We start from the raw sequence: 115343 nt of genomic DNA, 5'->3' as shown, positions 1-115343 counted from the left end.
ATGCGAAATCAAGAACGCTACGAACAGGTTTTTTCGGAGAGCGCGCCAATCGAAATGTGGCCTCGTCTCGTGCTAGTTTTGAAAGCTGCCGAACGTGAGATGCTCGGGGCGCGAGAAGGCTGGGGCGAACGCGCGCTAAGAAGTTGGCGCGGGCTCATCGCATTGTTGTACGTCTCCAAGATAATTGGTCGGTTCAGTTTCTCTGCATCTGAGTTCTGCAAAAAAATCGATCTGGACAAAATCGATAACGGCCTGATGGACGTATGCTTCCGCTTTGTCGAGCAACGACGATTAAGCTCGCTTCGTCAGGAGCCGAGTGCAGCGTTCTGCAAGGATGTTTGCAAAGAGTTCGGAGCTCTGCATTCGCTGCCGGGCATCGAGGCTCTAAAACACGATGAGTCGAGCTGGAGCTTCAGAGAAGCACAGCGGAATGACACTTCCCGGCTATCGCATGAATTTGTCGATCAAGTAGACACTTTATTGCCTACCCAGCCGTGGTTCAAGAACATTCACCTTGAAGTGGCCGCTAAGCTGGAGGTGTCCGGCTATAGGGTTCAACGAGCGATTACACAACTGGTGGATTCTGGACGCCGTAAGAAGCAAGTGAACGGCATCTTGTACGATGGGGCCGGATCTCCCATCACAGATGAAACTACGGCTGCATCCCTCGCATCCGACAACCCGGACAATGAAAAAATGAAAAATGACCGCTTGTGACCCTGGCTGTGTGAAAACAGAGTGCCGCTGTTATGATTCTCCCCTCATTCTGAGGGGGAATTGATGAGGCGTTTCGTTGAGGGGCGGATCGTGGGCAACGGAAGCTGCTGCCTGAATGCTTCGATGATTTCACTGACGAGAACAACCCTATTCACGCTATCGACGAGTTTGCCGATGCGCTTGATCTGGCCGAGAGGTGCTTCGGCGGAGTTGCGCCGGCGGCAACTGGCCGGCCGTCGTATCACCCTCGGTTCTCCTGAAGCTTTACATCTACGGCTATCTGAACCGGGTGCAGTCAAGCCCGCGGCTGGAACGAGAGGCCGAACGCAACATTCACGTCATGTGGCTGCTGGGTCGGCTTGCTCCCGATCACAAGACGATCGCGGACTTCCGCAAAGACAACAGCCTGGGCCTGCGTAAGGTCTGTGCGCGCTTTGTCGAGCTTAGCCACAGGACGGGCCTTTTCACGACGGCGAGCGTCGCCAGCGATGGGAGCAAGTTCAAGGTCGTGAACAACCAGGACAGGAACTTTACGCGCGCGAAGGTGGAGCGGCGGCGTGCTCAGTTGGAGGAGAGCGTCGCGCGCTATCTGAGCCAACTTGGCACGGCCGACCGACAGGAGCCGAGCGAGGCGCTAGACCGTCACTCCCGTCGGTGTACGCCTTCATCGGGCTCTCACGATGGCGCGAGATCACCATCGCCTTAATGGATGCCGGTACAGACACAGGCAAATAAGACGTTTGCCGAGCCGTTCTGATGGTTCATGGATGGCGCACTAACTCGCTTCGTGCCAAGCTGGTCACAGCCCTGAGTAGCGTCCCGCACGAATCTTTGCTGCACCCCACCGTGCATCGGCATCAGGCCTGAAGATGTGTACTACTTCGCGCCCGAGCGTCATCGGTTGCGGCGAGATCGACTCGCGACCGAGGCCCTCATAGCAATTCGACAGCCGGCTCGATGCTCGCCCAGGAAGCCTCCGTCAGGCGTAGGAAGTTCATAAGCAGCACGTGGCCTTGTTCAGTGAGTATCGATTCCGGGTGGAACTGCAGACCAAACGTTGGTTGATATCGATGCGCGAGTGCCATGACCTCGCCTTCGTCCGAACGCGCTGTCACTGTGAGATGCGGCGCGCAAGCCTCATCGAACTCAACAACAAGAGAATGGTAGCGCCCGACGCGAAGGGGGGATGGGAGCTCCTCGAACAGCCCTCGGCCATCATGCGTGACATACGAGGGCCGACCGTGCATAGGGCGACGTGCACGCGCCACGCCTCCGCCGAAAACACTCCCAATACACTGGTGTCCGAGGCAAATGCCGAGAAGTGGTACGCGACCTGAAAGCTCGCGAACGACGGCGGTGGATATGCCGGCCTCAAGGGGAGTGCAGGGACCGGGCGAGATGACCACTGCGCGCGGCTTCAGGCCAACAAGGTCAGTGACGCTGATCGCGTCGTTCCGGACCACCTCCGCCTCCTCACCAAGGTTGCGGAAATAGCGGGCAATGTTGAAGACGAAGGAGTCGTAATTGTCGATGATGACAATCAAAATGCACCCGTTCGTTCGGCACGAAACGCATCGAAGATGCGCTCCGCCTTGGCGAGCGTCTCCTCGTATTCGGCCTCTGGATCCGACATCGCCGTTATGCCGCTGCCTGCATGAAAGACAGCCGCATCGCCATCGATCGTTACAGTGCGAATCGCAATGTTTGTATCCATGCGGCCGTTAAAGCCGATGAAGCCGATCGCTCCGCAATAGAGCTCGCGTGCCACACGCTCGATTTCCGCTATAATTTCCATCGAGCGCACCTTTGGTGCTCCGGTAATGGAGCCGCCGGGAAAGCAAGCGCGAAGTAAGGTAACGGCGTCCTGGTCGCCTGCAAGTTCACCCGTAACGACCGACACGAGGTGGTGCACCGAGGCATATGATTCGAGGTTGCACAATGCCGGAACCTCGACCGAAGGCGCAGTGCAAACGCGAGACAGATCATTGCGCAGGAGGTCGACGATCATAACGTTCTCGGCGCGGTCCTTTTCAGACGTAATGAGGATTTCAGCTCGACATCTGTCTTCCTTCCAGTCAGCGGAACGCGCGATCGTGCCCTTGATGGGGCGCGTCTCGACCCGACCTCCGCCAAGCTTTAGGAAACGCTCCGGTGAGCTCGATGCGACGGTCAGCTTGCCATAGCGCAGGAGCGCTCCAAAGGGCGCGGGGTTTGATGATCGTAGTTGGCAGTAAAAGGTGAGAGGGTCGAAGGAAGTCGATACCCTGGCGCTGAAGCGCTGCGCAATGTTGGCTTGGAAGACGTCTCCGGCCAGAATCAAGCCGATGACGCGATTGACCGCAGCAATATAGTCATCGCGGCTGAAGTTCGAATGCCACACGCCCACGCTGCCGGAGGATGCATCCCGCGGCGTCTCTGCGCGGGCAAGGAGAGATGCAAATTCGTCAGCTCGGCGGTGTGCACGCTCTGCGCGGCGTATAGGATCCTGCTCCGGCCATCCGGTCGAAACGATCCAGCATTTTTTGTGCCGGTGGTCGTAGCTCACGACTACGTCATAGAAATGCAGGAGCGATTGGGGCAATCCCTGGCCGGGAATTACGGACGTCGGCAAGTGCTCTAACGTCCTGTTTAGATCGTAAGCAAGGAAGCCGGCCGCGCCTCCCTGGAACGGGGGGAGATCGGGGCGATGCTCTTGCGAATAGTTGGCGAGAAGGGCACGAAGAGCTTCCCACGGGTCGCCCTCAAGAGCCTCTCCGTTCCAACTCGCCTGTCCGTCCGCGACCATAAAGGTACCGAACGGGTCGCAGCTCAGATATGAATAACGGCCGAGCAATTCATGCGTTGCCGCGCTATCGAGAAACGTCAGCTGCGGTCGATGCGCCAGACGTCGCATCGCCGTGACGGGCTCGATCCACTGCAGCTCGCGGACATGCACTGGGTTGTCAATCACCGATGACTTGCGTGCTGTGAGATGTGCTCAGATTGTGATCCCGACTCAACCGAGAGGCGCTCGTCTGGGACCCGAAGACCATCGAGGCCGATTGTCAGGTTAGCCGCCGCCAGTCGGCTCGAGGCGCCGAGCGACCTGACCTGTTGCTGCCGTTGAGGCGAAGCGCGCATCCGTTGATACGGTGTAATCGGCGGCAAACCGCAGCTCACGGAGCGGTCGCACCCGGCTAATCGATTCCTGGTATAGCTCATGAGCCTTGTAGGCTGCGAGTTCCCTCTCGTTGTCGAACTCACCGTAGACCACAACGTCGATATCGTTGCCGAACTGGTCGGTCTTGCGATTGCGACCAACCTCCAGCAGGCGTGCATGTGGGATTGTGGTGAGAACCGACAGGCCTTCGATCATTTCGTCGATCCGGGCCTTATCCTTGGCGGTAAACAAAACGATGTGACGAATCATGAATGGCCCTGTGTTGATATCGCAAGTCGGCGCATAATTATCTTGGCATTGAGCCCGCTGCAACATTACCGCAGCGCGTCGCAATCGCCGCCATGGTTTCACTGCGGGAGCTTCTGCCCGTGGTCAAGCGGGCTCCATTTGCGGCACGTGACCGCAGTCCAGGCCCAGCGGCCAGCGCGCGCGCTCCAGATCCCACGACGTGAGTCGCCGGCACTCACGCGGTCATGCTTGCCTCGGTGTCAGGGTGAAGCCGTCTCAAGCCAGCCCACACACGCCATCAGCCTTGCAGTTCCTCTTGTTGGGGTCTGCGTGGACGAAGCTGCAGCGTGAATTCATCCTTCGTCCATGCGCTTCGCGGTAGTCACGAGCACAACCCGATTCTCCGGGACGCAATAGCCGCTCATGAGGTGCAACCCACATGGTCTTTTGAGGCGGTTGATGGCGCGGCACGTGAGCGCTCCAGCTTTGTCGAGACCAATCGCGATCGGGGCGGCCGCGGCCTGGGCGACACGCTCGAGACGTCGTCCTCGATAAGCCGTCGCGCGCAGCCACTCTAGAGGTTCCAGAAACAGCTTACGACCGGCCTCAGCTGGTCGGATGTCAACCGATCGTCTGCAGTACGGCCCTGATGCCCAACCCAATAGTCGATTTCGACGATGAATTTCTGCGCCAAATACAGAAACATCGCATGACGTATGCGCCGGCGGGAAGGAGATTGACGAATTTATTCTAAAACAAAGAGATAAACTTTGCGCTTATCCACGGTGCCCAATCAGAAGGGGCGCAGGTCAAGGTCAAAGCAACGAGTGCAAGCGGAAATGGATACCGAAGCGCGACGCGGGATTGAGCTACGTCGCGTCCCGTCCCGTCCCGTCCCGTCCCGCCCCGCCACGCGTCGCAAGCCTGAGCCCTCCAACGCGCAATGGGAGATGCAGGAATTGGAGACTGACATGTCCAAAGACCATCAAAAACTTCAGCGCAACACCGTCAAACGGTGCGCCATTTGCGCCGGAAAGTTTGGCCTTATTCGTTACTACTCTTCGCGAACCGCCCTCTGCTCAAAGAGGTGCGTTGAGCACTTCAAGTCCCGTTGCGAAGCGGACAGCAATTGGTTACGGCGATTACCCGCCGCCTGAGCGGTCAGCGGCGGCTGAGAACGCGCCTCCTGCTGCGGCCCGGAGTGCCGCACGTTTACTGCGGCGCCGAAATCATTGACGTCGACTAGCGCGCGACAATCTCGCGAACTGCGCACCGACCGCAGGGAAGGCGTGGATCTCCATTATGAAGTTCGTATTGGTCAATCACAGGGCCCCGCTTAACAGGGCGATCTGCACCGCATGCGCGAAAGTTCTCGGCACCGGGTACCTGCGGGACGTGTCGACGCAGAGGCCGTACTGTGGTTACGATTGCTACCTACGCTACGAAGCCAGGAGCCTGTTGATGCCTTGGCTCAAAACGTCATGTGCCGAAGTGGATGCCCCGACGCTTCACGCTTTGCCGCTCGAATTCATGACGTCGTTTGCACCATCCTACTGGTATTCGATGTCACTTGCAGCCTTGCGGATGGGGGAGCTCATGGCCGTAGAGCTGTCCAACACTGTCCGCGCGGGAACATGGACGTTTGGCTCGCCCCTGTGGCGACGCTACGGAGGTGGCCCCAGCCCATCGCAATGAGATCCGCCGAGCTTCATAGGTCGATACAGACGACAGAGAAGCAGCTCCGTTATTGCAAGCTGGTGTCAGGAACAACCGAAATGGCGGAGCATAGCTTCTGGCGCTTCTCGCGAACGTTGCATTGCGCGATCAACGACCGGCATCTTGAGGACATCGAGGCCCTCCTCGACGAGGAGGTCGACTGGACGATCTACGGTCCGATCGACATGTTTCCATTTCTCGGCACTCGGTACGGCAAGCGCGCCGTGCTCGACGTCATCCGGGAGATCTCTGACAATGTCCAGATTCGCCGTTTCGAACGCGACACCACCATGCTCGGCGTCGATTCCGCAGCCTCCATGCTGCGCTGTTCCCTGACGGTGCGCCAATCCGACAAGTCCATCTCGCTGCGCGTGGCGCAGTTCGCCCAGTTCAAGGCCGGCCGGCTCATCAGCATGCGTGTGCTCGTCGACACCTTTGATCTCGTCGAGCAGGCCCTCGGCCGGCAAATTCATCTCCCGAAGATGACAAACTGAGGTGAGGCGCGTCAGCGGGTCTCTCCCTCTAGGGGTCGACGATGGCGGGTGCGCGATGCTTACGCCGGACGCGATCGCGTCTTCATCGCGTGGTGATGATGACGATCGGCGTCAACGTAGACAACTTCGTAGACGGACCGGAAGGCTGTTCCAGTCAGGAGGCGGGAAGGGCAAGGCGCTCAATGGTTTGAATGTGACGCGCGAGCAGGTTGCAGGCTTGATCGACGTTGCGGGATCGCAATGCCTGCAGAATCAGCCGGTGATCCTGGTTGGACCGCGGTCGCCAGCCGGCACTTCGCGCCATTGCGAACACCAAGCGCGAATTTGCAAGCTGCAGTCCATCGAGGTTGGCGAGGAGGCGCGGCATCGCACAGGGCGAAACCAGCGCGCGGTGAAAGGCGCGGTTGGCCATTTCAAAATCCTCGATTGTCTCGGCATTGTCTCCTTCAATGAGAGCGAGCTCGATCCGTGCCAAATGGGCCGACGTCAGCTTTGGAACGGCATTGCGCAATGCGACCACCTCGAGTGCGGCGCGCATCTCGGCGATCTCCTTCACCGACTTGGTGTCGAGAGGAGCAACCCGCACGCCGCGACGGGGCCGAGCTACGACGAGGTGTTGGGCTTCCAGCTGCCGAAAGGCCTCGCGGACAGGAACGTGACTGGAATTGAATTGCCGCGCGACATGATCCTGCCGGAGCGGAGCGTCTGGCTGCAGCGCGCCGGTGATAATGCGCTCACCGATCGAGTCGGCGATGCGGCCGGCAACCGTCGTGTTCTCGTTCATCACCATAGATTATCTACCAGAAAAACGAATGCGTTCACTTAGGACATCCTCTAGCATTGGTCGAGACTCGTTATCATAGATAATCGCTCGCATTATCTATGATTAACCGCGGATGGGAGCGCGGCTCTTATGGTTGCTGCTATGGACGTGAAGCGAAACGACGGAAACAACAGCGCGCAGGCCTGCAGAAGCTGGAACCGCGCCGAGGCTGAAGCACTCTATGGACTGCCGTTTGCCGAGTTGATGCTTCAGGCGCAGAGCGTTCATCGCGCCAACTTCGATCCAAACTACGTTGAAACCGCAAGCCTGCTCAGCATCAAGACCGGCGGCTGTCCGGAGGACTGCGGCTACTGCTCGCAGAGCGCGCACTACGACACTGGGCTGAAAGCCACCCGCCTGATGAATCGCGCCGATGTGGTCGCGACCGCGCAGCGTGCCAAGGATGCGGGAGCGACCCGCTTCTGCATGGCCGCGGCGTGGCGCAGTCCAAAAGACCGCGATCTTGATCAGGTCTGCGAGATGGTCAGTGCGGTCAAGGGTCTCGGCATGGAGACCTGCGTCACGCTCGGGATGCTGATGCCGAAGCAGGCGGCACAGCTCTCAGAGGCCGGTCTCGACTTCTATAATCACAACGTCGATACCTCCGCGCGGTTCTACGGCAAGATCATCACCACGCGCACCTTACAGGACCGGATCGACACGCTGGCACATGTGCGCGAGGCGGGCATCAAGGTCTGCTGTGGCGGCATTATCGGTATGGGTGAGCTCGTCGAGGATCGCCTCGCCATGCTCATCCTGCTCGCCAATCTCCCCAGCCATCCGGAAAGCGTGCCAATCAACCTGTGGAACCAGGTAAAGGGCGTGCCGGTCAATGACACTGCAGAGCGTCCCGATCCGATCGCGGTGGTGCGTCTGGTCGCGACGACCCGCATCATGATGCCGAAGAGCGTGGTGCGGTTGTCCGCTGGACGTCAATACATGAGCGATGAACTGCAGGCGCTGTGCTTTTTGGCTGGCGCAAATTCAATCTTCCTCGGCGACGTGCTGTTGACGACGAAGAATCCGAATGCCGATCGCGACACGAATTTGCTGCACCGGCTCGGCATCACGTCCGGGCTGTCTTCAGCGAAACAGGGTCGCGAGCGCTGCGCGCAAACTTCAATGTAGGTAAAAAATGCAGATTACGTTGATGAAAGGCAAAATCCATCGCGCGTCGGTCACTGAAGCCGATCTGCACTATGAAGGCTCGATTTCGATTGATCGGTTGCTGTTGGACGCTGCGGGACTCCTGATCAACGAGCGCGTCGAAATCTTTAACATCGACACCGGCGCACGCTTTGCCACCTATGTGATCGAGGCACCCAAGGGGTCCGGCATGATAGGCCTCAATGGTGCGGCCGCGCGACTAGCGATGCCTGGCGATAAGGTCATCATCGTTGCGTATGCCGTCTTTGATGAGATGGAAGCAAAAGCGTTCAGGCCACGCGTTGTGCGGGTTGACCGGGAGAACCGCATCCTACCGGGTTGAAAGCCGACAGGCCGATGCTGGAGCCATTGTCCTGGCGGCCAATTGAATTTGCATGATTGATGGCGACCCTGGGAGGGGTGAATGAGCTCGATCCATACGGCCAAGGTCGCCGATTATGTCGCGGCGTTGCATGCCCTGAAAGAGGATGACCGGCTGCGCCGCCTTAGGCCGCGCGAAGGCATCGATTTTGTATCGAACGACTATCTTGCGCTTGCGAGCGCACCGCGCATGAAAAAGGCAGTTTTTGCGGCGCTCGAGGCCGGCACCCCGATCGGAGCCGGTGGGTCGCGGCTTCTGCGCGGCAATTGCGAGGAGCACGAACGTCTCGAAGCAGAAGCGGCTCAGTTTTTTGGGGCGGAGACGGCGCTCTTCTTTGGCGGCGGTTATGTCGCAAATTTCGCTCTTCTGACAACATTGCCGCAGCGCGGCGATCTACTCGTTCTCGATGCTCTCGTGCACGCGAGCATCCATGAAGGTGCGCGAGCTAGCCGGGCTGACTTTCGCATAAGCGCCCACAACGATCCTCAGTCGGTCGAAAACACAATCCGCGACTGGCGTACCCAGGGCGGAATGGGCCGCGTCTGGATCGTGGTTGAAAGTCTCTATAGCATGGATGGCGACTTCGCGCCGCTCGAAGACCTCGTCGCTATCGCCGGCCGGCACGACGGGTTCCTGATGGTCGATGAGGCCCACGCCACAGGCGTCTACGGGGAGCTGGGACGAGGACTTGCCGCCTCCTATGAGGGGCAAGGAAATCTGCTGGTTGTTCATACCTGCGGCAAGGCGCTGGGCGCCGCAGGCGCGCTTGTCACTGCCTCAACGGACATGCGCGACTTCATGGTCAATCGCTGTCGCCCGTTTATCTTCGCCACAGCACCCTCACCATTGATGGCCGTTGCCGTGCGGGAGGCCCTGCTTATCCTGCAGCAGGAACCCGAGCGGCAGCAGCGTTTGGCCAAGCTGGTCGCGTTCACGCATCGGGAGATCGGCATGCGCGGCGGGCGAAGTCCTTCGGCCTCGCAGATCGTGCCCTATATCGTCGGCGACAATGGGCGTGCGATGCGGCTCGCATCGCGATTGCAGGCTCGCGGCTTCGATATCCGCGGAATCCGACCGCCAACCGTTCCCGTGGGTACGGCCCGCTTGCGAATTTCACTGACCCTCAACATCGGGGAGGAGGACGTGCGTGCAATGCTCGATGCGCTGTTCGAGGAGACGAGAGGTGAAGCCCGATGAGACAGCAGATCGTCGTGACAGGCACAGATACCGGGATCGGAAAGACGGTCTTTTCCGCAGGGCTCGCTAATCTCCTCGGCGCGAACTATTGGAAACCGATTCAGGCGGGCCTCGAAGGAGAAACCGACACCGAAGTCGTCGCGCGGCTGGGTAGTCTTTCAGGCGATCGCATCGTGCCGGAGGTTCACCGCCTTCGAACGCCGGCTTCGCCCTATCACTCCGCGGAAATTGACGGTGTTCGCATCGATGCGGACTCGCTCGCTGTGCCAGACACCGGCGGGCGACCGTTGGTTATCGAGGGCGCCGGCGGGCTGATGGTGCCGCTGAGTCTCGGCACAGTTTATGCTGACGTTTTTGAGCGATGGCGCCTTCCAGCAGTGCTCTGCGCTCGGACGGCGCTGGGCACCATTAATCACTCGCTGCTGTCGATAGAAGCTCTGCGGAGGCGCCATATCGACATCCTCGGGATTGCATTCATTGGGGAGCGGAATGCTGAGGCTGAGAGCGCGGTTTGCGAGATTGGCCGCGTGCGTTGGTTAGGGCGATTGCCCTGGCTTGCTCCCCTCACGCCAGACACGCTGCAGATCGCATTCAAGGCGTCGTTTCGTGCTGATACGTTCAAGTCATGATGCCGAACAAGAAAACCCAGATCTGGCGTCGGTTCATGCAACACGCGCTTCTGGATGACATCACCAACGTTATGGGTTCAAAAATGCTCGTTTGAGTCTCGGCTCATGGTCATAGACCCTGCAAATGGTGAAGCTCGTCGCGTCCCCTTCAATCCGCCGCTCGAAGCAAGATACATGTCCGTTGACGGCTGTTTCGCAGGTAACTGCCTCGTTCTGAACACGGGCGAGTATGGCGCTCTGCTTGAGAATATTCCGCCAACGCTGGATGAGTTCTTTTTGATCTTCACTTCGGCGGCAAGGCCGGTGTTTCGACGATGCAAGCGAGCATGGGTTCGCGGCAGCCAGATGGATGTGGACTATCAGCGCTAGCATCGCAAGGCATATCTGCGAAGCAGGTAAAAGGGGCAACAATGCGCCGCTTCTGCGTCGACCAGGCTAATGCCTTCATCCTGGGAGGAAACAATGAGCACGAGTTGCGAGGACGATCGGCTGTCCGCTGGCTAGGGCGAATGCCCTGGCCGTTTCCTCTTGCTGCAAACACGCCGCAGGCCGCGTTCAAGGCCTCATTCCGTGCTGGTGAGTTCAAGCCATGACGTCAGAGAAGAGACCCGCGATCTGGCATCCGTACACGCAACACGCGCTTCAGGGCGAGATGACAAAGGTTCTGCGTGGCGATGGTGCTTATCTCTACACCGCGGACGACCGCCGCATCATCGATGCAATCTCATCCTGGTGGGTCGTGACCCACGGTCATTGCCACCCGCACATCGTCAGGGCGATTCAGGAACAGGCGGGCAAGCTCAACCAGATCATCTTTGCCGGCTATACCCACGATCCGGCTGAGGAGGTTGCGGCGCAACTCTTGAAGCTCACACCCCGTGGGCTTGACCATGTCTTCTTCTCGGACAGCGGCTCCATGAGCGTGGAAGTCTCGTTAAAAATGGCGATCGGCTATTGGAATAATGTCGGCGAGCCGCGGACACGCATTGTCGTGATGCAACATTCCTATCACGGCGATACAATTGGGGCGATGTCGGTGGGGGCTAGGGGCGTGTTCAATGACGCATACGGGCCCTTGCTGTTTGACGTGACCGCAATTCCGTTCCCTGCGGAAGGCCGTGAGCAGGCAACCCTCGATGCGCTCGAGTCGGCATGCCGAAACGAAAGTCCCGCAGCCTTTATTGTGGAGCCTCTGATTTTGGGGGCGGGCGGGATGCTGATGTACCCCGCTTGGGTGCTAAGGGACATGAAGCGGATCTGCGAGGCCTCTGACGTCCTGTTCATCGCCGATGAGGTGATGACGGGCTGGGGCCGGACCGGAACGCTATTCGCCTGCGAGCAGGCCAATGTCAGTCCAGATATCGCCTGCTATTCGAAAGGCCTCACCGGCGGGGCGCTCCCACTGGCAGTGACGCTCTGCCGCGCGGAGATATTCGACGCGCATTACTCAAAAGATCGTACCCGCACGTTCTTTCATTCGAGTTCATATACCGCGAATCCAGTGGCCTGCGCTGCCGCAAAAGCGAATCTGGATATCTGGCAAGATCAGGAAGCACGCCAGCGCGTCGCGTCTGTCGCCACGATGCAAGAGCATGCAATCGAGCCATTCCGTGCCGACCCGCGCTTTGCAAACGTCCGGCGGACCGGCACCATTACAGCGCTCGATCTGAAAACCAGCGATCCGGGCTATCTGGCAGGCATCGGTCCGAAGCTTCTGGCCTTCTTCGAGAGCCGAAATCTCTTGCTGCGCCCACTCGGTAACACGATCTACGTGATGCCGCCTTATTGCGTCACGGCGGCAGATCTTGATCAAATCTATGCCGGTATCAGGGATGCTGCCGATGCGCTGGGTTGAGGGTGCGGCTCGAGCGCGTCTAACGGAACCCAGCTGCGGCCGTAAAGTGAATATGCTGGCCGAACCTGAACCAGTCGCAGGCTTTGGCAAGGACCCGAGCCGCTGTCGCAGATGTCCCCGACGCTGTACCCCGGCGCAAACTCACAAGATGTGCGGAGAGCGGTAGCTTGCCGGCGTGGCGGTGCCCGGCGCCTGCAAAGCTGGTCGGCGTGACGACATGGTGGCTGCAAAGTTTTCCTTTTGATGATTGCGCAATCATCAGATGTTTCTATCTGTCCGCCGCTGGTTTTGGAAACGTGCCGTTCCGTTTGGCCTCCGCCATTGACAGTCTTGTCTCAGCTTCCGTAGGTACCCCGAGTCCGGGATGCGGGCAGTGGAGCGGTCGGGATCTAAGATGAGCCACATTTCAGAGCAGCCTGTTGAACGTGTCACGATTCCAGTTCTGCAGCGGTGCAAGGAGGAGGGGCGCCGTATTGTAATGACCACGGCTTACGACGCGGTCACCGCGCGCATCGCCGATTCCACTGTCGATGTCATCCTGATCGGAGACAGTGTTGGCAATGTCTGCCTCGGATTCGACAACACGCTGCCGGTTAGTATGGCCATGATGAACCATCATCTGGATGCCGTTGCGCGCACAAGAGGTCGTGCCTTGCTCGTTGCCGATATGCCATTTCTCAGCTTTCATCTCGGCATTGAGGAGACGATACGCAACGCCGGGGGCTTTCTGCAGCGTGGCGCGGCAGCGGTTAAGCTCGAGGGGGGCGCGAAGCGCGTCGAAATGGTCCGCGCTCTGGTCGATTGCGAAATTCCCGTGATGGGTCATCTCGGTCTCACTCCGCAGAGTGTCAATGTCATGGGGGGATTCAAAGTGCAGGGCCGGAAAGCCGATGACGCTCTGCGCCTGCTCGATGACGCCCACCGTCTGCAGGAGGCTGGATGCTTCGCTCTGGTCCTGGAGGGCGTTCCGGCGGAGCTCGCCGCGCGCGCGACCGAATTCCTGACGATACCGACCATTGGAATTGGCGCGGGTCCCAATTGCTCGGGCCAGGTGCTCGTATTCCATGATGTGCTGGGATTGACTGAAGGTCATCGGCCGAAATTCGTTCGCGCCTATGCAGATGGTTTTCAGCTGCTGCAGGAGGCGCTGTCGCGCTGGGCCGCAGATGTCCGCAGCGGCGCATTCCCGGGACCGAAGGAGTCCTATCTGCTTCCAGAGGGCCTTGCAGAGACGATCGCAACCTGGGCCCCCAGCTAACCTGATGTACAGCCAACAAATGCAGACAATCACGACAGTCGCCGAACTTCGTCGCGCTCTTTCAAACGCCCGCAGGACCGGTCAACGCGTCGGATTCGTGCCGACCATGGGCTATTTGCACGAAGGTCACTTGGCGCTGGTCGAAGCCAGCCGGGCGCAATCTGACCTCACCGTCCTCAGTATCTTCGTGAACCCCACTCAGTTCGGGCCAAACGAGGATCTCAGCACCTATCCGCGCGACTTCACGCGCGATGAGAAACTGTGCCGCGATGCGGATGTTGCCATCGTCTTTGCGCCGGATGCCAGCGAAGTCTATCCGGCACAATTTGAGACCTCCGTCGAGCCGGGGGACCTGGCAAAGCCGCTGTGCGGAGCGTTCAGGCCCGGGCACTTTCGCGGTGTCGCGACGGTCGTCTGCAAACTGTTCAACGTGGTGCAGCCGGATATCGCGTTCTTCGGACAGAAGGATTTTCAGCAATGCGCGGTCGTGCGTCACATGGTACGTGATCTCGATCTTCCGATCGAGATCGTGACCGTGCCAACGGTCCGGGAGGCGGATGGGCTCGCGATGAGCAGTCGCAACCGCTATCTCAGCGAGGACGAACGTCGGCGGGCTGGTGCCATCAGCCGTGGACTGTTCGCCGCCGCGGACAAGTTCCGCTCAGGAGAACGCGACGTCGAAAGGCTGCTTGCAATCGCCAAAGGGCATTTGAACGAGGTCGATCGGCTGCAATACCTTGAGCTTGTCGACCATGATACGCTCAAGGCCGCCGAAAGTCCGCTGAGCCACCCGGCGGCCCTGTGTGCCGCAGCCTACGTCGGCTCGACCCGGCTGATCGACAATATGATACTGGCGTTACCGACTTCCTAGCACCAGCTCGAGCGGATTCAGTGCGGTGAAATCCGTCGGCAAAGTTGCGTGAACGCGGAATTTAAGCGCCCTGTCGGCATAAATTGCGTTAATCAATATCAAGATGCTCTTACGATGCAGGGCTAAAGCGTAGCCCTGTTTCACGAGCCGACCGTTGGGCGGGGTGGCAAGAATAACGTGGTCAAATCCGTCTCAGTTTGTTGGCACGGCATAGGAGCAGGACATGGCCAGCCATTTCTATCGACTCCGTATGGGCGCGTACGCTGAGACATTGTTTCGGTGCAACAAGCGCGAGAAGCTGCAAATGGTCTGGCTGCAGTGCAATTTGATGCGGCTCGGGAATGAGGTCATCCGATCCGCGCACTGGTCCATCGCGGCGGACCAGCCGGTTCGGCATGGACACGGCGCGCCCAAAATCGCCAGTAGAGGTGAGACGACGCTCGACGACCTGAAACAAATCGGGCGCGAAGCATTTTCCCAAGCGCCCACCATGTGGCGGCAGGCGTGAAGGATAGCCAGTTTGGTTCTCTGAACATCGCGGTCGGCTGTCCAATGGGCGAAACCGCAACGTCTCCATGTTCTCCGATGCAAAACGATCATGCAGAGATTTGTAACGCGAACGGCTGCGTGCTTCTTGGCTGAAGGAAAGTTGCGCCAATAAACGCGAATTCAGAATTCCGAAATCAATCTAACTTAGCAAGCCACTCATCGGCGAGCAGAGCAGGCCAGCTCCCGTTCTGCTCGATACTGATCACGCCCGTGGGACCCGCGACAACCAGCGCGCACCAGGGGCTTAAAACTCATCACGGGGTACAATGACCGGAGTAGCGAGTAGACTTATCGGGCACTTGCGGAGTTGCCGGGCCTTCCGCATTGGGTTGCGCGGCCAAATGGCACTGCTCGGGATTTCGGGAGTTGTTGTCACAGGTGTGCTCTGCGCCGCCGCCCTGAACTACGCGAGCCTGGTCCAGAGGGATGCGAATGACAGCAGCAGGTTCAAAGATCATGTCGCATCCTTGTCACAAAGCTTCCTGGAGTCACGACAAGTCACGAGCGACTTCCTGCGCAAGCCGAGCGAAATGGCAATCGCGAAGCATGCGAAGAGTCATGAGGAGCAGCTCGCAGACCTGAGCCGGGTCGAGGCATTTGTGTCGGCCCTGCCCGACGACGACCCACGCAAGGAAGCGACCGCGTTGCGGTCCGTGATCAATCTCTATGCGACCCGCTTTCGAAACGTGGTGTCGGCGCAACGCAATCTCGGCTTCAACGAAGACGATGGATTTCAGGGCAAGCTGCGTAAGGCCGTGCATGCCAACGAGCAACGTCTAGCCGACCTGAACCAGCCACGCCTGACGATCTTGATGCTGACGATGCGCCAGCACGAGAAAGACTTCATGCTTCGTGGCGAAGACAAGGATGGCGATCAACTGGCTGACCGGGAAGCGGAATTCGAAACCGCGCTTGCTCAGGCGAGCCTACCTGCGGAAACGAGATCCCAGCTCCTCGAACTGATCCGCGCATATAAGTCGAGCTTTGTGTCGTTCATGGTGACGCAGCAGGCGCTGAGCGATCAGGCCGAGGATCTCGGGCAAATCTACGACCGCATCAGGCCGGCGCTGGCAAAGATCATGGCCGCTGCTGACATGCACTCGCGGGCTGCGGAAATGCAAGCTGAACAAATTCAGCGGAAGTTGATCTGGCTGATCGGGTTGGCAACGTTGCTCGTTGGCCTGCTTGCGTTGCTGTTCGGACGGCGCGTTGCAAAGACAGTCGCTTGGATGACGGCGGCCATGCGCCAGCTCGGCGAGGGCCGGTTCGACGTCGTTCTGCCAGGCCTTGGCCGTAACGATGAACTTGGCGAGATGGCCGCAGCGGTCGAACTGTTCAAGCTGAAAGCGCGCGAGAAAGCGCAAGCCGAAATCGATGCAAAGGCCGAACAGGATCGTACCGCCGCCGAGCAGCGGCAGGCCGATATCGCTCGGCTCGCCGGCGAATTCGAAACCGCAGTGGGCAAGGTTATCGATACGGTCTCCTCTGCCTCCTCAGACCTTGAAGCCTCCGCCCGGAGCCTTACCTGCACCGCCGATCACGGCCGGCAACTCTCGGTCGAAGTCGCCAGCTCATCGGAGCAAGCGTCTGCCAATGTTCAGCTCGTCGCGACAGCGACGGGAGAAATGGCAGCAACGATCGCCAACATTGGCCGGCAGGTCGAAGAGGCCGCCGATATCGCGCGCGAAGCGGTTCGCAGGGCCGAACTCAGCGATCAGCGCATGGCCGGTTTGGCGGCTGCGGCGGACCGGATCGGCAGCGTGGTCCAGCTGATCGCCGCGATTGCGCGGCAGACCAATTTGCTCGCGCTGAACGCGACAATTGAAGCTGTGCGCGCCGGCGATCTCGGCAAAGGTTTCGCCGTTGTCGCTGACGAAGTGAAGTCTCTCGCAACGCAAACGGCGCATGCGACCGCCGAGATCAGCGAGCACATTCATGGCATTCAGACGGCAACGACTGACTCGGTCGGCGCAATTGCCGATATCAGCGTCATTGTTGGTCGCATTTCGGAAATCGCCGTGACCGTGGTCAACTCCATCGCGGAGCAGGGAGCAACGAGCAAGAATATCGCGTCCAATTTGCAGGAAGCGGCGGCCAGAACCAGCCAGGTGGCGGCGAGCGCCATTGAAGTGACAAACGGCGCAAAGGAGACAGGAGGGGCTTCGATGCAGGTGCTGAGGTCTGCCGAACTTCTGTCAGGGGAAAGCGGTCGGCTGAGGCGCGAGCTCGGCAGCTTCCTCGGGAGGGTCCAAGCGGCTTAAGCTGGTATCTCAACGTCACGAGCCGCCGGAGCCGGAACATCGATGCGTTTTCGAAGACTACTCCAGCTGCTTTAAGGCAATGGAGCGGACGAAAGCGGCTTCACGTGCATGACCCAAGCCGTCGCACCTCCTATCCTTCGAGTACCCGCCTGCACAGGGGATGACCCGTAGCTCCTCTCATCTTGGTGCATGTTTCATGTTTGATCGCTCCTGCTCCAGAGCTTCCATGCCATTTCGATGCAGCCAAAGAAGCGCCCTAGCGAGCTGACGAAGATCGTTTCGGCTCGCACCAGCGGGCAGTCGCCGTGCGCGACGAAGAGCATCCGCAGCTTGCTTCTCCAAAAGCGATAATTCCCGCTCTGTCATCGTCCCTTGACCGATCTACGCTCACTCATACCGCACGTTTGCTGAGTTGACCCAACGGCACTCGTGCGCGGACTCGGACAGCAGTCGCAGATCTCAAGCATGCCGACAGCGCAATATGCGCCCGCGCCATTTTGCTGGCTAGGGCCCGTTGACGAGTGGCATGGGCGCGGTCGGTCCCGGCACGAAACCATCCTAGTGACGGCCATGGACCGCCAGCGCAATTGCACAGGTCACAAGGAGAATGATGAGTCCACGCATGGCAAAAAGCGTACTCCGGTAGCAGTATCGGATTTATGAAACATCTCGCACGCCGGAGTGTTTGAGAAGCGGCATGCAAACCCCGTGACCTCTAAATCACACGAGCACGTCGGGCCGCAGAGTCAGACCGGCTTAAGCTCGCCCTTGTAGATCCTCAACGCCCACTTCGTTGCAAAACCGCGCGTGGTCACCTCGGCGCGCTGGAAAAAATCATGTCTTGCTGACAACAGCAGGAATAGTGCACATGATTCGAATAATCATTTATGCGTTCGCCGGTCGAACCGAAGGCATCATGGGGCTCACGTTCTTCGCCGCAACTGAAAGCGATGTATGGCAAATCACGACGTCGTCTCGGGTGGTCTCCTGGCACTGACCGCTGGCGGAATTACGCTGCTCTGCTCGAGCCTGCTTGCGTTGACCTTGATCTGAAGCCAGTGCGCTGGTTTGGTCGTGCCGAGCGCGTGCGGCTTCATGATCGAGAGTCTCTCAATCCGAAGCTGCCGGTGAACCCGGCCGGTCAGATACCAATGACTATGGTTGGAACGGGACAACAAGTTCGTTGGATGTATACGGCTGAGAGAAAATGATTAAATCGATGTTTGCAGCCTGTTTGTTGACGTGGTCCGTTGGTGCGATGCCAGCGCAATACCTCGGACGGGTCCTAACCCAAACAACCACGGTGTCTCAGGTACAGCCGCAGCAATCGCACTCCCGCGCGAATCACTGTCAAATTGCAACCGAGTCGGGGGCGCCCCGTGAAGAGCCACCCCCGATCCTGCCAAAATTCAGCTAGGGACTGACGGCAGGCGTTGGTCGGTAACAAGCAGGACAATAACTCCTGACTCGACCATGTCGTCAAGTCGGACCCATTTTTGAAAGGAGCCAGAATGGCCAACCGCGTACGCATTCGTTGCATCAACAAAACTGACAGAATGAATCCGCATGAGCGGATCAAAAATGTCGGTGGCCAGAACGCTGACGGCGGTCGGTGGAAGCAATCGGTCGATCAGACCGTTCGAGAAATCGAATCCCGTGAATGGGAGTTCTTTGTCACTGAAGGTGGCCGCACCGTTGATGTTATCGTCGCCACACACAACGGGAATAAGTACATCAAGACAACTGCTGACGGTATTCAACCCGACAATCTTCTTTCGCTCCCTGAATGCCCGTGATCTAAGCTAGGGGCGAAGCGAATCCGTTCGGCTCCTGATCCCAAAACAAAGCCTGCTGGGCCGCATAAAGCTCCGCGCGTTGGGATGGTTAAAACCGTCCCGCATGACGGCGTCGATGCGGTCCAGTTCTCGCTGGATGAAGCTCATATCGTATTCTTTTTTCGATTTGTAGCTTTGGCCTTCTTCACCTTCGGCTTTTCCTTAAGGCACCGCGACGTTTTCAGTGCGCCACACAGCGCAGCTTCGAAACCCTCTTGGGCGTCTTTCTGGTCGAATTGGTCGTCAGTTGTGTGTCTTTGCCATGAAGCCGGTCGCTCAACGGCGCATCGACAAAAACACCCTCGGCGCCGTTTTTTCGCGTTCCCTATTTCGTCTCGACGCCTGCGGCGCTCGATCTTCTGCAGTCACGTGGCATCCTCCTCTTTGGCGCCGATCTTTGGGCGGCCGACTGGGAAACATGACCCCGGAGCAGGAATCGAAGAAGGTGATCGAGCAACCCGAGATCACCCAAAGGGAATCATTCTGCTGCATGATCCGCGGGCGCGGAGGACGGCAGCTATGATGCCCGCGTTCCTGCGCTACCTGCACGATCAGGGCTATCGGATCGTACACTTGGTACCGGCTGCTGCCCCCCTCCAGAAGCACGCCGACGGAGCTCCTCATTGAGGGCGCGCGACCGGATTTGAGTTCCGCTTCGGGCCCTCAGATTCATTAGAGTGCGGCTTGCGTCCGCATGCAAAAAGGCGATCTCTTGCATCAGGCGCCATCGAGATCGCCGCCGCCCCGCGATCAACGCCAGTCGTACAGGCCAGACGCCGTCCTCAATGAGGACACTCGCAAGTCAAATTGGGACAGAGCCATTTGCCTAGCTGAGCATCTTCCGACGCTCTGACGCAACGACCAGAAAACAGGGGGCCGAGCTTTCCTCGGGGAGTGCTTCAGGCAATGAGCCCCTCAGGAAATAACAACGCCGCTCGCTTGAAATGAGTGCGAGCGGCGTCGCTCCAGCCCCGGGAGGATGATGCAAAGTCCCGGTAGACGCTAGACTAGCACGAGTTGTGCCAACATACATGTTCCGAGGCGGGACACGCGGCGGCACATGATAACGCAATCATTATCCGCGCCCAGAGTCCGCGCCCTGCGCCGAGTTTTCCTCGCGTGACAGGGAAGGTTTTGGAGCAGCATGGGGCCTGATGCGGAAGTGCTATCGTTGCCTCAGTGCACTGGTGAGGCGGGGGGCCTGATAGCGCAGGCTGCGCTGACCAGGCGCCGTCAGGACTGTCGTCAGAGCGCGCCGCCAGGCCAGGCTCTGGAAATGGACAGCTGCAATATCGCCGCGGCGAAAGTCGATCTGCAGGGCCTCGGTCGCGATCGGCGGTCCGGACAACTCGAGGAGCGGTCGCCCGAGCGCCGATAGACGAGCCGTTCTTGACGCCTGCTTGCCGCCGCGCCGTGACAGGCGCCCCGGTCGAAGCGCAGGCGAAACAAAGGTCCGGCGTCCCTGCGCGTCTCGATGAAGCCTTCCGCCAGGAGCTACTCGTATGCTGCGGTAATCGTGATTCGAGAGGCTCCAAACGCGGCCGCGACGCCGCGGGTCGAAGGAAGCTGGTGGCGCGGTCTGTCGACGCCATCATCGATCTGCGCCTTCAGTGCTTCATAGCCCCATTCGGCTTATGACAGCGCTTTCCTGTCTCTGATTGGCCCACCAATATCGCTCCAAACTGGCCCTTCAAAGTGGCCTGCGTATCGCCTAGATGATCAGGCACCAAGATCCGATCGAGGTGTTCGGATGCGGGGGAGTTCTAGCAATGTATATACCGCCAGCCTTTCGCGTCGAGGACATCGCAGAGATTCACCGGACCATGCGCGAGGCCCGCTCGGCAACCCTTGTCACTGCAACTGAAGAGGGGCTGATCGGCACGCCGGTCCCGATGCTTCTCGACGAGACGGACGGTGCGAATGGCACGCTTTACGCGCACGTGGCAAGATCCAATCCACAGTGGAAGCTGCAGCCTTCCTGCGAGGCGATGGCCATCTTTGCGGGGCCTGAAGCCTATGTCACCCCGTCCTGGTACGTGACGAAGCAGGAGACGCACAAGGTCGTGCCAACGTGGAACTACGTTGCGGTACATGCCTACGGCCCGGTCGAGTTTTTCGACGATGCGGACCGGTTACTCGACGTCGTGAGACGACTGACGGATCTGCACGAGCAATCGCAAAAGGACCGCTGGGCTGTCGCGGACGCTCCGGCTGACTTCATCCAAACGCAGCTCAAATCGATCGTCGGCCTGCGCATGCCGATCACAAGGTGCGACGCCAAACGGAAGGTGAGCCAGAACCGCAGCGCAGCGGATCGCACCGGCATCATCGATGGATTGTCGAGGAGCGATCGCCCTGAAGATCATATCGTAGCCGCTCTGATACCGAGAGGATGACGCTGGACGGTGCCGGGATGGGGTGAATGATGGTCGAGTTTCAGGTGTTCCTGCTGTTCTTGGGAGCTGCGCTCCTGGCGGCGATCACACCAGGAGCCGGGATGTTCTACGTTGCGGCACGACCGTTTGCAGACGGCCGTCCGCCTGGTCTGGCATCGGCTTGGGCACCCGTGTTGGCAGTTTGTGCATGTTATTCGCCGGGGCGGTCGGGATCTTTGCGCTCGTCATGGCGAGTGCGGAAGCCTTCACTCTGCTCAAGCGAGCCGGAGCCGTCTATCCGATCTGGCTTGGGTCAAGACATGGACGAAAGGCAAGATCGTCGATCCGGTCGGGGTGGAGATAGTCGGTGTGGGACGGGCATTTTGGCGAGGCATTATTGTCGAGGTGCTGAACCCGAAGACGGATGCAATTTTCTAGTCTTCACCCCGCATTTATTGACCCAGCCGCCGATGTCGCCCGGCACTTCGTCATCCTTGGGACAGTTTCCGTTGCGCTCAACACAGCCGCCCATGTGATCGCGACCCATTGGGCCGCCACAGCATGAGCTGGCCTGGCCAAGCGGCCGTCTGCCGTCCTCAAAATGCGACAGCTATCTGGTGCAGCGATGTGCACGTCGCGATCTTCACTTCGAGCTTCACTTCTAGTTGCGCGGCCGGCCGGTTGATCATCCTGAGGGCCACTCTGTCAATTGCGGCCTGTCTTCCGATGTTGCAGCACAATGTTTCGGCTGACTCAGGAAAGACGACGGCATTTATGAAGACCACGGCGCGCATAAGTCGTTCGCCTCGGGTCGCGCTAGTCTGACGACAGTGGATGTGCGGCATGTGGGTGATCGGTGCGCTTCCTCGCCGTAAGGGCCGGTCGCCAACCTTCACATCCCGAACAGCTCGGACATGAGTCCTGAATCAGCTGGACGGCGAGCCGGGTCAGACTTTTTGGATTTGTTTCGCCGCCCGCGGCAAGATTTAAAATCTTCTCGGCAAGGCATGCTTTTAAGGAAGACGTCCGCGCAGGTTCCGGCACCATTTGGACAGCATCGTCCAGGACGCGTCGCAACACGGCACGCAAGTGAGTTTCTGAATTCGCAGCTGTCATGAGGCTCATCCAACGGATCAAATCTGTGCGCGTTGGCTTCGGCTCTCACCCAGTGTTCCTGAGAAGATCCGGCGAAGCCCACCGTTCGATAAATCCCGTGTCGTCTAGTGATTGGTGCAATCGGCTTGCTTGCCGTCACGCCCGACACATACAGGAAACATGTTTAGCGGAGGTGACACTGAAGTTTGGAATGCGATTTCTTTGGTGGGTTCGCGTTGTCCAGAACGAAGTCGAGAGGAGTTGTGTAACGACCGACCGAGTCCCCGTAGATCGTGGGGCCTGCAGCTCCGTTCAAGAGCGCGTGGTAGAGGTGATCAATGAACCTTTCTGCGGCGACATTGTTCCGCGTAAATTACCCCGAACCGGCGGAGTAACGCCGAATGCAAGCAGCTTGTTTGGGTAGGAGCGACATCACGCGGACGCTCAATTCGGCAGCAGAGTCGTTTTCCAAGAACTGCTCAGAACCTTGTCGCACTTCAGCAGCAAAGGCCAGGGCGTACCTATCCCACGCGGCGCGATGTGGCGAGCCGGGCCCGCAAGCCGCGCATTTGATCCACAACGCCGTCTGAACCGGAGACACGAGCATGTGTGGGTAACTGCCGGAGACGAGCTCTACCACAACAGCCAAGGCGCCCTTTACAAGAGCGACCGTAGTCAGCTGTTGGTCAATGCCCCGACTGACGCAGGAAGGCATGACGTTACCAGAGAAGCCAGAGCGAGCGCGCCGCGTCCGACCGCGCCTTTCATGCTGGAGAATGTCGGGCCAGCCTAGAGCGATCCAGGCTCGCTAGCGATGTAAAGCCCGCAAAGCTCGACGTCGGCGGATGGTGCAGGAGTTTGGCATTATGTGACGGCGTGGTGTTTGGTCCGCAGCCATATTAGGTTGGAGGTGAGAAATGTCAGCCCGTCGGCAACAGCTCTGACAGCCGAGCCGGCTAATTCGCCGTTCGGTTGGTCGGCACGATGATCCCTCGTGTGGCCAGGCAGTTTAGCACCGTATCGGCCAACCGTTCCGGCTGCTGGTTCAGTGTTGTCAAATGGATTTCGGGCGCGCCCGGCGCCTCGTATGGGGCGTCGATGCCGGTGAAATTCTTGATCATGCCTGATTTCGCCTTGGCGTAGAGCCCCTTCGGATCGCGCCGCACGCATTCGCCGATCGGCGTATCGACAAAGACCTCGATGAATTCGCCGTCGCCCACGAGATCGCGCACCATGTCTCGTTCAGCCTTGTAGGGCGAGATGAATGAGCAGATCACGAGCAAGCCACTATCGACCATCAGTTTGGCAACCTCGCCGGCGCGGGGGATGTTTTCAATCCGATCGGATTCGGTGAAGCCGAGATCTCGATTGACACCGTGCCTGAGATTGTCGCCGTCCAAGAGCATGGTGTGATATGACATCGCAAATAACTTCTGGTCGACGACGTTGGCGATGGTCGACTTGCCCGCGCCGGGAAGCCCGGTAAACCAGATGATGCAGGGTCTTTGGTGCTTGAGAGCGGCGCGCTCCTTCTTCCCGAGTGAGAGCGGCTGGCAGGCCTTTGCGGCACGCCGCAAGGGAAACGCAATCATGCCGGCGCCGACGGTCCTGTTGGTGTCGCGATCGATCACGATGAAGGAGCCGGTACGCCGGTTCGCTTCATAGGCGTCGAAGGTTGCCGGCAGTACGGTTGCAATCTTGCAGAAGCCGATTTCATTGAGGCGCAAAGTTCGGGCCGCCACATGCGCGCCCGTGTTGACGTCGATCCTGTATTTCATCGCGGTGATGCTGCCGGACGCAATTGATTGCGTGCCGATCCGGAAGGCGTAGGACCGGCCTGGGACCATGTCCTCCTGGTCCATCCAGATCACGTGGGCGGCAAACTGATCAGCGACCTCCGGTCGTTCCGTCGGTTTGGCGATGACATCTCCGCGGCCGATGTCGATCTCGTCGGTCAGCGTAATGGTCACCGCATCGCCGGCTTCGGCGCGCACAAGCTCGCCATCGTACGTCACGATCTGCTTGACGCGCGAATTGCGTCCCGATGCCGGAACGACGATTTCGTCGCCAACCGCAATGCTGCCAGAGACCACGGTTCCAGCGCAGCCGCGAAAATCCAAATGCGGCCGGCTCACCCATTGTACCGGGAAACGGAACGGCAAGCCAGCCGTCTCGGACTGGATGTCGATGCTTTCGAGATAGTCCAATAGGCAAGGGCCGTGAAACCAGTCGGTATTGCGGGACCGGTTGATGATGTTGTCGCCGTATCGCGCGGAGATCGGGACAGCCGCGATCGACGTAAAGCCAAGGTTCGAAGCGAACCTGACATAGTCGGCCACGATGCGATCAAAAACCTCCTTGCGGTAATCGACCAGATCCATCTTGTTCAGGGCCACGACCACGTGCCGGATGCCCAAGAGCGCGCAAATGTAGGAGTGGCGCTTTGTCTGCACCAGGACGCCTTTGCGCGCATCGATGAGAATGACCGCGAGCTGGGCGTTGGAAGCGCCGGTCGCCATGTTACGCGTATATCGTTCGTGACCGGGTGTATCGGCCACCATGAAGGATCGGCGCAGCGTGGTGAAGAAGCGATAGGCGACATCGATGGTGATGCCCTGTTCGCGTTCAGCCTCAAGTCCATCGACCAGCAGGGCCAAGTCGATAGCATCCCCAGTTGTGCCGTGCTTGACGCTGTCGCGCGCAAGCGCCTGCAGCTGATCCTCGTAGATCCCCCTGCTGTCGTGCAGAAGCCGGCCGATTAGCGTCGACTTTCCATCGTTCACCGACCCGCAGGTGATGAAATACAGCTGATCCTTGCTGCCGGTGAAGGTGAGCTCTCGCAGCGCATCAGTATCCATTCAGAAGTAGCCTTCCCGCTTCTTTTTCTCCATCGAGGCCGCTTCATCGGTATCGATCAGCCGCCCCTGACGCTCGGAACGTGTCGCAACCCGCATTTCCGCAACGATGTCTTTGATGGTGGCGGCGTCAGACTCGATGGCGCCGCTCAGCGGATAGCAACCAAGTGTGCGGAAACGCATCATCTTAAGCTCCGGTGTCTCGTTCGGAGCCAAAGGCAGGCGCTCGTCATCCACCATGATCAGCGCGCCATTGCGATGGACCACCCAGCGCATTTTTGCGAAATAAAGCGGAACTACGGGAATGTTTTCCAGCATGATGTATTCCCAGACATCGAGCTCCGTCCAATTTGAAATGGCAAACACGCGCATTGTCTCGCCTTTGCGGCTGCGGGTGTTGAAGAGATTCCACAGCTCCGGCCTCTGGTTGCGCGGGTCCCAGACATGTCCATGCGAAGGGAAGGAGAAGATGCGCTCCTTCGCCCGGCTCCTTTCCTCGTCGCGCCGGGCGCCACCGAACGCTGCGTCGAAGCCGTAGAGGTCGAGCGCCTGCTTGAGTGCGTCTGTCTTCATCACCTGGGTATGCAGCGTCGATCCGGAATCGATCGGGTTGATGCCGCGCTTGATCCCGTCCCGGTTCACATGAACGATCAGGTCGATGCCGAGACGTTGGGCCGTCTCGTCGCGAAAGCTGATCATCTCGCGAAACTTCCAGGTTGTGTCGACATGCAACAGCGGAAACGGGACCTTCGCCGGATAGAAGGCCTTCTGCGCCAGGTGCAGCATGACGCTCGAATCCTTGCCGCTCGAATAAAGCATTACGGGCTTTCGAAATGCGGCAACGACTTCGCGCATAATCTCAATGGACTCGGCCTCGAGCCGCCGCAGGTGCCGCGGCAGCGTGCGAGTCTGTGGTTTGGTGATCTCTTGTGCGTTCATTTTAACCAACTGCGGGTCCCCGCGCGGCAAGTCGCCGTTTCGATAATCTAGCTTGCCATAGCGCATGGGCCGCTCCCAGGGTCCGTCACGGTGAACAGAAAGCACGCGCGAATATTCGCGCGGGCTTCTCGAAAGTCATCCAGGCCGCGTTCCTTGCGGACGTGCAGCTTTCGTTTCCGTATCCCGCCAGCGCAACGGTTGAGAACGCAGAGAGATGGGAACAGATCGCATCTGGAATGACCACCTCACTCCCGTGCTTGAAGGCCGTTTGTTATGAGATGAGGAGATCAAGATCAACTCCATTTCAAGACCGAGACCCTGGAGCGGTTCTCTCTATTCATTGCCTGGATGTGCGCCATCGACAGAATCGATTTTACCAATTGTGCGGAATGGCAGATAGAAAAGCTCAGTTGGAGAAATAGATCATCAGGCCGGGTTGCCTCGTTTCATGTGAGGGCCGTCTCAGATGCCGATTGTCGGTTCTTGATTGGCTTATCATGCATCTTTGCGGCGGGCGCCATTCGGCAATGGCCTTCATTTTGACGTGTTGAAGGTCTCATGAACGTCGGTGTCGACTTGTCTACGCGCGAGTGTTCGGAAGAATTGTTCGACTCGCGCCATCAATGGAAAGGTCGGAAGCGACAGCGCTTTGTATTCGTAATGGATATCGGCCTGCTCGTCGCCAAAGTTAACGGCGAATGCCCTCGCCGTACATGAACCGCCGGCAGCCCTCCATCTGCCGACGGAAGCTGGTGCGATGTTTTGTAGCATCGCTCCTCCCAGACTGAACTTCGCCCGGCCCCAAAGGGGTCGGGCGCTTTTTACTGTGGCCGGATCCATCCGCATTAGCGGGCCAGGGTTCGCAAGCGAGCTCAACGTCTTTCAGCGCACCCTTGGGACGCTTCTGTCCATTCTGCCTGGGCCTGCCCGTTGATCCGGATTGACTCCGATGGCGCAGGATGTTGTTGGGACCGCTCAAATCGGTCCAGCAGATGATGTCCTGCACAGGCAAAAGCTGATCGTCCGGAAAGATCACCAGACTCACTGGCTCCAGCGTGAGGTATTCCCGACATAAGAGACGTTTCATGTCGGCTCGTGGTGTCAAACGCTCAAAAGTGGGCCGTCGCGGACGGCGGCCATTGGCCGGTTTCGAAATTGTCCGAACCGACTGTCGCGCGGCGGATGATCGTCAGCAACAGACATTGTTGAACAAGAGAGCCAGGCGATTATGCCACGTCAGGATCGGCGCTTTGATCGGGGCTCGTCGTTGAATGTTCGCGCGCGGAAGCATCCTCGTGGGCGGCCCGTCAAAACAGACTATGTCGGAGTGAGCGGTGGTATTCGTCCGCCGTCAATCAAGAGACAAGCGGCCACACGGGTCGCCGCTGGAGTTGAAGAACGAAACTCCTGTCGTCCATCCACGGCGTGGATACATTCGATCATAACAATCGATTTTACCGATTGACCTAAACGCTGGATAGTCAGCGCGCCGGTGAATTTAGAACTGAGACACCGCAGGTCGTCAAGATCGCTTGTCGATTGATCAGGCGGTCGGGCAGCCCTGCGCGATCGGGCCGGCAGGTCTCAATCTCCAAATTCGCGTGCCAGAAGGGTGCATGAGGCAGTCATGACTATGAGTGGGGACGGGTCTACGGAATCGGCCAGTAGAGCGCCTGAAACGAGCGTATCGAGTGAAGGCGCTTTGAGCGCTGACCCTTCGACTAGCCGCGATTCACCCGCACAGGCGCGTCAAGCGTTTTTCGTGGTCCCGGTGAGGACACGTCCGCAGCACAGTCCAGCCGATCCTCACCCTATAGAGCGCATGGCGCAGTTTCATCCCTGCAATTCGAGCGTCCGGCAGCTCAAGCAGAGGATTGGGCTACAAATCGAAGAGATCAGGAGCCTGATTGACGATGGCAAGAACGTACGCCAGGCCACCGAACTGCTGAATGAGCTCACAATCGAGCTGATAGCCACAGCGCTCGCTCTCTGGGCAAAACGCGACGAGCGACCCGGCGGCGAGGTCATAGATAGAGGAGATGGGCCAGTCATACAGGACTACCGCAGCCTATGCGATCCGGAACAGCTGTCGGTCCTGGGACGAATCTATGATCATGCAGTTGCAGCATTGCCGGAAGAGATGCGAACGCATCGTAACCGAAAGCAGATCGCCAAACTCATTCTAGGACGAGCAATCATAGCTGAGTTCGAGCTGGGCTTACTCATCAGGTTTGTCGTCGCTGTCGCCTCCACCGTTTGATCAAGTTTTGCCTCGTCCCATGTGGGTTGGATCGAAGTCGGTTTGATTCTTTAGAAGATGACAAATGTACGAACGCGCAAATGCTGCCGACAGGACACTTGCGTAAGGGAAGTCTTAATCGAGGTTCGATACGACCATTTTCGTTTGATTTAACCGGCAGTTTGAAACATGTGGCACACTCGGATATCAAGTCTCGCCCTCGCATTGTCAGTCCCCGCAGCGACAGTCGCGGCTAATGCAGACGTCCTATCACTTCACTTCTGGGGCGGACTCGTACTTGGCGGATTTATGCTGGTCCTTTCCGTCCTGACGTCGAAGAGAGGGCAGAAGCGATCAGCAGTGACCTTGGACGAAGCGATGGCCATCAAGGCTTTCGAGTCGATCAAGGACGGTATCACCGTCTATGATGCTGACAAATGCGTGCTCGGCAACGACGCTGCAGCTCACATGCTCGGGCTTTCCAGTGGAGAAGAGCTGAAAGGATTGAGTATCGCCTCGCTCTCGCTCGATCCTCAACCGAACGGCAAGACTGTTGCGCAGATGTTCGAGCAGACCAACGAGGCAGTGACCCGGTCAGGCCACGTCGCGATCGAATGGTGGCTTCGGCGCAAAGACCAGTCCTCCATTCCGGTCAGGATAAGTCTTGTTGTGTCGGAATTCAGCGGCCGTCCGGTCGTCGTGTGTGTTTGGCAGGATATAACCGACCTGGTTCGCATGCGAGAAGAGCGGCTAAGTCTTGCGACAAGATTTGATAGCGACGTGTCGCGGGTCGTCGACGTTGTGGTGAGCTCAATGCAGGACATGCAAGCGGCCGCATCGGACATTACAGCTTCAACGGACGATGTCTGTCTTCGCACCGAAGCCATGACCGAAATGGTGAAAAAGACCGAAGGAAACTCGACGGCGGTCTCTTCGGCCGCTCAGGAGTTCTCGGCGTCGATTTCGGAAATCAGCCGGCAAGTTTCGACGGCAGCGAGCATTTCGCAGGTTGCGCGCGACAAGACCGGGCACGCTGAGGCCACATTAGGTGAGCTCGTGGCTTCGGTGACGAAGATCAGCAGCGTCGTCCAAATGATCGAGAGCATAGCCTCGCAAACCAATTTGCTGGCACTCAACGCAACCATCGAGGCAGCACGCGCCGGCGAGGCCGGGCGAGGCTTTGCAGTGGTGGCGGGTGAAGTGAAGAATCTTGCCGCGCAGGCAGCAAAAGCGACGAGCGAGGTTGATGCTCAAATTGTTGCCATTCAACAAAGGACGGAACTTGCGACGGCGGCGATGAGTGACATCGCCGGCATAATCGACAAGTTGCAGGAGATATCGAGCAGCATATCGGCGGCGATAGAGGAGCAGTCGATCGTGACGAACGACATCTCAAGAAGCATTACCAACATCAGTGCTGATATGCGCGACGCGTCTCGCGATATTGACAAACTCAACGATGCTTCGCGAGCCTCTGGCTCATCGGCAGGCCAGGCCGTCGGGAAGATGAAGAATTTGAGCAACAATGTCGCATCGTTGCAGGGGCAGGTCAGCGATTTCTTGATCAAGATCAGGGCGTAATACGGCGCGCTCAATTCAAGTGCAGGTCGAACAACCAACTCACCATGAGATCTGCTGACTGTGACGTCGATTAGCCAGGCGTAACTCAATCAGTCGGATCGATAATGGGTGTTGGTTCAGCATGGCGCGGGTCGTAGGCCAGGTCGGATGCTGTTTCGACAGACTTGCGGTCGAGCGATGCTGTTGCAAGCACGTAAGCTGGCGGCCAGCGAGCGGTACGGATCTTGGTGGTCTCGTTCTGAGGCACGGCCGGTTGGGGAACTTGCTTTGCAGTTTGCGATGACCGGGATGGCGTGCGACCACGCGGCCGTCCGCATCCACGCCAATACGTCGGCGTCGCGCGAATGCCATTCGTCCATACGGATGTCCCTCTCGATCCGAGTTCCGCGGTTGTGCGGCTGCAACGGTCTGGCGAATTCAGTGCCTTCGTCATCCACCAAGGCGGGTCCGAGAAACTGGATGCGGGAAAAAATGCCGCCTCGGCATGGATCGCCTCCCGCGCGGGCACGGCATTCTGGATAAACTAGGCGACCTGCTGCCCTCAGCTTTAGGTTAGGGCTTCTGTTCTCCAGGGACAAAGACGATGCGCAAAGGCAGGTTCCCCGAAAGGCAGCTCATCAAGGTCTTTGAAGGAACACGCTGCCGGTCGGCTACGCCAGTCGATCAACCCGCTTGATCCTTGCTGCGGCAGTAAGTGGACTTCCAGAAGGACCGGAAAGAGGGAAGAAGGATCGGGCAGGCGAGAACGAACGACGCTCCGGGGGTAAAAGGAACTGACCAGCGATTTTCAAGAAACGAGGGAAGTCTTGCTTTCAGGTTCTACCCGTAGCGGGGCGGATGCGCCATTCAATTCAAGAGAGTAGCCGATGCTGCGCGCGGACCTGATCCGTAGCGTCGCGGCGGACCGCCTCAAATGTCCGCGCAAACGATAGATTGCCGCCTCAAGCGCATTGGTCGAGACCTCATTGTCGAACGAATAAATGCTATCCTCCAGTGAGGCGCGCGGCACCGTGCGCCCTGCATGGCTGAGCAGATGCTCAAGAAGGCACAGTTCACGACGCGCGATGCCGAGCGGCCGCCCATCAACCCAGGCTTGCCGGGCAATCGGATCGAATTTCACGTTCCCAAATACGATGAGTGGGGCCGTCATTTGCTTTGATCGCCGTAGAATCGCTCGCATCCGCGCGATGAGTTCAACGGTAGACAGGGGCTTTGACAGGAAATCGTCCGCCCCCCCGTTGAAGCTTGCAATCCGGCGATCGAGATCGTTGAGACCGCTTATCACCATCGCGGGCATCGATTTGCCGCTCCGCCTCAACTGCTTCAACCAGTCCAAGCCGTCTCCATCCGGCAGAGCCAACTCGAGAAGAAGAATATCATAGCCTGCGCAATCAAGAGCTGCCGCCGCTTCGTCCAGAGTGCGGGTCACATCGACGGCGAAACCACAATCCACGAGAGCTCCTTGCACGGCACGCGCAAAGGCGGTTTGATGATCAACCAGTAGCGTTCGCATTCATCTTCTCTCGTCAATTTACGACGGGGTGAATTGAGCCGGTCATCGTCCACGTGAGGCCGCGCGGGTCTTGTAAAGCTCTCCTTTGACGTAAACCGCCCGGCAGCTGGCATTGGCGCAGAGCACCAGTCGTCAACGACCAATTTATCCGATCTATTCATCGGCCTACCGGGAACTGCGGCCGTCAGCTGTGGATCGCATGCGTTCTCGGCAACCCTTGCGGTGATCCTGGCCTCGGCAGGGAGGCTACGAATCAGTGAAGGGACTAAGGGCCGGGACAACACCCTCGCGCATTCGCCCGCCATACGCTCCCGACGAGACAATCTACGCCTTGGCCGAAAACACATGCCGCACCCTGGCGAGTCCCAAAACCGAGTCGCGTACGCTCCCCACGCTGCGGCCTCTGGAGAGGCAGTGAACCCTGGTCGGTCCATCCCGGCAATGCGCCAATTACGCATGCGGTGCGACCACGCGTAGCCTGCATTGACCTCGGACAACGATTACGGTGAAGCCTCGGATGTGGAACTCGAGTTCAGATCGTTCTCCCATCCGCCAGCGGCGAGGCGAAGATGGCGATCCCTGCTCTCCAAGTGACGGCCTTTCTCCTCGGGCAAATCGGGCGGCGATGGTTCTCCCGCCTGGCTGTTCGGCCATCTCGACGACGTGCTGCCGCGAGGCGCGTGAGCAGGTTGCGAACCAACCTTAAGAGCTTGAGACATTCGCAATTCTTGCTAGCTGTCGGGATGTTTTGGCGCGACCGAAGAGTCGCGCGGCCGTGTCGGAAAACCTACAATCTGACGCTACGTACGATTCAAGTCCGTCGCCGGCCCAGGTTCAGCAAGTTCCTGACATTCACAGGACCGTTTAAGCAGCGAGAACAAGACGGTGGCGGGCGCAAGGCGTCGCGCGTCGGCAGAATTGGCCTGGAGCGCTCAGAGTCGCCACTGCGTCGGTTATCACGATAACAGGCCTCGAGGTCGAGGCTGCGCTCCAGCAGGAGCAAATCAAAGAAGCGGTAGAGATGCCTCTTAGGGACGGACCTTCCGGAGGGTCGGAGCGTGCTGCCATTCGAGATCAAGCCCGTGCCGGGAGATCAAGTGGTGCCAGCAAACTCATTGATTGAACTTTGGGGTGTTTGCCCGACGAGCTTCAGGACGATCGGGTCCGCGGCCAGCGCGCGACACAGCTTCATCAAGCTGAAGCGCTACGCCAGCCATTTCCTGGCAAGCAGCGGAAAACGAAAGCGCCCGCCCGAACAGGGCGGGCGCGGTTCGGCATGGGTTGCGGGTCAGTGGAATGTGAAGTCCGATGCGCTCAGGCCCAAGCTGGCCAGGCCGTCCACGCTGTGCACATTGCTCAGGTGGGCGAACTCGTCAACGTGGTTTGCGGAGGTGACGTAGGCCAGATTCGCAGTCATGCTGTTGTACCCAAAGTAGGCGATAATGTCGCCGGGGGCCGCCGAAATAGCAGTGGCTGCGTCAGAGCCGTTGGAGAAACCCCGATCGGTGATCACCACGACATGTTCCCCGTGAGCACCTGAGGCCGGGCCACTGTAGAAGGTGTCCACCTGATTGCCAGACTGCTGGCTGACGTGATTGAGGAAGTTCGCGTTGAGCCCGTCGCTGCCAAAGCCGACCGCGTCGAACGTGAAGGTGTCCTGTGCCGGGTCGAAATCCACGATAGTGGTGTGGTCGGGGGCCGGCCCGTACTGTTGGTCAAATCCCGGGTGCGGGTCGTGGAACTGGAACGCAAAGGTGTCGTTGCCGGTGCCTCCCGTCAGGGAATCCCTGCCGTCACCAGCGAAGAGGACGTCGTCGCCGGCGCCGCCGAAGAGCTTATCATTGCCCTCATTGACGATTCGCGGTTTGTCGGGGCCGTTGTCGCCATAGAGGAAGTCGTTACCCTCGTCGCCGAAGACGTTGTCATTGCCCTGGCCGCCGAAGACTCGGTCATTGCCCTCGCCGGCCGAGATGACGTCGTTTCCGGCACGACCGTCGATCCAGTCATCGCCCTTGGGGTCGATGATGATATCGTTACCGTCGCCGCCAAAGAGACTATTGCTGCCCGGACCGCCAACAATTGGTTTGTCCATCGCGAATACTCCTTGTTAGACAGCCCCCACCATGCCACCTGGCTCGTTCATATTGCTCATCGGCGGATTAGAACAATTCATTGTTCTGATAGAACGCATCGACCTGGCGGATACATCCAGACGCGCTTCTCTGGCCAACATCTCGGCGCATCGGCTGGTGCCGGTCTGAGCTGGTGCCCGCCGGGCTATGATGCGATCGTCAGCGGGCGCGCCAAGCCCACCCAAGGCTAACGCTTTGCAGTCGAATATCAGCGGTGCATGACACGCGCTCGTCCTTGTTTTCTATCGAACAGGCGCAAACGAAGCCGTCGATGGGGAAGCTCCCGATGTCGCGTTTGCAACACAGTGCGGCCGGGTTTGCCGACAAAGCTATGTGCTTCCAATCCCGCTATTTTTTGCGCTTGCGCGCGGCTGGCACGGTCATTGCTAAACTCTTGGCCGAGCACCGTCGCGCTAACTCTCAAAGGATATCAGCATGAGCTTCGCTAGGACCGAAAGCACCGAGGAGATTAAGGCCCGCAATAAGGACCTCATCCAGGAGGTGCTGACGGTCTATCCCGAGAAGACTGCAAAACGGCGGGCCAAGCACCTGAACGTTCACGAGGCAGGGAAAGCGGATTGCGGCGTTAAGTCCAATCTCAAATCCATCCCCGGCGTGATGACGATCCGCGGCTGCGCCTATGCAGGCTCCAAGGGCGTGGTCTGGGGGCCGATCAAGGACATGATTCATATCAGCCATGGTCCGGTGGGGTGTGGCCAGTACTCCTGGGGATCGCGGCGCAACTATTACGCGGGCACGACCGGTATCGATACGTTCGTGACCTTGCAGTTCACGTCCGACTTCCAGGAAAAGGACATCGTGTTCGGCGGTGACAAGAAGCTCGTCAAACTCATCGACGAGCTGCAGGAGCTGTTCCCGCTTAACAACGGCATCACCATCCAATCGGAATGCCCGATTGGCCTGATCGGCGACGATATCGAGGCGGTATCCAAGGCCAAGTCGAAGGAATATGGCGGCAAGACGATCGTGCCGGTCCGCTGCGAGGGCTTCCGCGGCGTCTCGCAGTCGCTCGGGCACCACATCGCCAACGATGCCGTGCGCGATTGGGTCTTCGACAGGCTCACGCCCGAGAAGTCCCGCTTCGAGTCGACGCCATACGACGTTGCGATCATCGGAGACTATAATATCGGCGGTGATGCCTGGTCGTCTCGAATCCTGCTTGAGGAAATGGGCCTACGCGTCATCGCCCAGTGGTCCGGAGACGGGTCGCTGGCCGAGCTCGAGGCCACGCCCAAGGCGAAGCTCAACATCCTGCATTGCTACCGCTCGATGAACTACATCTCCCGTCACATGGAGGAGAAGTTCGGCATTCCGTGGTGCGAATACAACTTCTTCGGTCCGTCAAAAATCGCGGAATCACTGCGCAAGATAGCGGGCTATTTCGACGACAGCATCAAGGAAGGAGCCGAGCGGGTGATTGCGAAATACCAGCCGCTTGTCGATGCGGTCGTCGCAAAATACCGCCCCCGCCTGGAAGGCAAGACCGTGATGCTGTTCGTCGGCGGATTGCGTCCACGCCATGTGATCGGCGCCTACGAGGATCTCGGCATGGAAGTCGTCGGCACCGGCTATGAGTTCGGCCACAACGATGACTATCAGCGCACCGCCCAGCATTACGTCAAGGACGGCACGCTCATCTACGATGATGTCAATGGCTATGAGTTCGAGCGCTTCGTCGAGAAGATGCAGCCCGACCTGGTCGGCTCGGGCATCAAGGAAAAATATGTGTTCCAGAAGATGGGGGTGCCGTTCCGGCAGATGCACTCCTGGGACTATTCGGGTCCGTACCACGGTTACGACGGCTTTCCGATCTTCGCGCGCGACATGGACATGGCTATCAACTCGCCCGTGTGGAGGAAGACCAAGGCGCCCTGGAAGGCTGCCCTCGAACCGAGGCTCATGGCTGCGGAATAGCTGGCCTCTCCGCCGTCTCTTCAGAGACGTCGAGCCGACATTGACCACGATCTTCAAGAGGATTCCCACGAAATGGCGCAGAATGCAGAACACGTGCTCGATCATGTCGAGCTGTTCCGCGGTCCGGAATACCAGCAAATGCTGACCAACAAGAAGAAGATGTTCGAGAACGCTCGAGATCCCGCGGAGGTCGAACGCATCAGGGAATGGTCGAAAACGCCCGAATATCGCGAAAAGAACTTTGCGCGGGAAGCTCTGACGATAAATCCGGCCAAGGCTTGCCAGCCGCTCGGTGCGGTGTTCGCCTCCGTTGGATTCGAGGGCACGCTGCCCTTCGTGCACGGCTCCCAGGGCTGCGTCGCCTATTATCGCAGCCATCTGTCGCGGCACTTCAAGGAGCCGAGTTCCTGCGTCTCTTCGTCGATGACGGAAGATGCTGCAGTGTTCGGCGGCCTGAACAACATGACCGATGGGCTCGCCAACAGCTATAACATGTACAAGCCCAAGATGATCGCGGTCTCCACGACCTGCATGGCGGAGGTGATCGGGGATGACCTCAATGCCTTTATCAAAACCTCCAAGGAGAAAGGATCGGTCCCGCAGGATTTCGATGTGCCGTTCGCGCACACGCCGGCCTTCGTCGGCAGCCACATTACGGGCTATGACAATGCGCTGAAGGGTATCCTTGAGCATTTCTGGGACGGCAAAGCCGGGACAGTACCGAAGCTCGAGCGCGCTCCCAACGAGAAGATCAACTTTATCGGCGGCTTTGACGGCTACACCGTTGGCAACACCCGTGAAATCAAGCGCATCTTCGATTTGATGGATGTCCAGTACACCATCCTCGCGGACAATTCCGATGTGTTCGATACGCCGACCGACGGCGAGTTCAGGATGTATGACGGCGGCACCACGTTGGAAGACGCCGCAAACGCGGTTCACGCCAAGGCGACGATCTCTGCGCAGCAATGGTGCACGGAAAAGACGCTAGCGTTCATCGCCGGCCATGGCCAGGAGGTCCTTGCTTTCAACCATCCGGTCGGCGTCTCCGCGACCGACGAGCTCCTCATGGCGTTATCGCGCATCACCGGCAAGGAAATCCCCGAGGCGCTGGCGCGAGAGCGCGGCCGCCTAGTCGACGCGATCGCCGACTCCAGCGCGCATATCCACGGCAAGAAATTCGCGATCTACGGCGATCCAGATCTATGTTATGGGCTAGCTGCCTTCCTGCTCGAACTGGGCGCCGAACCGGTCCATGTGCTGTCTTCGAACGGCAACAAGGCCTGGCACGATAAAATGCAGGCGTTGTTTGCGAGCTCGCCGTTTGGGCAGAATTGCCATGCCTATCCAGGGCGAGACCTCTGGCACATGCGCTCGCTGCTGTTCACGGAGCCCGTCGACTTCCTGATCGGCAACACGCATGGCAAATATCTGGAGCGCGATACCGGCACCCCGCTGATCCGCATCGGTTTCCCCATTTTTGATCGGCATCACCATCACCGCTCTCCGCTGTGGGGCTATCAAGGCGGCATGAACGTTTTGGTGAAGATCCTCGACAAGATCTTTGACGAGATCGACAGGAAGACCAGCGTTGCAGGTACCGACTATAGCTTTGACATCATTCGTTGATGACGAAAGACACTTGAGTCATCGCCGGCAAACATCGGCGATAGCTTAAGCGTGCGATGGCTGATCTCACGTAATCGCGATTGAGAGGAGAGACCGATGAGTTCGCTTTCGGCCAGAATCCTGGACGTCTTCAACGAGCCGGGCTGCGCCAAGAACGCCGACAAGTCGGACGCTGAGCGCAAGAAGGGCTGCACCAAGCCACCTAAGCCGGGCAGTGCGGCCGGCGGGTGCGCCTTCGACGGCGCCAAGATTGCGCTGCAGCCCTTCACCGACGTGGCCCATCTGGTGCACGGACCCATCGCCTGTGAGGGCAATTCCTGGGACAACCGCGGTGCAGCTTCGTCCGGGGCCAGCATCTGGCGCACCGGCTTCACCACTGACATGAATGAAACCGATATCGTGTTCGGCGGCGAGAAGCGACTTTACAAGGCGATCAAGGAGATCCTGGCGAAATACGATCCGGCAGCGATTTTTGTCTATCAGACCTGCATTCCGGCCATGATCGGCGACGACATCAATGCCGTCTGCAAGGCGGCTTCTCGGAAGTTCGGCAAGCCGGTGATTCCGGTCAATTCGCCAGGCTTCGTAGGGTCGAAAAACCTCGGCAACAAGCTTGCGGGCCAAGCATTGCTTGATCATGTCATCGGCACCGAAGAGCCGGACCACACCACGCCTTGCGACATCAACCTGATCGGCGAATACAATCTGTCGGGCGAATTGTGGCAGGTCAAGCCGCTGTTGGACGAGCTCGGCATCCGCATTCTCTCCTGCATTTCCGGGGACGGGAAATATCGTGAAGTTGCCTCATCTCATCGGGCGCGCGCCGCCATGCTGGTGTGTTCGAAGTCCATGATCAATGTGGCGCGCAAGATGCAAGAGCGCTACGGCATCCCGTTCTTCGAAGGCTCGTTCTACGGTATCCAGGACTCCAGCGATGCACTGCGCAACATTGCACGCGTTTTGGTCGCGCGCGGGGCCCCGGAAGATCTGATCGGCCGTACCGAGGTGGTCATAGCGCGGGAGGAGGCGAGCGCCTGGGCGAAAATCGGATCCTACAGGCCCCGCCTGGTCGGCAAGAGGGCACTCCTCATCACAGGTGGCGTGAAATCCTGGTCCGTGCTCGCCGCGTTGCAGGAGGCCGGCCTCGAGCTGGTCGGCACCAGCGTCAAAAAATCCACAAAAGAAGACAAGGAGCGCATCAAGCAGCGGATGGGACAGGACGCCCATATGATCGACGACATGGCGCCACGCGACATGTACAGGATGCTGAAGGCCGCAAAAGCGGACATCATGCTCTCCGGCGGCAAGTCGCAATTCGTCGCGCTGAAAGCGGCGATGCCCTGGCTCGACATCAACCAGGAGCGCTCTCATGCCTATATGGGCTATTTGGGGATCGTGAAGCTCGTCGAGGAGATCGACAAGGCGCTGTTCAATCCGATGTGGGAGCAGCTGCGCCGGCCGCCCCCATGGGACGATATCACCAAGGATGGCCAGCCCACGCGCTTGGCCCTTGCGCAGGGCAACGGACAGGCCGCCGACACCGCAACAACCCCGGCTCTTGTGGAGGCGAGCCGCCGCGCGAAAAAGGTTTGCCTCTGCAACAAGGTCGATCGAGGAACGATCGAAGATGCGATCCACGTGCATGGTGTGACGAGCGTTGAGGGTGTCAGAGAGCACACGGACGCATACGGCGGTTGCTGCAGGAGCCGGATCCAGGGCATCCTTGAGGCGATGTCGGTCTCGCAGCCGCCTGCCATGCGGCAGGCCGCGGAATAGGGCGGCGTCATGGCTCTCGTCAGCACGCCGAGCAAGGCCTGCATGGTCAGCCCGCTGAAGATGAGCCAGCCCATCGGCGGCGCATTCGCGTTCATGGGCCTGCGCGGGGCGATGCCGGTTCTGCACGGTTCGCAAGGCTGCACGTCTTTTGGGCTGACGCTGTTCGTGCGGCATTTCAAGGAGCCGGTCCCGCTGCAGACCACCGCGATGAGCGAGGTGACAACCGTGCTCGGCGGGTTTGAAAATATCGAACAAGCCATCCTCAACATCCACCATCGAACCAAGCCGGCGATCATCGGGATCTGCTCGACCGGGGTAACGGAAACGAACGGCGACGATATCGACGGCACCATCAAGCTGATCCGCAAGAAGCATCCGCAACTCGCCACATTTCCCCTGGTCCATGTCTCGACGCCCGATTTCAAGGATGCGTTCCAGGACGGCTGGGAAAAGGCAGTGGCGCGCATGGTCGAGGTGCTTGTCAGGGCGCCGACGATCGGGGCAGAGCGCGATCCCGCGCGGGTGAATGTCCTGCCCGGATGTCACCTGACGCCCGCGGACCTCGATGAGGTCAGGACGATTCTGGAGGATTTCGGGCTCAAGCCACGCTTCCTGCCTGACCTGGCGGGATCGCTGGACGGGCATATCCCCGAGGAGTTTACGTCAACGACCATCGGCGGCATCGGCATTGAGGAAATTGCCAGCATGGGCCAGTCCGGCTGGACCATTGCCATCGGTGCGCAGATGCGGCGGGCGGCAGAAGCCATGCAGACCAGGACCGAGGTGCCGTTTCGCCTGTTCGAGCGATTGTGTGGTCTTATCCCCAACGACGAATTCATCGCCTTCTTGAGTGAGATCTCCGGCCGCCCTGTACCAACCAAATACCGGCGTCAGCGCGGACAGCTCGCCGATGCGATGCTGGACGCCCATTTCCATCTGGGCGGCCGTAAGCTCGCGATCGGTGCCGAGCCTGATCTCCTGTTCGACCTGTCCAGCATGCTGCACGACATGGGCGCGCAGGTCACGGCGGCCGTGACAACCACGCCCTCGCCGGTGCTGGAGCGGATAAGGACCGACGAGGTGCTGATCGGCGATCTCGAGGATCTGGAAGAGCGCGCCCGGAGAGCGAATTGCGATCTGCTGGTCACGCATTCGCACGGCCGCCAAGCGGCGGAGCGGCTCAAGATCCCGTTTCATCGCGCGGGATTTCCGATGTTCGACCGCCTTGGCGCAGGACACCAGCTGTCCGTTGGGTATCGCGGCACGCGCGATTTGATCTTCCAGATCGCCAACCTTCTCATCGCCGACCGCGAGGAAAATCATAAGCCCTGCCCCGATAGCTGGCGGGCCTCAACCCCGCCTCTCAAGTCCGGACGCAGCTTCACTGACGCAACAGAGAGGTCGATTGCATGAAGGTCGCATTCGCTACCCAGGACTTGAGGCGCGTCGATGCGCATTTCGGCTGGGCCAAGAATATTGTCGTCTATGACGTCGAGCCGGACGGGCACGTCTTTCTGAAGGCGCTGCAGTTCGACGGCGATCTTTCGGAAGACGGCAACGAGGATAAGCTCGCGCCCAAGATCGAGGCGATCAAGGATTGCGCCATCCTCTATGTCGTTGCGATCGGCGGCTCCGGTGCTGCGCGGGTGGTGGCGAATAAAATACATCCCATCAAGGTGAACAAGCCGGAGAACATCCTGGAGCTGCTCGAAAAGCTCCAACGAATGCTGAAGGGGACGCCACCCCCCTGGATCCGCAAGGCCCTGGCGAAGGCCGGGGAGCGCAGGTTCGATTTCGAGGAATGAGGATCACATGACTGAGGCCGCAGAAGCGGGGCAACCCGATACTGCTCTTGATGCGCCGTTCGTCAAGCAGCTGGTCAAGATCTGGCGCGCTGAGGACAGCCATGGGGCTTGGGAGGGCAAGAGCGATCTCGACTTGCTGGACCCCTATATCCTGGACAAGGAGAAGCGGCACACGTTGCCGATCGTGGGCGATCCAGATCCAGACACGGTATGGCGCGTGGAGCTGTTCTTCAATGCGGTCGCGCTCTCGATCGAGAAGGCAACCGGCGTGATGATCCAGCCGATGCTGAAGATGCATCATGAAGGCTTTGGCCGCATGGTGCTGATCGGAGGCCGCCTGATCGTCGTCAACAAGCAGTTGCGCGATGTGCATCGCTTCGGGTTCGAAAATCTTGCGAAGCTCGCCGCCGAGGGTGACAAATATGTCGCAGACGGGACCCGAATGATCCGGAAATTTCCGGACGCGGCGAATTATTGAGGGCGGGACATGAGCGAACTTGAAATGCTGAAGGCAGACATCAAGAAGTTGTCAGCCAAAGCGACGCAGGCCAAGATGGATCTGCACGACCTGTCAGAGGAGCTACCGCTCAACTGGCACTCGATCATGGCGGTGGCGCAAAGAGCGCATGAGGCGTTTGCCGAGCTTGAGAAAAAGCGCGAGGATCTCAAGGCGCAGGAAAGGGCGTAAAGGTATACAAGCATGTCATTTGCAACGCGCGACGGCCGCGGCTGGATGCCCGATTATCTCGTCTCGATCGATTCCGGAAAATGCATCGGATGCGGACGCTGCTTCAAGGTCTGTGGTCGCCATGTCATGATATTAAAAGGGATCAACGAGGAGGGCGATCTTGTCGAACTTGACAGCGACGAGGACGATGAGATCGAAAAGAAGATCATGGTGATGAATGATGAGGGCGCCTGTATCGGCTGCGGCGCCTGCGCCCGGGTCTGTCCGACCAACTGCCAGACTCACGCGCCCGCCGCGGAAGGGGCTTGACGGCCGCCTCCGTTCGTCTGTGCAGGACAAGGACGGACACTCCGTGCGAAGGCGCGCGTGAGAGAATTCCGGCTGCCGCAACTTCACGCTGCGCGTTAGGCGGCGCAACTCGGCGAAAGCCGCGGACAATAACTCAGCCGCTTCGATGAGCATCCGAACACACGAACATGCCCATCTCCCCGACGAAGACCTGATGACGATGTCCGGTCGGGAAAGATCGCTCACTTCAGGTGGGAATGATCAATGGGCGAGCGAAAGAGACGGCGAGGACTTACCTCAACGAAGGGCTTGCGAAGCGAATGGGACAATGGAGGTTGTCTTCATGCGTGGCGTGGATGGCACTACCGCCGTGGTCGTCGTCTCGCCGCATTTAGTAGCGGGACCACTTGATGCTCGGGCTGAAGCTCGCGGTGGCCGGGCGACGGCGGAGTCTTTGCGCAGATCGCGCTCAGAACTCGGCAACTGCCTCTGACGTGGTACTCGCGGCAGAATCCACCAACGGACTAGAAGAATACTGATGTCGACACCAAGACGTTCAGGGCATGTCCGGTTTGGCGCGTGTAGGTAATGGTTGTCGGGTTATTGATGTATAGCAGGCCCAGGGTTGCATAGACGCCCGGCGCCAGCCGCGCGGTGTATCTGCCCCAGATCGCCGTGCTATCGCGATGGACGAGATCGCCCTTAGCCAAGGCCGCATCGACTGCAAAGTGGCTCCAAGCGATATTGGTGGCAGCAATGGCAATCTGATCACCTGGCCGGCTGCTAAATAGTCCTTTCGCATAAAGACGAAGCTCGAGATAGCGGCTGACCTTGTTGACGTCAGACGGAGCGTACATGGCGGAGAACCCACCATAGATACCCCGAGCGGGCGAACCCTGGGCATCAGATTGCCAAAACTGCCGGTCCACTGCTAAGTAATAGGCGCTGTTTGCGTTGGCTCTCGGTTGGCTCGGATCCGCCAAGTTCGGATAGTGGCTGTCGTTGAAACCGATTCCAGCCCGCAACCAGGTCTCGGGCGATCCCTCAGTCGCCTTGGCCTTGTATCCAAATTCATCAAGCAACAAAATGCCGGCATTGGCCGTGCGCCAGTTCAAGCCGGTGGGGTTTTCGCTCATGTGCGCCAATTGGCCATCCGGACTGACCGAGCGCTGGACCGAAATCTTGTTGTAGATGCGATCATCAAGATTGTACCTCACGTTGAGAGCCGGGGCCGGCGCGGAATTGTTGCTCATTCCAGCTTGGGACAAGATGACCGGCGTCGGCCCGAACGGATTCATTCCCAAGAATTCGTCATGATTTCGGAGGTAACCCATCTTGAGTTCGAGCTTCCCGTCGAAGAACGTCTGGTAATAGGCGATTGTATTGATTCCCACCCGATCTGGCCCGGCAGGCTTCCAGGTCCAATATTGTTGCTCGGCCCCTACGGTTATCTGACCATCAGCAATTCCAAATCGGCCGAGATCGTAGGTCACGATCATGGAATTTACGGTACCGAATGTCGGACTCTCGCCAATATACCGCTGATTGAAGATGGTGCTCTTGGCTGCATTCGGCATTCGGTTGTCGATTAAGGTGTTTTGCGTCCAGCCCACGTAGCCGATCCCGAGATCCGCCAGCGCGGACCTCACCCCGTCCTTGTCCTGATCGATCGTATCCGCAGGCCCGGGAATATTGAGCCAAATGCCTTTCTCACGCAGGTTATCGAATTTCGCGAATGGGTCGATCTTCTCTGGGAGCTTAGTCCCAGCAACTTTGTCCGGACGATCATGCCTCGATGCAGGGTCATTGATCGGTTGTGCCGGCGCCGAGCGGGCGGCGAGAGGCGCTGTTCGTTTGAGCCGACCGCTTCGGATGCTGATGATCGCGCCGCTCTGCTTTTGAATTGCTGGTCCAGGAGCCTCACTCGGCGCCTCGCTCCTGGTGTCCGATGCTTTCTCAGCACCTGCCAAAGCCGAGCCGCAGACGAGACTCGCCGCAAAGGATGCGGCGACGGCAAGCCCGGTCTGCCACATCGTTGATCGAGGGCTGAAGACCGGAGCCGCAGCCGAGCGAGTGCGGACCCTCATCGCCACGCCCACATCCGGCGCGAGATTCCCCTCCTTGTTGCCGGCCTTGATCGAGTGTGCGCCGACCAGATTGGTCCGGAGCTCACTCGCAAAGCCCGGAAGCTGCTGCGTCAGAAAGCGCGACACGGACGTCCATGAGAAGAGGGAGATCGCGGTCGGAGAAGAGTTCATCGCAGCAGGCGCCGGGAGTGGACATTGTTCAATGCCGACAGCGGACCACGCTCGTGAATGCTGTAAGAGCAAACGAGCGGAAGAGTCTGCGTCGGCGGGATCTTTGACGTCTCTGGGGAGCCTTAAGCGACCTAAGCGGGTGGCTCCTTGGCGGGCTTGATGCGCATCGAGCTCAATCGACCATCGGTGCTGACGGGCACCTCGCCAGCGACGGTGGCACGGCGAACGACACGACGCTGGTCGCCGTAATCCCTGACCGCATAATGTTGCGTGGCGCGGTTGTCCCAGATCGCCACATCGCCCACCTTCCAACTCCACCGCACGGTGTTTTCGGGCGCGGTGATGTGGGACTGGAAAAGGGTGAATAGCCTCTGGCCATCATATTTCGGGATGCCAACCAAGCGTTGCACCACGTCGCCGAGCACCAGCGCGCGTTCTCCGGTTTCGGGATGGACACGCACGACGGGATGCTCGGTCTCATAGACCGTCCTGGCGAACACCTCGTCGAGATGCTTTTTGTCGGCCTCGCTGTTGGCCATGACGGAGTAGTCGAACGCATTGCTGTGAACCGCCCAGAGTTCGTCGGCAAGCCGTTGCAGCGGCGCGGACAGGTCCAGATAGGCGGTCCCGGTGTTTGACCAGATCGTATCGCCGCCAAACTGTGGGATCACAACGCCTCGCAGGACCGCGATTTTGGGATAAGCCTCGAAGAAGGTCCCGTCGCTGTGCCAGAGGTCGGCTCGGCGAGGGGGGCGCGCGGAATCAAGCTCGATCATCGATACCGTTCCCTCGATGGCACCGAGTATCGGATACGCCATAAGCGTTCCGAAACGGAGGGCAAAGCGCTCCTGCTCTGTATTGTCGAGATGGCTCTGATCGCGAAAGAAGAGAACCTTGTGCTCGAGCAGCAGGCTGTTGATGGCGGTCATCGTCTCCGCCGGCAAATCGCCCGACAGCTTGATGTTCCTGATTTCAGCGCCGATCCGCGCCGCGCGCTTTGCGATATCGGCTTGCGGAATGATACTGTCGATCGAGGATATCTTGGTCATGCTGGCATTCTCCCGAAAATCATCTCGTTCGCAAAACCAACCTTTTGGGCCGGGAAGCGAATGAGTAAGTCGCAGAATCGGACGGCACATGCAGGCGGCATCAAATTCCGCTGCTATGGACCCGTTGCTGCGCGCTTCGCGCGATATCAACGAGATCACGTGTGACCTACACGACGCTGATTTTCCGGCCGTTTGACATGCCCGGTCACCTCGGACAATTGCAAAGATTGGTAGTTGACCGAGACGCAAGCCTATCCACGTTCACGCGAGATCGACGACGGAATGCTGCTGTCAGGCTCGTTGTATCCGCATGGGCCACGACTCCGCAGGCGGGGCATTAGAAGAGCTGAGGATTCTCATTGTATTACCTGGCCGCTGGCGTTTGAAGATGTCGCATTGGCGCAAGTAGCGATACAGTGCGCCATTCCCAGCGAATATGGTCTTCATGAGATGCGTGTGGAGCGAGTACCACGAGCAAGCATTGCCGACACGACGGTGTTTCTCGATCGCGTGCTATTCCTTGGCGAGAAGGGTAAATGCATGCGGCGGTGAGCCGGATCATGCAGACGCCGCACAAGAACCGCGGATCCAGCTTTTGATGGTTCGGATCTCCTTCTGGCCCCGGCCGTTGGATGATGTTCAACACCAGCCAAAGCGACGTCGGGAACGTAACGGGCGCGACTTGCGACAACGCCGGTTGTTGGACCGCCGCAACCGGCTCTAGTTGTGCGCGCGAAATCGAATTGCGATGGGGTTTTAGTGGGCGGCAGCGTCGCCCACAGCGCGCTCGCGAACGATGCCGGCCACAACCGAGAATAAAAAGGCCCGCACGGCGGAGCCCCGTGCGGGCCTTCCTGGAATCGGTCAATCTGGTTACCTCCGCCAGTCTGGACCGACCCAAGCTCGCTGGGAGGCCTGCAAAAGCTGGACGTCGTCAGGCGGTGCAGGAGTTCTGCACCTTTCTATGCGCGAAACCGAGAGGATAGCTAAGGTCGGCGGCGATTTAGCTGGCCGCCTGACAGTCCGCTTTAGAGTATGAGATGGAGAGGATGAATGGGCTCCCAGGACACGCATAGATCAGTGAGGCGGCCGAGAAGGGACGACGCCTGCTTCGCAAACCGGTTACGCTGGCGGCCGTCGCTGTTCGCTTCTTGGCTGAATAGCTCAATGACCGTGTCCCGTTCGTGATGGGTCGTCGAATTCAACCCGCCGTGAGCTTCGAAATCGCGCGGCTTTGTGGCCACACCTTCGCATCGACCGATGAGGAGGAGCGCCTCGATCTCCAGCGGCTTGGTGGTGTCGTGCTTGGCTGCAATCATGAGAATGATCCCTCTAGCTAAGACAATGCCTCCCGTTCCGGTGGCGCGATACGCGATGCAAATTGCTTGCCGAATGGAATGTGGTGCTTGACCGGATAATCCAAAAAGGGCGTGCAGGGTATCGCAACGCCTCGCAAGCCCTCCGTCAGGGAACCCTACAGCCTACCCTGCAGTAACCGAGGCGAGAATGAGAAGCGTACGCATTGTGACATGTGAGGCGAATTTGCACGGCCCACCTTTGTCTAAGAGGGTGGAGGACTTTCAGACTCTAACCCTCAGACTAGAGGCGTTCGGATCGCTCAGGTCAGCCCTGTCCTTCCGCCGTATGATCGAGGATATGAGCGTCCGCAATTTTTTGCCGCCAAATCAGAATGCCCGGGGGTCGTCTAGACGCTAAGACGTGCTCACTCAGTTTGTAACAACCGCGTTACGTGCACCCGCATGAACGCCTTGCGCACCAGTCAACTACCAACCTTAGCAATTGATTGTTTCAGCGAACCCATGGCAATCGTGGGGCATGACGCTGCGCATGTCATGCGTCTGGGGAAATAGCAATGAAATTTAAGTCTCTGCGCGCGAACGAACCTGATGGACATGTTGACTGGCCGTCTGCAACAACCAGGGTCACTTCAAGCGCGAGCTCTTCTTTATTACGGAAAGCCATGATGGACGTTCCGTCGCGATCGCCGAGCGGGCGCGCGACGGCCTGCTTTCCGATGACTGGGATCCCTCGAAGGAGAAATCTTCCCGAGAGCAGAACGCCATGTATGAGAAAAGGCGGAAGCCGTATGGTGGAAGAGGCGAGGCGTTCCCGGTCGTCTAAGAATGCCAGGCTGATTGGTCCGACCAACTGCCGCTGTCGGCATCGAGCGTCTCGCTTGGCGAAGGGAGATCGATCGAGGATCGGTGATCCGTCGTGGCTTTGCAATGCTGCGGCTAATTCAGATAGAGCCGGCTTACGCGGTGAGCATGGTCACATTGGGTTATGACCGGCCCAGCTGACAAACGTCCTAGCGCGATGCGCGCAGTACTTCCGTTCGTGTTCCGTCGTTGGCTGCTCGAGCCCTACCGCGCCGCCATCGTGGTCATCGGCTTTGTTGGGTCATCGGTTGTCGACCTGTTCATGCCGGTCTACTCCGGCCACATGGTCGACGCATTGACGCCAGGCCCTTACGACCAGGCGGCACGACATGCAGCGCTCGTTGCCTTCGGCAGCATCCTTGCGATCGGGCTGGTATCGATTATCCTGCGCCTGGTAGGCTTGCAGGCGATCGTGCCGTTCACGCTTAACACGACATCGGACGTGGCGCGCGCGGCATTCATGCGCGTCCAGCGCTTCTCGACCGACTGGCACGCCAACTCTTTCGCCGGTTCGACCGTGCGGGATATCACGCGCGGCATGTGGGCGATCGAACAGATCAATAACACCATCCTGATGGCACTGCTGCCCTCGTTCAGCGTGCTACTCGGCTCGATGCTCCTGCTCGGCGTGCGCTGGACCTCGCTCGGCGTGGTGATCGCGCTCGGTGCGGCGTTCTATGTCACAATAATCGTGCTGTTCTCGATGCGCTATATCTCGCCCGCTGCCCGTGTCTCGAATGCCGGGGACACCAAGGTCGGCGGCATGCTGGCGGATGCGTTGACTTGCAACGCGGTGGTGAAGTCGTTCGGCGCCGAAGCACGCGAGGATGAGCGGCTTGCCCGCATCATCAAACGTTGGCGCGTGCGCGTGCGGCGGAGCTGGCTGCGCTATAATTACAGCGCTGTGTCGCAGCTTTTGCTGCTGCTGTGCCTGCGCGCGTCGGTGATCGGCGGCTCGGTGCTGCTGTGGATGTCGGGGCACGCCTCGCCGGGCGACGTCACCTATGTGCTGACGAGCTACTATATCGTCCACGCCTATTTGCGTGACGTCGGCATGCACGTCAACAACCTGCAGCGGTCGGTCAACGATATGGCGGAGCTGGTCGCGATCCATGACGTGCCGATCGAGGTTGAGGATGCACCGGATGCGGGTCCGATCCTGATCGAGGGCGGCGAGATCGTGTTCGACGACGTCACCTTCCACTATGGCGACCATCGCGCGCCACTCTATGAGGGGTTGTCGGTCTGCATCCGTGCCGGCGAGCGCGTCGGCCTGGTCGGTCGCTCCGGTTCCGGCAAGACGACATTTGTCAAGCTGGTGCAGCGGCTCTATGACGTCTCCGGCGGCCGCGTGTTGATCGACGGGCAGGATGTCGCGTTAGTCACGCAGCAATCGCTGCGCAGCCAGATCGCAATCGTGCAGCAGGAGCCGATCCTGTTCCACCGCTCGCTTGCCGAGAACATCGCCTATGGCAAACCAGGCGCCAGTCTGAAGGCGATCGAGCAGGCCGCGCGGCTTGCCAACGCGCACGAGTTCATCGTGCGCCTTCCGAAGGGCTACGGCACGCCGGTCGGCGAACGCGGGGTCAAGCTCTCTGGCGGCGAGCGGCAGCGCGTGGCGCTGGCGCGCGCGTTCCTGGCCGATGCGCCTGTCCTGATTCTGGATGAGGCGACCGCGAGCCTCGATTCGGAGTCGGAAGCGCTGATTCAGCAGGCAATGGAGCGGCTGATGAAGGGACGGACTTCGATCGTGATCGCGCACCGGCTCTCGACGGTGCGCGGCCTCGACCGCATTTTGGTGTTCGATCGCGGCGACGTCGTCGAGCAGGGCACGCATGTTGCACTTTCCAAGCGACCCGGCGGAATCTATCGCGGGCTGTTCGAGAGACAGGTCACCGAGTTCAGCCATATCTCGCGGGCAGGCTAACCCGCAGGGATCATAGAATTGATATCTCAATCGTTTGCGGCGAGGTGGCTGGGGGGCGAACCTCAAACCGCCGCAATGCTGGTCCCGGGATCGTCTGTCGACTGAGCTTCACGCAGCTCGCGCATTTAAGACAGCTGTTTCGCCCGATGCAAGTATTAACCTACCTGGCTGGATCGTCGGGTGTCCTCCAGATCAGCGGTTTGAGATTAAAGCTGCTGGCCGTTGGGATGGCGCGGGCATGGCGAAACCGCTGAATCTTCGCGAACGGTGCTTGCCTGTATTTGGAGCGATGTTTCAGGTCGACAGGCGGGCCGAGCGATTCGCGTCAGAGCGGCGCGCGTAAGTCACTGGCGAACGCGCGGGCGGGAGCAGATGCCCAGGCGAGAGCCAGGGCGGTACTTGCAAGTCTCCCCACCATGCCGGCCCTTGCTAGTGGTTGTATTCCACAGATGTCGCCCGCATGGGCTAATAGGGTGAGCGGCCGAGATAAGCGTCGATTGCCGCAGCAACAGCGCGAAGCAAGAAGCGGTGCTCCTGCCTCACGCGGATGAAGCCGCCTTCGATGTCCACGACCCCGTCCTCGGCGAGCATCGGCAAGCGTTCAGCTGAATCGAGCAGGGGAACCGGATCAAATCCAAAGGCCGCACAGATTGCCGGAACATCAGCCTCCAGGTCGCACATCAGCCGCTCGATGATAGCCGCCCGGACGCGGTCCTCGTTACAGAGAGGATAGCCCTTTGAGGCCGCCAGACGGCCAGCTCGGATGTGGCGCGTGTAGGAACCCGTTGCAACCTCGTTCAGGACATAGCCGTGGCCGACACGGCCGATGGCCGAGGCGCCGAGGCCGATAACGGTTTGACACGTATCAGCCGAGTAACCCAGCGAGTTACGTCGCAAGCGACCGATTTTCTGCGCCAGCGCGAGTTCGTCGTCCGGCAAGGCGAAATGGTCGAGCCCGATTTGGCGGTAGCCGGCAGTAACCAGCGTGCCGGCCACGGCGGCGGCTTGTTCAGCACGGGAAATCGTGTCCGGCAGCGCGGCTTCCTCGATCAGGCGCTGATTTTTCTTGAAGGAAGGAACATGGGCGTAACCGAAGACTGCAAGGCGGTCGGGCCGCATCGCCGCCGCCGTTTCCACCGTCCGGACGCAGGACTGCACGGTCTGATGTGGCAGACCGTAGATGAGGTCGAAGTTGATGCGGTCTATTCCATTCCGGCGGAGATTTTCGACGGCCGCCGCCGTGTCCGCTTCACTCTGGGTCCGGTTGATGGCTTTTTGAACGACCGGATCGAAGCTCTGCACACCTAGACTCGCGCGGTTGACGCCGGCTGCTCCGAGGGTTTCGGCCATTTCGACTGTGAACGTGCGAGGGTCGATCTCGACGGCGACCGCAGCTGGTTGCCTGAAGCTAAACCCGGCGGCGCAGGAAGTCCATCAGGGCCAGGAACTCGGCTGGCGCAATGAGGGTCGGCGTTCCGCCGCCGAAATGCACATCGCTCACGGGCAGCGCATCCTGCGCTTGCGCCGCCACCAAGCGGATCTCCTCATGCAGTACTGCCAGATAGTTGAGGATCGGCGCATCCCCGCCAGTGCTGCTCCTCGGAAAGCCGCAATACCAGCAGGTCGACCGGCAGAACGGAACGTGGATATAGAGTGACACGGCGTCATCCGTCGGCAAGCGCCTCAGCCATTCCTCACAATCCCTGGCGCCGACCGCCGCGGAGAAATCAGGTACTGTTGGATAGATGGTGTACCAAGGCAGGCGGGCATCGTAATACTTTTTCAGGATTGAGGTCTGCAACGTTCCTGCCCCAAGCTAGCTCACTCCGACCATGCGGAGCGGATTTTTGGCCCTCTCCAAAGGGCAAGGTGACGCGTTTGAGGCGGTCGGTAGGGCGGCCAGTTACGCTTGTCCGGACATCTCCGCTTCAAGGACCAGGCCAAACCTTTGGGCCGCACCTCGAAGGACCGCGCTTAACGTCGCGTTGGCGATTGCCCGGCCGCGGTCGTCGATACCGGTCCATTGCGCCAGCACACCGCGCGGGTCGATCTCGAGCAGCTTGACGCCAGGAGGAACCTCGGTCCCGTCACGGACGATGCCGCGCAGCACGCCATCGCGCGGCGCCATGGCGGGCACGCCGGAGACATGACCGAGCACGAGATCCTTCTCGACATGCGTTCCAATTGCGACCGATGTTCGCCAGGTGCCAACGAACTTGGAATAAACAAAACGTTCCGCGCCGAGATCACCGAGCCGGCTCGCAATTCCGTCAGCCGCATCCGTCCACCCGTCTCGCTGGACCAGGCCGATCCTGCCGGGCCGGGTTTCGATCGCGACATCGCAATTGGAGCTTCTGGAGAAGCCTGGGCCCAGACCTATGGTCAGTCCCGCGAGCCGCCGCAGGTCGGGCCTGATCCGGCGCTTCTGCAGACGCGCGTCGATCAGCACATCAATGCGGCGGATCGGCAACAGGTCGACAAGGCCGAGACGGGAGACGATGACCCGCCTTCGTCGGCTAGCGTCCCCGCGCAGCGCCCTAAGCACCTGCATGGCCTCGTCGAGGCGCTCACCCACAATATCTTCGACCTGTGCGATCCCGGCGAACAGCGCGTCATGGAAGGCCATCCTGCGCCGGATCACAGGCGGATCTGGATCATGTGACAGCACCACGCAAGTCCCGCCGCGCGCTAGCTGGACCGCGATTGCCGACGCAATCTCATTGGTGCCGAGGATAATCGCTAACAGTCGACCCTGGTGATCAGTTCCTGGAGACATTTGGACCTCGAAGAGAAGTGTCCTCGCTGCAGCAAGCGCTGCCGACAAGCCGCTTACGCTGCACGATTACGGTGAGAACGTGAGCAAGAGCCGCGCCAATCAACTGACGCCCGAGTACTGGTCCGCGAATGACAGCAGGGCCGTTCACTGTGAGTTATGTGCCAAAGCAAGCGAATGGCTTGTTGCAGAGACGCAAACATGTTTGGAAAAGCACATCACGTAGAACGCCCGAATGCATCCACGTTGCTCTTCAGTTCGACCTCCTGCAGTGCGCCTGGTCGCGTGCATTTCCATCGCGGATCGTTGACTCGAAGGACAGCCGCAGGTCGTCGGCTGCCCGTGTGGTGTGCTGGGGCCAAGCCGTTCTTTGGCACCACGAGGTTGGGATCGCCATCAATTCGGGGACGAACGCCAGCAGTTATTCATGGCCGACGGCATTTGGCTGATGCGTGGCCAGGAAGCTCGCATCGAGCGCCGCACGCTCGCTGCGTTGACACGCCGCAGCGCGCGCGGATGACGCTCATCACTGCGATGGAAATGGAGAGCGAGATCTGCTGACGGGTTGACCTGTCAAGGAGGGCGCGTTGGCCAGATCCGAAGCCGTCGCTCAGACCGGTCGGTTCTGGTTGCGGTTCTTCACGGGCCCCATTCGCTTCAGCCCGTCTTCGTAAGGGATCTGCTCATACGAGACATCGAGAGCCGTAGCTGCGTCGAGCAGGTAATCCAGCTTGCCGCCTGCATCGAATTTCTTGAAGTCGTTCTTGTCGAGCCCGGCGAGGTCCATCATCTCTTTCCAGACGGTCGATTCATCGCACGGCAGGATGTGAAAGGTAATGTCGCCGACCTTGGTCCGGTACTTCGCCAGCAGATCTATATTGTTGCAGAACATGAAATAGCGCCCGTCGGGCCTCAGCGCGCCGTCAAGAACGCTGCCGACGTCGGAGAGATAGGCCAATGAATGCAGATAGCCGGCCAGCACCGGGATCGTGCTTTCGCCCTCCTGCACGACCGTCAAGACCTGCTCGATTGAATATTCCGGCGGCCGCTTCTCGTCCGCGGGCTGGGCCTGGAACTTCAACGCGATATCGCCACGAAAACCGAATCGGCCCAGCTTGGCGGTCTCGCCCTTGAGTACGGCGTTGAGAAGTCGTCCCTCCTTGTCCAGTCGGCCAAGCGCGGTGTTCTCGATTGCAGTCATGAAAATCGTCCTCGATCTTAAGCTCATCACCGGCCCTCGACCGGCACAACACGGAATGCAAATTGCTTGCCGGCCCTGGACTGCGCTTCACTTGCGAAGCACCTGAAGAAACGAGACGTGCGCGCTTCACTCCCGAAAACGGCATCGTCAGGAAGACGACACGGGTCGCAAAGCCAACAGGCAGGAATTGAAAAAACTCAAGCCTATCAGGCGCGTGTGCGCTGGCATGCGAATTGCCAACTTGCGGTCAGCCGAGCCACGCAGGTGAAAGGGTGAGCCATGATCAACTTGACAGACAACGCACTGAATGCGGTCAGGGGCGTGATTTCAACATCGGGAGCGAGCGGCTTGCGCATTACGGTTGAGTCCGGCGGCTGTGCCGGGTTCAAGTACATCATGGGCTTGGCCAATGAGACGAAGTCGGACGATACGGTCATCGAGCGCGACGGGGTCAAGTTATTCGTCGACAACGACAGCCACCAATATCTCGCCGGCACCACCATCGATTTCGTGCTGGCGCAGGAGGGCTCGGGATTTACCTTCGACAACCCGAACGCCAAGGCGAGTTGCACGTGTGGCAAATCCTTCAGCTGATGAACGAGGTCGCACGCATGCTGGCCGTAACCAAGCATCCAAAACAACTGCCAGCCGCCGAGACGGACCGGGAGCAAGTGATTCGCGCCGTCCTCGAGGAGATCCGCCCCAATCTACAACGCGACGGTGGTGACTGTCAGCTGGTTGCGATCGACGGCACCAAAATCATGGTCAAGCTGACCGGGGCCTGTGTGCTCTGCAAGCTGTCAGCTGCGACGCTTGAGGGCATTCAGGCGCGGCTGATCGAAAAGCTCGGCGAATTCGTTCGCCTGGTCCCGGTTGCCGGCGCACCCACGGCGCCACATTGAGCAAGGCTTCAGTGATGGTTTATCTCGACAACAATGCGACGACCCGAACGGACCCGTCGGTCGTGCAAGCCATGTTGCCGTTCTTCACCGAACAGTTCGGCAATGCCTCCTCAGCCCATGGCTTTGGCAGGCAGGTCGCGGGCGCTATGCGGCAGGCACGCAGCAGCGTGCAGGCGTTGTTGGGGGCTGCCTACGATGATGAGATCGTCTTCACCTCTGGCGGGACGGAGTCCAACAATGCCGCTATTCTCTCTGCGCTTTCGACGCAGGAGGGCCGGGACGAGATCGTCACTACCTCGGTCGAGCATCAGGCGATCCTGGCGCTGGTCGAACATTTGTCGAAAAGTGGCGTCAAGGTTCATCTGATCGCGGTGGATACGCGCGGGCGGCTCGACCTTGAGGCGTTTCGGTCGGCGCTTGGACCACGCACGGCGATTGCATCGGTGATGTGGGCCAACAACGAGACCGGCACCATCTTCCCGGTGGAACGTCTGGCCGCCTGGACGCGTGCGACCGGCGCGCTGTTTCATACCGATGCCGTGCAGGCGGTCGGCAGGGTGCCTATGGACCTGAAGGCCAGCGAGATCGACATGCTGTCGCTGTCCGGGCACAAGCTGCACGGACCCAAGGGGATCGGCGCGCTTTATTTGCGCAAAGGCACGAAGTTCAGGCCGCTGATCTGGGGCGGAGGACAAGAACGCCGGCGCCGCGGTGGAACCGAGAACGTCCCCGGCATCGTCGGCCTCGGAAAGGCGGCAGAGCTTGCCGCAGAGCGGCTCGACGAAGCGTGCGTTCGTGTTGCGGCGCTACGCGATCGCCTGGAGCGATCGATCTTGCAGAACGGTCGCTGCACTGTTCTTGGCGGTCCCAGTAACCGACTGCCGAACACAACCAATATTACCTTCGACGGCCTCGATGGCGAAGCGATCCTCCATCACCTCAACCGCGCCGGCATTGCTGCATCGGTCGGATCGGCCTGTAGCTCCGGCGCGATGGAGCCCTCGCATGTCCTGCGCGCTATGCAGGTGCCGGCAAACAGCCTGCACGGCGCGATCCGCTTTTCGCTGTCCCACGAAACCACCGCTGAAGAGATTGAGCAGGTCGTGCGTGCGCTGCCCGACATCCTGGCTCGTCTGCGTGGCATGTCCCGAGAGCTCGCCAATCCCGCCAGCAATCCGTAATTCCTGGAGTTGATCTCATGAAAATCATGATCCGCCGCTCTCCCGAGGCGGGCCTGTCGATTTACGTGCCGAAGAAGGATATTGAAGAGCAAATCGTCGAATCCGAGCACGAAACGCTGTGGGGCGGTTGGATCAGATTAACGAATGGATGGGTGCTCTGTTTGCCCGAACTGGCAAGCGATACGCCGCTGCCGATCACGATCAATGCCAAGAGACTTGGCGGGGACGGCGATGAACGATGAACGCAATGCCCCAAATCAGCGTTCTCAAGGGGACGGATGCAGAGGCGTTGCTCGCCGATGTTGCGGCGAGACTCCGTGCCGGCAGCATTGTTCCCTATCTCGGCCCCGGTCTCGCCGCGTTATCCAAGCCTGATGTGCCACTGACACCTGATGCGCTGGCGATCTTCTTCGGCACCAAGGTCGCGCTGCCGCGCCGGGCTCGCGGCAATGCCTGGGCTGCAGCACAGCATATCGAAAGCAACAAGCATCGGTCGACGGTGACGGGATTGATGGCTCAGGCGTTTTCCGCACCGGTCGAGCCGACGGCCTTGCATCGTCATCTCGCAGCGTTACGCCTACCGATGATCGTCGATACCTGGTATGATGGCGCGATGCGCGCCGCACTTGGCAAGTGTGACGGATGGGGCGAAGTCCAAGGCATCACCCGTGCTGGCATCGGCGAGTTTCACTGGTATCGTTTCTATGGCGCCGATGACAACGAGGTCGATTCCCTGGCCGCCGGCAACTGGACCACGGTCCTCTACAAGCCGCATGGCGGCGTGCTGCCCGCAAAAAACTTCCTGATCTCCGACGCCGACTATGTCGAGGTCCTGACCGAGATCGATATCCAGACGCCGATTCCGGGGATCGTCAAGCAGCGGCGGATTGGGCGGAGCTTTCTTTTCATCGGCTGTCGGTTCGACGATCAGCTCTTGCGCATTTATGCGCGGCAGATCACGAAGCGCTCGGCAGACGTTCACTACGCACTTGTCGAACCGGATGCGCTCTCGCGAAACGAGCGGAGTTTCCTGCTCGACCAAGGCTTGATCCCGCTTGCGGTGGCGCTGTCGCGCGCCGTCGAGATCTTGGTTGCCAATTAGAGGCGCTGTCAAACCGAGGCCGTGCCACCTTGGCCCGGCCCGTCGCAGCCGTCCGACCAAGGTAAAAGTGCCGGTGCGGCTGAACGGGAGCGCATTGGTGGACACGCGGCAATCGCTCCCAGCATCCCAAACTCTGTCGCATTTCCGACACGCCGTATTCTCGCTGTCGGCTGCGCAACAGCGCAGGCCGCTCTCTCTAACCGATTGGTATTGAGGAGAAAATACGCTGCCGGCCGCGATGGCATGCGAGTTGCTCACTCTCATTCAGGGGCTCGCTCAGGAGTGGCCCTGGGAAGCCTGTTTGGCCTGGAGGAAGAACTGGATATGGACGCAGTGGAGCGCGGCAGCAGCGCTACGAATGCACGAGATGGCCGCGAGACCACGCTGGCCGCAGAGCCCAAGGGCTGCGGCACCTTGACCAGACAAGGCAAAGCAAGCTGCGGGGCACGCGGAGATCAAGGCGACCTGCCGCCGGCGATCTGGGACAAGGTGAAGACGCATCCCTGCTACAGCGTAGAGGCGCATCACCACTATGCGCGCATGCATGTTGCGGTCGCACCAGCTTGCAACATGCAGTGCAACTACTGCAATCGCAAATATGACTGCGCCAACGAATCGCGCCCGGGTGTGACCAGCGAGAAGCTCACCCCCGAGCAGGCGGCCAAAAAGGTGCTCGCGGTCGCCTCCCGCATTCCGCAGATGACCGTGCTTGGCATTGCCGGTCCCGGCGATCCCCTGGCCAATCCGGAAAAGACCTTCAGGACGTTCGAGCTCGTGGCCAAAGCCGCGCCCGATATCGGACTGTGTCTATCCACCAACGGGCTCGCCTTGCCCGATCACGCCGACACCATCGCCCGCCTGAACATCGAGCACGTCACCATCACGATCAATATGATCGATCCCAAGATCGGCGCCCAGATCTATCCGTGGATCTTCTATGACCACAAGCGATACAGCGGGGCCGAGGCGGCGAAAATCCTGACCGCGCGTCAGCTCCAGGGCCTGGAAATGCTCTCCGCGCGAGGCATTCTCTGCAAGATCAATTCAGTCATGATCCCAGGCATTAACGAGCGGCACCTGATTGAGGTCAACAAAGCCGTGAAGTCGCGCGGCGCGTTCCTGCACAACATCATGCCGCTGATCGCAGCACCCGAGCACGGCACCATGTTCGGTCTCAAGGGCCAGCGCGTGCCGAGAACAAGCGAATTGAAGGCGCTGCAGGACGCATGCGAAGGCGAAATGAACATGATGCGCCATTGCCGCCAATGCCGCGCCGATGCTGTCGGCCTGCTTGGCGAGGATCGAAGCGCGGAGTTTACGAAGGAGAAGATCGTGACCATGACCGTCAACTACGACCCTGAGGTGCGCAGGGCCTACCAGGCTGGAATCGAGGAGGAACGCCACGCCAGAATAGTGCCGGAGCAGGAAAAAGTGCGGGAGCAAGCAGGCGGGACAAGCGACATCAAAGTATTGATCGCGGTCGCAACCAAGGGCGCTGGCCTGATCAACGAGCATTTTGGCCATGCCAGGGAGTTCCAGGTATATGAAGTATCAAAATCCCGCGCCAAATTCGTCGGGCACCGCCGCGTCGACCACTACTGCCAGAGTGGTCATGGCGCGCAGGATGATCTCGCGGCCATCATCCGCTCCATCAATGACTGCCATGCTGTCTTCGTCGCCAGGATCGGTGGTCGCCCGACGAGCGAACTCAACAAGGCTGGCATCGAGCCGGTCGATCAATACGCGCACGAGTTCATCGAGAACTCAGCGATCGCATGGTTCAGCTCTTATCTCGAGAAGGTGAAAAGCGGCGAGATCCAGCATGTCGACCGGGGTGACGGAGCGATCCGGCAGGACCCGATGATTTCGGTGGCGTGAAGAGGACATCGGATGCCATTCAAGATCATTTCTTCGCAATGCACGGGCTGCTCCGCGTGCGAGACCGAATGTCCCAACGTCGCCATCTTCGAGAAGGGCGGAACGTTCGTGATTAATCCGAAAAAATGTACCGAATGCATCGGTCACTTCGAGGAGCCGCAATGTGTTGCGGTCTGTCCGGTGGACAAGACCTGCGTCGTCGACACCTCATTGCCGCGTTATCAGCCGCCGGCCTGAACGAGAGTAAGCTTGATGGCGTTCACGTTGAGGATAGCTGCCGGGAAAATCGTCCGCTTTCATCCCGGCAATCGCGGCCACGACGGCCAGCGAGCACGCAGAAGGCGGCCCGATCGAGTTCATGACGGAGTGACGCATGAGCAACATCGTCCGCGACAGTGAAGTCATAGAGCTGGATGGACCGCCGGTCTTTAACCTTGGTGAAAAGGTGAAGGCCAACCGCACTGTCCGCAATGACGGGACCTATGCCGGCAAGGAGATCGGGGACGTCCTGGCCAAGAAAGGCGAGGTCGGCTACGTCGTTTCCATCGGCACGTTCCTGCAGCAATTCTACGTCTACGGTGTCGAGTTTCTTCAAACCGGCAACCGGGTCGGAATGAAATGTAAGGAACTAGACTCGGTTGACGCAGGCACCGAGCTCGAGGGCCCACTATCGCGAGAAGGGCCCCTGTCATGATCGCGCCTCGTCATTCGACATCCGAATGGCGCCCGCGGCTCAAATCCGCCGGCGACCCCACAAACGGCGGTTGTTGCACGGACCGTCGCCGGCTTGATGGACCTTTTGGCCGGCTTCGGCCGCATCGGTGAGATCGTACCCTTGAGAGCGCACACACAAGCGAACGTACGGACCTGGCTTCTAGAGTTTTGCCGGTCGGCCGGTCGGCTGTCCTGAAGCGCAAAGAACGCGACTTTCAAGGGGGCTTTCGCAATGAATGCTGCGGTCATGAAGAAGACAGTCGTCGGCTTGAACGCTCACCCGAACGAGGTCGATCGCAAGCGAATCGAATGCGCATTGGGCTCCCGCAGACGCTATCGCTATGTCTCACCCCGTGTGAAGCCGGTTAAGGGCGGCTATCTCATCGAGAGTCCCTGCTGCTCACGCGACATTGACAAGGAGGGCCGCGTGATTGATGTCGCGTTGATCCATCATGACGCCATATGCGGACTGTGGAAGCTGTTCTGGAAACACCATGCGCGAGGAATCTGGCAATTCCACAGCGTCCATCAGCGGCTGAGCGCAGTCACCGATGAGCTTAATGCCGATCTCGATCGGGTGTTCTGGCAATAAACTGAATGGCTTCGCTCATAAACAAAATAAGGGTGGACATGGCGGTGGACGAAAACGAGCTGATCGAAATTGAACAGGTGATCACGGCGGCAGAGGGCCGTGCGAGCCCCTTTACCGAGCTGCGTCGCCGCTTTCCGCATCTCGCCCTGGTGCGATGCGATGCGTCTGATGTCACCGAGCCGCCCTTTCGCAGCTTTCCGCATTATGACCTGCACCTGCTCGACCGGTCCGAACACTGTGTCCAGATCACAGCCGATCCGCTGCTGGCGATCGGCATGGTTCTGGCGGCAAGGGGCCCTTCGGGGTAACTGGGGTTGCTTTCGCAGACGTTTACGGCGCTGTCGCTGGGTGCGGGCAAAACGCATCACCGTTACCGCCCTGACGAGTTCCCGGACGCGGAAAAGACCGCCGACGGCGCGGTGGCGCTGCCGCTTTCGTACGGGTTCGAGTTCATCATGGAGACGATGGCTGGCGCGTCCATCAACATTGGCATGCGCGCAGCTATCTACGAGAAGCCGCTGGAACCGGATCGTGGGCACGCGGTCCGCGAGCGGCCGTGTGGGGCCCCCTCAACGTCTCGATCGCGGTCTCGCCGTCGATTGTCGTGAATAAAACGCATGCGACCCGCCCGACAATCGGGCTCTCGGTGAGCGATCTGCGTCCGCGCATCGGTGGGTCCTCCAACAAGGCCCAGTCAGCACGAGATAGAATTCCGGCCAATCGCTCTCTGCGCGCGGGCGCCGGAAATGTCTCGGCCCCTAATTCCTGATGCAGCGCGAGGCTAAGACCAACCGGTCACGACATCTTCATCAAAGCGCGAACCCCGGTTTGTGGTCTATGTGCTCGAGTTTCGATGCTGATCGGAACATCGCTTTTGAAACTCGTGCCGAGAGGCTCGGCCGCACTTGATTTGACCTTCCATTGAGGCGGTTGCGTTTCGCGGATGAGTGGGTCGGAAGGAGACTTATGTCTCCGAAAATGTGAGCGCTGTCAGATTGCTCACAGCCGCGCAGCTGCTGTCAGGTTCGAAACATCCAGCGCGGTGAGCGATCGCGAAGTTTGCAGTGCATCATCAGACGCTTAAACAGGAAGCCCAGCGCTGGCACGGCAGTTGCTACTGCGATGCAGCAACACTGAGTAAGGGCTGAGTGCACGCCGACGCGCAAGACGAGCGATGCTCTCCTACCCTTGGACCCGTGTGCCCCGTTTCTGAAAGAGAAACAAGCTCGCGTGCAAGACAGCACGCAATCTTTGGCAAATCGGTTGATGGAGAGAGCAACATGGCTTCACTGAGACAAATCGCGTTCTACGGCAAGGGCGGTATCGGAAAGTCGACCACGTCGCAGAACACGCTGGCGGCACTGGCCGAGATGGGGCACAAGATCCTGATCGTGGGCTGCGATCCAAAGGCGGACTCCACTCGCCTTATTCTGCACGCCAAGGCCCAGGATACGATCCTGAGCCTGGCCGCCAACGCCGGCAGCGTCGAGGACCTCGAACTCGAGGACGTGATGAAGATCGGCTACAAGGACATTCGCTGCGTCGAGTCCGGCGGCCCGGAGCCCGGGGTCGGCTGCGCCGGGCGCGGCGTCATCACCTCGATCAACTTCCTCGAAGAGAACGGCGCCTATGAGGAGCGCGACTACGTCTCGTACGACGTACTCGGCGACGTCGTCTGCGGCGGCTTTGCGATGCCGATCCGCGAGAACAAGGCGCAGGAAATCTACATCGTGATGTCCGGCGAGATGATGGCCATGTATGCCGCCAACAACATCTCCAAGGGCATTCTGAAATATGCGAGCTCCGGCGGCGTGCGGCTCGGTGGCCTCATCTGCAACGAGCGGCAGACCGACAAGGAGCTGGAGCTCGCCGAAGCGCTCGCCAAAAAGCTCGGCACTGAGCTGATCTATTTCGTGCCGCGCGACAACATTGTGCAGCATGCCGAACTGCGGCGCATGACTGTGCTGGAATATGCGCCGGACTCCCAGCAGGCCGATCACTACCGCAAGCTTGCGGGCAGGATCCACAACAATGGCGGCAAAGGCATCATCCCGACCCCGATCACCATGGACGAGCTCGAGGACATGCTGATGGAGCACGGCATCATGAAGGCCGTTGATGAGTCCATCGTCGGGAAAAGCGCCGCGGAACTTGCGGCATCGTAGAGGGTCACAACGCGGCAGGCCGGCCCTCCCAACACCAAGAAGGAGGGCCGGCAGTCGACGGAAGGGGTGTCTCCCGAGTGTCGACGCGGTGATACATCCTTGACCAATGTGGAAAGAGTAGCGAACGCCCATGTTCGAAGAGCAGTTCTATCCTGTCATGGTTGTCGAGAGGAATGATGGGAGCGGCCAAGGAGGTGGAGCAATTGCCAGCTACCATTTCCTGACCGGGATGCACCCTGCAGATGCCGACACAAGCAATGACTTTAGTTTCGACCGCCACGTGCTGGCGTGCATTCTCGCGGCCGGTGTGATGGAAGGTGGTCGTCTCTTCGAGAAGGTCGGCCTGTCCAGCGGTGAGCTGGCGGCGTTGCTCAAGAAAAATTTTCCGTCGGTTCGGATCAAAGGCGATGACTTGCTGCTGGGTTCCAAGCGCGATGACAACGACGAGGTCACAATGGTGCGTGATCTCTTGCTCGCGCAACGATCGACGGAAGGGGACACCGGCCGTTGGCTGGCCGCGATGATCGCGCGCCGCGTCATGGAGCCGAATCATCTGTGGGCAGACCTCGGATTGCGCGATCGTGGTGAACTGTCCCGTGTCCTCAACCGCCATTTCGGGCCGCTCGCCAGGCGCAACGTCAACAACATGCGCTGGAAGCGGTTCTTTTATCGCACGCTCTGCGAGGACGAGGGCCTCATCTTGTGCACGACCCCAGTGTGCACAGAGTGCAAGGATTTCAACTTCTGCTTTGGCGATGAAAGCGGTGAGAGCCGCATGGCCGAGCGCCGGCGTGATGGTCGGTTGGTGCCGGCTGCTCCGGTCGCGGGCGGCAGCTGACCCGTATTCCCGCCGCCCGATAGATGGTTCTTTGGCGCAACTGTCGGCCGACGACGCGCAGCCGGTCGAGGACGCGCAGGTGATGCGGCCAAATCTGCTGCAGCGGATGACGGCGCGAACTAGCGGAACGCTCTTCTGCGCTAAGGCCAGCTTGCGCCCAAGCCCCAAGCCATGTGGTCTGAAGCGAACTGTGGTTTACCCGCCGCGGACAAGCGAGGTCGCTCCGGCTTGTGTTCGGGCGAGATTGCTCAATTCAGCCGGTGCCAGGAGGGCCAACGTCCATCAGATTGCGGATCAATCGCGCAGGCGGTCCTGTTGCGGCTGGATGATGCCTGATGCCCCACGATGGTGTTCGACGCCGATACCCCACCGCATCTGTAATGTTGTGTACGGCAGCGGCGTCCTGCTCATCGACAAAAGCAAATCTCCTGATGCGATGTGCCAGGTTGCGAACCGATGAACTCTGACGCGTCGGTATGACAGTCGATCCGCGCCGCAACCCGAGCTGATCCAGGACGCAGAATACTGAGAGCTCAACTGGCGCGTCGGTTTTGCGACACTGTCGTCCTGGCGTATCCCGTCGCGGGCGAGAGCTCGCGAATCTTCAATAGGCTGGGATCCTGCGGGCGTGGCATGCGGTTTGCCAAAGCAGTCCTTACCAAGCCCAATTGGGAGGCTTCGTTGATTGACGCCAAAGCCATCGCTGCCAAACCGTCATGCTCCGATTCGCTATGGAACCAGCGGCCCGTGCTCAATGACACGACGCTGCGCGACGGAGAGCAGGCGCCTGGCGTTGCGTTCACCACAGCGGAAAAGGTCGCCATCGCACGCGCGCTAGCCCGCGCAGGCCTCACGGAGATCGAAGCCGGAACCCCCGCGATGGGCAATGACGAGATCGCGGCCATCCGCGCCATTGTCGAGGATGGGCTGCCGCTCATCCCTATTGCTTGGTGCCGCATGTGTGGGGCCGATGTCGACGCCGCGATCGAGGCCAAGGTATCGATGGTCAATGTTTCGATTCCGGCTTCGGACGTTCAGATCGCGGCCAAGCTTGGCGGAAGCCGCGAACAGGCCTTGCAGCGGGTGAAGCGGGTGGTTGGTTACGCCCGCGAGCGAGGGCTTGATGTCGCCGTCGGAGGCGAGGACTCCTCCCGCGCCGATGTCGATTTTCTCATAAGTCTCGTCGCGGCTGCGAAAGCCGCGGGCGCGCGGCGGTTTCGGATCGCCGATACGCTCAGTGTCCTCGATCCCGATTCCGCCTATGCGCTGATCGCGCGCCTGCGCGCGACCACTGATCTCGAGCTCGAATTTCATGGCCATGACGATCTCGGGCTCGCGACTGCCAACACGCTCGCGGCCATCAGGGGCGGCGCGAGCCACGCTTCGGTCACTGTCATCGGGCTCGGCGAACGGGCCGGCAATGCGCCGCTCGAGGAAGTTGCCGTCGCACTCAGGCAGCTCTACGGCCGCGATACCGGCATCGTGCTGCCGGAGCTCTTTGACGTCGCCGCGTTGGTCGCTGCCGCGGCAGCACGTGCGATTCCGCTGAACAAGCCGATTGTCGGGGAGCATGTGTTCACGCACGAATCCGGCATTCATGTCGACGGGCTGTTGAAAGACGAACGCACCTATCAGTCGCTCGATCCGCATTTGCTCGGTCGCTCCAATCGGATCGTGATCGGCAAGCATTCCGGGCTCTCGGCCATCACCACGCTGCTTTGCGAATTGCAGCTCGCCGCCACCACCGAACAGACCAGACATATTTTGTCCCGAGTCCGAAAATACGCCATCGAGCACAAGCGGCTGGTCGCATGCGAGACGGTGGCGGCGATCTGGCGCGATGTTTGCGAATGCTCTTCCGATCGCGCGTGAGTGAGCTCTCGAGTTTCACTTGGCCAGCCATCGATCAATCGGAACGCGGGCGAAGCTCGCGCAGATCGCGTCGAAGCCCGAGGACATGGGCTGCTTGGCCGTCTCCTCCAGGGCCCACGTGAAATGGTCGTTTCCGTGAACTAACTAGGCGCTGCCGGACCTCGAGCGAGGCGGGCGGCCCAATCCAGGGAAGTCTCGATGAGCAATATACCCCAGAGGGCCGGCATCCTCGACCGGCTCAACCATGCCTCCTCGGCTGAGGAGATCTTTGCGCTGCTTGGCGTCGACTACGATCCCAAGATCGTCAATGTCGCGCGTCTGCACATCCTAAAGCGCATGGGGCAACATCTCGCCAAGGAGCAATTCGCCGGTTCCGCGGAAGCGGAGATCGCTGCGCGCTGCAAGGCCATGCTGGAGCAGGCCTATGCCGATTTCGTGGCGTCTTCGCCGATCGACCAACGGGTCTTCAAGTTCCTGAAGGATGCGATCGCAGAGCCCAAGAGGCCGCCCGCCTTCGTGCCGCTCAATACGTTGAAATAGCCTTGCGTTAAATGCCGTCTGCCTCAGAGTAAATAGCTGCGGAGCGCATCCGCGTGCGCCCCTTCGTTCGGTCGAGCCTGTGGAGCGACGCGGGGAGATGGCCCTGTCGCATTTCCGACGTATGTCGAGGCCTTTGTCCCCGATGCCAGGAACCCACTTCGGCAAATGCGCGCGATTCATTTCCTTTGGTGCATGAACTCGCGGTGTTCTCAGTTGGTATGACACTTGCTGCTCTGCACATAAGTCCGCCCCGACAACAAATCGACCTTGTCCCGGAGAAGCGCATGCATAGCGTCATCTGCATCAAACAGGTCCCCGCGCCAGCGCAAATCCGCGCGCGGTTCCTGTCAAACACGATTGTGCAGCGGGGTGTGCCGACCAACCGTGGCGAAGCTGTAGTCTCAGAGGCCACCCCCAGTTCAGTGACTAGCCGGCCCGAGAGATCACCGCGCACGTTATGGGACCGTATTCATTCGAGCCCTGACTGCGGAAGGTGCGCACCTTGGGTGGCGAAGCTGAGGTGCTGTTTACCAAGTGCCCCTCTGTTGATGACTCGACGCTACCCACGACGTACGCACGCACGACCGCGATCTCGAAGATCAGGGAGCTATCTGGTGGGACCGCTGTCGTCTTCATTGGCAAGTCGGCCATCAATGGCGACATGGTCGAGGTCGGCCCGGGGGGCGCAACATAGCCCTGTTTGTGGCAGCTCTACCAGTTCGCCGCAATCGTTGGCCTCGATCTCACCTCCTGCCGCCTCTGCCGCCGAGCCTCAATGGTCCCGTCCTCCGCGAAAAAGACTTCGGGGGTGAGCCGCGAGCAGCCGGCGAACGCGCTCATCAGGGCCAGGTTCAACCGACAGTCCAAGCCAGAACCCGGTCGTATCGCGCAGGCGTGTGGATCGGAAGGAGAATGCAAAGCAATGAGCAACGTCATCAAGGGTCCCACATCAGCCGCAGCGGGCCGCGCAGCAACCAAGAAGCAGTTGCCGGACCGGTTCAAAGCCTACAAACATGTATGGGTGTTCGTCGAGCAGGAGCGCGGGCAGGTCCATCCCGTCTCCTGGGAGCTTATGGGGGCGGGCCGCAAGCTTGCTGACAGGCTCAAGGTTAAGCTCGCGGCTGTTGTTGTTGGCCCTGAGGGCGAGACCACACGCAACGCCGCGCTGGAAGCCTTCTGTTATGGCGCCGATTTGACTTATCTCGTCGCCGACAATGTGCTCTCAGATTATCGCAACGAGTCCTACACCAAAGCGCTGTCCGATCTCGTTGAGATCTACAAGCCCGAGATCCTGCTGTTAGGGGCAACAACGCTCGGTCGCGATCTTGCGGGCTCGGTCGCCACCACATTGTTGACCGGTCTTACCGCTGACTGCACCGAACTCGACGTCGATACGGATGGCTCGCTTGCGGCGACCCGTCCGACCTTTGGCGGCTCGCTGCTCTGCACAATTTACACGCTGAATTACCGGCCACAGATGGCAACCGTCCGCCCCCGTGTGATGGCGATGCCGGAGCGTGTCGCGCGCGATCCCGGCCGCATCATCATCCATCCCCTCGGCCTGGTCGAAGACGACATCGTGACCAAAGTGCTGTCGTTCATCCCCGACCGCGACTCGGCCAAATCCAATCTCGCCTATGCCGACGTCGTAGTCGCCGGAGGGCTTGGGCTCGGTTCGCAAGAAAACTTTCAGCTTGTGCGCCAGCTCGCCGGCGTGCTTGGCGCCGAATATGGCTGTTCCCGTCCGCTCGTGCAAAAGGGATGGGTCACCTCCGACCGGCAGATCGGGCAGACGGGAAAGACGATCCGGCCAAAGCTCTATATTGCCGCTGGCGTTTCGGGCGCAATCCAGCATCGGGTCGGTGTCGAGGGCGCGGATCTGATCGTCGCCATCAATACCGACAAGAACGCACCGATCTTTGAGTTCGCCCACATCGCCATCGTCAGCGACGCTATGCATTTGTTGCCGGCGCTCACGGACGCGTTTCGAGCGCGGCTCTCGCCACATTCGCGCGACCGGATTGCGAGCTAAAGGAGGTTAGTCATGATCGAGGAAAGGTTCGATGCAATCGTTGTCGGCGCCGGCATGGCGGGCAACGCGGCGGCACTGACTATGGCCAAGAAGGGCATGAAGGTGCTGCAGCTCGAGCGCGGCGAATATGCCGGATCGAAGAACGTCCAAGGCGCAATACTCTATGCCGACATGCTGGAAAAGCTCATCCCGGAGTTCCGGGAGGACGCACCGCTTGAGCGACATCTGGTCGAACAACGGTTCTGGATCATGGATAATCGCTCCCATGTCGGGCTGCATTACCGCTCGGAGGATTTCAATGAGGAGCGGGCCAACCGGTACACGATTATCCGAGCCCAGTTCGACCGATGGTTCTCCTCAAAAGTACGCGAGGCAGGCGCGACCGTGCTGTGCGAGACCACCGTCACCGATCTTGCGCAGGATGCCTATGGCAGGGTCATCGGTGTTCGTACAGATCGCCAGGATGGCGAGATCCACGCAGATGTCGTGGTCCTGGCCGAAGGCGTCAGCGGCCTACTCGGCACGCGCGCGCGCCTGCGGGAGCGCCCCAAGCCTAACAAGGTGGCCCTTGCGGTGAAGGAAATGCACTTTTTGCCGCGCGAGACCATCGAAGCGCGTTTCAATCTGAACGGCGACGAAGGCGTTGTCATTGAAGCTGCGGGCACCATTTCCGGCGGCATGACGGGAATGGGCTTCATCTACGCCAATAAGGAATGCATTTCGCTCGGGATCGGGTGTCTTGTCGCAGACTTCCAGCGCACCGGACGGACACCCTACGAGCTGCTAGACCGTTTCAAGCGCCACCCGTCGGTCGCCCCCCTGATTGAGGGGTCTGAGGTCAAGGAATATGCCGCGCACCTCATTCCCGAGGGCGGCTACAAGGCCATCCCGCAGCTCTATGGAGACGGCTGGGTCGTTGTTGGTGACGCGGCGCAGCTCAACAACGCCATCCATCGCGAGGGATCCAATCTTGCGATGACCTCCGGCCGGATCGCAGCCGAAGCGATCTTCCAGGCCAAATCGCGCCGGCTTGCCATGACCAAGGAAAATCTCGCGCTCTACAAGAGGATGCTGGACCGCTCCTTCGTCTTGAAGGACATGAAGAAGTATAAGGATATGCCGAGGCTGATGCATACCAACTCGCAAAACTTCTTTCTAACCTACCCCCAGCTCATCTCCAAGGCGATGCAGACCTACCTTCGGGTTGACGGTACGCCAAAGACTGAGAAACAGAAGTCAACGCTGAAATCCTTTGTCAATGCGCGGTCCTGGATAGGACTGTTCGGCGATGCATTCCGCTTCGCCCGCGCATGGCGCTAGCTTGTGAACGAATCCGAACCAACGAGGCTGACCATGAAGGTCGAGCGATCAGTACGCGTCGAAGACAAGTTGTTTTGCAACCGCTATCTTGTGGACGCCGGACGTCCTCACATCAAGGTGCGTGCGCATACGAAGCCCTCGCCGCAGCTCCTTGCGCTTTTGAAAGCCTGCCCCGCGCGCTGCTATGACCTTAATGACAAGGAGCAGGTTGAGGTCACCGTCGACGGCTGCATGGAGTGCGGCACCTGCCGCGTCATCGGCGAGCCCACCGGCGACATCGAATGGGGCTATCCGCGTGGCGGATACGGGGTGTTATTCAAGTTCGGGTGAGGGCAGTTACGATTGCCGCCGCGCTATCGCCCGGCAGAGAAGATATCGCCGCGGAGTTAGATCGCCGTAGCTTGCGTCCGCCAGACGAAAGTCAACGAACGCTCGAATCATTTTGGCCGGGAGAGCACTTTCGGTTAACTCAGCTCGTGGATATGGGCTTCCACGTCGGCCATGCGCGGAGAAGAGGGCGCGAAGGGTCAAAAGAGGGGACTACTCGGCCCGTTGCGAGGTGCCATGCCGTGCCGCCTCGCTCGCAACCGCAACTGACTGCACGATCGCGGCAAAGCGCACGCCGTTTGAATTGTATCCGAGCGATGCCCCGACTTGCCGCAGCGTCTTCTCATGGGCATTGCAGGCCCCGCACCCGTTGATTGCGCTTACTGCCAGGCCCACAGCTCGAAATCGGTTCTGTCCACACAGGGATTGCCGAGCCAATTCATCCGCAGCCGAGCCGGCATTTGTCTTGTATTCCGGGTTTGAGGGGAGGTGAACGAAGCGGTAGTAGACGTTGTTCATCGCCATGACGGATGCTGCGGATTTCGCTGCCTCGACCGCCGGCGTCATTACCGCGCGTGGGCGATTCCATTGCGGCCGTCACGATCGGATCGTAGGCGCGCGATCGCGCTCGACAGCAACAGCCCGTATTTGCTCTGCGGTGACAATGTTTCGTCTGCCATCATCGACGCCAGTCGGCCTGACGTCCTTGGCGAAATCCGGAATCTGGCTTTGCAGCTGGTCGATCGAGATGTCCCCTCAAGCGACTTTCAACGTCTCCCCGCCGACCTCGCGGTTGCAGGGGCAGAGCTCGTCAGTCTGCAGCGCATCCAGCACGCGCAATGTGTCCCTCGGATTGCGGCCGACATTGGGATTGGTGGCATAGACATGCTGGATGGTATTCTCAGGATCGACGATGAAGGTCGTGCGATGGGCAACGCCCTCGGCCGAGCGGCCGCCCAAGCCATCGACCAGCGCGCCGTCGGTGTCGGCAAACTGCCAAATCGGCAGATGGTGCAGGTCCTTGTTCTCGCGCCGCCAGGCAAGCTTGCAGAACTCGTTGTCAGTCGAGCCGCCCAGCACGACCGCATCGCGATCGGCAAATTCCTTGGACAGGCGGGCGAACTCGGCGATCTCGGTCGGACAGACAAAGGTGAAATCCTTGGGGTAAAAGAAGATGATTTTCCATTTGCCAGGAAAGCTCTTTTCGGTCAGCGTCTCGAAGGCGCTTTCTCCGTTCTCTTCGTGCAGGTGAAAGCCGGGCTTCACACCGGTAAGTTCGAACGCCGGCAACTTGCTTCCAATTCCAAGCATTTTGTCCCCACTGTGTACTTCGGGCGAAACTCTGTGATCTCGCGCCATCAGCGAAGCAAGCGATGTGCCATGAGGCCGCGTGATTTAGCTTGTCGCCAATACAACATTGTCGTTATGGCCAGTTCAGGCCGATGTTGCGAAGTCAGAGACAATGGCTCTTGGGTCGATGCCGCTTTGAATCATGGGGGCAGAGGGACGCGGAGCTCATCACAGGCTCCGCCCCTCTCCGGCGACCGACAGGACAGGCGTGAGTTTTGATCCGTGAGCAAGCCGGCAATGATTTTTACGGTGAGGAACAGGATGAGGCTGGAAGCAAGATCCTGAGCTTGTCCACAGTACGCACTACGGCGCGGCATTGCAGCCAGGCAGGGAGTTGTGACCGCGAATAGCCCCTGAGGATCGGTTCTTCTCACGGCTGGGGCACATAGGTTCGGACTCCAATCCACTCTCAAGTTGACCAGAACAAGTTTTCGATGAGCCGTTCCTCAGGAAAGTCTGGGTGGAAGCCGGAGAATTCCAGACGGGATGATTCCGTTCCTGAGGGAATGAGTGATGTCGACCGAACTCAGCCGAACAGGCATATTTTTTGCTATTGAAGGTGAGCTAGACAATCGAGGCGATTGCGAATGACGGGCATTTTATCTCATTTCATCCTTGCCGAGCAATGCACTCGGCCTGGATCCCAATGAGCCTGCCCACGCCAGCTCAATCCCAAGGTCGTGCAGTGAGCGCTATCAGCATAGGAGTGAGGAGACCCAGATGATCGAGGCCAGGAAGGAAAGAGTCAGGGAACTTAAACGGTCGCTCGAATCGGTCAAGGTGCGAAGTGGGCACTCTGGGACGAACGCTGTTCATTCGAAGGCTGGTCGTCCTCCGCAACGAAGACCGGGGCTGGCAAAATTCGCAAGATACCGCCCATTCCCCCTGCGAGAACGGGCACGACCTCTAAAGCGCCATCGGTCACATGAACCTCGCTGTCGGTGATGACAGTCATGCCGGAGCCCAAGCCAGCACCGCTCGCCGCCGCGCGTCGCAGGCCGACGCCAATGCGCGTCTCAAGGGCGCTGTGCGCAGTCACGGCTGAATAATGCTCCCTGTCCCGCGCGGCTGGAGGTTCACGCTACCGGCAGGAGCGCTCGATTTCCGCCAGGTCATCCGCGCATACTGCGCGCACTGCCATCGGACGGCCGCGACGACAGATCACGTGACCCCACCCGCTTGACGGCGCTTCCACGTGAGACACTGCAAGGTGTTTCAAGTACTTGACCGATCAAGGGCGTCTCGGTCGATGGAGGAAGTCACCCTAGCGCGACCGGACCGTGGCTACTCAAGGCAATCAGAGCTGTTGAACGCGGCCGATGTTACAGCAATGGCGGAGGTAGTCTAAACAGCTCTGACCGCAGCCCTAAGTCTCGAACCGAGATGTTCTGGAGGCCAAGCACCCGCGCGCTATGGCACAGCCCGCGCCACGCGATGGCCCGTGCGTTCGATGGCGAACGAACAGCGAGTCCGGCACTGAGAGGCCGATCGAAGCCGACATCACATTGACTATTGTTCCGGCGATCATCGCAGCGGTCGACGCGCAGCAGCCGAGCTCGACGTGGTCAACAAAGAGTTGGCCGCGAGGGCGTAGAGGGGCCGGCGCGAGGCGGCAAACAACGTTGGATGGTACTGCGCGATCGCGCCGGCAATAGTGGATCCCGTTCGGCAAGGCGAGGTTAGCACCGGAAGCGCGAGGGCACCAACAACCCCATGGCTTTACTGTTCTAGTCGCGGCGCTCACTTGCGCATCTTGAGCGAAATGACCTGGGTGATTGGCCGCAGCCAGGACCCCGCGGGTCCACCGGTAGGCTTTCTTTACTATCAGACCCGTCCAGATATACGAACGCAGGGGAATTTCCGCGCTCGTGATTGTGAGTTCCAAAGGCTCAAACGTCGACGACGTGAAACAATCTCGGCGAATCGCAAGTATACGTGAGATGTCAGGCCACCGCGGTTTCCGCCTCGACGATGAAGTCGCAGGCTTGAAGTGTGTGTGCGCAACCAGTCTAACAGCTTCGTGGACCTTGATCGGCGAGCACAGCAGCGAGCCGATGAGAGCGGCCGCCGCACCACCGATGTGTATTACGCCGGTGACGGCGCCGCCTAGAGGTCTGGTGTGTCGATAGTCACAGCGACGGTGTTCAGGTCTCGGAGGCAACAGCAATGTTGGCCCCGTCCGGGTGGGCGTTCATTGCAGAACGGCCCGCCCACTCAGAACACCGGCAGGGTTGCCTGTCTATGAGGTGGGACCAGAGATCGCAACTCTGGCTCAAAGCTTGCAGTGGTCGAGACGACCTGGAAAAATCGCAAAGGCGGCGCCGCGACTTCCGCCGGTCACAGCGGCAGCCCTCTGCGCTCATGAGCACTGTTGGAGATTGTGAAAGTGGCGATTGGCATCGTGAAGTGGTTCAATCCTGAAAAGGGGTATGGATTCATCAGACCTGAGGACGGCAGCGCTGACGTATTCGTTCATATATCGGCGGTTCAAAAGGCCGGTCACACAACTTTAGCTGAGGGCGCGCGCGTGAGCTACGAGCTCCTCCCCGGTCGCTCCGGCAAGACGTCGGCTGAAAACCTTCGGGTTGGCTGATGCCCGAACTGCGCCGCTGCTACGCCAGCGGATTGGGAGGGAATTCCACCAATGTTGTGCCACCCGCCCAACTCACCTAACGAGTAGCTCAACCTCGCTGGATCTTCCAAAACTGCTTGATCACCCATCCTCCTGCGTGAGGTTCCGGAACTCAGCCCGTCCAGCTATTTGTTGCCTGGTCGATGGCCAACGCCACAAAAGCATTCGATTGTGGGTGGCCTACAATGGAGTCGAGCGCACCGGGAGAGCGATTTTGATCGCGGCAGGCTCGGGTGCGCCTTTGAATCGAATCAGCATCAGCTTGCATGACGTTAGTCGCAGCGCAGTTTGGACCCACGGCCTTGAATGCTGAGCTTGCAAGGAAGTTAGGCTAGCTTAACGGATTCCGATTAGGCACCGGAGATATGTATCGGATGACTGCGATCGACGGACGCTGGCGAGCCTTTCGGGGTTATTGATGAGCCTCGGTCCGCTTTGCTCTTGTGGAAAGGGCATGTTCAGCGCATTGCTTCGATCGCGCGAGAGCTAAGTCGGCGAGCAGGTAATCGAGGTCGTGTTCCGGCCGGTCGACGATGGCGTGACGGGATTGGGATCGGCCCCTGCGAGATTGGCGATCAGGGTCCTGATCCTCTTATTAGCTGGTTTCAGGCGGCGGCGCTTGCCTGTTCGGATTGTTCTGCCGGCGTCGAGGCGCCCATAGCTTGCAGTGGCGGTTCAGATGCCGAGGCCAATGAGACGTGCTTGAGAAGGGCAAACACGTCCATTCCGCCCTTGAGTCCCAGCGAATCGAACGAGTAACGCGTGATGCGGGCCAAAATGTCGGTACCCGAGCCGCCGGTGCCGAGCGCAAGCACCAGAGTCATCTCGGACGCGCCGAGCGGCAAACACGCTTTAATCCGCGCCGGAAAGACATTGATGATGGTGCTTGAGCGCGGCTCTTCGCGCGTGACGCTGACATCGCTGGCTGCGATGCGCAGCCGCTGGTGCGCGCCGGGTGCAAGCGGCGCCGCTGGCACCAAAAGGCGTGCACCTTTGAGACGGAGGATGAGTAGCCCGTAGCGCCCGTCATAGCCGCCGACCACGGCATCAAGGCTAACGGCGGCTTCGTGACCCGCCGCAAGGGGCAGCGCCGGATCACTCTGCAAAGTATGCAGCGGCCCGGTCGCGGTAATCGTGCCACGCTCCATCATCACAAGGTGATCGGCAAGGTATTCGATCTCAGCCATATCATGGCTGATGTAGATTATCGGCACGGCGAGCTTTTCATTCAGGCGCTTTAGACGTGGCAAAATCTCACGCTTGGCGCGGCGATCCAGGGCGCCAAGCGGCTCGACCATCAGAAGCACTCTGGGCTGCGACAATAGCGCGCGGCCGATGGCGACGCGCTGCCGCTCGCCGGTGGATAGATGCGCTGGCGAGCGGTCGAGCAACGACGTTATGGCGAGCAATTCGGTCACCTCATCAAGCGCAATCGGCCTTGGACTGCGTTTGGGGGCGGCGTAAAGCAAGTTGCGCCTGATCGACAAATGCGGAAAGAGGCTCGGCTCCTTAAGGACATAGCCGATCGGACGAAGATGGGGCGCGCGGAACGTCGTCTCGTCCTGCCACACCTCACCATCGATGACGCAAAAACCGGCCGAGAACCGCTCGAGCCCTGCGATGCAGCGCGCCACCGTGGTCTTGCCGCAACCTGGAGGCCCAAAGATCCCGGCCACGCCTTTGGCTGGTATGCTGAACTGCGCGTTCAGGGGAAAACTAGCGCGCTTCTCGCTGAACGCGACTTCGATCCGGCCCGGTGTGGCTGTCCTCACGTGCTCCTCCGTCGGAGGTATTTATCGATCAAGGTCAAGATCAGGATGACAACAAAGGCGAACATCAACATGCCGCCCGCAACCCAGCTTGCCTCGTGCCAGCGCGATGCTTTGACATAGTCGAAGAGAAAGGCGGAGAGTACTTTGGTGTGGCCAGGAATGTTACCGCCAACCATCAGCACGACCCCGAATGCGGCGATCGTATGCGCAAAGCCGAGCACGGCGGCGGTGAGAAAAGCCGGTCCTGCCAAAGGTAGTGCGACCGTAAGGAAGGCATATGACGGCGACGCGCGCAGAGTGGCTGCAATTTCCAGCGGTTGGTCGCCCATGGTAGCGAAGGCGTTGCGGATTGGCTGCACGACAACAGGCAGCGCGCTCAAAACCGATCCGATAACGACCCCTGCGAAGGTGAAGGCAAGCGTGCGCTCGCCCCAGAGAGAGGCGAGCATGCCGCCCGGACCGGTGGGGCCGAGCAAGGCCAGCAGATAGAAGCCGAGCACCGGTTGCGGCAACATTGGTGGCAGTACGATGATCGTCGCCACTGCGTCGCTCCACATGCTCTTCGAACGCGCTAGCCACCACGCGAGCGGCGTACCAAGTATCACGAGGATCACGGTCGTGATGCTTGCGAGCTCGATTGTCAGTCTGACCGACACCCATATGTCTGAAAGCCTTCCATCCATGTCAACTCTGCGCTTGTGTCGCGGAGCCGTGCTGCGCGAAGCCTGTGTGGGTTTCCGGGCCTTTGAGAAAATCGATGAGGGAAAGTCGACCCTTTAACCAAGCCTCAAAAAGGATGGCGTGCTGCCGCAGGGGATCAGAAGACTGCTGCGGCCCCAACCACTGAGCGCCGGTTCCGCCATCCGTGAGCTCCGAAAGCGCAACGCATCCAGGTTCGATATTGGCAATCGCGGCAAATTGACCGGATTGCGTCTTCGTCTTCTCGACCCGCGCTTGTTGCACCATTTCGCGGACGCCGATCGCTTTCATCTCCCCCGGCGGAGTTGGGCCAAAAGACGGTGCGGCCGGAATCCAGGTACACGGCTTTGCAAAACGGAGAGTCTTGACGGTCTCCGCACCATTCACAAGGGCTACACTCGAACTCCGAAGTACGAACCTACGGGGCGCTTCGGTGAAATGTCCGCCAAAACCATTCTCGACCAGTTTGCATAGGCAAAAGCGATTGCCTGAGAGAAATGCCTGATGTGAGACGGGTTGTGTGGTCTGTCTGAACGACCTTTCGCTTGCGCCACAAAACAAGTTCGCCTCGTGCCGGTTCCTCCGGTTTAGTGATGTGCCAGCATCTTTGGGCAGCCTGGGCCCGTTCGTAGCCAGGGCCAGGGTGATGTTCGCCGCTTTCGGATTTCCAAGCATCAGCAGCATCAGGATTGAATTGATCAGGAACAATCGGACAAGCATCATCGGAAACTCCGGACATAGGCTCGCGGCGACCACTTTGGCCGCGGCGGCACCTACGCCCCTCGCGCCAGCAATCGGCGTGCCACTCGCGGAATATGGTTGCGTGCGCTGCGGGAGGATAGTGAAACAAGTGCTGGTGCACGCTGGAGTTCTTGAACGGATGAGCAGCCTCGTCAGGTTCCCGACATCGGCGGCTTCAACTGAACATCGATGGGCAGACAAGACGAAGGCTGAAGATGATAGCGGCCTCGTCCTTGTTTGAACGTCTGCTTGAAGCGCCCTATGACTGTTTCATGACAACGCGCTTGGCACCGTCGCATGGCGACGAGCGCTCAGTGGGCCGAGCGCGCACCAAGAGAGCGGCCGCGTGCCGGAAGCGCCTTGAGTTCACAAATGGTGGCTGGATGCATCTTGCCAAAAGGTGCGCCTGCCTCAAATTCTTGGAAGCGCGCCACTGCGAAGGTGCCGCCAGCAACGGAACAGACAGCTCCCGAGCAGCCGAATCTATGACGCCTCGGTTTCTTCTTATCAAGGCAGTCCGGCGCTAGCCTGAATGCTAGAAGCAACTCCGCGTGCCGGCAAGCAAACATGCGCCACCCGGTCCTAGCAATCGGTTCGCAGCTCCCACGGCGAGTGGATGACGGCCTGCGAGTGGAGTCTGCCAACGAGAGCTTGATGGCGATCAAACGCGTGCCAGATCATTCCAATTAAGATGCCTTCGCATCCGACATGAGAAGTCTCGATAGGAATGCGACGGATTACGCAACGGTCGGGCGCGAGTGATAAAGTATGAGTTGAGCGGGAGTAGATCTCGGACGGTGAGCAGACAGCCATTCAGACCGTTCGGGCTTGGTCACCTAGATTGTCTTGTTGCGGAGCGCGTGAAATGGTGACCGAATTGGCGTCATCACAAAATTTCAAAGCCTGTCTTTGCCGATGAAACTAAGCGTGGGCAGATCATCTACCGCGAGCTGATCCCGCATGGCGTGCGCCCCGACGAACGAGCGGCCGCCAACAGCAGGCGTTGGTGGCGCAACTCGACGATCGCGCTCAACAAAGCGCTACCGAATGACCTCCTCAACTACCCTGGCCGCATGACCTCAACCCATCGAACCGCCCGGTGCGGACCCGCACGCCGGTTGGTGTGGCAGGGGAGGTGGAGACAACTTCCATGCCCCTATGCCGATCAACTTTCCGATGATCACGAGTCGCGCCGATGCCGACAATCGCCCAGACCCGGGATGCGGCAGGCCGATCGATCTTGCCCAGCCGCACAACACCGGCTGCGGTGAGCTCAATCCAACCGCCAGCGCACCGCAAATGCTTCGAAGCGCTCTGTCGACATGCTAGCCGAGGCCATAACCCCTGTACGGCGCTTGGGGCACCCAAGAGACCCTCTAGCGGCCTCCCAGCCTCTCCCACGAGCAGGTACCTTGAATCAGATGCGTATTCCACCATTGAGCTTTTGCCGACACGCCCAACCGTGAAACCGCCCATCAAAACGATAAAGGCCGTTCAGTTTCTGGAATGAACGATGCGCGCGGCAGTGTGCAGACGTAACTCAGGATGCGAAAACTGCCAGCATTAGTAGGTTTGTTGTTCGCGTTTCTCAGGTATCGAGGAAGCCATCTGAAAGACAAGCGCGACGCGGCTTCGGGAGACAATCATGCTTAGCAAGGCGCGTAAAATCGAATGCAGGCATAATATCGCCGGCTTACACAGACGGCGTGTTCGCCCGAATAAGAGGTCTCTGGACGTTGACCACGCGCGGATGGCGCTGTCGCGGAATACAGTCGCGTGCGGCTGGGCGTACGCCACACCAAAATACGCGACCCGGATAGATTCTACGTCTTGAACACAAAGCGACAACTTTGGCAGCGGCAGTCTCGTCGGCATTCCCCAAGCACATAGAAATGGTCTCGATCAAGTCGATGAAGAAAAAATGGGCTCAGACAGGCGGGGCTCAGCTGCACGAAATCAACGGTCTGGAATGCATCGTCATCAACCTGGCGCCCGGAGTCAGGCAGAAAGAACATCTATCGCAAAAACCAAATGCGCTAGCGCGATGTCTACCTACAAATGGACCCTAAAATGAATACCGATCTCTTCGCGGCTCATGAGTCCAACGTTCGTCGTTATGGGCGCTCGTTTCCCACAGTCTTCACAAAGGCCCTTGGCGCAACGATCTGGGATGAGGGGGGTAAGAACTATATCGATTTTCTTGTGGGATCCGGCGCACTGAATTACGGACACAACAATCCCAGCATTCTTACACCAGGAATTGAATATCTCGCTAGCGGGAACATTCTGTTGTCGCTTGATATGTACACGGCGGCAAAGCGTGACTTCATTGAAGTGTTTGTCGAGTCAATCCTGAAACCCAGGGGCCTTTCGTACAAGATACAGTTTCCTGGACCGACCGGCACAAACGCTAACGAAGCTGCGCTCGCGCTAGCGCGAAAATATACAGGCCGGTCGAGCGTCATGGCCTTCTCAAATGCATTCCACGGCATGTCGCTCGGTTCCTTGGCGGTATCTGGTTCTGCGTCGACCAAGGATTTGGGTGGCGTTCCTCGCCACGATGTAATCCGCATGCCATATGACAGCTATCCGAACGAAGCTTTTAATTCCGCGAGCTACATTGACTGCGTGCTGGGAGATCCCGGCAGTGGCATAGAGATGCCCGCTGCAATCATTCTGGAAACGATCCAGGCAGAAGGCGGCATGAACTCGGCTTCCGCAGCGTGGCTCGCAGAAATTCAGCGCATTTGCCGTAAGTACGGCATTGTCTTCATCGTCGACGACATTCAGGCAGGGGCAGGACGTACGGGCGATTTCTTTTCTTTTGAGTTCGCGAAGATCGAACCCGACATCGTGTGCCTTTCGAAATCCTTGAGCGGTTCCGGTAATCCGCTCGCCATTGTTCTGATCCGACCCGACATGGATATATGGAATCCGGGAGAACATAGCGGGACCTTTAGAGGCAACAATCTAGCCTTCGTGACCGCGGGGGCCATGTGCAAGATGTGGTCGAACAAGCAGTTCGTTGCGAGCGTCGAGCGGACGGCCATCAACTTGCAAGAACACCTTGATCGCCTTGTCACGAAGTTTTCCAGTCTCATTGAACAAAAGCGCGGGCGGGGTCTGATGGCCGGCCTCAAGTGCCGCTCACACGCCGTTGTCGGCCGCGTGCACGATGTCGCCTTTGAAAATGGCCTGCTCATCGAATCGTCAGGGCCAAATCGCGACGTCATCAAAGTCCTGCCGCCGATAACGATCACCGACGACGAACTCAATCGCGGCATCGCCATCCTTAATCAAGCACTACAGGAGCAAGCCAATGGTAACTGCCCAAGTATCCCAAGCCCCAGCGACCTCGCCTCTTGCAATCAGTGAGCGGACTGGCTCAATCAGCACTGCGGAGATTATCTCAATCCTGAAAGGTGAGATCACCGGCTTGCACATCAAACAAGGCTTCAGTCTCGAAGTAGCCGAGGAGATCACCGCGAACTTTACTCGAAGTCCCGGTCTCAAGGAGCGGAAAGATGGCGTTCCCGGACAGTATATCGGCGCATCTCACTACAGGAAGGATGCAGCCAGCTATTTCGCAGAGGCAGAGAATGAGCAGCCGTTCGTCGACGCCCTCTTTGGCAATTTGGTTGATCCGGTCCGCGGATTGTTCGACGCGTTGAGGCGCGAGCTTCACAAGCACGGCATTGAATTGCGGCTGGCCAGCTCAAAGTACGGCCAGGCTAACATTTGTCGCGCTATCTGTTGGTCTGGCACCGGAACGTATGTTTTGGAGCCTCACGATGACCTTGCTCAGGTCCTATGCGCCGGCGACCTGGCTGCTGTGGCCAAAAACACCGTTGTAGCGCTCAACTTCTATCCTAGCATGCCCGAGGCAGGTGGCGATCTGAGGATCTGGAGCCATAAGCCGACAGCTGCCGACCGAAAGTCGCAGGGTGTCGAAGCCACGGGCTATCCCTATTCGACAGCTTATCTGGAGGCCGTTCCTTCTCACGAGTTCAAGCTTCAGGCCGGGGATATCGCTCTGATCGATGGCGGCTTCATTCACGGCGTCACCCGACAATTAGGGGATGGTAAGCGTCGCCTGCTGCTGAACTGCTTCTTCGGGTTTGCAAGGCCCGATCTTGTTCTTTGGTGGACCTAAAACTAGACGAAGCAAAGAGTGAGCTTCGCGGCCCCAAAACCGTCAACATGCTTGTAAAGCCGGCGTCGGCTCTCGAACACCTGTCTGATGCGCCTCGATGGCGGCGCATAGTTAGGCTTTGATTGCATAACGGCCGCAATCGCCGGGGCGACGACACGTACGAACTGGCGGTTGACGTGATCCAGCGGGCATGGCGCAGCCTTGTCGCTGATGGTGGTCTTGACGGATTTGCCGGGATTACCCCTTGCAAACCCATGTCCCGCATCAATCGCGAGACTGTGCAACGGGCAACATCGAAGCCTTCGCGCTTGAGCTGTCGCCAGACCTTGCGCACGCCGTAGACGGAGAAGTTCTGATCGAAGACGCGCCGGACCTCTATCTAAGGGCCACATCCTGCTTGGCCCGGGCCGACAGCTTGGCTGGATCGCGCCGCTTCGCGACATGAGCGTGGTCGGTCGAGGGGGCGATCGGCAGGACCTTGCAGATCGGCTCGACCCCCATGCGCCCCACGATGATCGTCGATCAAGGCGATCATGGCTTGGACCGGCGGTCGAGCTCCGTCGTCGCAAAATAGGCGCTTGCCTTGCGCAGGATCTCGTTGGCCTGCCGGAGCTCCCGGTTCTCCCGCTCGAGGGCCTTCAGCTTCTCGGCCATATCGGTCGGAACGCCGGCCCGCTGCCCGCTATCGACCTCGGCCTTCTTGACCCAGTCATGCAGCGTCTGCGGCGTACAGCCGCTCTTGGCGGCAATCGACGTCACTGTCGCCCAGCGCGAGGAATGCTCGCTCGCGTGATCCAGAACCATCCGAACCGCACGGGCCCGGACCTCGGGTGAAAACTTGTTTGTCTTGCCTGTCATAGCTCCATCCTCTCAGGAGTTGGAGCCTCCGGCAAACCCGGGGCGGTTCACGGCTATCGATTGCAGAACTGAATCCAGGATGTAAGTCGGCTTGGACGGTACTGGTGGAGCGCGTATGTGACGGGCCACGACGCGACGATCCGCGATCGGAGGCCCTTCGATACGATAACGCTCGAACGCGACCGGGCAGGGCGGGTGAAACGCGCAACCGCTCGGCGCATTGTTGTGGCTGGGCAGCTCACCCATCACCGGAACCTCTTTCCGAACTCGCGGCGGTCAGACACTGGGCGGCCGCGATCTTGTCAGCGGGTCAACAGCGGATTCTCAGTTCGCCGTAGCTTTCGTACACATCGGCGTCGTGATGCCGATTACGGCAGCCTGCCGCAGACACGCGCCAAGATCGATCGACTGACGCCGGTGCCCAGGGGGCGTTTCACTGGCCGAAGCTATACTTGGTCGAACGTTCAGCATCTGATCTCTCTCCAATTGGAGCCAGCCACCCTCGCGTCCGCGAGGCGTGCTTAACTACAGTTGTCATTGTTGTCATTGTTGCACGTCGTCCTATCGTGATGAGCTGCGCTCTAACGGCGAATCGTCACGGATCGTACAGCATTAATAATGCACGAGAACGCTACCTACTACCTACTCTGGTGAGGGAATATCGGGGCAATGGGGCGCTCAGAGCTGGCTCCAGGCGAACGAACGCCAGCGCGCTGGCGGAGCAGTTCAACGTGCGCACCAATTAAATCTCGGCGTAAGGCCTACCCTTACTGCCGGCCCCGATGTTTTCAGTGCTGGCGGCGGCAACCCTGTGGCGCTTCCCACCGCCGTTGTGAAGAAGCTACATGCCTCAGAGTTCCTCGTTTTGCAAACGACTACAACTTCCGCGCCGCGGGTAATCAACGGGCATGGCATTGCATTGTTCACAGCTCGGCCGGGGCACGTTTCCTTCCAGCACGCCGATCCGAACGGGCGCTCGAGCATGCGCCGGACGCGCACAGCTTCCGGACCGGTGTGGAAAGCCACGGCTTGCCGATCCAGCGCGCGCTCCCACTGGGTCGAGCGGTTGCGCTGACGCAAATAATCGAGCCAGGTCGGGCAGTGTTAGCGCTCGGTCCAGAGTTCGGGATCGGCAATATCACGAGCAATCGACCAGCCATAGGCACCGTTGCGCTGGCGAAATAGTTGGACGTCCTGCATCACATTATGGGACGCGCGCGCATTCTCCTGCGCCACCCTGTATTCGATCTCCACCACAAGCGGCCCACTGCGTCCGGTCAACGGCAGGCGTATCTTGGGATCCTCAAGCATCTCAGCCTCTTCGCGCCGCTCGCTGATCCGCGGCATGGGCAACCACAGCCCCAAGAGCGGTGAGACCACCAGCAGGGCGGCCGAGATCAGAAGTGCCGTCTCGACATCAGCGAGATCGGCGAGGCGGCCCCAGCCCCAACTACCAATGGCAATCCCGCCTGAACTCGTTGCCTGATAAGCCGCGAGCGATCGCCCTGCCACCCAGCGTGGCGCCGACAGCTGCACGCCAATGCTGAAGAGCACCCACGCCATCATCCACACGGCTCCTGCCAACACCAACGCGACCGCTGTCAGGGCCGGCTCGCGGCTCAGCGCCACAGCGGCGATCGCCCCGCCCATCGACAGCGCGCAGGTGCGGATCGCGGCCTCCCCGCTCATGCGCTTGCGGACCTGCGTTATGTTGAGCGCGCCGATCACGGCGCCGAGACCAAAGGCGCTCAGCATGATCCCATAGGTTTGTGCGCCGCCGTGCAGAAGATCGCGCGCCACCAGCGGCATCAGCGCGATGATCGCGCCGCCTATCACGCCAGTGACATGGAGCGGGCCAGCACGATCTTGATTGATGGCGAATTAATGATGTAGCGCACGCCCGAAACGATGGCGCGGTTGAACTTTTCAGGAGGCAGACGCGAGGGTACGGCTGTGCGTTTCCAAAGGAAAAGCGCAAGCATTAACGGCAGATAGAGGAGCGCGTTGAGCGCGAAGGCAGCCACTGCGCCCGCCGCCGCAACGACAATGCTGCCGACCGCCGGCCCCACGCTGCGCGCGATATTGTAGCTGACGCCGTTCAGCGCGACGGCCGCAGGCAGTGCTTCAGTGCCATACCGCCGCCGACGGCGAAACAGAACGCCAGCAGGAGATTCGGCGTAGTGAGGCCCTGCCAGTCCAACACGCAGCGCGGTTGCGCCGCAAAGCTCAATCGAAAGCGCAACGAGCCCTAAAATGCGGCGGTCGTACATGTCGGCAATAGCACCGGCCGGCATCGAAATCAGCATAACCGGCAGCATGAGCGCCGTCTGCACCAGCGCGATCTGGTCCGCGAACGACGTCATCTGCGTCATCGCCCAGGCCGCGCCGACGCCCTGGATGAGAATGCCGAGGTTGGTGAGCAAGCTCGCAAGCCAGATGCGGCGGAAGGCCGGATAGCGCAGCAGCGCGGTGATGCCGTCGGCGTGCGACGGTCGGGGCTCGAACTGACGGGTCATCTCGGTTCCTGCATCGCTTCCGATGGCTTGATGCTGAACCAGATCAGTGATGGTCCGGGAAATTTGGTCGGTCGCAAGTGGGCTACCGCTTCATCTAGCTAGTGTGTCTTGCGCAGATTTGTACCCAAGAGCCTTACAAGACCCGGCAACGTCATGAGATATCCGAGGGAATTCGCGACTGCCACTTCTCGCATGAGAGTTCGCCTCTCGCTCTGTGAGCCTGAGCGCCGAGCCCCCTCAAACTTCTCTGTCCGTCTGGGCGACATGGCTGCGCTGTTGCCGGGGTCGGATGTGATGATGATGTCTAATGCACGGGCGGAGCTCCCCGCGGTCAGGTAGCACATATCCTGCTCGGTTCCGGTTCGACTTCGAAATTGATGCGCTAGCGTAACGGCTGAACATCCCATGACGTGACGCTTCCCGGAAGCGAGGTAACTATTTCGTCAGCGGATGGCTGGTCAGGGCGCTTGGGGCACCCAGGTAATTGGACGCGAGCCTTCCTCGGTCTCTATCTCCTAAATTAATCTGAAAAGAACTCTCCTCAGCTCAGCTTTGGCAACGTCATAGAGTAGAGGATCGACAGTGCGGATTTTTTGCGTTTTACGCGCGTGAGCGACGAAAAACCGCGCACCACACAATCAGAGTCGAGCAGGGGCCCATAGGCCTTTCGTCAATCGTCGGATGGAGCCTCGATTGGAATGGCAAAGCCCGCCTTTACGCGATCTACTATGACCATTGTCTTGAAGCCCTTGATGTTCGAGTTCTCATAGAAGAACCGCCTGGTGAATTGCTCATAATCTTCCATGCTGCGCGCGGTAATGTATAGGGCAAAGTCAGCGTCGCCGGTGACGTAAAATCCATTGACGACTTCAGCTGATGACTTGATGGCCTTCTTGAACCTATCGATTATATCTGAACGTTCCCGCTCTAGGCTTACCAACACAAGCATCTGAATAGATCTTCCCACCGCCTTCGGCGAAACGATCGAGACGTCGGCCTCGATGATGCCTTCCGAGCGCATCCGCTTCAGGCGTCGTTGACACGCCGTAGCAGAAAGCCCCGCCATTTCGCCGATCACCTCGGACGTTAGACGGTTGTTCTTTTGCACGATCTCGAGGATGCGGGCGTCTGTTCGATCATATGGCATAATCGGCTCCAACACCGGGGTGAATTGCAGCGCCAAACGGCGGTGTCATGCAGGAAATCCTCCAAAGGACGCGAGATACGATGCAAATATATTCGCGATATCAGTATCCTGAATGTATGCGCATTTCAAGAAACGGCGCCCGGGATATTCAGGTGGTCTTTCAAACTATTCGGCATCGGATATCCACATCGTGGCAAGCGACAAGCCCGCCGCGACGAGGCTTCATGACCGTTGTGCTTGCTCACGTGACGGATGACGCGTCGATCGCGAAGGTAAGGTACGTTCGGCCGGGCTGCAGCAACGTGCTCGCACGCTCCAATGATTCGGATCTTGGGCTCACCGGTTTTGTCTATACCGGCGACCCGCACGGGCCCCTGCGCCTCACGAAGCTGCCTGATTACGGCATCGTGGCGCTTGGCGCCCCAAAGTTCGCGGCGCCTATCCGTTTGGGCGCACGGAAGCCGTCGGTGTCGTCCGTGAGAGCTCGAAGCGCGATCTCGCCGAGAATCTTGAACCCAAATACATCTGCTTCGCGAACCCTGCAGCTTGAGAGAGTGGTGCACAATGACAATCAATATCAAAGAAATTAGCGAAAAGGATAAAAACAGCGTTCTGCATCCCTTCACGCAGCTCAAGGATTTTGCGACCGGCAAGCTTGGTGAGCCGACGATCGTCGAAACTGGTAAGGGCATCCGAATTCAGGACGCGCGCGGCAATCAGCTGATCGACGGCTTCGCCGGCATGTACTGCGTCAACGTTGGTTATGGGCGAACCGAAGTCGCTGAAGCAATCTCGCGCCAGGCCTACCGTCTCGCGTACTACCACTGCTATGCGGCGCACACGACGGACGAGCTCGCGATCCTCTCCGATCGTCTCGTCAGGATGGCGCCAGGAAAGATGAGCAAAGTGTTCTACGGCATGTCGGGTTCCGATGCCAATGAGACACAGGCAAAGCTCGTCTGGTACTATAACAACCTTCGAGGTAAGCCGAACAAAAAGAAGATCATCTCGCGCGAGCGTGGTTATCACGGCTGCAGCGTCCTTTCCGGCTCGATGACCGGGATGAGCTTCTACCACGACCAGATGGATCTTCCGCTGCCGCAAATTGTGCATACCGGTGTTCCGCATCATTACTGGGGCGCCAACCCCGAGGAGACCGAACGCGAATTCTCCGCCCGGCGCGGGGTTGAGCTCGATCAGCTCATCGAACGTCTCGGATCGGACAACGTGGGCGCGTTTATCGCTGAACCAGTGCTCGGCACAGGTGGGATCACGCCGCCTCCGGAGGGTTACTGGGAAGCTATCCAGGCCGTTCTCAAGAAGCACGATATTCTGCTGATCGCTGACGAAGTAATCACCGGCTTCGGCCGCACCGGTTCAATGTTCGGTTCGCAACATTATGGAATCGAGCCCGACCTTATCACGGTCGCCAAGGGTCTGACGTCCGGTTACTTTCCGCTTTCCGCTGCGATCATCGGGTACAAGGTCTACAAGGTTTTGGAGGACGGTGCTGACCGGGTTGGCGCATTTTCGCACGGCTACACTTATTCGGGTCATCCGGTCGGCGCGGCTACGGCAAATGCCGTGCTCGACATTGTGGAGCAAGAGAATCTTCCCGGAAACGCCCGCGAGGTTGGCGCCTATTTCCAAGCCCAGCTCAAGGAGAAGTTCGCGCAGTTGCCGATCGTCGGTGAAGTGCGGGGGGTGGGCCTGATGGGCGCGATCGAGTTCGTCGGCGGCCGCGACAAAAAGAGGCGGTTCGATCCATCCCTCAAAGTCGGTGCTCGCGTCTCGAAGGCGGCTCGCGACCGCGGCTTGATCGCCCGCCCCATGCCGCATGGCGACATTCTCGGCTTCGCTCCGCCCCTCGTGACCACCAAGGCTGACATCGATGATATCGTTTCGATCGCTGAAAGTGCGGTCCGCTCTGTCATGGACGAGCTCCTTCGCAGCGGCGAGAAGATCTGACGAGTAGTGGCCGCTTGCGCTGCGGCCACCACTCCTGCAACCCTGATGTACGATCTATCATCGATTCCTCTCACGTTCGCAGAGACGTTTGAGGGAAGGGCGTTGATCGCTTTGGGCTGAAATTGCAGGAGTACGCCAATGCCTCGATCACGATAGTCCGGCTGGACCTGACGGCGGACCAAGTACCTGGACATTGCCCTGAGTCATCTACGATCGGTAGTTTTGCCAGGCACGCTACTAACCAGTACACGGCATTCAACGACAGGGCGACGATACACGCATGTTTGACAGCATGAACTACAAACTCTTTATCGATGGAACGTGGCGCCCAGGCGGTAGCGGCACCGATCTGGCCCTTGTCAATCCAGCTACCGAGCAGGAATTCGGCCGCGTAGCCGTTGCGTCGGCGCCGGATCTCGATGATGCTTTGAGGTCTGCGCAAATGGCGTTGCTGCGCTGGTGCAATACACCGGCCAAGGAGCGCGGTGCGCTACTCGTTCGCGCCGCCCGAATTCTAAGAGGAAATATTGACGCCGCAGCAGCCGCGCTTTCCAGAGAGCAGGGCAAGACTTTGGCCGAAGCGAGGGGCGAGTACGCGCGTGCGGTCGAAACGCTGGAGTGGAATGGTACTCACGCAGAGGAGTTATCCGCACCATTTCCTATCGATGCGAATAGGATGATCGTACCGGAAGCGATTGGCGTAGTCGGCGCATTCACGCCCTGGAACTACCCAGCCGTCCTCAACGCACGGAAACTTGCCGCCCCAATCGCAGCCGGTTGCCCTGTAATCCTGAAAGGGGCAGAAGAAACTCCAAGCCCAGGGGTCTATATTGTCGCGGCGTTAGAGGAGGCAGGGATTCCGCCTGGCGTTGTGAATCTAGTTTTTGGCGATCCGCCGATGATTTCCGAACACCTACTCGGTTCTCCGGTTGTCCGGGTTCTGTCCTTCACCGGCTCAACCCCGGTTGGCAAGCAGCTTGCGAAGATCGCAGCGACCAATCTCCAGCGCTGCGTTCTAGAGCTCGGCGGCCACTCCCCTGTCGTTGTCTTTGAAGACACAGACATCTCGAAGGCGGTTTCTGCGATCGCCGAATACAAGTTTGAGTGCGCAGGTCAGAGCTGCAACGCTCCCAGCCGCATTTTAGTCGCGCGGCCGATTTATGAGGAGTTTCTGGCAAGACTGGTCCAGTGGGCAAGAAAGATCAAAGTTGGCATGCCCGACGATCCGGAGACGGACATGGGACCAATGGCGAACGCAAGACGCATTGAGGCGATGGCGCGCCTGACGAAGGATGCGGTGGATCGCGGAGCAAGAATCGAAACCGGTGGTAAACGGATTGATCGCCTGGGCTTTTACTGGGCGCCAACAATTCTGAGCAACGTCAACACCGAATCAGACGTGCTTCGCGAGGAGCCGTTCGGGCCGATCCTTACGGTCGCCCCCTTCAATACGATTGAAGAAGCAATTGAGGAGGCGAACGCGACTGAATACGGGCTGGCATCTTATGTCTTCAGCGACTCGCCTGACATTCAGAAGCGAATGATTCGCGGCCTTTCGGCAGGTGCGATCAGCGTCAATCATCTCAAAGGCGTCTCTGCGGATGCACCAAACGCCGGCATTAAGCAGAGCGGTTACGGTTATGAAGGTGGAGCCGAAGGAATGAGGATCTTCCAAAACCTGAAGCTCGTTAACGGAGCCAATGCTGTGGCTGTCGAAATGCGCAGCCCAATCGCCTGACTTCACAATGCACTGGCAAAAGGGTTGCCCGCTGGAGCAGCGCGAAGCGTGCATTCAATTATTCTTCAAGCAGAAAAAGCTGAGTCTTCGAATTGGTTGACGAGTAGAAGGGAGGGCTCCGCCCAAATGCAGATAGATGCTGCATTCCGACTGGCGGCGGCTTCGTCGAGCCCAACGGTACTCAACACAACAACAAAGTTAGATTGACCGCCACATGAAACTCTCCCCCACGATCAGAGATGTCATTCTGGCTCCCGGGAACGGAAGCTTCTTCTATGACGATCAAGCTGCAATACGGGCCGGTGCTGCTCATGATGGTTTTCGCTATCTGGGGGCTCCCCTGACGTCTGGTTTCACGACCATTCGTATGCCGTCGCGTTCGCTCAGCATCGGTCTCGTGTTGGCGGACGATGTCATCGTCTGGGGCGACATGATGAACGTGCAATATTCAGGCGCAGGCGGTCGTGATCCATTATTTCAAGTCGAGACAATCGATGCAATCACCAGATCTGTTGTAATCCCGCGGCTTCTGGGTGTCGATGTGTCTGACTTCCTCGGTGCTTGTGATGGTGTCTTCGCATACCATGAGGAAAAGCGGCTACCGCTCGCGATCGAATATGGCGCGAGCCAAGCCTTGCTTCGCGCTGCGGCGCATCTTGCCAAGACCACACTTGCCGAGGTGATCTGCTCGGAATTTTCCTTACCCTTGCCGGATAGACCGGTTCCGATCTACGCTCAGTGTGGCGATTCAAGAGAAATCAACGTGGACAAGATGATCCTCAAGTCTGTGGATATTCTTCCACATGGTTTGATCAATTCGCGCGAAAAGTTCGGCGCTTCCGGCGAAACCTTCCGTGAGTTTGTCAAGTGGGTTGCCAAACGCACGCAGGAAATCGGAGAACCGGGATATCATCCCATCCTCCACTTCGATGTTTACGGTTGGATTGGTCTTGAGATCGGCATGGATGCTGAAAAAATAGCGGATTTCATCGCGCGGCTTGCGGATGAGGTCCCCGGTTACCGGCTTCATATCGAATGCCCGGTAAACTTTGGGTCAACTGAAGCTCAGCTAGACGGGTACGCCAGGATCGTCGCGCTCCTAGACGGGCGTGGTACAGAAGCCCGGATCGTGGTCGACGAGGAATGCAATACCCTCGAGGATATAGGGCTCTTCGCCAAAGCAAAGGCGGCTCATCTAATTCAGATCAAAATGCCTGATGTTGGTTCGATCGCCGACACTGCCAAGGCTGTGCTAGTATGCAAGGAGAATGGGGTCGGTGCATATATTGGCGGAAGCTGCACCGAAACAGACTTGTCGGCGAGGGCCGCGGTCAATATCGCCGTCGCTACGCAGGCCGAAATGATGCTTGCAAAACCTGGGATGGGAGTCGATGAGGGCATTTCCATCGTAGGGAATGAGCAGAGCAGGTTGCTTTCCATTCTCAGGTACCGACGATCTCAAAGCAACATTCGGAATGTTATGCAGCATTGGCATGAGAAAGGCCCTTGAAGGTATTACGGTCGTTGCTGTCGAGTTGCCGTATCAGCGGCCTATGCGTCCTCCCGCCCTACTGATGCCGGTGCGCGTGTCATCAGCGTCGAACGGCCCGAGGGCGACTTCGCGAGAAACTACGATAATTCGTTCAGGGCCAGAGTGCCTATTTCGTTTGGTGACGGTCGAGCACGACTATGCAGTTCTTGACGGGATGATTGCTCTCAGGCGGATGTCTTCATTCAAAATGTGAAACGCGGCAGCGTCGGCTAGGTTGGTTTCGGTTCCGTAGATCTCCGCAAGCGCTTCCTCCCCCTGATAACTTGTGGCATCTCCGGGTTCGGTGATGGGGGTGCCCCGTCGCATGTCTCTTCTCACGGAGGCGAGGTATGATGGCGATAGATCCGATCAGCTGTAAGCGTCGAGCCGAGGCCGTTCAGGCTTTGAAGTGCCAGGGCATGAGCATCGATTTGAGAGATCGACCAGCCCGGCGCGATCCGCTCGAGAGTCTCCGTGAGCCAGGCGTGCGGATCGATATCTTTCATCTTCGCGCAGAAGCGTGGCGATGGTCGCCCAGGTCCGGCCGCCGCCATGGCTACCCGCAAAGAGCGCATTTTTTCTTGTGATGGTTTGCGGCCGGATTGCCCGCTCGAGGGTATTGGAGTCGATCTCGATACGGCCGTCGCGTAGAAAGCGCTGGAGGGCGGTGCGTCTGGATGTGGCAAAGCGGATCGCCTCGGCGAGTTTGGATTTGCCCGACAGGCGCGGTAGCTCCTTGTTCCACAGATCGAAGAGCGCCGCGATGATCAGGCGCACTTTTCCTGGCGCGCTTTCACCCGCGTCTCAGGATCCTGGCCGCGGAGGCCTCGATCTCCTACAGCCCGGCCACTCGCCGATCAGCACCTTCTCCAAACCTTCGCAACGCGCAGTCCCACGTCGAAGCCCATCTCCTTTAATCTTTCGACGCACCATTGCGCAGTCGTATGGCACGCATCCCTTGCAGGCGGAATCGTTCGAGACACCGGGATCCGGATCACATCGAGAGGCGCTTGAGCGCCTCGCCGCGGTTGCTACCGAGCCTGTCGAGGACGGCCGGGAGGTAGTTGGACATGATATGATGTCTTCAAGAGTATCGACTTGGCTGCGATCGCCGACCGCGAGCAGTTGTGTGGCAGGCTTTCAGTGCCTCAGGGCTTCGATGGCCTGGCGATGGACTTGGTGGGACCGCCAGACGATCATCTCCATCCAGTCCAGCCGCTGTGGATAAAAATAGTCCTTCGTCGCCTTGCGGATGCGTCGGCCCAGTTCCGCGTCGGCCTCGTCCCGGCGGTAGGCGAACAACCAATGGTCGTCGCGCAGCACGCCGACCGCGCTTGGGTAGGTGCCGTACTCGAGGCAGACGTAGGTGTGACGGTCGCCCATTAGGCGCAACCAGAATTCATCCTGCGTGCCGTTGATGGGCATCGAAGCCGAGGTTCCGACGACGGGCGACGTCGCCGAAGGGCCGAAGATCCTCTGCGCCCGTTTGAGGCCAGCCAGACCCGAGCTTTCCTCGCATTGCAGCTCGCCGTATCCGTAAGGACCAAGGCCGGTGTGATAGTCGATGATGACGACTTTGTCTCGACCCGCCACGTTGAAATCCCGCACAATGGCCTCTTGGGTGAGGCGAGCCTCGGTGGGGCCGGTCCCCCCGTAAAACATGCCAGTGGGATTGGTGTACTGCCCATTCGCAAGCGCAAGCCTCCGGGCGTGAGCACCGTGCTTCGCCTCAAATGCGGCAATGGCCTCTTCGGCGCGCTTCACGGCTTTCTCCGATAGGTCACGGGGCACGAAATGATCGGCCAGCTCGCGGTAGCCGACATCCTTTGGCAGCGGCTTGGTGAAGTCGACGAAGTTGCGATTGAGGTCGACACCTTCCGCGGTAACCCGGCGGTCCCAGGCGAAGCCGTAGCAGTTCACCGCATGGATGACGAGGACAGCTGTGGAGGGGGGAAGCGTTTGCGGCAGGTTGGACTTCAAGAACAGGACCTGCGATGCGGACCCACAATAACCTTCAGGGCCATGCGTCGACGAAATGAGAACCAGCAGTTTCCTGGCGTCGGGATCACCGATGTAGGCAACATCGGTGAACAGTGCCTCACCGGTCGGACCCTTGGCGCTGCAGGGATACGATTTCGCCTTCGGCGCTGCTTCGAGGAATTTTCGTCTGGCGTCCTCATAGTTCGCGGCGAAAACAGAGGGGGCGATCTTCACGGTGTCGTCGAGATCGACACGCGTGGCGTCTGAAGTGGGATGAGACTGGGTCATGGCGTCATGCTATCAGCAATCGGCATCGGTTTTACGCGATCTGCCAGTTGTGCTCGCCGGTTTTATGCGTGGGTGACCGGGGGTGCGCGCCTTTCGGCAGCGTGACCCGTTCAAGGCGCGAGGGCGGCATGCTCCCGCAGTTCGCGCAGGAGGCTGACGGCCGCGGCGGCCGCGACCTCGCAACCGAGCACGAGCCAGATTCAAGCCCTCGGCTAAACCCAGACCGGCCTGCCGATGAAGAAGGGCCGCGCCGGTCGATGCACCACGACTATAGGCGCAACGGCACCACAACGTTCGCAGTGCTCAACATGCTGCACGGCAAGTTCATCGCGAGGTGCATGCCAGCCATCGTCGTTCGTGAGTTCCTGGCTGATCGATCAACAGACCGCCGAAGGGCTCGACCTTCACCTCAGCGTCGACAACTACGCCACCCCATAAGATTCCGGCCGTAGAGCGCCGGCTCAACGCCCATTCGCGCTTTCACCTGCACTTCACACCGACATCGGCGTCCTGGCTCAACATGATCGAGCGCTTTTTTGCCGAGATCACCCGAAAGCGTATCCGACACGGACCCTTCAGTTGAAAGGCATTATCATGCAGTACTTGGAGAATGATGGTGCCGCCCCCAAACCCTTCGTCCGGACAAATTCCGCAAGCCAAATCTCGAAAAAGTAGCCAGAGCGAAACAATCGTTAGTGTCACAATATTAGCTAGCGCGCAATTCCGGCGTTCTTCCCGCCTCATACGCAGAAATAGCTCCGGCCGCGCCAATCCCTTGCAGCAATGCGACGCTGAAGCCCTGATAGAACTAAATACGTCCGATGCGTGGTCTGTGCTGCTGCAGCGGCGGCGCGATGCGCAAAATCGCCGTGCCCCATGTTGGATCAGCGAAAACGCCAGACACCCGAGACAAGAGCCTTCGTCATGAAGTCAGTGACCCTCAGCTCGACGCGAAGCGGCCTCAATGCGCTGCTGCCACCGCGCGCGCCGCTCACCCGGCTGCCACAGTGCAAGCGCTTCCACTCGATCGTCGTTGGCGCCGGGTATACCGGGCTGGGTGCGGCCAGGCGGCTGGCCGAACTCCTGCCCGACGAGGAGATCTTCGTCCTCGAGGCGTCGGAAGTCGGTGAGGGGGCGTCGGGACGCAACTCGGGGTTCCTAGGCCTCAACCCCAGCCAGCCTGAAGCGAACGCGAACGGAACTGCGCGCGATGATGCACTGCGGAAGATCCGGATCCAGACCGCGGGTCTCGACTTGCTGCGGTCGCTCGTTACCCGGCACGGGATCGACTGCGACTGGGACGAAATGGCACCGCGCATCTGCGGGGCCGCCACCGCCGGAGGGGAGCGGTCCGCGCGCGGGGCGCGCGAGTCGCTGCAGAGCTGGGGCCTGCGGTGCATGGAGCTCTCCGGCGAGGATCTGAAGGAAATCATCGGCACCGACTACTACCGGTACGGCTACCAGCCTCTGAAGCATGCGCTCGTGCAGCCCGCGGCACTAGTGCGCGGCTTGGCCGAGTCGCTGCCCGCAAACGTCACCCTGCTGGAGCGCAATGCAGTCGAAGCGATCGAGGGGGCGAGTCCGTTCGTTGTGAAGACTTCGCGTGGCGACTTCGAGGCGGACAAGGTGTTCGTGGCGAACAACGCCAACGCGCGGGAGCTGGGGCTCCTGAACGATCGCCTTTTCGCGGTCTATACCTATGGTGCGCTCACCCCGGAGCTGGACGATGACGAACTGCAGCGCCTGGGCACAACGCGTGCTTGGGGCGTCCATCCGCCAACCGCAATAGGCACGACCATGCGGAAAATGCTGCGGCGCTTCCTTATTCGCAGCGGCTACTCCTATGAAAACGAGAGCAGCGATCTCGCCAAGGTGCGGGCCAGTCTCGAGCAACTCTATCGCAATCGATTTCCCGGCATGCGCTCCTATGACCTAGAGCATGTTTGGGGTGGTGCGATATGCATGACCTACAACCGACAGTTTTATTTTGGCGAGCCCAGGAGGGGCCTTTTCGCCGCCGTGGGCTGCGGCGGCGGCGGTGTGGTGCGCGGCAGCATTCACGGGAAGTTGCTGGCCGAGATGGCCTGCGGCTCGCAATCGGAACTGCTGAGCGACCGACTTGCGCTCAGTGGCCCCAGCTGGATTCCCCCCGAGCCGTTCCGCAGGATCGGCGCGGCTACTAGTATGGCTTGGGGACGCTGGCGCGCGGGTCGGGAATGCTAGCCGTGGAAGGTGCAATTCGTGCTGTCGTGCGCAATTGGTAAACCCCGTGAATCCGGGACAGTTGGAGATCAAAGTCATTTTGCTTAACGAGCACAGGAAGATCGAATGCTGAGAATCGGAGTGGACATCGGTGGCACCTTCACCGATTTCGCGATCTGGAAAGACGAAGGCGACGGCTATCGACAAATCGATGGCGAGAAGATCCCAACGTCCCGCCCGCGCTTTGCGGAGTCGGTGATCGAGGGGATTACACGCATCACGAAGCGCCACGAACTAGGCCCCAAAGATCCGCTGCTAGTGGTGCACGGCACGACGGTCGGCACCAATGCCGTTATCGAGCTTTCGGAGCAGCCCGTTGCGTTGATCACGACCCAGGGCTACCGGGACATCCTGAGCATTGCACGCTTGCGCTTGGACAAGCCGGTGGATCTCTTCAATAGGCGGACCACGCCGCTCGTTTCCCGCGCGCTGGTGTTCGAGGTCAACGAGCGTCTGCGGGCGGACGGCAGTGTCTATACTCCGATCGATGAGCAATCCGTGGTCAGCGCGCTGACGAAGGCGCGCGACGGTGGCGTGAAAGCGGTCGGGGTGTGCTTGCTGCATGGCTATCGCAACCCAGTGCATGAGGCTCAGATCCTGAAGATCGCACGCGAACGGTTCACGGAGCTCGACGTAATGGCCTCGCACGAAATCTGGCCACAGCAATCGGAATACGAGCGCTCCATGCTGACGCTACTGAACATGTACGTGAAGCGCTTGATGGCCAGCTACATTGGCGAGGTCGACGGCTTCCTGCGCGACAGGCTGCCCAATGCCAGACTGCTCGTGACGAAATCGAACGGCGGCGTCATGTCGGCCGAGGAGGCTTGTCGCCTTCCGGTTCATACCCTGCTGTCTGGTCCGGCGGCGGGCGTCACGGCCGCGCGTACTCTCGCCGAATGGACTCAGAATCCGCGCGTCATGACGATGGACATGGGCGGTACGTCGACCGACGTCGCCCTAGTGCAGGTCGGCCGTCCGACGCTCACCGCTCAGGCCGAGGTCGGCGACTTTCCGTTGTTGCTGCCTGTGACGGCGATCGAGGCCATGGGGGCGGGCGGCGGCTCGATCGCCTGGTTGGACGGCAAGGTACCGAAAGTGGGCCCCCGCAGCGCCGGGTCAAAACCAGGGCCCGCGTGCTACGGTATCGGTGGTACCGAGCCTACCATCACCGACGCATACCTCCTTTGCAACTATCTCTCGCCGCGCGGACTGCTGGGCGGGAAGCTTCAGCTGTCGCGGGAAAAGGCGGAAAAGGCGATGTCCACCATCGCGAACGCGAGCGGCAGCGATGCGATCACGGCAGCAGAAAGCTGCATTGCGATCGCCACGAGCAACATGCTGGCCAAGGTCCTGCCGTTCCTGGCGCGCGCAGGGGTCGGCCCCTCGGACCTGACGCTGATGATCTTCGGCGGTGCCGGCGGTATTCACGGCCCGCTGCTGGCCGAAGAACTGGGCATCAAGCGCATCCTCGTTCCGCGCCTGTCCTCGGTATTCTGCGCCTTCGGCGGCCTGGCGGCGGATCTCGTGCACGACGGGGTGCGTACGGTGACCGGCGCCGGCTCCAACGAAGCAGCACTGCTGCGCGTCTACGACGAACTGGCCCAATCCGGACGCGAGTGGGTCAAGAAACAGACCGCTGGTGGGAAGGTCGAGAAAGTCGATGAGCTATATCTCGCCGAGATGCGCTATGCGGCGCAGTCCTTCACCATCCCCGTCAACGTGACAGATGCCGTTCGTAACGGCGCCGGCCTGGAGGGGTTCACCGAAGCCTTCCATGCCGAGCACAAGGCCCTGTTCGGATTCTCAAGCCCCGGCACGCCGATCGCATTCAACGAACTCATGGTTCGCACGTTCGGGCGGCAGGCCAAGCCCCATGCTCAGGGCGGGGCGGACAAGCAGGAGAAGGAGGTAGCACCGAGCTCGAGGCGCGAGTTGCGCCTGCAGGGACGGTGGTGGCCGGACTGTCCGATCTTCAACCGCAGCGAACTCGTCGCGGGATGGTCGGACGTCGGGCCAGCGGTCATCGAACATGAATTGTCGACCGTGCTCGTGCCGGCGGGCTTCCGCGCTGCGATCAGCCCCCTGGGTGATATCACGATGACGAAGGAGGACTGAGCGATGGATCTCGCACGCGTTGAAATCATGAAGAACCGCTTCGCCGCGATGGTGGAAGAGGCGGTGACGCTGGCCTATCGCACGGCGCATACGACTCTCGTCAAGCAGACGCAGGATTTCGGCATCGCACTGTCGCGTCCCGATGGCGAACGATTCGCATCCCCGATGTCGGCCGGCGCCGCCGGCGGCGGCGGCGGCACCATCGCAGGGATGACACGACATTTCTCGGACTATCAGCCCGGCGACGTCATTGTGACCAACGACCCGTTCAACACTGACGGGCTGGTGACGCACCAGATGGACATCAACCTCGCGCAGCCGATCTTCTACCATGGCGAACTGGTGGCGTTTAGCTGGGCGTTCGTCCACGCCACCGATATCGGCGGCGCGGTGCCCGGCAGTGTGGCGCCGGAACTGCATGAATGCTTCCAAGAGGGGTTCCGCATTCGTCCGACGTGGCTGATCCGCAAGGGGGTGATGAACCAGGACGTCGTCAACTTCATGAAGGACAACTCCCGCATGGGCGACGCAGTGTGGGGAGACCTGGAAGCCATGATGGCGGCAATGCGCCTGCTGGAGCAGCGGGTCGTCGAGCTGTGCGACCGGGTTGGCGCGGCCGCGTTCCGTCAGGGCATCGAGGACGTCATGGACTATGCCGAAGCGAAGGCGCGTTCCGTGATCACGGGCCTGCGCGACGGCGTCTACGAATTCTCCGACTACCTCGACGGTTGCGGAGCCGACGACGCGGTGCACATTCATTGCAAGCTCCAGATCAAGGGCGACGAGGCGAGTGTCGACTTCGCGGGCAGCAGCCCTCAGGTGAATGCAGCGCTGAATTTCCCGCTGGTCACAGGCCTGGGGATGGTGTGCTCGGCGCTCACGAACTACATTATGACGAGAGAGCCGTCGATCCCGCGCAACAACGGGATGCAGCGGCCGATACGTGCGTCCGCCCCTTCGGGCACGGTGATGAACGCCGAGTTTCCCGCCGCCATGGGCAATCGCTGGATGACCGTGATGCGCTGCTACGATGCGCTCATGGGTTGCCTGAACCAGGCCGTCCCAGAAGGCATCGCCGCATGTGGTGCGGGTCAGGCGGGGATCATCGCAGCGTCCTGGCCGGATGCCGTGACCGGCCGGACCAAAGTGGCCGTGGTCGAGCCGTTCTGCGGCGGCTCTGGCGGCCGAATGTGCACCGACGGTGTGGACGGCATCGACACGATGCTCGGGTTCCTCAAGAGCACGCCCGTCGAGCACGTGGAATCGGAAATGCCTTTCCTCGTCCGGCACCACGCGCTTGTGCCAGGCAGCTTCGGCCACGGCCACTACCGCGGGGGCGCATCCATCAGCATCGAACTGGAGTGCCTGAGCGCGCAAGCCGCTGTCACGGTGCGGGGTCTCGAGCGTTTCAATTTCCAACCATGGGCGGTTCGCGGCGGCCAGCCGGGCCGCAATGGCGAGACGTGGTTACTAAAGGCCGACAGAAACGGCGAAAAGGTGTCGCTGGGCCGTTTCGGCCTGCTGCCGATGCAGAAAGGTGACGTGTTGCGGATGATTTCTCCCTCCGGCGGTGGCTTTGGCGATCCGCAGACGCGCCCGCCCGAAATGGTTGTCCAGGACGTGCGCGAGGGCCTTCTCGACGAAGGCGAAGCACGGCACTTCTACGGTGTCGTCATCCGCAATGGCAAGCTGGACGACGCTGCCACTACGCGCAGCCGTGCGAAGATGGCGACGGGCCAACTCGCCCCGCACGTGACGCAAGGAAAGCTGCGGCTTGCCTACGAGGCCCGCTGGCCGACAGAAACCAGTGCTGCATTCGCAAACGCCATTCTGCAGGTACCTCCCGGTCTGCGCACGGCCGTGCAGCGGGAGGCGCGTGCCGCGCTGGCGAGCGGGACGGGCGCGATCGATCCCTCGACGGCGAAGGATGCGGTCGCCACTTCGCTGCGCCGGATGCAGTGCCCAATGCGGCCTGACGCCAACAACCGGCAGGAGCAAAGCTCCGAGATGCGCACATGAGCAGTTACGTCGCCCGCCGCCTCTATGCGATCGTCGCATTGGCCATCGGCATCAGCTTCCTGGTATTTTTGATTCTGCGGCTGATCCCGGGCGATCCGGTGATCGCGATGCTGGGGATGAACGCCGGCGACCAAGCGCTCGTCGACCGCCTGCGGCACCAGCTCGGCCTGGATCGGCCGCTATACGTGCAGTACTTGACCTGGGTCTGGGACGTCCTCCGAGGCGACTTCGGCTATTCGTTCGGCGAGGATCGTCCCGTCACGTCGCTGCTTGCGGCCAATTTCCCTGCGACGATCCAGTTGACCCTCCTCAGCCTCGCTCTTTCGCTTTTCTTCGGGTTCATGCTCGGGATCATCGCCGCGGTCAAACGCAACCAAGCGCTCGATACCGCCACGATGGCCTTCGCGCTGGCCTTCATGTCGATTCCCAGTTTCTGGCTAGGACTACTGCTGATTCTCCTCTTCGCGGTGACGCTGCCCTGGTTCGACGTGGTCGGCGGGACTTCTCTGGGAGGTGCATTTCTACCTGCATTGACGCTGGCCCTCGGCTCGATCGGGTTCAAAGCCCGTTTCGTGAGATCCACCGTCATTGCGGCGATGGCTCAACAGCACGTCATCACGGCGCGCGCCAAGGGGCTGTCCCGCGCACGCGTATTCGTGCGCCACGTCCTCAGGAACGCGCTGCTGCCTATCCTCACCATCGTGGGCATGCAGATCGGGCAATTACTGGCGGGGACGGTGATTGTCGAAACGGTCTTCTCCAGGCCTGGTATCGGCCGTCTCATGGTCCAGTCCATCCTAGCCAAAGACTACCCGACTGTTCAGGCGGTGATTCTTATCATGGCCATGGTGTACGCCACGACGAACTTCATCGTCGACATGCTCTATCCAGTCTTGGACCCGCGAATCGGTCAGCGCTAGCGGGATGGGACACGAGATGCAACTTCAAATGAGCTCAGAGATCTCAGAAATGCCGGCCGAAGCACCGGCAGCCACTGCTGAGACGGCGACGCCGCGCGAGACAACCCTTCAGCGAGTCATGCGTGCCCTCGGGCACCGCAGTCTGTCGATCGGGCTGGCGATCTGCATTGTGCTCATCGCCATGGCGGCGGCGGCACCGCTGCTTGTGTCCGCCGACCCAAGTGCCCAGAACCCTATGCAAACCTTCGCTCCGCCTTCGTGGGCCTTTCCCATGGGAACGGATGCGTTTGGCCGCGACTTGTTCGCGCGCGTCCTGTACGGCGCTCGCACCACGATGCTCGCTAGCCTCTGCGTTGTGATCTTGGGTAGCCTGGTGGGCACGACCATCGGACTGGTGGCGGGCTACTTCGGGGGCACATTCGGCTTCTGCGTCATGCGGGTGATCGACCTCTTGCTGGCGTTTCCCGGGATTCTTCTGGCACTAAGCGTCACGGCCATCTTGGGGCCCGGCCTCGGTAATGGCGTAATCGCCATCGCGGTGGTCCTCATCCCGGTCTATGCCCGGCTAGTGGAAGGCGCGACCGCGGAAGTGCGCAACCTGCCGTACGTCCAGGCCGCGGTCACACTAGGGGCGGGGCCGATGTGGATCATCGTGCGCCACATCCTGCCCAACGTCATTTCGGGCGTCATCGTCTTAACGACCACTTGGCTCGGCGTCGCTTCACTCTGGATCACCGCACTGGGTTTCCTAGGCCTGGGCGTCCAGCCGCCGATGCCTGAGCTCGGCACGATTCTGAACGACGGACAGAACTACATCTCGATGGCTTGGTGGATTACCGTCTCCCCAGGCGTCTTCCTGTCGCTCTTCGTCATCGGCGCGAACCTCGTCGGCGACGGCCTGCGCGATGAAATCGATCCCATGGTCGCACGTCAATGAAATCGCTGGACTCAGCAGAAAGATGAAATCATGAACGGAAAATCGAAAATGTTGAATCGTTTCGCATCGACTGCGGCCGTCATGGCCACCAGCGCGATGGTGTTGTCTTCGCCCATGTCGTTCGCACAGGCCGCCAAGGGTTCTGTCGTCGTCGGGTGGGAATCGACGATCGATACGCTCAACCCCGCGGCCACAGCCTTGCGGGACGTCGCGCCCATCACCAACAACATCTTCGACACGCTCGTCTGGGTCACGCCGGAATTCAAGGTCACACCGCACCTCGCGACAAACTGGAACATTTCTGACGACGGCAAAACCTACACCTTCAAGCTGCGCAACGGCGTGACGTTCCATGACGGGACCCCCTTCAACGCTTCCGCCGTCATCGCCAATTTCGAGTACATCGCGAACAAGGACACGAAGGCACGGTCGGCAATCCCCGCGCTTGGTCCGTGCCTGACCGCCAAGGAGGTCGACGAGTTCACGGTGCAGGTCTCATGCAGCGAGCCTTACGCGCCGTTGCTCACGCAACTGGGCCTGCCCTACCTGGGCATCCAGTCGCCCGCGGCCATCAAGAAATATGGCGCTGAGCTCGGTCTGCATCCGACCGGCACCGGCCCGTTCGTCTTTTATAGCTACAAGCCCAACGAGAGCGTCGTCCTCACGCGGAACGAGAAGTACGACTGGAGCCCGCCTGCCCTAAAGGTCAAGGGGCCGCCGCAGATCGCTTCGTTGACCTTCCAGATCGTGCCGAACGCCCAGTCTCGCGTTAGTCAGTTCATGGCTGGCCAATCGCAGGTGATGAACCGCACGCCCGGCGTTTTCTGGAATTCGCTCAAGAACAATTCCAAGTTCACGCAGATTCCGGTTCCGGTCACGGGCCTGGGCATCTTCGTGGAGCTGAATGCTGGCCGTTTCCCGACCGACGACCTCGCTGTGCGCAAGGCCATCCAGCACTCGGTTGACAAAAAAGGCGTGGTGCAACTGGCAGAAGTTGGGGCATTCCCGATCACGAGTTCGCCGATCTCGAAAGGCATGGTGGGTTATGACGCTTCCCTGGAGAGCTCATACCCGTACGATCCGAAGAAGGCGGCCGCGCTCCTGACGGAGGCGGGCTGGAAAAAGTCCGGGGAATTCTGGGAAAAGGACGGCAAGCGCCTGACGCTGAAGCTGACCGTCATTTCCACGCGGCCGGGCTATGTGCGGATTGCAGAGGCCATCCAGGAATACCTGCGTAAGGCGGGGATGGATGTGCAGGTTGAGCAACAGGCCCTGCCGGCCTGGTTCGCCGGCGGCATCAACGGCGATTTCTCGCTGACGCCGATGCAGTTGGTCGGTACCGATCCGTCGGTCCTGAATGGACTTTTCATGCCCGGCGCCTACATGTACTGGAACAAGTACACGAATGCCGAGCTGCAGGATCTCCTAAGCCAAGGCCAGACAGAGATGGACGAGAACGCACGCGCCCAGACCTACAAGAAGGCGCAGAAGCTCGTCGTGGACAGCGGCGTGCTGATGCCGATCCACCAGAACATCGACCTCGTCACGGTGACGAGCAAGCTCAGGGGCGTGACCTATTCCGCCGGTGGCTTCGAGTACTTCGGTGCCGCCACGCTGGCCGACTGAGCCCCCGTGAAGTCGCAGAGCCCTGAAAGCCGAAAGATGAGGGGAAGCATCGTGAGCCTTGAGGAACATGCCGGTGTGCGGAACTTGTCTTCGCGGCAGCCTTCGTCGTCGGATAGTGCGCCGGCGCTGCTGGAGGTCCGCGACCTGAAGACCTACTTCTCGACCAAGGGGGGCACGGTCAAGGCGGTCGACGGCGTGAGTTTCCGTATCGCCAAGGGAGGACGGCTCGGCATCGTCGGCGAATCTGGATCCGGCAAGAGCGTCACGTCGCTGTCGATCATGCGCCTCATCGAATCGCCGGGGCGCATCGTCGGCGGCGAGATTCTCCTGAAGGGGCGCGATCTGACATCGCTCAGCGAGCGTCAGATGCGCCAACTGAGGGGACGCGATCTCTCTCTGGTGTTTCAGGATCCGATGTCTGCGCTCAACCCCGTCTATACGGTCGGGGCGCAAGTCATCGAGGCTCTGCAGGCCCATCGCCCTCTGAGCAGTGCCGAGGCGCGGGAACGAGCCATCGAGCTGTTCAAGCTCGTTGGGATTCCCGCACCGGAGCGACGTGTGGACGACTACCCGCACAAGCTCAGCGGGGGCATGCGTCAGCGGGTCACCATTGCTATGGCCTTGGCGAATGAGCCGGAGCTGCTGATCCTCGACGAACCGACGACGGCCCTGGACGTGACCATCCAGGCGCAGATCCTGGACATTGTGCGAGGGCTGAAGCGTGCGGCGGTGCTGCTGATTTCCCACGACATCGGCGTGGTGCGGGAAATCTGCGATGAAGTCGTCGTCATGTATTGCGGCCACGTGATGGAGTGGGGCCAGGTGGACCAGGTGACCCGGACACCCAAACATCCCTACACCCAGGGCCTGCTGTCCTCCGTCCCGAACCCGGAGATGCGAGGCAAGCCCCTCAACACGATTGGCGGCGCAGTGCCGAATCTGCTGAACTTGCCCCCCGGCTGTCCGTTCCAGCCGCGGTGCAATCAAGCGATCAGCAAGTGCGCGAAGATGCCGCCGCTCGCATCCCAGCCCGACGGCAGCAAAGTCGCCTGCTGGGTCGCATGAACTCCCTGGAAACCCCGATGCCGAATGAAACCGCTACGAAGCAACAACCGCGGGCCGATGCGTCAGACCGCGGCGTGCTTGTGGACATCCGCAACCTGAAGACCTTCTACCCGACCCGCAGCGGCTTCCTCAATCGCACGACGGAATGGGTAAAGGCGGTGAACGACGTGTCGCTGCAAATCCTGCGCGGCGAGAAGTTCGGCCTGGTAGGGGAGTCCGGCTGCGGCAAGTCGTCGCTGGGACGCTCGATCCTGCGCCTGGAAGCACCTCAATCCGGGGAAATCCTTTTTGAAGGCGAGAATATCCTCGCAGCCTCACCGAAGAGGCTGAAGTCGATTCGGCGCGATGTGCAGACGATCTTCCAGGACCCGCACAGCAGTCTCGATCCCCGGATGAACGTGCGCCACATCATCTCCGAAGGGCTTGTCGTCCAGGGGAAGATGGCGCCGGGCGAGCGTCGTGAATTCGTCGAGCACCTGATCGACCTTGTGGGGTTACGCCGGGAGCATCTGGATCGCTACCCGCACGAATTCAGTGGGGGGCAGCGGCAACGGATCGGCATCGCGCGGGCGCTTGCGCTCAAGCCGAAGTTCATCGTGGCCGACGAGCCGGTCTCGGCGCTGGACCTGTCGGTTCAGTCGCAGGTGCTGAACCTCTTGACGCGGCTGCAGAAGGAATTCGGCCTGACCATCCTGTTTGTTGCTCACGACCTCTCCGTCGTCGAGTATTTCAGCGACCGGGTCGGCGTCATGTACCTAGGCAAGCTCGTGGAGCTGGCAGACGCCGAGGAGCTCTACGCAGATGCACGAATGCCATACACGAAGGCGCTCCTTTCGGCTGCGCCGGATGTGACCGGCAATTGCAAGCGGGAGCGAATCGTCCTCAAGGGCGAGGTGCCGAGCCCGCTCAACCCACCTTCGGGCTGTCCCTTCCGTACGCGGTGCTGGATGGCCAAGGACATCTGCGCGCAGACGGAGCCGGAGCTGCGCGAAATCAAACCTCGCCACTGGGCGGCCTGTCATTTCGCGGAAGAACTCGGTACTGACAGCGGTCCCCGCGCCGCCTGCCAGTGAGCACGGTCCCGACGAACGAGATTCCCGAAACCCTCTGAAGAAACCCCACGACCTTCCTCATGACCACCTGGACTTTCGGGGCGGTCGGCGATGTCTTCATCGACCGCCCCAATCCCAAGGATTGCCTTCGGTTCGGCCGAGTTGCTGAAGCGACTCGATCTCGTCTTTGGCAACTCCGAGCACCCCCACTATCCGGCGAGTGTCGGCTGGCGCGTCGTGGGCCCGTATGCGAACGGCGCGGAGCTGGCCGAGGCGGGATTCCACATCGTGTCCGCGGCAACAACCACAGCGTCGATGGCGACCTGCAAGAGGCTTTGGCTCCCGCCACAAGCGAAGAATTGATATCCTGTTCCTCTCGGAGCCAACCAATCACAATTATCTAATTGGCTACAACGCATATTCATTCACACCCCACAAAAACGCTGCTTGTGGCGCTCAATCACGACGAACCCATTTGGATCGGGCGGCTCATGGACCCCGTCTCCGCAGTTATGACCATATATCTTGCCGACGACAACGTCAGAGCTTACCCCGACGGTATGTGGTCTCGACCATATTATCTGCCTACGACTCAAAAGAGGTGTTCGGTGAGAAGGCGGGAGTCTGCGTGGAGATGAGCAGCTTTTACTATTCGGCGCGTGCACATGGCCTTGTCCGGGCGTTACCGCTCGCCCATTTGGTAGACGCCGACTTGCTAGTCAACGGGATCCCAAGTGAAGACCCCGGCCGAAATTTCCATCATGCGGGAGTCGGCCGTGTTGCCGATGCGATGATGCTGCAGGCCATCAATACAATCGGGCCCGGTGTGCGCGAATGCGATGTCGCAGCTGCCGTATACCACCAGCAGACGTCGGGCACAGCCGATTTTGGGGGAGATCGCGCTTGCACGCCTTCCTTTCTTTGCGTTGGCGAACGCGCAATTGCGCCGCACGCTAAGTGGACCGACGAACCGCTCCTAGCTTCAACGATAGTCAATCTCGAACTCTTCGCGCACTGGCATCGCTATCAGGTCAACCTCGCTCGGTCGGTCGGCAAGCCCGCTCCAGCTTTCAGAAACTCTCGGAGCCCTTTGTGGAGGGTCTAAATGCAGGGCTTGAAAGTGTGCGTCCTGGTCGGACGTGTGCGGAGATCGCGAGTGTCTTTGTCCAGACGCTCGCTCGTAGTCGAAGGAGTGCGAATCCGCCAGTTGCGCGAGGTCGCGATATCTGCCTTGTCTTTCAGGATCCGATATGGTCCCTGAAGCCCCGTCTTTACCGTCGGTGACCAGGTGATCGAGATGATCGAGGCCCACAGCAGAGTCTGCCGCGCCGATGCTCGCAAGCGAATGGTCGAACTATTCAAACTCGTCGGCATTCCGACTCCAGAGCGGCGCATACACGAGTTTCCGCACAAGCTCAGCGGCGGCATGCATCAGAGAGCCACAATTGCCGAAGCCCTTGCCAACGAGCCGGAGCTGTTAATTCTCGACGAACCTACGATCGCGCTCAATGTAACAATTCAGGCGCAAATCCTCGACCTAGTGCGCGGCTTGCGACGTGCGGCTGTCCTGCTCATCACCCGCGACATCGGCATCGTGCGCGCGATCTGCGACGAAGTCCTAGTGATGTATGGTTGCCGGGTGATGGAATGGGGCAAAGTTGATCAGGTCACAGACGCACCCAAGCATCTGTACACGATAGGCCTTCTGGCCTCCATTCCCCACCCGGAAATGCGCGGCCAACAGCGGAACGCAATCGGAGGCGAGGTGCCGAACCCGCTGAACGTGCCCTCCGGTTGCCATTCCAGCCTCATTGCCCGGATGGCGCCATGGTCGCCTGTTGGCTCTACTGACTCGCTAGGGAAGCTACTGACGTTGAACGGCACAACAACTAAGACGAGTAAGGGGACTGGCGCATTGACCGACCTCGTCGAAATACGCAATCTTGGGATTTTCTATTCCAGCCGGTCGGGATTTCTGAAGAGGAATACCTACTGGGTGAAAGCGGTCAATGACGTTTCGTTCCAGATAGATCAAGCCAAAACCTTCGGGCTGGACGGCGTGTCCGGCTGCGGGAAATCCTCTGTCGGCCGCTCGATCCTTCGCCTGGAGACGCCGCAGGCCGGCGAGATGCTGTTCCAAGGCGAGGACATTCTCGCGGCCTCGCCAAGCCGGCCAAAATCGATGGGGCGCGACGTGCAGGCGATCTTTCAGTATACGCATGGCAGCCTCGATCCGCGTATGAGCGTGCGAAGCATCGTTTCCGAAGGCCTTATCGTCCAGGGGAAGCTGAGGCACCGCGACCAGCGCGAATTCGTCAAGCATCTGATCGACCTTGTCGGATTGCGCAAGGAGCATCTCGAGCGCTTCCCGCACGAATTCAGCGGCGGGCAGCGGCGGCGCATTGCCATTGCGCGTGCGCTTGCATTGAGGCCGAAGCTCATCGTCGCCGCTGAGCCAGGATCAGCGCTAGACGTCTCAGTCCAGTCACAGGTCCGTCTCTCCGACCTGCAGTCGGAGTTTGGCCTGAGGTATCTCTTCATCAGCCATGACCTGTCAGTCGTCGAATACTTCAGCGATCGGGTCGGTGTCATGTATCTTGGCGAGCCCGTCGAACTGGCGGACGCTGAGGATCTCTATGCCGATTCTTGGATGCCTCACACCATGGTGCATCTATCGGCTGCTCCGGACGCCAGGCGCGGGCGCAAGAGCGAACGTATCGTCCTGAGGGGCGACCGTCGAGCCGCTCGAGCCGCCATCCGGCTGCCCGTTTCACACGCGCTGGTGGCTGGCCGAAGAGATCTGCGCGCAGAAGGTCCCCGACTTGCGTGAGGTCAAGCCGCGGCATTCGGCCGCTTGCCATTTCGCCCCGACGAACAACTCGAACGCGATCGTGGTTTCGTACGCGCTTGTCAATAATGGATTTGCAGCTGTGGTCGAAAATCCGCGTCTGCGCGGAGGCTTGAAAGTCTATTGCGGTCGGCCGACTTATAAGGCCGTGGCGGAGAGCCTCGGTTTGTCATGCTCACCGATCGAACAGGCTCCAGCCTGGTCCAAGAGGTCCCTTGGGGCCATCTCCTTCCTGACTTCGGCCACCCCTTCGGAGTGGTCGTCTTTAGGCCACTCCATCAAAGCAGGACAATAATCATGGCCAGTTGGACGTTGGGCGCTGTCGGCGACATCCTCATCAATCGCGACAATCCGAAGGACGCATTTTTCGGATCCAGTCGTCTATTGCACCAAATCGATCTCGTTTTTGGCAACTGCGAAGGCGCCTACACAGATGCCCCGCATTTTCCGCCGAGCGCAGGCTTACGGGTTGTCGCGCCGAAATCGAATGGAAGCGGTCTCGCCAACGCCGGATTCGACGTGATGTCGGTTGCGAACAATCACATTGTCGATGGGGGCCATGAGGGCCTGATCGAGACGTTGAACTTGCTGCACTCACAGGGCATCAAAACGGTCGGCGCTGGTGCCAACCTGTCCGAAGCTACGGCAGCCGTGATCATCGAGCAGCACGGGATAAAAATCGGCTTCCTCGGTTTCGCCTCCGTCTTTCCGGTGGGCTACGAGGCTCGCGGATCGATACCGGGGCTCGCCGCGATGCGGGTTCATTCGTTCATTTGGTCTCATAACCATCACGACCCAGGCGTGCCCCCGGAAGTTCGCACCATCGCGTACCCGGAAGACGTCGAGCTTCTCAAATCACTGATCGGGGATCTGCGCAGCAGGGCAGATGTCGTCGTGGTTAGTCACCACTGGGGACAGTACAGGCCAGTCCACTTAACCGAGTATGAGCAGACTCTGGGTCGTGTCTCGATCGAGGCCGGCGCTGACATCGTCCTGGGCCATCATCATCACTTCCTGCGCGGTATCGAAATTTATCGCGGCAAGCCAATCTTCTATGGCCTCGGTCATTTCGTGTTCGATTTACCAGGGCCCGAATTCGCGCAAACCGGCTATTTACTGAAGGAACTGGGAGAATACGCGATGTACCCGCGCGACGGCTATCCACTGTTGCCATTTCACCCCGACGCACGCATGACCATGGTTGCCTGCTGCAATTTCGAAGGAACGGCGATCACATCAGCCGGATTTTTCCCATGTCTCATCAACAACGAAAATCACGCCATGCCGCTGAAAGAGGATGATTCCCGGGCTCAGGAAATTATCGATTATATATCGAGGATCAGCGCCGAAGTCGGCTTGCAAACATCCTACGCTCGGATTTCGGAAAAATTTGGCTTTGCCTATTCGCGCGTGGCGCCTCGCCAAAACAGGTAACGCTGGAAGGATCACACTTCTCACCATCACCTCTGGACCTTTCGGCGCCTGCTGCCGGACTTGCCGCTCGCGTCGCAGCGCTCGGAAAGGAAATCGATCTCATCAACCTCGTAGCCCGGAGCTTTGTCGACATTTGTCCTTGTAGGTGCCGAGGCGAACACGGAAGTAGACGTCCTTTAGCGGGATGCACCCGCGCTGTGGAAACGTGCGGTCACGCCGCTCGAGCGCGGGCAACAGTGCCGGGATCATCGTCAAGACGAGCTTAGCGCACAAGGATCGGAGGCCTCCCACACCGCGATCAGCGCGCCGCGAGCGCCTGAATACGCTGCCGACCACGGATAGGCTCATTCGCGCAGGCTGTCTCCTTACCCGAATGCAGTCCGGTCCTGCTCCTCCCAACGGCCGACAATGCTGGCACCGCGTGCTTGCGATGCCAACCGTCGTCGCCGTCAGCTCATCAAGGATGCGCCCTTCTCGCGTTGCGATCCGGCGCGCTGCGCCACCATCGCCAACACCTCCAGCTGATCCCGCTTACCATAATGCGGTGACATTGCAGGCCATTCGCGACGTTCAGTGATCGGCAGCAGTTTCCGCCAGCAGCCAATCGCGAAACACGATGAGGGGCGGATGAGCCGATCGCTCTGGGGGCCATACTAGATAGTACCGCTCGGCGCTTTCCATCGGCAGGTCGAGTGCACGAACGAGTTTGCCACTTGCCAACTCGTCGTGAATGAGAAAGGTCGGCAGCAACGCAACGCCAACACCGACCATCGCAGCCTGAGCAACAGTCGCAAATTGGTCAAAATACATGGTCTGCCCGGACAAACCGGCTACGTTCTGGGCCGCGAACCAGCGGTTCCAGGCATGAGGGCGCGTCGACAGGCTGAGCAGTGGCGCTTGCTTGAGATCACCTGCTGTGTGAAAACCGTACTGGTTTTTTAGCTCGGTGCTGCAGGCGGGGACGACCTTCTCGGCGCGCAACATTGCCATCTCAACGCCGGACCAGTCCCGCAGTCCGAAATGAATGGCCGCGTCCAGTGCTTCAGCTCGGAAATCGAAGTAGGTCAGGCGCGTTGCAAGGTTGATAGTGACACCCGGATTCTGCGCCAGAAACTTGGGAAGCCGTGGCGCCAGCCAGCGCGTGCCGAAAGTAGGCAAGATCGCCAGGTTGAGTGTGCCGCCCTTGGGGTTGGCGCGCAGGTTGAAGGACGCCGTGCTGATTTTGCGTAGCGCCTCACGAATTTCGCGGGCATAGGCTTGGCCGGCGGCCGTCAGGCGAATGGTCTGGCGTTCGCGCGCAAAGAGCTCGACCTGGAGCTGCTCCTCAAGAAGCTTGATCTGCCGGCTGACCGCGCTCTGGGTGAGACTGAGCTCCCTGGCTGCCAGTGTGACACTGCCAGTTCTGGCGGCGGCCTCAAAGGCTGCCAGCAGCGCAGTCGACGGAAGGAACCGCCGGGATGTGTGCATGTTCATTCCGAGCACGAATGATCTATTGAGGAAAGATCGTTTGATTGAGTTGAAAATACAAGACTAATCTCTGCGCACATACCAAATCGGCATAGCCGGTGAACCTTCCCTGGGCCCCAGGTGGCGACAACGGAGCTATTGATGGCCGGGCGGCACGCTCATCCGGATGAAATCCGCGACCTTTTCTCACGGGCAATGTCCGACATGTATCGCGCGGAGGTCCCGCAATACGGGACGCTCCTGGAGCTGGTCGCTGACGTCAATGCCGAGACCTTGCGGGCCGATCCTCATCTGCATGAGAGGCTTGAGCAGGGGGGCGAAATCGACCGGTTGGGTGTCGAACGTCACGGAGCCATCCGGCTCGGCACGGCGCAGGAGCTGTTTGACATTTGCCGCGTCTTTGCGGTCATGGGCATGCATCCGGTCGGCTATTATGATCTATCGGTGGCGGGTGTGCCGGTTCATTCGACCGCCTTTCGCCCGACCACTGAGGAAGCTCTCCGCCGCAATCCATTCCGAGTTTTTACATCCCTGCTGCGGCTCGACTTGATCGAAGATTCCGCGCTGCGCGCCGAGGCGGCAATCATTCTGGCCGCTCGCCGGATTTTCACGCCGCGGGTCCTCGAGCTCGTCGGTGTGTTTGAAGCCCAAGGCGGCCTAACCCAACTGGAAGCGGCAGAGTTCGTGCGCGAGGCGCTGGAAACGTTCCGCTGGCACAGTGACGCGACCGTCGACTTTGCCGCCTACCAAAAGCTCCATCGCGCCCACCGCTTGGTCGCGGACATCGTCAGCTTCAAGGGCCCGCATATCAATCATCTGACGCCGAGGACTCTGGACATCGATGCCGTCCATGCCGGCATGCCGCGGCGCGGCATTGCGCCCAAGGCGGTCATCGAAGGACCGCCGCGTCGCAATTGCCCGATACTCCTGCGGCAGACCAGCTTCAAGGCGTTCGATGAGCCCATCGTCTTCAGGCGCAGCGCGGGCGAGGTTGCGGCGGGGACGCACGCCGCGCGCTTCGGCGAGATCGAGCAACGCGGCGTCGCGCTGACCGCGAAGGGGCGCGGGCTCTATGATGAGTTGCTCGCGTCCGTCCGTCGCGACGTCCTGATCGGCGCCGCGGGTGTGAACGTCTCGACTTACGAAGCCGAACTCGCGGAGCGTTTCAGGTCATTTCCGGATGACTGGGCTCAACTGCGATCCCGAAGACTTGCCTTCTTCCGCTATTCGGCGACAGCGGCCGGGCTCACAGCAAGTCGCCCCCGCTCGATGCCCGCAACCCCCGATGAATTGATCGCGGATGGCTTCCTGCGATTTGATCCGTCGTGTACGAAGATTTCTTGCCGGTCAGCGCAGCCGGTATTTTCCAGTCGAACCTCGGCACCGATGAGCAGAAAAACTACACGGCGCAATCCAACCGGGCTCAATTCGAGGCGGCGCCTGGTGCGATGCTCCACGATGAATTGGAACTCTATGCCGAAGCGGAGAAGGCCTCGCTCGAGCGAGCGCTGAGGCAGCTGGGGTCTCACCAGATTGCCGTTGCCTGAGGCGGAACATGATTGACGCGCACGCCGCTTCAGGCTGATTAGTGATCCAAGCAGTGAACCTTGGCATGTGGTCACTAAGCCACCTGCAAAGATCTGAAATCAACACCCGACCTTGGGAAAGCCGCCATGTCGCCTTCAACGAAACTGCAGCCGCATGCCCACAAACTCGATCTTCCCGGCGAAGTCGACAGGCTGCTCGCCGAACTTGGCGTGAGCCGGCCGAGCTATAAGGATGGTGCGCTCAAGGTGCATACGCCAGTCACCGGCGAAGCCATCGGACGGGTCCAGGAAACGAGCGCGAAGGATGCGGTGCGGGCCATCGAAGCGGCACACACGGCATTTCGCGCGTGGAGACTGGTGCCCGCGCCGAAGCGCGGTGAGCTTGTCCGGCTGTTTGGCGAGGAATTGCGGGCCAACAAGGACGCTCTGGGTCGGCTGGTCTCGATCGAGGTTGGCAAGATCGTTTCGGAGGGGCTTGGCGAAGTCCAGGAAATGATTGACATCTGCGATTTCGCTGTGGGGCTGTCCCGCCAGCTCTATGGGCTCACCATCGCGACCGAACGCGGCGAGCATCGGATGATGGAGAGCTGGCATCCGCTCGGCGTCACCGGAATCATCTCGGCCTTCAATTTCCCTGTCGCCGTGTGGGCCTGGAACGCAGCACTCGCGCTCGTGTGCGGCAACAGCATCGTCTGGAAGCCATCGGAGAAGACGCCGTTGACGGCACTGGCGACGCAGGCGCTGCTCGGAAGCGCCGTGAGGCGCTTCAACCAGGAGGGCGGCGCGGTGCCGGAGGGTCTCTCGGCGGTGCTGTTCGGCGGTCGCGAGATCGGCGAACTCCTGGTCGACCACGCCAGCGTCGCATTGGTCTCGGCTACCGGCTCGACAGCCATGGGCCGCGCGGTCGGACCGCGGCTTGCCAAGCGTTTCGCACGCGCAATTCTCGAGCTCGGTGGCAACAATGCGGCGATCGTCGCGCCCACCGCCGATCTCGATTTGACGCTCCGTGGAGTCGCGTTTGCAGCGATGGGCACAGCCGGCCAGCGCTGCACGACACTGCGCCGCCTGTTCGTGCATGAGAGCGTTTACGACACTTTCGTGCCACGCCTGAAACGCGCTTATGCATCCGTCACGATCGGCAACCCGCTCCACACTGGCACTCTGGTTGGCCCACTGATCGATGCGGCTGCCTATCGCGGCATGCAGAGCGCACTTGAAACTGCGAAAGCCGCCTGTGGTGACGTTCATGGCGGGGAACGCGTGACGATCGAGGGGGCGGCTGACGCACACTACGTGCGTCCGGCCCTGGTCGAGATGGCCGCGCAGACCGGGCCGGTCGAGCACGAGACCTTCGCGCCGATCCTGTACGTCATGAAGTACTGTGATTTCGATAGCGTGCTCGAACTGCACAACGCGGTCGCGCAGGGCCTTTCGTCCTCGATCTTCACCAATGACCTACGCGAAGCCGAAGCCTTCCTCTCGGCGCGAGGCTCCGATTGCGGCATTGCTAACGTCAATATCGGCCCGTCCGGTGCCGAGATCGGCGGCGCATTTGGCGGCGAGAAGGAGACCGGCGGTGGCCGCGAGTCTGGATCTGACGCATGGAAGGCCTATATGCGCCGTGCGACAAACACCATCAATTATGGTCGGACGCTGCCGCTCGCTCAGGGTGTTAAGTTCGACGTCGTGTGAGCGAGGATCAGGCGTGAACGCTTCCGTTCAACCACATTCGTCCCTGTTCCGCCCCGCGAGCCGGCTGTCCGCGATCGGCGTGTCGGAGATCCTGAAGATCACGGGCCTTGCCGCGGAGCTGAAGCGTCAGGGCAGAGACGTCATCTTGCTCGGGACGGGCGAGCCCGATTTCGACACGCCGGAGCACGTCAAGGACGCGGCGGAGCGCGCGATGGCCGCCGGCGTCACCAAATACACGGCGCTCGACGGCACGCCTGAACTGAAGGCTGCGATCCGTGCGAAGTTCAAGCGCGACAACGGGCTCGAATTCGCACAGGACGAAATCACTGTTTCGGCCGGGGCTAAGCAAGTTCTTTTCAACGCGATGATGGCAACTCTCGAAGTCGGCGACGAAGTCATCATTCCTACGCCCTACTGGGTGACCTACGCCGACATTGTCTTGATCATGGGCGGAAAGCCGGTCTTCGTTCCGTGTCGAGAAGCCAATGGCTTTCGCTTGACCGCGGAGGATCTGGCGCGCGCAATCACACCCCGTACGAGATGGGTGATGTTAAACTCGCCGTCCAACCCATCCGGCGCGGCCTATTCAGAGGCAAATTACCGGCCCATCCTCGATGTGCTGATCAAGCATCCGCACGTTTGGCTCATGGTAGATGATATTTATGAGCATATCGTCTACGACGATATCCGCTTCGTGACGCCGGCAGCGATTGAGCCTTCGCTCCGCGACCGGACGCTCACGGTCAACGGCGTCTCTAAGGCCTATGCGATGACTGGCTGGCGAATTGGCTTCGCGGGAGGACCGAGCGCGCTCATTCGCGCCATGGCCATCGTCCAAAGTCAATCAACGTCGTGTCCGTCGTCAATTAGCCAAGCAGCCGCCATCGCAGCGCTCAATAGCCCCGCGGAAATCGTCGGCGAGCGATGCCGCTCGTTCCAAGCGCGCCGTGACTTAGTGGTGGCAGCCTTGAACAGGATCGACGGCATTACCTGTCGGGTGCCCGAGGGAGCTTTCTACACGTTCGCTGGGTGCGCCGGGTTAATCGGTCGAACAATGCCGGATGGCACGCGCATCAACAGCGATGCTGACTACGCGGACTATCTTATGCACAGCATAGGCGTCGCCGTCATTCCTGGGGCGGCATTCGGACTCGCCCCATATTTCCGGATCTCCTACGCCACGTCGATTCTGGAGCTTGAGGAAGCTTGCAGGCGCATTGCGCATGCGACGAGTCGGTTATCTTAATTTGGAATGCCACCTCAGATGCGGATTTTTGCTCAGCTAAATTGCGCTGGTGTTTGGAGACTTCGTTGATGTGAAACCGTGGAGCCCTCAGGTCGGAAAGAAAAATGGCCGCCCCACGAGGAGGGCGGCCAATGAACGTGCGCCGCAGGAGGAAACTTTCGACGAACACCTTCAGGAGATCGAGCAAGCAACAACCTGATCCAGGCGTATGAGATCATTGGCTGGTGCCCTCGGCTACAGCGCCCAGGACGCCGCGACCATCGACAGCGACACTGCATCTTGCACTATGACCTGGAACAGCACGACGTCGCTGTCGTGCCTGGAAGGTGCTTCGGTCCGCGCCGCATTTCTGGCTATCCTACGCCACCTCCGAACAAACTTGCGCGAGGCCGTGATGCGCATCGCCAAAGCCTGCAGGGAGCCGTCATGACCATTCGCAACACCCGCACCGGAGGCGAGATCCTGATCGATCAGCTCGTCGCCCAGGGCGTCGAGCGCATCACCTGCGTGCCGGGCGAGAGCTACCTCGCCGCGCTCGATGCGCTGCATGACAGCTCGATCGACGTCATGATCTGCCGCGCCGAAGGCGGCGCTGCGATGATGGCGGAAGCCTATGGCAAGCTCACGGGGCGGCCTGGAATCTGCTTCGTCACCCGCGGCCCGGGCGCAACCAATGCCAGCCACGGCGTCCACATCGCGATGCAGGATTCGACGCCGATGATCCTGTTCGTCGGCCAGGTCGATACAGGTATGCGCGAGCGCGAGGCGTTTCAGGAGCTCGATTACAAGGCGGTGTTCGGCACGATGGCGAAATGGGCGGTCGAGATCGATCGCCCCGATCGCATTCCGGAGCTGGTCGCGCGCGCCTTCCGTGTCGCGATGCAGGGCCGCCCTGGTCCTGTGGTGATCGCGCTG

87 protein-coding genes, 9 pseudogenes and 1 other annotated feature (2 of these 97 only partly in view) are annotated in these 115343 nt (G+C 59.8%); of the genes and pseudogenes, 68 read left to right on the top strand and 28 right to left on the bottom strand.

Features of this window, described 5'->3' with window-relative positions:
- Both JJB99_RS32220 and JJB99_RS32215 read left to right on the top strand, forming a co-directional pair.
- A protein-coding gene (locus tag JJB99_RS32220; protein ID WP_200496164.1) for an AIPR family protein crosses the window boundary here: on the top strand, positions 1 to 717 show its 3' portion. 1311 nt of this gene lie to the left of the window's left edge; the window shows 717 of its 2028 coding nt (coding positions 1312–2028); the start codon falls outside the window, past its left edge; the stop codon is at positions 715 to 717.
- 63 nt (positions 718 to 780) lie between these two features.
- A pseudogene (locus JJB99_RS32215) lies at positions 781 to 1345 on the top strand (transposase); the annotation flags it as partial.
- A 304-nt stretch (positions 1346 to 1649) separates the two neighbouring features.
- Here JJB99_RS32215 and JJB99_RS32210 read toward each other — a convergent pair.
- From JJB99_RS32210 to JJB99_RS32200, 3 genes are all read right to left on the bottom strand, one after another.
- Entirely contained in the window at positions 1650 to 2261 is a 612-nt protein-coding gene (locus JJB99_RS32210; RefSeq protein ID WP_200496162.1) for an anthranilate synthase component II, read from the bottom strand.
- On the bottom strand, positions 2258 to 3667 hold the full coding sequence (gene pabB / locus JJB99_RS32205; RefSeq protein WP_200496161.1) for an aminodeoxychorismate synthase component I: 1410 nt from the start codon (positions 3665 to 3667) through the stop codon (positions 2258 to 2260). Before pabB ends, JJB99_RS32210 begins: the two co-directional genes overlap by 4 nt.
- Positions 3668 to 3766: 99 nt before the next feature.
- Complete coding sequence (locus JJB99_RS32200; protein WP_200496160.1) at positions 3767 to 4126, bottom strand: Dabb family protein; 360 nt, start codon at positions 4124 to 4126, stop codon at positions 3767 to 3769.
- 1754 nt (positions 4127 to 5880) lie between these two features.
- Here JJB99_RS32200 and JJB99_RS32195 point away from each other — a divergent pair.
- Positions 5881 to 6315, top strand: coding sequence for a nuclear transport factor 2 family protein (locus JJB99_RS32195; protein WP_200500398.1), 435 nt, complete (start codon positions 5881 to 5883; stop codon positions 6313 to 6315).
- A gap of 154 nt (positions 6316 to 6469) precedes the next feature.
- On the opposite strand, the gene JJB99_RS32190 is transcribed toward JJB99_RS32195, so the two are convergent.
- A complete protein-coding gene (locus JJB99_RS32190) occupies positions 6470 to 7105 on the bottom strand; it encodes a GntR family transcriptional regulator (RefSeq protein ID WP_200496159.1) in 636 nt (211 codons plus the stop codon).
- Positions 7106 to 7228: 123 nt separating this feature from the next.
- On the opposite strand from JJB99_RS32190, the gene bioB reads away from it, so the two are divergent.
- The 12 genes and pseudogenes from bioB to JJB99_RS36545 all read left to right on the top strand — a co-directional run.
- Positions 7229 to 8266, top strand: a complete 1038-nt coding sequence (gene bioB / locus JJB99_RS32185) for a biotin synthase BioB (RefSeq protein ID WP_200496158.1) — start codon at positions 7229 to 7231, stop codon at positions 8264 to 8266.
- A gap of 7 nt (positions 8267 to 8273) precedes the next feature.
- Entirely contained in the window at positions 8274 to 8627 is a 354-nt protein-coding gene (gene panD / locus JJB99_RS32180; protein WP_200496157.1) for an aspartate 1-decarboxylase, read from the top strand.
- An 81-nt stretch (positions 8628 to 8708) separates the two neighbouring features.
- On the top strand, positions 8709 to 9863 hold the full coding sequence (locus JJB99_RS32175; RefSeq protein ID WP_200496156.1) for an 8-amino-7-oxononanoate synthase: 1155 nt from the start codon (positions 8709 to 8711) through the stop codon (positions 9861 to 9863).
- Complete coding sequence (bioD, locus tag JJB99_RS32170) at positions 9860 to 10492, top strand: dethiobiotin synthase (protein WP_200496155.1); 633 nt, start codon at positions 9860 to 9862, stop codon at positions 10490 to 10492. Before JJB99_RS32175 ends, bioD begins: the two co-directional genes overlap by 4 nt.
- 105 nt (positions 10493 to 10597) lie before the next feature.
- Positions 10598 to 10861, top strand: coding sequence for a hypothetical protein (locus JJB99_RS32165; RefSeq protein ID WP_200298306.1), 264 nt, complete (start codon positions 10598 to 10600; stop codon positions 10859 to 10861).
- A gap of 220 nt (positions 10862 to 11081) precedes the next feature.
- Entirely contained in the window at positions 11082 to 12347 is a 1266-nt protein-coding gene (locus tag JJB99_RS32160; protein WP_200496154.1) for an adenosylmethionine--8-amino-7-oxononanoate transaminase, read from the top strand.
- Between the two features lie 394 nt (positions 12348 to 12741).
- Positions 12742 to 13605 carry a 3-methyl-2-oxobutanoate hydroxymethyltransferase gene (gene panB / locus JJB99_RS32155; RefSeq protein ID WP_200496153.1) on the top strand — a complete coding sequence of 288 codons (864 nt, stop codon included), beginning with the start codon at positions 12742 to 12744 and terminating at the stop codon, positions 13603 to 13605.
- Positions 13606 to 13624: 19 nt separating this feature from the next.
- A complete protein-coding gene (gene panC / locus JJB99_RS32150; protein WP_200496152.1) occupies positions 13625 to 14476 on the top strand; it encodes a pantoate--beta-alanine ligase in 852 nt (283 codons plus the stop codon).
- Between the two features lie 223 nt (positions 14477 to 14699).
- Positions 14700 to 14984, top strand: coding sequence for a hypothetical protein (locus tag JJB99_RS32145; protein ID WP_200500464.1), 285 nt, complete (start codon positions 14700 to 14702; stop codon positions 14982 to 14984).
- Between the two features lie 382 nt (positions 14985 to 15366).
- Positions 15367 to 17286 carry a methyl-accepting chemotaxis protein gene (locus tag JJB99_RS32140; protein WP_200496151.1) on the top strand — a complete coding sequence of 640 codons (1920 nt, stop codon included), beginning with the start codon at positions 15367 to 15369 and terminating at the stop codon, positions 17284 to 17286.
- 1511 nt (positions 17287 to 18797) lie between these two features.
- The gene (locus JJB99_RS32135; RefSeq protein WP_200496150.1) at positions 18798 to 19082 is read left to right on the top strand and encodes a DUF3892 domain-containing protein; all 285 of its coding nucleotides are present in this window, start codon (positions 18798 to 18800) and stop codon (positions 19080 to 19082) included.
- 311 nt (positions 19083 to 19393) lie between these two features.
- A pseudogene (locus tag JJB99_RS36545) lies at positions 19394 to 19748 on the top strand (polysaccharide deacetylase family protein); the annotation flags it as partial.
- Between the two features lie 867 nt (positions 19749 to 20615).
- On the opposite strand, the gene JJB99_RS37055 reads toward JJB99_RS36545, so the two are convergent.
- Entirely contained in the window at positions 20616 to 20720 is a 105-nt protein-coding gene (locus tag JJB99_RS37055; protein ID WP_433995801.1) for a hypothetical protein, read from the bottom strand.
- Between the two features lie 170 nt (positions 20721 to 20890).
- Here JJB99_RS37055 and JJB99_RS32125 point away from each other — a divergent pair, with 170 nt between their 5' ends.
- The gene (locus JJB99_RS32125) at positions 20891 to 21517 is read left to right on the top strand and encodes an FMN-binding negative transcriptional regulator (protein ID WP_200500396.1); all 627 of its coding nucleotides are present in this window, start codon (positions 20891 to 20893) and stop codon (positions 21515 to 21517) included.
- A gap of 2030 nt (positions 21518 to 23547) precedes the next feature.
- Here the strand turns inward: JJB99_RS32125 and cysN are convergent.
- From cysN to JJB99_RS32110, 3 genes are all read right to left on the bottom strand, one after another.
- Positions 23548 to 25449 (bottom strand): sulfate adenylyltransferase subunit CysN, encoded by a 1902-nt coding sequence (gene cysN, locus JJB99_RS32120; protein WP_200496149.1) that lies wholly within the window; start codon positions 25447 to 25449, stop codon positions 23548 to 23550.
- On the bottom strand, positions 25450 to 26385 hold the full coding sequence (gene cysD / locus JJB99_RS32115; RefSeq protein WP_200500395.1) for a sulfate adenylyltransferase subunit CysD: 936 nt from the start codon (positions 26383 to 26385) through the stop codon (positions 25450 to 25452). It lies immediately after the preceding gene.
- A 688-nt stretch (positions 26386 to 27073) separates the two neighbouring features.
- Positions 27074 to 27472, bottom strand: a complete 399-nt coding sequence (locus JJB99_RS32110) for a hypothetical protein (protein ID WP_200496148.1) — start codon at positions 27470 to 27472, stop codon at positions 27074 to 27076.
- Positions 27473 to 28207: 735 nt separating this feature from the next.
- Between JJB99_RS32110 and JJB99_RS32105 the strand changes: the two genes are divergently transcribed.
- Both JJB99_RS32105 and JJB99_RS32100 read left to right on the top strand, forming a co-directional pair.
- Positions 28208 to 28645 (top strand): NolY, encoded by a 438-nt coding sequence (locus JJB99_RS32105; protein WP_200496147.1) that lies wholly within the window; start codon positions 28208 to 28210, stop codon positions 28643 to 28645.
- Positions 28646 to 29002: 357 nt separating this feature from the next.
- Positions 29003 to 30205, top strand: a complete 1203-nt coding sequence (locus JJB99_RS32100; RefSeq protein WP_200496146.1) for a methyl-accepting chemotaxis protein — start codon at positions 29003 to 29005, stop codon at positions 30203 to 30205.
- Between the two features lie 787 nt (positions 30206 to 30992).
- Here the strand turns inward: JJB99_RS32100 and JJB99_RS32095 are convergent.
- Complete coding sequence (locus JJB99_RS32095) at positions 30993 to 31718, bottom strand: response regulator (protein WP_200496145.1); 726 nt, start codon at positions 31716 to 31718, stop codon at positions 30993 to 30995.
- Between the two features lie 1288 nt (positions 31719 to 33006).
- Complete coding sequence (locus JJB99_RS32090) at positions 33007 to 33810, bottom strand: calcium-binding protein (protein WP_200496144.1); 804 nt, start codon at positions 33808 to 33810, stop codon at positions 33007 to 33009.
- Between the two features lie 475 nt (positions 33811 to 34285).
- Here JJB99_RS32090 and nifD point away from each other — a divergent pair, with 475 nt between their 5' ends.
- From nifD to fdxB, 8 genes are all read left to right on the top strand, one after another.
- Positions 34286 to 35785, top strand: a complete 1500-nt coding sequence (gene nifD, locus JJB99_RS32085) for a nitrogenase molybdenum-iron protein alpha chain (RefSeq protein ID WP_200496143.1) — start codon at positions 34286 to 34288, stop codon at positions 35783 to 35785.
- Positions 35786 to 35857: 72 nt separating this feature from the next.
- Positions 35858 to 37414 carry a nitrogenase molybdenum-iron protein subunit beta gene (nifK, locus tag JJB99_RS32080; RefSeq protein ID WP_200496142.1) on the top strand — a complete coding sequence of 519 codons (1557 nt, stop codon included), beginning with the start codon at positions 35858 to 35860 and terminating at the stop codon, positions 37412 to 37414.
- A gap of 96 nt (positions 37415 to 37510) precedes the next feature.
- On the top strand, positions 37511 to 39190 hold the full coding sequence (gene nifE / locus JJB99_RS32075) for a nitrogenase iron-molybdenum cofactor biosynthesis protein NifE (RefSeq protein WP_200496141.1): 1680 nt from the start codon (positions 37511 to 37513) through the stop codon (positions 39188 to 39190).
- Positions 39191 to 39199: 9 nt separating this feature from the next.
- Positions 39200 to 40603 (top strand): nitrogenase iron-molybdenum cofactor biosynthesis protein NifN, encoded by a 1404-nt coding sequence (gene nifN, locus JJB99_RS32070; RefSeq protein ID WP_200496140.1) that lies wholly within the window; start codon positions 39200 to 39202, stop codon positions 40601 to 40603.
- Positions 40600 to 40995, top strand: coding sequence for a nitrogen fixation protein NifX (gene nifX, locus JJB99_RS32065; RefSeq protein WP_200496139.1), 396 nt, complete (start codon positions 40600 to 40602; stop codon positions 40993 to 40995). Before nifN ends, nifX begins: the two co-directional genes overlap by 4 nt.
- A 7-nt stretch (positions 40996 to 41002) precedes the next feature.
- On the top strand, positions 41003 to 41473 hold the full coding sequence (locus JJB99_RS32060) for a NifX-associated nitrogen fixation protein (protein WP_200496138.1): 471 nt from the start codon (positions 41003 to 41005) through the stop codon (positions 41471 to 41473).
- A gap of 9 nt (positions 41474 to 41482) precedes the next feature.
- Entirely contained in the window at positions 41483 to 41683 is a 201-nt protein-coding gene (locus tag JJB99_RS32055; protein ID WP_200496137.1) for a CCE_0567 family metalloprotein, read from the top strand.
- Between the two features lie 12 nt (positions 41684 to 41695).
- Positions 41696 to 41992, top strand: a complete 297-nt coding sequence (gene fdxB / locus JJB99_RS32050) for a ferredoxin III, nif-specific (RefSeq protein ID WP_200496136.1) — start codon at positions 41696 to 41698, stop codon at positions 41990 to 41992.
- 503 nt (positions 41993 to 42495) lie between these two features.
- Here fdxB and JJB99_RS32045 read toward each other — a convergent pair.
- The 3 genes from JJB99_RS32045 to JJB99_RS32035 form a co-directional block, all read right to left on the bottom strand.
- Positions 42496 to 44184, bottom strand: a complete 1689-nt coding sequence (locus JJB99_RS32045; RefSeq protein ID WP_246775067.1) for a carbohydrate porin — start codon at positions 44182 to 44184, stop codon at positions 42496 to 42498.
- 176 nt (positions 44185 to 44360) lie between these two features.
- Positions 44361 to 45278, bottom strand: coding sequence for a TauD/TfdA dioxygenase family protein (locus tag JJB99_RS32040; protein WP_200496135.1), 918 nt, complete (start codon positions 45276 to 45278; stop codon positions 44361 to 44363).
- Between the two features lie 1028 nt (positions 45279 to 46306).
- Complete coding sequence (locus tag JJB99_RS32035; protein WP_200496134.1) at positions 46307 to 46597, bottom strand: hypothetical protein; 291 nt, start codon at positions 46595 to 46597, stop codon at positions 46307 to 46309.
- 985 nt (positions 46598 to 47582) lie between these two features.
- On the opposite strand from JJB99_RS32035, the gene JJB99_RS32030 reads away from it, so the two are divergent.
- Complete coding sequence (locus JJB99_RS32030) at positions 47583 to 49385, top strand: ABC transporter ATP-binding protein (protein WP_200496133.1); 1803 nt, start codon at positions 47583 to 47585, stop codon at positions 49383 to 49385.
- 465 nt (positions 49386 to 49850) lie between these two features.
- Here the strand turns inward: JJB99_RS32030 and hemN are convergent.
- The 3 genes and pseudogenes from hemN to JJB99_RS32015 all read right to left on the bottom strand — a co-directional run bounded on the left by hemN (position 49851) and on the right by JJB99_RS32015 (position 53359).
- Positions 49851 to 51186: pseudogene (hemN, locus tag JJB99_RS32025) on the bottom strand (oxygen-independent coproporphyrinogen III oxidase).
- A gap of 102 nt (positions 51187 to 51288) precedes the next feature.
- Positions 51289 to 52161 carry a xanthine dehydrogenase gene (locus JJB99_RS32020; protein WP_200500393.1) on the bottom strand — a complete coding sequence of 291 codons (873 nt, stop codon included), beginning with the start codon at positions 52159 to 52161 and terminating at the stop codon, positions 51289 to 51291.
- A gap of 607 nt (positions 52162 to 52768) precedes the next feature.
- Positions 52769 to 53359 carry a hypothetical protein gene (locus JJB99_RS32015; RefSeq protein WP_200496132.1) on the bottom strand — a complete coding sequence of 197 codons (591 nt, stop codon included), beginning with the start codon at positions 53357 to 53359 and terminating at the stop codon, positions 52769 to 52771.
- A gap of 279 nt (positions 53360 to 53638) precedes the next feature.
- Between JJB99_RS32015 and JJB99_RS32010 the strand changes: the two genes are divergently transcribed.
- The 18 genes from JJB99_RS32010 to JJB99_RS31925 all read left to right on the top strand — a co-directional run bounded on the left by JJB99_RS32010 (position 53639) and on the right by JJB99_RS31925 (position 68825).
- Positions 53639 to 53953 carry a HesB/IscA family protein gene (locus JJB99_RS32010; RefSeq protein ID WP_200496131.1) on the top strand — a complete coding sequence of 105 codons (315 nt, stop codon included), beginning with the start codon at positions 53639 to 53641 and terminating at the stop codon, positions 53951 to 53953.
- 17 nt (positions 53954 to 53970) lie between these two features.
- Positions 53971 to 54261, top strand: a complete 291-nt coding sequence (locus JJB99_RS32005) for a NifU family protein (RefSeq protein ID WP_200500392.1) — start codon at positions 53971 to 53973, stop codon at positions 54259 to 54261.
- On the top strand, positions 54258 to 55442 hold the full coding sequence (gene nifS / locus JJB99_RS32000; RefSeq protein ID WP_433995740.1) for a cysteine desulfurase NifS: 1185 nt from the start codon (positions 54258 to 54260) through the stop codon (positions 55440 to 55442). The genes JJB99_RS32005 and nifS overlap by 4 nt, the downstream gene beginning before the upstream one ends.
- A 17-nt stretch (positions 55443 to 55459) precedes the next feature.
- On the top strand, positions 55460 to 55684 hold the full coding sequence (gene nifT, locus JJB99_RS31995; RefSeq protein WP_200496129.1) for a putative nitrogen fixation protein NifT: 225 nt from the start codon (positions 55460 to 55462) through the stop codon (positions 55682 to 55684).
- The gene (locus tag JJB99_RS31990) at positions 55681 to 56544 is read left to right on the top strand and encodes an SIR2 family NAD-dependent protein deacylase (RefSeq protein ID WP_200496128.1); all 864 of its coding nucleotides are present in this window, start codon (positions 55681 to 55683) and stop codon (positions 56542 to 56544) included. Before nifT ends, JJB99_RS31990 begins: the two co-directional genes overlap by 4 nt.
- 324 nt (positions 56545 to 56868) lie before the next feature.
- Positions 56869 to 58422: a nitrogenase cofactor biosynthesis protein NifB gene (gene nifB, locus JJB99_RS31985; protein WP_200500391.1), complete on the top strand. Its 1554-nt coding sequence runs from the start codon at positions 56869 to 56871 to the stop codon at positions 58420 to 58422.
- Between the two features lie 12 nt (positions 58423 to 58434).
- Positions 58435 to 58659 (top strand): 4Fe-4S binding protein, encoded by a 225-nt coding sequence (locus tag JJB99_RS31980; protein WP_200496127.1) that lies wholly within the window; start codon positions 58435 to 58437, stop codon positions 58657 to 58659.
- 136 nt (positions 58660 to 58795) lie between these two features.
- Positions 58796 to 59116, top strand: coding sequence for a nitrogen fixation protein NifZ (locus tag JJB99_RS31975; RefSeq protein WP_200496126.1), 321 nt, complete (start codon positions 58796 to 58798; stop codon positions 59114 to 59116).
- A 252-nt stretch (positions 59117 to 59368) separates the two neighbouring features.
- On the top strand, positions 59369 to 59728 hold the full coding sequence (locus JJB99_RS31970) for a DUF3024 domain-containing protein (RefSeq protein WP_200496125.1): 360 nt from the start codon (positions 59369 to 59371) through the stop codon (positions 59726 to 59728).
- Between the two features lie 38 nt (positions 59729 to 59766).
- On the top strand, positions 59767 to 60036 hold the full coding sequence (locus JJB99_RS31965; protein WP_200496124.1) for a hypothetical protein: 270 nt from the start codon (positions 59767 to 59769) through the stop codon (positions 60034 to 60036).
- Positions 60037 to 60042: 6 nt separating this feature from the next.
- Entirely contained in the window at positions 60043 to 60336 is a 294-nt protein-coding gene (locus JJB99_RS31960) for a hypothetical protein (protein WP_200496123.1), read from the top strand.
- A 672-nt stretch (positions 60337 to 61008) separates the two neighbouring features.
- Positions 61009 to 61893 carry a nitrogenase iron protein gene (gene nifH, locus JJB99_RS31955; RefSeq protein ID WP_200496122.1) on the top strand — a complete coding sequence of 295 codons (885 nt, stop codon included), beginning with the start codon at positions 61009 to 61011 and terminating at the stop codon, positions 61891 to 61893.
- 130 nt (positions 61894 to 62023) lie between these two features.
- Positions 62024 to 62731, top strand: coding sequence for a nitrogen fixation protein NifQ (locus JJB99_RS31950; protein WP_246775066.1), 708 nt, complete (start codon positions 62024 to 62026; stop codon positions 62729 to 62731).
- A 684-nt stretch (positions 62732 to 63415) separates the two neighbouring features.
- The gene (gene nifV, locus JJB99_RS31945) at positions 63416 to 64603 is read left to right on the top strand and encodes a homocitrate synthase (RefSeq protein WP_433995800.1); all 1188 of its coding nucleotides are present in this window, start codon (positions 63416 to 63418) and stop codon (positions 64601 to 64603) included.
- 198 nt (positions 64604 to 64801) lie between these two features.
- Positions 64802 to 65143 carry a nitrogenase stabilizing/protective protein NifW gene (nifW, locus tag JJB99_RS31940; protein ID WP_200496120.1) on the top strand — a complete coding sequence of 114 codons (342 nt, stop codon included), beginning with the start codon at positions 64802 to 64804 and terminating at the stop codon, positions 65141 to 65143.
- A gap of 922 nt (positions 65144 to 66065) precedes the next feature.
- Positions 66066 to 67175, top strand: a complete 1110-nt coding sequence (locus tag JJB99_RS31935) for an electron transfer flavoprotein subunit alpha/FixB family protein (protein WP_200500389.1) — start codon at positions 66066 to 66068, stop codon at positions 67173 to 67175.
- Positions 67176 to 67187: 12 nt separating this feature from the next.
- On the top strand, positions 67188 to 68495 hold the full coding sequence (locus tag JJB99_RS31930; RefSeq protein WP_200496119.1) for an FAD-dependent oxidoreductase: 1308 nt from the start codon (positions 67188 to 67190) through the stop codon (positions 68493 to 68495).
- 33 nt (positions 68496 to 68528) lie between these two features.
- Entirely contained in the window at positions 68529 to 68825 is a 297-nt protein-coding gene (locus tag JJB99_RS31925; RefSeq protein ID WP_200496118.1) for a ferredoxin family protein, read from the top strand.
- A gap of 210 nt (positions 68826 to 69035) precedes the next feature.
- On the opposite strand, the pseudogene JJB99_RS31920 reads toward JJB99_RS31925, so the two are convergent.
- Both JJB99_RS31920 and JJB99_RS31915 read right to left on the bottom strand, forming a co-directional pair.
- Positions 69036 to 69572: pseudogene (locus JJB99_RS31920) on the bottom strand (carboxymuconolactone decarboxylase family protein).
- A 6-nt stretch (positions 69573 to 69578) separates the two neighbouring features.
- Positions 69579 to 70133, bottom strand: coding sequence for a peroxiredoxin (locus tag JJB99_RS31915; RefSeq protein WP_200496117.1), 555 nt, complete (start codon positions 70131 to 70133; stop codon positions 69579 to 69581).
- A 2425-nt stretch (positions 70134 to 72558) separates the two neighbouring features.
- On the opposite strand from JJB99_RS31915, the gene JJB99_RS31910 reads away from it, so the two are divergent.
- Positions 72559 to 72765, top strand: coding sequence for a cold-shock protein (locus tag JJB99_RS31910; protein ID WP_200500388.1), 207 nt, complete (start codon positions 72559 to 72561; stop codon positions 72763 to 72765).
- Between the two features lie 644 nt (positions 72766 to 73409).
- Here JJB99_RS31910 and modC read toward each other — a convergent pair.
- The 3 genes from modC to JJB99_RS31895 are packed head-to-tail and all read right to left on the bottom strand — an operon-like array spanning position 73410 to position 75998.
- Entirely contained in the window at positions 73410 to 74576 is a 1167-nt protein-coding gene (gene modC / locus JJB99_RS31905; RefSeq protein ID WP_200496116.1) for a molybdenum ABC transporter ATP-binding protein, read from the bottom strand.
- On the bottom strand, positions 74573 to 75259 hold the full coding sequence (gene modB / locus JJB99_RS31900; RefSeq protein ID WP_200496115.1) for a molybdate ABC transporter permease subunit: 687 nt from the start codon (positions 75257 to 75259) through the stop codon (positions 74573 to 74575). The genes modC and modB overlap by 4 nt, the downstream gene beginning before the upstream one ends.
- Position 75260: 1 nt before the next feature.
- A complete protein-coding gene (locus JJB99_RS31895; protein WP_200496114.1) occupies positions 75261 to 75998 on the bottom strand; it encodes a hypothetical protein in 738 nt (245 codons plus the stop codon).
- Between the two features lie 2088 nt (positions 75999 to 78086).
- Between JJB99_RS31895 and ectB the strand changes: the two genes are divergently transcribed.
- Entirely contained in the window at positions 78087 to 79391 is a 1305-nt protein-coding gene (gene ectB / locus JJB99_RS31890; RefSeq protein ID WP_200496113.1) for a diaminobutyrate--2-oxoglutarate transaminase, read from the top strand.
- On the top strand, positions 79336 to 80169 hold the full coding sequence (locus JJB99_RS31885) for a 2OG-Fe(II)-dependent halogenase WelO5 family protein (RefSeq protein ID WP_200496112.1): 834 nt from the start codon (positions 79336 to 79338) through the stop codon (positions 80167 to 80169). The genes ectB and JJB99_RS31885 overlap by 56 nt, the downstream gene beginning before the upstream one ends.
- A gap of 161 nt (positions 80170 to 80330) precedes the next feature.
- Here JJB99_RS31885 and JJB99_RS31880 read toward each other — a convergent pair.
- The 4 genes and pseudogenes from JJB99_RS31880 to JJB99_RS31870 form a co-directional block, all read right to left on the bottom strand.
- Positions 80331 to 81027, bottom strand: a pseudogene (locus tag JJB99_RS31880) (IS3 family transposase); the annotation flags it as partial.
- Positions 80629 to 80746, bottom strand: a sequence feature (AL1L pseudoknot). It overlaps the preceding pseudogene by 118 nt.
- 726 nt (positions 81028 to 81753) lie before the next feature.
- Positions 81754 to 82836: pseudogene (locus JJB99_RS36735) on the bottom strand (MFS transporter).
- A gap of 23 nt (positions 82837 to 82859) precedes the next feature.
- A complete protein-coding gene (locus JJB99_RS36730; RefSeq protein WP_283816003.1) occupies positions 82860 to 83543 on the bottom strand; it encodes an MFS transporter in 684 nt (227 codons plus the stop codon).
- A 670-nt stretch (positions 83544 to 84213) separates the two neighbouring features.
- Positions 84214 to 84690, bottom strand: a complete 477-nt coding sequence (locus tag JJB99_RS31870) for an Lrp/AsnC family transcriptional regulator (RefSeq protein WP_200500387.1) — start codon at positions 84688 to 84690, stop codon at positions 84214 to 84216.
- A gap of 564 nt (positions 84691 to 85254) precedes the next feature.
- On the opposite strand from JJB99_RS31870, the gene JJB99_RS31865 reads away from it, so the two are divergent.
- The 4 genes and pseudogenes from JJB99_RS31865 to JJB99_RS37050 form a co-directional block, all read left to right on the top strand.
- Positions 85255 to 86658 carry an aspartate aminotransferase family protein gene (locus JJB99_RS31865; protein ID WP_200496111.1) on the top strand — a complete coding sequence of 468 codons (1404 nt, stop codon included), beginning with the start codon at positions 85255 to 85257 and terminating at the stop codon, positions 86656 to 86658.
- Positions 86659 to 86938: 280 nt separating this feature from the next.
- Positions 86939 to 88396, top strand: coding sequence for an NAD-dependent succinate-semialdehyde dehydrogenase (locus tag JJB99_RS31860; protein ID WP_200496110.1), 1458 nt, complete (start codon positions 86939 to 86941; stop codon positions 88394 to 88396).
- A 214-nt stretch (positions 88397 to 88610) separates the two neighbouring features.
- Positions 88611 to 89906 carry a methylaspartate ammonia-lyase gene (locus JJB99_RS31855; RefSeq protein ID WP_200496109.1) on the top strand — a complete coding sequence of 432 codons (1296 nt, stop codon included), beginning with the start codon at positions 88611 to 88613 and terminating at the stop codon, positions 89904 to 89906.
- Positions 89890 to 90266: pseudogene (locus tag JJB99_RS37050) on the top strand (CoA transferase); the annotation flags it as partial. The gene JJB99_RS31855 and the pseudogene JJB99_RS37050, both read left to right, overlap by 17 nt.
- A gap of 58 nt (positions 90267 to 90324) precedes the next feature.
- Here JJB99_RS37050 and JJB99_RS31850 read toward each other — a convergent pair.
- Positions 90325 to 90751: pseudogene (locus JJB99_RS31850) on the bottom strand (IS66 family transposase); the annotation flags it as partial.
- Positions 90752 to 91067: 316 nt separating this feature from the next.
- On the bottom strand, positions 91068 to 92195 hold the full coding sequence (locus tag JJB99_RS31845) for a M14 family metallopeptidase (protein WP_200496108.1): 1128 nt from the start codon (positions 92193 to 92195) through the stop codon (positions 91068 to 91070).
- A gap of 376 nt (positions 92196 to 92571) precedes the next feature.
- On the opposite strand from JJB99_RS31845, the gene JJB99_RS37045 reads away from it, so the two are divergent.
- From JJB99_RS37045 to JJB99_RS31785, 12 genes are all read left to right on the top strand, one after another.
- The gene (locus JJB99_RS37045) at positions 92572 to 92778 is read left to right on the top strand and encodes a transposase (RefSeq protein WP_200500386.1); all 207 of its coding nucleotides are present in this window, start codon (positions 92572 to 92574) and stop codon (positions 92776 to 92778) included.
- Between the two features lie 341 nt (positions 92779 to 93119).
- Positions 93120 to 94418, top strand: a complete 1299-nt coding sequence (locus JJB99_RS31835; RefSeq protein ID WP_200496107.1) for an NAD(P)/FAD-dependent oxidoreductase — start codon at positions 93120 to 93122, stop codon at positions 94416 to 94418.
- A 105-nt stretch (positions 94419 to 94523) separates the two neighbouring features.
- Positions 94524 to 96575 (top strand): hydantoinase/oxoprolinase family protein, encoded by a 2052-nt coding sequence (locus JJB99_RS31830; protein WP_200496106.1) that lies wholly within the window; start codon positions 94524 to 94526, stop codon positions 96573 to 96575.
- A gap of 3 nt (positions 96576 to 96578) precedes the next feature.
- Complete coding sequence (locus tag JJB99_RS31825) at positions 96579 to 98594, top strand: hydantoinase B/oxoprolinase family protein (protein WP_200496105.1); 2016 nt, start codon at positions 96579 to 96581, stop codon at positions 98592 to 98594.
- Positions 98591 to 99514 carry an ABC transporter permease gene (locus JJB99_RS31820; RefSeq protein WP_200496104.1) on the top strand — a complete coding sequence of 308 codons (924 nt, stop codon included), beginning with the start codon at positions 98591 to 98593 and terminating at the stop codon, positions 99512 to 99514. Before JJB99_RS31825 ends, JJB99_RS31820 begins: the two co-directional genes overlap by 4 nt.
- Before the next feature lie 28 nt (positions 99515 to 99542).
- Positions 99543 to 100451, top strand: coding sequence for an ABC transporter permease (locus JJB99_RS31815; protein WP_200496103.1), 909 nt, complete (start codon positions 99543 to 99545; stop codon positions 100449 to 100451).
- Between the two features lie 48 nt (positions 100452 to 100499).
- Positions 100500 to 102077 carry an ABC transporter substrate-binding protein gene (locus JJB99_RS31810; protein WP_210347633.1) on the top strand — a complete coding sequence of 526 codons (1578 nt, stop codon included), beginning with the start codon at positions 100500 to 100502 and terminating at the stop codon, positions 102075 to 102077.
- A gap of 84 nt (positions 102078 to 102161) precedes the next feature.
- Positions 102162 to 103142: an ABC transporter ATP-binding protein gene (locus JJB99_RS31805; protein ID WP_433995799.1), complete on the top strand. Its 981-nt coding sequence runs from the start codon at positions 102162 to 102164 to the stop codon at positions 103140 to 103142.
- A gap of 17 nt (positions 103143 to 103159) precedes the next feature.
- Positions 103160 to 104215 carry an ABC transporter ATP-binding protein gene (locus tag JJB99_RS31800; RefSeq protein WP_246775064.1) on the top strand — a complete coding sequence of 352 codons (1056 nt, stop codon included), beginning with the start codon at positions 103160 to 103162 and terminating at the stop codon, positions 104213 to 104215.
- A gap of 226 nt (positions 104216 to 104441) precedes the next feature.
- Complete coding sequence (locus tag JJB99_RS36835; protein WP_349628995.1) at positions 104442 to 105299, top strand: M24 family metallopeptidase; 858 nt, start codon at positions 104442 to 104444, stop codon at positions 105297 to 105299.
- A gap of 192 nt (positions 105300 to 105491) precedes the next feature.
- Entirely contained in the window at positions 105492 to 107024 is a 1533-nt protein-coding gene (locus JJB99_RS31790; RefSeq protein WP_246775347.1) for a dipeptide ABC transporter ATP-binding protein, read from the top strand.
- Positions 107025 to 107339: 315 nt separating this feature from the next.
- On the top strand, positions 107340 to 108476 hold the full coding sequence (locus tag JJB99_RS31785; protein ID WP_200496099.1) for a CapA family protein: 1137 nt from the start codon (positions 107340 to 107342) through the stop codon (positions 108474 to 108476).
- 570 nt (positions 108477 to 109046) lie between these two features.
- Here JJB99_RS31785 and JJB99_RS31780 read toward each other — a convergent pair.
- On the bottom strand, positions 109047 to 109949 hold the full coding sequence (locus JJB99_RS31780) for a LysR substrate-binding domain-containing protein (protein ID WP_200496098.1): 903 nt from the start codon (positions 109947 to 109949) through the stop codon (positions 109047 to 109049).
- 135 nt (positions 109950 to 110084) lie between these two features.
- Between JJB99_RS31780 and hglS the strand changes: the two are divergent.
- The 4 genes and pseudogenes from hglS to JJB99_RS31760 all read left to right on the top strand — a co-directional run.
- Positions 110085 to 111490, top strand: a pseudogene (hglS, locus tag JJB99_RS31775) (2-oxoadipate dioxygenase/decarboxylase HglS).
- 126 nt (positions 111491 to 111616) lie between these two features.
- Positions 111617 to 113182 carry an L-piperidine-6-carboxylate dehydrogenase gene (gene amaB / locus JJB99_RS31770; protein ID WP_200496097.1) on the top strand — a complete coding sequence of 522 codons (1566 nt, stop codon included), beginning with the start codon at positions 111617 to 111619 and terminating at the stop codon, positions 113180 to 113182.
- Between the two features lie 13 nt (positions 113183 to 113195).
- Positions 113196 to 114428, top strand: a complete 1233-nt coding sequence (locus tag JJB99_RS31765) for a pyridoxal phosphate-dependent aminotransferase (protein WP_246775063.1) — start codon at positions 113196 to 113198, stop codon at positions 114426 to 114428.
- 426 nt (positions 114429 to 114854) lie between these two features.
- On the top strand, positions 114855 to 115343 hold the beginning of the coding sequence (locus JJB99_RS31760) for a thiamine pyrophosphate-binding protein (RefSeq protein WP_200496095.1). The gene runs 1176 nt beyond the window's last position; the window shows 489 of its 1665 coding nt (coding positions 1–489); the start codon lies at positions 114855 to 114857; the stop codon falls past the right edge of the window.

The sequence above is a fragment of the Bradyrhizobium diazoefficiens genome (genome assembly GCF_016616235.1).
In the GTDB taxonomy this organism is placed as follows: Bacteria; Pseudomonadota; Alphaproteobacteria; order Rhizobiales; family Xanthobacteraceae; genus Bradyrhizobium; species Bradyrhizobium diazoefficiens_H.
Note: the sequence above shows the minus strand (reverse complement) of the source record. Positions and strands in the feature narration are given on the sequence as shown.

Coding starts and splice junctions, on each gene's coding strand:
- nifK (WP_200496142.1), top strand. CDS start 35,858: ATGGCGCAGAATGCAGAACACGTGCTCGATCATGTCGAGCTGTTCCGC.
- nifD (WP_200496143.1), top strand. CDS start 34,286: ATGAGCTTCGCTAGGACCGAAAGCACCGAGGAGATTAAGGCCCGCAAT.
- JJB99_RS31835 (WP_200496107.1), top strand. CDS start 93,120: ATGAAGTCAGTGACCCTCAGCTCGACGCGAAGCGGCCTCAATGCGCTG.
- JJB99_RS31975 (WP_200496126.1), top strand. CDS start 58,796: ATGAGCAACATCGTCCGCGACAGTGAAGTCATAGAGCTGGATGGACCG.
- JJB99_RS31810 (WP_210347633.1), top strand. CDS start 100,500: ATGTTGAATCGTTTCGCATCGACTGCGGCCGTCATGGCCACCAGCGCG.
- JJB99_RS32030 (WP_200496133.1), top strand. CDS start 47,583: ATGACCGGCCCAGCTGACAAACGTCCTAGCGCGATGCGCGCAGTACTT.
- JJB99_RS31790 (WP_246775347.1), top strand. CDS start 105,492: ATGATCGAGGCCCACAGCAGAGTCTGCCGCGCCGATGCTCGCAAGCGA.
- JJB99_RS31915 (WP_200496117.1), bottom strand. CDS start 70,133: ATGCTTGGAATTGGAAGCAAGTTGCCGGCGTTCGAACTTACCGGTGTG.
- JJB99_RS31990 (WP_200496128.1), top strand. CDS start 55,681: ATGAACGCAATGCCCCAAATCAGCGTTCTCAAGGGGACGGATGCAGAG.
- JJB99_RS32140 (WP_200496151.1), top strand. CDS start 15,367: ATGGCACTGCTCGGGATTTCGGGAGTTGTTGTCACAGGTGTGCTCTGC.
- JJB99_RS31845 (WP_200496108.1), bottom strand. CDS start 92,195: ATGACCCAGTCTCATCCCACTTCAGACGCCACGCGTGTCGATCTCGAC.
- JJB99_RS31860 (WP_200496110.1), top strand. CDS start 86,939: ATGTTTGACAGCATGAACTACAAACTCTTTATCGATGGAACGTGGCGC.
- JJB99_RS32165 (WP_200298306.1), top strand. CDS start 10,598: ATGGTCATAGACCCTGCAAATGGTGAAGCTCGTCGCGTCCCCTTCAAT.
- JJB99_RS31825 (WP_200496105.1), top strand. CDS start 96,579: ATGGATCTCGCACGCGTTGAAATCATGAAGAACCGCTTCGCCGCGATG.
- JJB99_RS32095 (WP_200496145.1), bottom strand. CDS start 31,718: ATGCGAACGCTACTGGTTGATCATCAAACCGCCTTTGCGCGTGCCGTG.
- nifX (WP_200496139.1), top strand. CDS start 40,600: ATGAAGGTCGCATTCGCTACCCAGGACTTGAGGCGCGTCGATGCGCAT.
- JJB99_RS32105 (WP_200496147.1), top strand. CDS start 28,208: ATGGCGCAGTTTCATCCCTGCAATTCGAGCGTCCGGCAGCTCAAGCAG.
- nifT (WP_200496129.1), top strand. CDS start 55,460: ATGAAAATCATGATCCGCCGCTCTCCCGAGGCGGGCCTGTCGATTTAC.
- bioD (WP_200496155.1), top strand. CDS start 9,860: ATGAGACAGCAGATCGTCGTGACAGGCACAGATACCGGGATCGGAAAG.
- JJB99_RS32125 (WP_200500396.1), top strand. CDS start 20,891: ATGTATATACCGCCAGCCTTTCGCGTCGAGGACATCGCAGAGATTCAC.
- JJB99_RS31980 (WP_200496127.1), top strand. CDS start 58,435: ATGCCATTCAAGATCATTTCTTCGCAATGCACGGGCTGCTCCGCGTGC.
- JJB99_RS31925 (WP_200496118.1), top strand. CDS start 68,529: ATGAAGGTCGAGCGATCAGTACGCGTCGAAGACAAGTTGTTTTGCAAC.
- JJB99_RS32160 (WP_200496154.1), top strand. CDS start 11,082: ATGACGTCAGAGAAGAGACCCGCGATCTGGCATCCGTACACGCAACAC.
- JJB99_RS32190 (WP_200496159.1), bottom strand. CDS start 7,105: ATGGTGATGAACGAGAACACGACGGTTGCCGGCCGCATCGCCGACTCG.
- JJB99_RS31935 (WP_200500389.1), top strand. CDS start 66,066: ATGAGCAACGTCATCAAGGGTCCCACATCAGCCGCAGCGGGCCGCGCA.
- JJB99_RS31970 (WP_200496125.1), top strand. CDS start 59,369: ATGAATGCTGCGGTCATGAAGAAGACAGTCGTCGGCTTGAACGCTCAC.
- JJB99_RS36730 (WP_283816003.1), bottom strand. CDS start 83,543: ATGACCCGTCAGTTCGAGCCCCGACCGTCGCACGCCGACGGCATCACC.
- JJB99_RS31815 (WP_200496103.1), top strand. CDS start 99,543: ATGAGCTCAGAGATCTCAGAAATGCCGGCCGAAGCACCGGCAGCCACT.
- JJB99_RS31895 (WP_200496114.1), bottom strand. CDS start 75,998: ATGATGCTTGTCCGATTGTTCCTGATCAATTCAATCCTGATGCTGCTG.
- ectB (WP_200496113.1), top strand. CDS start 78,087: ATGAATACCGATCTCTTCGCGGCTCATGAGTCCAACGTTCGTCGTTAT.
- cysN (WP_200496149.1), bottom strand. CDS start 25,449: ATGGATACTGATGCGCTGCGAGAGCTCACCTTCACCGGCAGCAAGGAT.
- nifE (WP_200496141.1), top strand. CDS start 37,511: ATGAGTTCGCTTTCGGCCAGAATCCTGGACGTCTTCAACGAGCCGGGC.
- bioB (WP_200496158.1), top strand. CDS start 7,229: ATGGTTGCTGCTATGGACGTGAAGCGAAACGACGGAAACAACAGCGCG.
- JJB99_RS32005 (WP_200500392.1), top strand. CDS start 53,971: ATGCTGGCCGTAACCAAGCATCCAAAACAACTGCCAGCCGCCGAGACG.
- JJB99_RS31785 (WP_200496099.1), top strand. CDS start 107,340: ATGGCCAGTTGGACGTTGGGCGCTGTCGGCGACATCCTCATCAATCGC.
- JJB99_RS31965 (WP_200496124.1), top strand. CDS start 59,767: ATGGCGGTGGACGAAAACGAGCTGATCGAAATTGAACAGGTGATCACG.
- JJB99_RS31870 (WP_200500387.1), bottom strand. CDS start 84,690: ATGCCATATGATCGAACAGACGCCCGCATCCTCGAGATCGTGCAAAAG.
- panC (WP_200496152.1), top strand. CDS start 13,625: ATGCAGACAATCACGACAGTCGCCGAACTTCGTCGCGCTCTTTCAAAC.
- JJB99_RS36835 (WP_349628995.1), top strand. CDS start 104,442: ATGCGAACGGCGCGGAGCTGGCCGAGGCGGGATTCCACATCGTGTCCG.
- JJB99_RS32010 (WP_200496131.1), top strand. CDS start 53,639: ATGATCAACTTGACAGACAACGCACTGAATGCGGTCAGGGGCGTGATT.
- fdxB (WP_200496136.1), top strand. CDS start 41,696: ATGTCATTTGCAACGCGCGACGGCCGCGGCTGGATGCCCGATTATCTC.
- nifN (WP_200496140.1), top strand. CDS start 39,200: ATGGCTCTCGTCAGCACGCCGAGCAAGGCCTGCATGGTCAGCCCGCTG.
- modB (WP_200496115.1), bottom strand. CDS start 75,259: ATGGATGGAAGGCTTTCAGACATATGGGTGTCGGTCAGACTGACAATC.
- JJB99_RS32090 (WP_200496144.1), bottom strand. CDS start 33,810: ATGGACAAACCAATTGTTGGCGGTCCGGGCAGCAATAGTCTCTTTGGC.
- JJB99_RS32040 (WP_200496135.1), bottom strand. CDS start 45,278: ATGACCAAGATATCCTCGATCGACAGTATCATTCCGCAAGCCGATATC.
- panD (WP_200496157.1), top strand. CDS start 8,274: ATGCAGATTACGTTGATGAAAGGCAAAATCCATCGCGCGTCGGTCACT.
- nifB (WP_200500391.1), top strand. CDS start 56,869: ATGGACGCAGTGGAGCGCGGCAGCAGCGCTACGAATGCACGAGATGGC.
- nifH (WP_200496122.1), top strand. CDS start 61,009: ATGGCTTCACTGAGACAAATCGCGTTCTACGGCAAGGGCGGTATCGGA.
- JJB99_RS31930 (WP_200496119.1), top strand. CDS start 67,188: ATGATCGAGGAAAGGTTCGATGCAATCGTTGTCGGCGCCGGCATGGCG.
- JJB99_RS32060 (WP_200496138.1), top strand. CDS start 41,003: ATGACTGAGGCCGCAGAAGCGGGGCAACCCGATACTGCTCTTGATGCG.
- JJB99_RS31855 (WP_200496109.1), top strand. CDS start 88,611: ATGAAACTCTCCCCCACGATCAGAGATGTCATTCTGGCTCCCGGGAAC.
- JJB99_RS32100 (WP_200496146.1), top strand. CDS start 29,003: ATGGCCATCAAGGCTTTCGAGTCGATCAAGGACGGTATCACCGTCTAT.
- JJB99_RS31885 (WP_200496112.1), top strand. CDS start 79,336: ATGGTAACTGCCCAAGTATCCCAAGCCCCAGCGACCTCGCCTCTTGCA.
- JJB99_RS31820 (WP_200496104.1), top strand. CDS start 98,591: ATGAGCAGTTACGTCGCCCGCCGCCTCTATGCGATCGTCGCATTGGCC.
- JJB99_RS32055 (WP_200496137.1), top strand. CDS start 41,483: ATGAGCGAACTTGAAATGCTGAAGGCAGACATCAAGAAGTTGTCAGCC.
- JJB99_RS32195 (WP_200500398.1), top strand. CDS start 5,881: ATGGCGGAGCATAGCTTCTGGCGCTTCTCGCGAACGTTGCATTGCGCG.
- JJB99_RS32110 (WP_200496148.1), bottom strand. CDS start 27,472: ATGAAACGTCTCTTATGTCGGGAATACCTCACGCTGGAGCCAGTGAGT.
- cysD (WP_200500395.1), bottom strand. CDS start 26,385: ATGAACGCACAAGAGATCACCAAACCACAGACTCGCACGCTGCCGCGG.
- JJB99_RS31950 (WP_246775066.1), top strand. CDS start 62,024: ATGTTCGAAGAGCAGTTCTATCCTGTCATGGTTGTCGAGAGGAATGAT.
- JJB99_RS31830 (WP_200496106.1), top strand. CDS start 94,524: ATGCTGAGAATCGGAGTGGACATCGGTGGCACCTTCACCGATTTCGCG.
- JJB99_RS32145 (WP_200500464.1), top strand. CDS start 14,700: ATGGCCAGCCATTTCTATCGACTCCGTATGGGCGCGTACGCTGAGACA.
- JJB99_RS32035 (WP_200496134.1), bottom strand. CDS start 46,597: ATGATTGCAGCCAAGCACGACACCACCAAGCCGCTGGAGATCGAGGCG.
- amaB (WP_200496097.1), top strand. CDS start 111,617: ATGTCGCCTTCAACGAAACTGCAGCCGCATGCCCACAAACTCGATCTT.
- JJB99_RS32135 (WP_200496150.1), top strand. CDS start 18,798: ATGGCCAACCGCGTACGCATTCGTTGCATCAACAAAACTGACAGAATG.
- JJB99_RS32175 (WP_200496156.1), top strand. CDS start 8,709: ATGAGCTCGATCCATACGGCCAAGGTCGCCGATTATGTCGCGGCGTTG.
- panB (WP_200496153.1), top strand. CDS start 12,742: ATGAGCCACATTTCAGAGCAGCCTGTTGAACGTGTCACGATTCCAGTT.
- nifW (WP_200496120.1), top strand. CDS start 64,802: ATGAGCAATATACCCCAGAGGGCCGGCATCCTCGACCGGCTCAACCAT.
- JJB99_RS31800 (WP_246775064.1), top strand. CDS start 103,160: ATGCCGAATGAAACCGCTACGAAGCAACAACCGCGGGCCGATGCGTCA.
- JJB99_RS32200 (WP_200496160.1), bottom strand. CDS start 4,126: ATGATTCGTCACATCGTTTTGTTTACCGCCAAGGATAAGGCCCGGATC.
- JJB99_RS32015 (WP_200496132.1), bottom strand. CDS start 53,359: ATGACTGCAATCGAGAACACCGCGCTTGGCCGACTGGACAAGGAGGGA.
- JJB99_RS31865 (WP_200496111.1), top strand. CDS start 85,255: ATGACAATCAATATCAAAGAAATTAGCGAAAAGGATAAAAACAGCGTT.
- JJB99_RS32020 (WP_200500393.1), bottom strand. CDS start 52,161: ATGTCTCCAGGAACTGATCACCAGGGTCGACTGTTAGCGATTATCCTC.
- JJB99_RS31780 (WP_200496098.1), bottom strand. CDS start 109,949: ATGAACATGCACACATCCCGGCGGTTCCTTCCGTCGACTGCGCTGCTG.